Origin of the sequence: Kitasatospora sp. NPDC098663, from assembly GCF_044760075.1 — a bacterium.
In the GTDB taxonomy this organism is placed as follows: Bacteria; Actinomycetota; Actinomycetes; order Streptomycetales; family Streptomycetaceae; genus Kitasatospora.
Genome location: NZ_JBIWAP010000027.1, coordinates 1 through 115,343 on the forward strand (window position 1 = coordinate 1; position 115,343 = coordinate 115,343).

The window sequence follows — 115,343 nt, forward strand, 5'->3', positions numbered from 1 at the left end:
CTCGCCGAGGTCCTCGGCACCGGCCGGGTCGGCATCGACGAGGACTTCTTCGCCCTCGGCGGCGACAGCATCCGCTCCATCCAGGTCGTCAGCCGCGCCCGCAAGGCCGGACTCACCCTCACCACCCGCGACATCTTCACCCACAAGACCGCCGCCGCCCTGGCCCAGGTCGCCGAGGAACAGGAGCAGAGCCCCGCCGAGTCCGCCCCGACGGAACCCGAAAGCAGTCTGATCGCCCTGTCCGACGAGGAACTGGCCGATCTGGAATTCGAGTTGAATGAGGAACTTTCGTGACGACCGCCCCCAGCACCGGGTCGAAGATCAGCGAAGTACTTCCGCTCTCCCCCCTCCAGCAGGGGCTGCTGTTCCTGTCCTCGTACGACCAGGCCTCGCCCGACCTGTACACCCTCCAGTTCGTCGCGGAGATCGACGGGCCGGGCGCGGGTGACGGCGAGCAGCTCGCCGCCCGACTGCGCGCGGCCTCGGCCGCGCTGCTGCGCCGGCACCCCAACCTGCGGGCCTGCTTCCGCAACCGCAAGACCGGCGAGCCCGTCCAGGTCGTCCTCAAGGAGACCGAGGTCGAGCCGGAGTGGCAGCTGCACGACCTCACCCACCTGCCCGAGGCCGACCGGGAGGAGGAGGCGCAGCGGCTGACGCGCGAGGACCGGCTGCGCCGGTTCGACCTGGCGCGGCCGCCGCTGATGCGGTTCACCCTGATCCGGCTCGGCGCGGGGCACCACCGGTTCCTCTGGTCGGTACACCACATCGTCATGGACGGCTGGTCGTTCCCGCTGGCCGTCCGCGAGCTGGTGCTGCTCGGCGACGAGGCGGGCGCGGCGGCGCTGCCCGCGCCCGCGCCGTACCGCTCGTTCCTGACCTGGCTGAACGGCCGCGACCGGGCCGCCGCGCGGGCGGCCTGGGCGCAGCTGCTGGACGGCCTGGACGGGCCGGTCCGGGCGCTGCCCGGCGCCGGTGACGGCGATTCCCTCGAACTGCCGTCGCTCGTCCGGGGGTTCCTGTCGCCGGAGCGCACCGCGGCGCTCGCCGGCTGGGCGCGCGGCCGGGGCCTGACCCTCAACACCGTGGTGCAGGGCTGCTGGGCGCTGCTGCTCGGGCGGCTCACCGGCCGCGAGGACGTGGTGTTCGGCGCCGTCACCTCCGGCCGCCCGGCCGAGGTCCCGGACGTCGAGTCGATGATCGGCCTGTTCGCCAACACCCTGCCGGTCCGCGCCGACCTGCGCCCGGACCAGCGGGCGAGCGAGCTGTTCGAGGCGCTGGCCCGCCGGCAGCTCGCGATGATGCCGCACGAGCATCTGCCGCTCGCCGAGGCGCAGGCCGCCTCCGGCGTCCAGGGCGAGCTGTTCGACACCGTCATCGCCTTCCAGAGCTACCCGCTGGACGAGGCCGCGCTGTTCCGCGAGTCGGGCGGCACCGTCAGCTCCGCCCAGGTGCTCTCGGCCACCCACTACCCGCTGAGCCTCACCGTCTTCCCCGGGGAGCAGCTGGACCTGCACCTCGCCTACCGGCCCTCGGCCTTCGCCGAGAAGCCCGCCGAAGGCCCTGCCGAGAACCCCGAGGGCCTCACCGAGGACCCGCAGGCATCCGCGCAGCGCGTCCTGGACCAGCTGGTCCGCGTCCTGGAGCAGGTCGCCGACGACCCGCAGACCCTGCTCGCCCGGCTCGGCGCGCCCGAGCCCGCCGAACTGGCCCGCATCCTCGGCGAGTGGAGCGGCGCCGCGGCCGCCCCCCGGGAACCCGCGCGGCGCGCCACTATCGCGGAGCTGTTCGCCGAACAGGCCGCCCGCACCCCGGACGCCGTCGCGGTCACCGCCCCCGGCGAGGCCGCCCTCAGCTACCGCGAGCTGGACGAGCGGGCCAACCGGCTCGCCCACCTGCTCGCCGCCCGCGGCGCCGGCCCGGAGAGCCTGGTGGCCGTCGCGCTGCCGCGCGGCGCCCAGCTGATCGTCGCCGTCCTGGCCGTCCTCAAGGCGGGTGCGGCCTACCTGCCGCTGGAGCCCGGCCACCCGGCCGACCGGATCGGCTACACCCTGCGCGACGCCCGTCCGGCGCTGCTGCTGACCGCCGGCGGCGTGCTGCCCGAGCCGCCCGACGCCCCGGACCTGCCGCGCCCGGACCTGCCGTGCCTGGACCTGGACGCCCCGGAGACGGCCGCCGCGCTGGCCGCCCACCCGGCCACCGCCCCGGACACCGCAGCCTCCCCCGAGCACCCGGCCTACGTCATCTACACCTCCGGCTCCACCGGCCGCCCCAAGGGCGTCGTGGTGCCGCACCAGAACGTGGCACGGCTGCTGGAGGCCACCGACGACTGGTTCGACTTCGGCCCCGGCGACGTGTGGACGCTGTTCCACTCCATCGCCTTCGACTTCACCGTCTGGGAGCTGTGGGGCGCGCTGCTGCGCGGCGGCCGGCTGGTCGTGGTGCCGTACGACGTGTCGCGCTCCCCCGACGCCTTCCTGGACCTGCTCGCCGAGGAGCGGGTGACCGTCCTCAACCAGACGCCGTCCGCCTTCTACCAGCTGATGCGCGCCGACGCCGACCGCCCGCGCCCGCTCGCCCTGCGGACCGTGGTGTTCGGCGGCGAGGCGCTGGACATCGGCAAGCTCGCCGACTGGTACACCCGGCACGCCGACGACGCGCCGCGCCTGGTCAACATGTACGGCATCACCGAGACCACGGTGCACGTCTCCTACCAGGAGCTGGACGCCCCGACGGCCGCCGCCGGCGGCGGCAGCGTGATCGGGCGCGGCATCCCGGACCTGCGGGTCTACCTGCTCGACGGCGCCCTGCGGCCCGTCCCGGCCGGCGTGCCCGGCGAGCTGTACATCACCGGCCCCGGCCTGGCCCGCGGCTACCTGCGCCGCCCCGACCTCACCGCGGCCCGCTTCGTCGCCTGCCCGTTCGAGCCCGGCGGCGCCCGGATGTACCGCACCGGCGACCTCGGCCGCTGGCGGGCCGACGGCACCCTGGAGTACCTGGGCCGCGCCGACGAGCAGGTCCAACTGCGCGGCTTCCGCATCGAGTTGGGCGAGATCGCGACCGTCCTCGGCCACCACCCCGCGGTCGCCGAGGCGGCCGTGATCGCCCGCGAGGACCGGCCCGGCGACCAGCGCCTGGTCGCCTACGTGGTGCCCCGCGACGGCGCGGACCCGGCCGGGCTGCGGGAGTTCGCCGCCGAACGGCTGCCCGAGTACATGGTCCCGGCGGCCGTGGTCCCGCTCGCCGCGCTGCCGCTGACCGCCAACGGCAAGCTCGACCGCCGCGCCCTGCCCGCCCCCGCGTACACCACCTCGGCCCGCGGCCCGCGCACCGCCGAGGAGGAGCGGCTCTGCGGCGTCTTCGCCGAGGTGCTCGGACTCGACCGGGTCGGCGTCGACGACGACTTCTTCACCCTCGGCGGCCACTCGCTGCTCGCCACCCGGATCGTCAACCGGGTCCGCGCCGAACTCGGCGCCGAACTCCAGGTGCGGGACCTCTTCGAGGCCCCCTCCCCGGCCCGCCTCGCCGAACGGCTGGCCGCCGCCGCACCCGGCCGCGCCCCGCTCACCGCCGGGCCGCGCCCGGCCGTGCTGCCGCTGTCGTACGCGCAGCAGCGGCTCTGGTTCGTCGAGCACCTGGGCACACCCGGCGGGCTGTACGCCATCCCGCTGGCGATCCGCCTCTCCGGGCGGCTCGACGTCACCGCCCTGGCGGGCGCCCTGCACGACGTGGTCACCCGGCACGAGGCGCTGCGCACCGTCTTCCCGCAGCGCGCGCCCGCCGGGGCCCCCGAGGCCGCCGGCGGCGGACCGGCCGAGCAGCGGGTGCTCACCCCGGCCGAGGCCGCCGTCCCGCTCCCGGTGAGCGAGACCACCGAGGCGGGCCTGCCCGCCGCCCTCGCCGCCGAGGCCGCGCACGGCTTCGACCTGGAGCACCACCTCCCGTTCCGCGCCCGCCTGTTCCGGCTCGGCCCGGACGAGCACGTGCTGACGATCGTCCTGCACCACATCACCGCCGACGGCTGGTCGCTCGCCCCGCTCACCCGCGACCTCACCGCCTACTACCGGGCCCGGACGGCCGGCCGCCCGGCCCAACTGCCGCCGCTGCCCGTCCAGTACGCCGACTACGCCCTGTGGCAGCGCGGACTGCTCGGCACCCAGGACGACCCGCGCAGCGAACTCGCCCGCCAGCTCGGCTACTGGACCGAGACCCTGAAGGGCCTGCCGGAGGAACTGGCGCTGCCCTTCGACCACCCGCGCGGCACCCGGGCCGAGCACGGCGGCGACGTCGTGCGCGCCACCGTGCCGCAGCCGCTCACCGCCGAGCTGCACCGGCTCGCCACCGCCTGGGGCGTCAGCGTCTTCATGCTGCTGCGGGCCGGGCTCGCCGCCCTGCTCACCCGGCTCGGCGCGGGCACCGACATCCCGCTCGGCAGCCCGATCGCCGGCCGCACCGACGAACGGCTCGACGAGCTGGTCGGCATGTTCGTCAACACCCTGGTGCTGCGCACCGACACCTCCGGCGACCCGGGCCTGCGCGAACTCGCCGAGCGGGTCCGGGCCTACGACCTGGCCGCCCACCAGCACCAGGACGTGCCCTTCGAGAAGCTCGTCGAGGTGCTCAACCCCGAGCGCTCGATGGCGCGGCACCCGCTGTTCCAGGTGATGCTCGGCTTCCAGCAGGCCGGCCCGGCCCCGGCGCCCGAGGACGACCCGGAGCTCGCCGTGACCGAGCAGCCGGTGCCCGTCCGGACCGCCAAGTGGGACCTGTTCTTCCAGCTCACCGAGCAGGCCGGCGGCGCGCTCGCGCTCGCCGTCGAGTACCGCACCGACCTGTTCGAGCCCGCCACCGCCCGCCGGATCACCGACGCCTACCTGCGGCTGCTCGCCGCCGCCCTCGCCGAGCCCGCCCGGCCGCTGTCCCGGCTGGACCTGCTCGGGCCCGAGGAGGAGGCCGAACTGCTCGCCCTCGGCACCCACCGGGCCGGCACCCCGCGCAGCACCCTCACCGCCCTGGTGGACCGCCGGATCGCGGCCACCCCAGACGCGGTCGCGCTGGTCCACACCGAGCCCGGCCGCCCCGAGCGGCTGCGGCACACCAGCTACGCCGAACTGGACGCCGAGGCCAACCGCCTGGCCCACCTGCTGACCGCGCGCGGCGCCCGCCGGGGCGACCTGGTGGCGCTGCGCCTGGAGCGCGGCCCGGCCGTGGTGAGCACCCTGCTGGCGATCGCCCGCACCGGCGCGGCCTACCTGCCGATCGACCCGTCCTACCCCGACGAGCGGGTCCGCGACATGCTGGCCGACAGCGGCGCCCGGCTGCTCGTCACCGAACGCCCCCTGGCCGGACGGGAACTCCCCGCCGGGGTCGCGTCGCTGGTCCTGGACAGCCCGGAGACCGGGGCCGACCTGGCCGGCCGGCCCGTCACCGCCCCGGTGCCCGCCGCCCCGATCGACCCCGACGACCTGCTGTACGTCATCTACACCTCCGGCTCCACCGGCAAGCCCAAGGGCGTCGCGGTCCCGCACCGCGCCGCCGTCCGCCTGGTCCTGGGCCTGCCGGAGCTGGCGCCGACCGCCGCGGACACCTTCCTCTACTTCGCGCCGGTCGCCTTCGACGCCTCCACCTTCGAGATCTGGGGCGCGCTCGCCCACGGCGCCCGGGTGGCGGTCCACCCGCCCGGCCCGGCCGACCCGCAGGCCCTGGAGTCCTTCCTGGCCGCCGCCCGGGTGAGCGTCGCCTTCCTCACCACCCAGTTGTCCAACACCATCGCCGACACCCGGCCGCGCGCCCTGGCCCCGCTGCGGGCGCTGCTCACCGGCGGCGAGGCGCACTCCCGCGACCACCTGGACCGGCTGCGGGCCGCCCTGCCGGACACCACGGTGTTCAACGTGTACGGCCCCACCGAGACCACCACCTTCGCCACCGGCCAGGACCTCGGCCGCGCCCAGGGCACCGTCCCGATCGGCCTGCCGATCGGCGACACCTCCGCGTACGTCCTGGACGAGGCGCTGCGGCCGGTGCCGCGCGGCGTGGTCGGCGAGCTGTACCTGGCCGGCGAGGGCCTGGCCCGCGGCTACCTCGGCCGGCCCGGGCTGACCGCCGCCCGCTTCACCGCCTGCCCGTTCGGCGCCCCTGGCGAGCGCATGTACCGCACCGGCGACCTGGTCCGCTGGGACCGGCACGGCCGGATCGAGTACGTCGCCCGCGCCGACCAGCAGGTCAAGATCCGCGGCTACCGGGTCGAACTCGGCGAGATCGAACGGCTGCTGGCCGAGCACCCGGCCGTCGCCCGGGCCGCCGTCCTGGCCCCCGCCGACGCCGCCGGCCAGCGCCGCCTGGTCGCCTACCTGGTGCCCGCCGACGGCCGGCCGGCCCCCGGACCGGCCGAGTTGCGGGGCCATCTGGCCCGCTCGCTGCCCGGCCACATGGTGCCGGAGAGCTACACCGCGCTGCCGGAACTGCCGCTGAACGCCAACGGCAAACTGGACGTCAAGGCCCTGCCCGCCCCCGCGGCCGCCCCCTCGGCCCGCGCCCCGCGGGCGCCCCGCACCGAGCCGGAACGGCTGCTCTGCGCCGCCGTCGAGGAGGTCCTGGGCACGGGCCCGGTCGGCCCCGAGGACTCCTTCTTCGCCCTCGGCGGGGACAGCCTGAAGGCGATCCGGCTGGTCAACGCGGCCGTCCGGGCCGGGCTGCCGATCAGCCTCGGCGCGGTCTTCGAGCACCGCACCCTGGAGACGCTGGCCGCGGCCGCCACCAGCGGGGGCGGCGCGGTCGACCTGCTCGGGCCCGTCCTGCCGATCCGGCCCACCGGCGGGCGGCCCCCGCTGTTCTGCGTGCACGGCGGCCTCGGCTTCGCGATCCCGTTCGCGGCGCTCGCCGAGCACCTCGACCCGGAGCAGCCGGTCTACGGCCTCCAGGCCCGCGGCCTGTCCGGCGACGGCCCGCTGCCGACCGACCTGGGCGACGTCGCCGAGGAGTACCTGGCCCGGGTGCGCGCCGTGCAGCCGCACGGCCCGTACCACCTGCTCGGCTGGTCCTACGGCGGCGTCGTGGCGCACGAGATGGCCGTCCGGCTGCACGCCGCCGGCGAGCGGGTGGCGTTCCTGGCCAACCTGGACGCCTACCCCGACGACGCCCTCGGCGCCCGGCCCAGCGACGCCGAGTTCCTCGCCGACTTCCTGGCCGAGGCCGGGATCGACGCGGCGGAGCCGGAACGGCTCACCCCGCAAGGCGTCGCCGCACACCTGGCCCGCACCGAAGGCCCCCTCGCCGCACTCGAACCCGGTACGCTGGAACGGCTGCTGGGGGTCATGCGGAACAACCTGGAGCTGTTCCAGCGGTTCACCCCGGGCCGCTTCGACGGCTGCCCGATGACGCTCTTCGTGGCGGCCGGCGGCGACACCCGCCCCACCCCGGAGGAGCGCGCCCTCAAGCTCAAGAGCTGGGAGCCGCACGTCGGTTCCGCCGTCCGCGCGCACGACGTGGACAGCGGGCACCAGCAACTGCTGCAACCCGCACCGGCGGCGGCGATCGGCGCGGTCGTCGAACACGCCCTCGCCGCCCTGGCCGCGAGCCCGACCGGCACCCCGACCACCTGACGCCCGATCAACCCCGCACGTCCCGCGATCCCGAGATCTGGAGAACAGTCATGGCGAACCCCTTTGACCGCGAAGACGGCACCTTCCTCGTCCTCGTCAACGCGGAGGGGCAGCACTCCCTGTGGCCGTCCTTCGCCGCCGTCCCGGAGGGCTGGTCGGTGACCCTGGAGGCCACCGACCGGGCCACCGCCGTCGCCCACATCGAGGGCAGCTGGACGGACATGCGCCCGCTCAGCCTCCAGCAGCAGGGCTGACCGGCCGGGCCCGCGCCCGGAATCCGGAAGAACGCCGCCGGACGGCTCCGAACCCCGCCGCCCGCCGCACCCCCAGGGCCTTCGCCCGACGGTGCGGCGGGCGGCCGTTTTGTCCCCGACACCCCTCCCCACCAGGCACGCGACACCCCACCAGGACCCGTCAGTGAGCGGTCAGTTGGACGTCATCGACCCGTCATCGGGCCTGACTAATTTGCTGCCCAGAGGCCCGATTCTCCGGGCACCCCAGGGCACCCGCACAGGGCACCCGCGAAAACGGAGGAAAACGAGCATGACGACGGTCGCGCCGGAGCGTCTCACCCGCATCCGCGAAATCATCGCCGAGAACATCGACGTGCACACCGAGTTCGCCGACACCGCGCTGTTCGTCGACGAGCTGGGCGCCGACTCGCTGAAGCTCATCGACGTGCTCAGCGCCCTGGAGATGGAGTACTCCATCGTCATCGACATGAACGAGCTGCCGAAGATGGTGAACGTGGAGGCCACGTACCAGGTGACCGCGACGGCCGCCGGCTGGTGATCGGGGCGGGTTCCGGGACCGGAACCCCCGCCCGCAGGCATCCCACTGCTTAAGGAGTCCCATGTCCACCGCACAGTCACCAGCGGCACCCCGCGCCGGCGTGCCGGCCGACCGCCGCCGGGTCGTCCTCACCGGCCTCGGGGCGATCTCCAGCATCGGCACGGGTGTCGAGGAGTACACCGCGGGGCTGCGGGCCGGCCGCTCCGGTGCGCGGCCGATCACCCGGTTCGACACCGAGGGGTTCGGCCAGAACATCGCCTGCGAGGTCCCCGACTTCGAGCCGGAGCGCTGGATCCGCAACGTCCCCCTCGACGACATGGGCCGCGCCGGGCAGTTCGCCGTCGCCGCCGCCCGGATGGCCATGGAGGACGCCGGGCTCACCGAGTCCGACCTCGGCGAGCGCCAGGCCGTCATCAGCGTCGGCACCACCGACGGCGAGGGTCACGACATCGGCGTGCTGGTCGAGCAGGAGCTCGCGGCCGGGGACCCGGAGGCCATGGACCCGGTGCTGTCCCGCCGGATCAACGCCGGCCGGCTCACCACCGTCATCGCCCGCGAGCTGCGGATGCCGAACGTGGAGCCGACCACCATCACCACCGCCTGCGCGGCGGGCAACTACTCGATCGGCTACGGGCTGGACGCGATCCGCTCCGGCGAGGTCGACATCGCGCTGTGCGGCGGCGCCGACGCCGTCTGCCGCAAGGCCTTCGCGCTGTTCAAGCGCTTCGGCGCGCTCACCCCGGACGTGGTCCGCCCGTTCGACAGGAACCGCCAGGGCATCCTGACCGGCGAGGGCGCGGGCATCCTCGTCCTGGAGAGCCTGGAGTCCGCCCTCGCCCGCGGCGCGCACATCTACGCCGAGGTGCTCGGGTACGGTCTCAGCTGCGACGCCGCCCACCCGACCGCGCCGAACCGCGACGGCATCGCGCGCGGCATCCGGCTCGCCCTGGACGACGCCGGGGTCGAGCGGGACAAGATCGACTTCATCTCCGCGCACGGCACCGGCACCAAGGCCAACGACAAGACCGAGTCGGCCGCCATCGTCGACGTGTACGGCGACGCACCGCCGCGCACCGTCGCGGTGAAGTCGATGCTCGGCCACTCGATGGGCGCGGCCAGCGCGCTCGGCGCGATCGCCTGCAGCATCGCCATCGAGCACCAGTTCATCCCGCCGACCATCAACCACGTGGAGACCGACCCCGACTGCCCGCTGGACGTCGTGCCCAACCAGGCCGTCGACGCGCAGGTCCGGATCGTGGAGAACAACTCCAGCGCCTTCGCCGGCAACAACGCCATCCTGATTCTGGGCACGTACGGAGAGCGAGTCTGACGATGACCACCGCAGCCACCCCGGCGGCCCTGCCGCCGGAGACACTCGTCATCACCGGCTGGTCGGCCGTGTCGCCGCACGGCCTGACCCGCCAGGACTTCGCGTCCGGCGTGCGCGCCGGCGCCAAGACCGCCGTCAAGGCGGACGCCGCGCTCGGCACGCTGCCGTCGCCCGACGTCTGCCTGGTGCCGGGCTTCGACATCAAGGGCCTGCTCGGCCCCACCGGCACCGCCAAGATGGACCGGCTCACCGCGCTGGCCCTGGTCGCCTCCGACGGCCTGCTCAAGGACGCCGACGGCAACCGGGTGGTGGAGACCGACGACCGCACCGGTGTGGTCCTCGGCATCTCGATGGGCAGCCTGGAGAACGTCACCAACTTCCTCAAGCAGTCCTACACCAACGCGCTGCCCTTCCACGTCGACGCCGGCCGCATCCCCTTCGGCAGTCTCAACCACGCCGCCGGTGCCACCGCCATCCGGCACGACCTCAAGGGCCCCAACACCACCGTCGCCGGCGGCCGGGTCAGCGGCCTGCTCGCCCTCAACTACGCGCGGCGCCTGATGGGCCAGGGCCGGGCGACCAAGTACCTGGTCGGCTCGGCCGAGGAGTTCTCCGCCGCGCACGCCTGGATCGAGCACACCGCCGTCGCGGCCGGCGACTCCACGCCGCTGCTCGGCGAGGGCTGCGGCCTGTTCGTCGTCGAGCACGCCGGCACCGCCCAGCGCCCGGCGCTCGCCGCGGTGCTCGCGGTGGAGACCCGCGTCGACATCGACGACGACCCCGAGGCCGCCGTCACCGCGTGCGTGCGGCGCGCCCTGGACCGCGCCGGCGTCACCGCCGACGAGGTCTGGGCCGCCGTCCCCTGCGCCGCGCCCACCGCGGCCGGCCGGGCCGAGTACGACGCGCTCGCCGCGCTGCTGCCGGCCGAGGCACTGGGCCGGGTCCCGTCCATGGAACTGCTCGGCGACACCAGCGCGGCCTCCGCGTCCTTCCAGATCCAGGCGGTGCTCGGCGTGGCCGAGGCCGACCCGGCGGCCCGGGGCCGGATCGCCCTGGTGTCCGCCGTCGACCGTGACGGCGCGGTGGGCTGCGCCGTCCTGAGACTCTTCGGGGAGCACGCGTGATCGCCCTGGTCAGCGGCGGGTCCCGGGGCATCGGCAAGGCCATCGTGCTGCGCCTGGCCCAGGACGGCTACGACGTCGCCTTCTGCTACCGCTCCAACGCCGACGCCGCCGAGCAACTCGTCAAGCAGGCAGGCGAGTTCGGCACCCGGATCACGGCCACCCAGTGCGACGTGGCCGACCCGGAGCAGGTCCGCGACTGGTACAACCGCACCGAGCGCGAGGTCGGCCCGGTGGACGCCGCCGTCACCTCGGCCGGCATCACCCGGGACCGCCCGGTCATCCTGATGCCGGAGGACGACTGGAACCAGGTCCTGCGCACCAACCTGGACGGCGTGTACCACGTGTGCCGCGCCGCCGCCTTCGCGATGAGCAAGCGCCGCAGCGGATCGATCGTCAACCTGTCCTCGGTGTCCGGCATCTACGGCAACCTCGGCCAGGCCAACTACGCCGCTTCCAAGGCCGGCATCATCGGCTTCACCAAGTCCCTCGCCAAGGAGTGCGGCCCGCGCGGCGTGCGCGCCAACGTGGTCGCACCGGGCCTGATCGCCACCGACATGGTCGGCGACATGTCCGACGCCGCGGTCGAGCGGATGCTGAAGAACGTCGCCCTCGGCCGGGCTGGCAAGCCCGAGGAGGTGGCCGACCTGGTCTCCTTCCTGCTCTCCGACCGCGCCGCCTACATCAGCGGGTCGGTCTTCGAGATCCACGGCGGCGGCACGTTCTGATGGGAGCACGCATGCAGGGGACCCAGGGACTGCGCGACCACTACGACGCGATCGTCGTCGGCAGCGGCATCGGCGGCCTGACCACCGCCGGATACCTGGCGGCCGACGGGCGCAGCGTCCTCGTCCTCGAACAGCACGACATCGCCGGCGGCAACGCGCACGTGTTCCGCCGCCGGCGCAAGTACGAGTTCGACGTCGGCACGCACTACCTCGGCGACTGCGGCCCCGACGGGCACTTCCCGGCGATCCTGGCCGGCCTCGGCGTCCTGGACCGGGTGCGGTTCCGGCCGATGGACAACGAGCAGGGCTTCGACCGGATCATCACGCCCACCGCGACCGTCGACGTGCCGGCCGGCTGGGACGCCTACCGCGACCGGCTGCGGCAGGCCCTGCCCGAGGAGGCCGACCGGATCGCCGGCTTCCTCGAACTCGCCGAGAACGTGGCCGGCTCGACCCGCGCCGGCCTGAACGGCGTCTCCCTGGTCGACCTGTTCCGCAAGTCCCCGCAGACCATGCGCTGGTCCCGCCGCACCTTCGCCGACGCCCTGGGCCACTTCGGCCTCTCCGCCAAGGCGCGCACGCTGCTCGCGGCGCAGGCCGGCAACTACGGCACCATGCCCGACGGCATCAGCCTGGCCCACCACGCCTCGATGATGGACCACTACCTGCGCGGCGCGTACTACCCCGAGGGCGGCGGCCAGGCGATGGTCGCCGCGTTCGTCGAGGCGCTGGAGGCGCACGGCGGCGAACTGCGCACCCGCTGCGACGTCCGCCGCATCCTGATCGGGAACGGGCGCGCCACCGGCGTCGAACTCACCGACGGGCAGCGGATCTCGGCCCCGCTGGTCATCTCCAACGCGGACTACCGGCGCACCGTCCTCGACCTGTGCGGCGGCGAGGACGCCTTCCCCTCCGAGGTGGTGGCCCGCACCCGCGCGGCGACCATGCGCGGCTCCTTCGTCTCGGTGTACATCGGGCTCGACACCGAACTGCCGGGCCTGCCCAACGCCAACCTCTGGTGGCACGACAGCGACGACATGGAGGGCGCGCACGCCGCCATGCTGGAGCGGTACGCGCGGGACGGCTCGATGGACTCGGTGCCGGCGCTCACCTTCTCCTTCGCCTCCCTCAAGGACCCGGGCGCCGCCGCCGTCTGCCCGCCCGGCCACAGCAACTTCCAGCTCATGACGGGCCTGCCGCCCGGCTACGCGTTCTGGGGCCTGGAGGGCGGCCCGGCCGACGGCGAGCCCTACCGCCGCAACGCCGCCTACCTCGCCCGCAAGCAGCAGCTCACCGAGGTCATGCTGGCCACCGCCGAGAAGGTCATCGGCCCGTTCCGGGAGCGCATCACCCACCTGGAGACGGCCACCCCGCTCACCCACGAGCGCTACATCCGGGCCACCGGCGGCACCCCGTACGGCATGGCCAGCTGGGGCGGCTCCAGCCAGCGGCCGGACGTGCGCACCGAGGTCGAGGGCCTGTACGTGGTCGGCCAGAGCGTGCGCTACGGCAGCGGCATCGCCGCGGTCGCGAACAGCGGCATGGCCGCCGCCTCCGACATCATCGGCCGCGCGCTGCTGCGCGAGGTCTTCGGCGGCGCGGTGCTCGGCGACCCCTCCCGGCTGCCCGACCGCGGCCCGGACTGGGACCCGCTGGTGGTCTCGCGCGGGCGGGCGCGGCAGCGCGCCAAGGGCCTGGCCCGCATCGGCTGAACCCTCCTCCGCCCGTTTCCCCACCCTCCGATCCTCACTTCTCCGACCAGGAGCACTGTTCCCATGAATCAGGTCCCTCCCTTCGCCGTGGTCTCCGGCGCCCAGGTGCACGAGGCCCTCAACGGGCACGAGGACGAGGTCGTCGCCACGGTCGAGGCCGCGTACCGGCTGCACGGCGAGGGGCAGACGGTCAACCCGGACTCGTACTTCCTGCGCTTCCCCGACCGCCCGTCCTCCCGGATCATCGCGCTGCCGGCCTCGGTCAAGGGCGAGGTCGGCGTGCACGGCATCAAGTGGATCTCCAGCTTCCCGGACAACGTGGCGGCCGGCCTGCCGCGCGCCTCGGCCGTCCTGATCCTCAACGACGCCGAGACCGGCTACCCGTTCGCCTGCCTGGAGAGCTCGATCATCAGCGCGGCGCGCACCGCCGCCTCCGCGGCCCTCGCGGCGGCCCGGCTCGCCGACGCCCGCGGCGAGCGCCCGACCCGGGTCGGCTTCTTCGGCGTCGGCCTGATCGCCCGCTACGTGCACACCTACCTCGCCGCCAACGGCTTCGACTTCACCGCGGCCGGCGTCCACGACCTGTCCGCCGAGCACGCCGACGGCTTCTCCGACTACCTGCGCCGGGCCGAGGGCGAGGGCGTGGAGATCACCGTCCACGACAAGGCCGAGGACCTGATCCGCTCCAGCGACCTGGTGGTCTTCGCCACCGTCGCCGGCGAGCCGCACGTGACGGACCCGCAGTGGTTCTCGCACAACCCGCTGGTGCTGCACGTCTCGCTGCGCGACCTCTCCCCCGAGATCATCCTCGACTCGTGGAACGTCGTCGACGACATCGAGCACTGCATGAAGGCCGGCACCTCGCCGCACCTGGCCGAACAGCGCGTCGGCCACCGCGAGTTCGTCGCCGGCACGCTCTACGACGTGCTCAACGGCACGATCACCCCGCCGTCCGACCGGCCGGTGGTCTTCTCCCCGTTCGGCCTCGGCGTGCTCGACATGGCCGTCGCCAAGCACGTCTACGACCGCGTCCTCGCGGCCGGGCAGCTGCACACCGTCCCGGACTTCTTCCACGAGCTCAAGCGCTACGGCTGAGTCCTCCCCGCCCCGCCCCGCAGGCCCGTCCGCGCTCCCGGCGCCGGCGGGCCTGCGGCCTTCCCCGCCGCCCCGCCCCCTCCGCTGACGGCCAACTGACGGCACGCTGACCGAACGGCCTCCCGGCCCCCCGACGCCTTGTCCGCGCCATGGACGGCCGCCCAGAATCACCCGCATGAGATCCTTTGCCAACCTGGCCGAGTTCACCGGGGCGACCGGGGAGCACCTCGGCTACAGCGAATGGCTCGACGTCACCCAGCACAGCGTCGACCAGTTCGCCGACGCCACCGGCGACCTCCAGTGGATCCACGTGGACCCGGAGCGCGCCGCCACCGGCCCGTTCGGCGGGACCATCGTCCACGGCTACATGACGCTCGGCCTGCTGCCCGCGATGATGCGCGCGATCTTCGAGATCCACAACGTCGAACTTGGTGTCAACTTCGGCCTGGACAAGGTCCGCTTCCCCCGCCCGATCCCGGTCGGCGCCCGGGTCCGCGGCGGCGCCAAGGTCACCAGCGTCCGCGAGACCCCGATGGGCCACCTCGCCGCGGTCCGGATGACGGTGGAGGTCGAGGGCCGGCAGCACGCGGCCTGCGTGGCGGACACCCTGTCCCTCTTCGTCGCCGCCCCCGACACCGCCGAGGGCGCATCGGACGGTTTCTGAGCCCGTCCGCCAGCGTCACCGCCGACGTCACCACCGACGTCACCACCGACGTCACCGCCGCCGTCACCGCCGCCGCCAGGTAGAAGAACCTCCCCCTCCGGTCGGGCAAGAGGGGGGTTATTACTACCGATTTCGTCGCGCCGCCCCCGCCAGAATGGTCACACGGCCACCACGGCCGAGGCACAGCGAACGGCACCAGAGAGGAGCGGGTCATGGACCGCACGATGAAGCTCGGGGGAAGCCCCTCGGCGGTCGAGATCAGGGGATTCTCCGTCCCCGCCGGATTCACCGGGCTGCGGCGGGCACTGGCCCTGTGCTGGATGTCGGTGGCGGCCTTCGGGCGCTCGCTCGGGGTCACCGGCGCGATCTCCCTGGTCGGCCCCGGCCTCGGCCTGGTGCCGCGGGCCATGGAGCGCGTCCGGGCGCTGGCCGCCCGTCAGCGCGGCCTGTCCGAGCGCTGGTCCGGCGTGCAGATCCCCGGCCCGCCCAGCGGCCTGCCGGCCGCCCCCGAGGGCGCCTCGGGGGCCGTCGCCCGCTACCGCTGGATCATGAGCGACCCGCAGACCAAGCGGGAGTTCACCTGGGTGCTCACCGACCCGATCGTCGGCGGCTTCCTCGCCTTCATGCCGATCGCCGTCCTGCTCAGCGGCTTCTGGGGCATCTTCCTGGCCTTCTTCGGCGTCCCGCTGTCGACCCGGTGGGACGGCCTCTGGTACCAGTTCATCCCGATCGACGGCCAGGCCACCGCGGTGCTGGCCGGCGTCCTCGGCGTCCTGCAACTGCCGCTGGCCCTGTGGATGGCCCCCCGCGCCATCCGCAAGCACGCCCGGTACACCCACTCCATGCTCGCCCCCAGCGAGCAGGAACTGATGGCCAGTCGGATCCAGCACCTCACCACCACCCGCAGCACCGCCGTCGACACGCAGATGGCCGAGATCCAGCGGATCGAACGCGACCTGCACGACGGCGCCCAGGCCCGCCTGGTCGCGATGGGCATGACCCTGGACGCCGCCGAACACCTGCTGGAGACCAACCCGGAGGCCGTCCGGGCCCTGCTCATCGAGGCCCGCCAGTCCTCCTCCAAGGCCCTGGAGGAGATCCGCAACCTGGTCCGCGGCATCCACCCGCCGGTCCTCGCCGACCGCGGACTCGCCGACGCGGTGCGGGCGCTGGCCATGGTCTGCCCGGTCCCCACCGAGGTCGTCGTGGACCTGCCCGGCCGCGCCGAGATGCCCGTCGAGTCCGCCGCCTACTTCGCGATCTCGGAGATCCTCACCAACGTCGCCAAGCACTCCGGCGCCGACCGGGCCTGGATCGACATCCGTTACGATCACGGCATGCTGCGCATGACCGTGACCGACAGCGGCCGCGGCGGCGCCGACGCCACCCGGGGCACCGGACTGCGCGGCATCGAGCGACGACTCAGCACGTTCGACGGGGTCCTGGCCGTGAACAGCCCCGTCAACGGCCCGACCATGGTGACGATGGAGCTTCCGTGCGTATTGTCCTCGCCGAAGACCACTTCCTCCTGAGGGACGGCCTGATCCGCCTCCTCCAGGCCTACGGACACGAGGTGGTGGCCGCCGTCGACAACGGCGCCGACCTCCTCGCGGCCCTCACCGAGCAGCAGCCGGACGTCGCGGTCGTCGACGTCCGGCTTCCGCCGAACTTCACCGACGAGGGCCTGCGGGCCGTCCTCACCGCCCGCCGCACCATGCCCGACCTCCCGGTCCTGCTCCTCTCCCAGTACGTCGAACCGCTCTACGCCCGCGAACTCCTCGCCAGCGGCGGCCGCGGCGTCGGCTACATGCTCAAGGACCGCGTCACCAACGGCTCCCAGTTCCTCGACTCGATCCGCCGCGTCGCCGACGGCGGCACCGCGATGGACCCCGACGTCATCTCCCAGCTCCTCGTCCGCAAGGAACGCGACGAGAACGTCGGCAGCCTCACCGACCGCGAACGCGAAGTCCTCGAATGGCTCGCCCAGGGCCGCTCCAACGCCGGCATCGCCCAGGGCCTCTTCATCACCGAGAAGGCCGTCGCCAAGCACATCAGCAACATCTTCACCAAGCTCGGCCTCCTCCCCACCGACGGCGACAACCGCCGCGTCCTCGCCGTCCTCGCCTACCTCGACCAGTAACCCTCGTCACCGTCGCCCGCGACCGCGAGCACCTCCAGGTCCGGCTGCAGGTCGAGGATGCGTCGAAAGCCTTCCCGCACGGTTGCCCGGTCGTCAGCGATCACGATGCGTGTCGTCATGGGCTGATCCTCGCACGGAGTAGCATCCGAGCACATGACAAGCCAACTGGCCAGGATCGGACGCCCAGTTGGCGCGGCGTTCCTCGCGGCGGTCGCCATCTCGGTTGCGGTGTCGGCGGGTTCACCGGTTTCGACACTGATCCGGGGCTCGACGACGGCGGCGGTGCTGGCCGCCGCGGTCCTGATCGTGTGGCTGCCGGGGCAGCCGCGGACCCGCAACCCGGTGACCGTCCCGGTGGCCTGCGCGATCTCGCTGTACGCGACGTTCCGCTACGAGGGCCCCGCCGACAACACCTCGGGGCTCTGGATCCTGGTCGAGTCGGTCGCCCTGCTGGTCACCGTCACGCCCGCGGTGCGCGGGTCCGCTCCGGCGGTCGCCGCCCTGCTGGGGCTGCTCCTGCTGGTGACCGTGGCCCTGCTGCCGCTGCGGATCGCGCTGACCCTCGACCCGCCGGCCGGGCCGCGCGAGACCATCGGGCTCTGCGTGGTCTGGGGCCTGGCCGCAGTGGCCGCGGTGGGGGCGTCCTGCTACCTGCGCTCACTGGACAGCCGGCGCAAGCTGGCGGTCACGGAGGAGCGGCGCGCCCAACGGCTGCACGTCGCCCGGGATCTGCACGACTTCGCCGCGCACGACGTGACCGGGGTGATGGTGCTGGCGCAGGCGGCCCAGATGCTGGCCAAGGAGTCGCCGGAGAAGGCGCTGGCGCTGCTCCCGCAGATCGAGAGCGCCGGCATCCAGGCGCTGAAGTCGATGGACCGGACGATCCGGATCCTCAGCGAGCTGGAGGAGGACCGCCGGCCGGGCCGGGGCGGGGACGAGCCGGCGGCGGACGATCCCGAGGAGGACGCGGCGGCCCGGCCCCACTCGCTGGACGAGCTGCCGGACCTGATGAACCGGTTCGAGCGCACCGGGATGATCCCGGCCCGGCTCGAACTCTCCCCCGGCGCCGTGGACGGCCTGCCGGAGCAGGTCGACGCGGTCGGCTACCGGGTGGTGATGGAGGCGCTCACCAACGTCCGCCGGCACGCCCCCGCCTCGCCCGGGGTGACGGTCACCGCCGAGCGGGTGTCCGACGGCGGCGCCCTGCGGGTCCTGATCCACAACGAGCCCGTTCCGGCCGGCGCCCGGGCGGACGCCGCGGCGGCGGTCGACCGCGAGGGCGGCGGCACCGGCATCCGGGAGCTGCGTCGGCGGGTCGCGGGGCTGGGCGGCGAGCTCACCGCCAGGGCCTGCGCGAACGGCGGCTGGCAGGTCGCCGTCCTCCTCCCGCTGGACGGCGTCCCGGCCGGGCACGCCCGGGGCACTCTCACCCGTTCGGGCGATCAGTCCTCTCCGGGTTGACCGACGTCCCTCACCTGACCGGCGGACGGCAGCCGCCGTTCGCGCAGGCCCCGGCGGTGAGCCCGAGCACCGCCAGATCGACTTCATGCGCCCGCTGCCCGGCGAATCAGCGCCGTCACCACCCCTTCCCCGCCCGCCCGGCACGGCCTTCACCGGCCCGTGCCGGGCGGGCGCTCTTTCCCCGGGGAATTCGCATAGTGAACCCCCGGTCCACCCCCGTCCGTTCACCCGTGCCGCCCCGGCCGAAAGAACGAGAGCACGTCCTCGGCCGAAGGAACGAGACACCCCGCCGATCTCTCCCGAAAGGCGGATGTCGCTGCCCCGGCCCCGCCGGGAGCATGACGGGTATGAAAATGTCGACCGCCAAGCTGGCCTGGGTGGCCCCGATCTCCGCACTGGCCATCGCGCTCACGGGCTGCGGTGTGAGCGACGACCTGGACGCCCAACCCCGCAACGATTCCAAGGACTTCGGCTTCCAGGGCACGCACCTCACCGTGGACACCGACAAGGATGTGACCTTGGTGCCCGCCGACGGCACCGCCCTCAGGGCCGACCGCAGGCTCGCCGGCCAGGCCGCGAAGGACGGCAACGCCGCCTGGACGCTGGAGGGCGAGACCCTCAAGCTGTCCGGCAAGTGCAGCGGCATCGTCCTCAACTGCAAGGCCCAGTACACCGTGCACGTCCCCAAGGGCGTGGCCGTGACCGTCCAGGGCAGCGGATCGGCCGGCATCACCGCCAAGGGCATCGACGGCAAGCTCGACGTGAAGACCGAGCAGGGCTCGGTGGACCTCGACGGCCTCGCCGCGCCGCTCACCGTCCGCACCGACAAGGGCAAGGTCGACGCGAGCGGCCTCTCCTGCGCCGACGTGGACGTCGCCAACGAGAACGGCAGCGTGAAGCTGACCTTCGTCAAGGCGCCCGACAGGATCAAGGCCGAGTCCGACACCGGCAGCATCACCGTGCGGGTCCCCGAGGACGGCACCCGCTACCACGTCGAGGCCAAGGCCGGCTCGTCCAACCCCCACGTGGAGGTCGGCGAGGACCCGAACTCCGCCCACGCCATCACCGTCGCCTCCAAGGTCGGCGTCGTCCGCGTCAACACGAAAGACTGAGCGATGGAACTCCAGATCACCGATCTGACCAAGGAGTACCGCGGCGGCAAGCGCGCGGTGGACTCCTTCTCGCTGACCCTGCGCCCCGGCGTGCTCGGCCTGCTCGGCTCCAACGGCGCCGGCAAGTCCAGCCTGATGCGGATCCTGGCCACCGTCACCAAGCCGACCTCCGGCCAGGTGTTCTGGAACGGCACCGACATCGCCGAGAACCCCGGTCCGCTGCGCCGCACCATCGGCTACCTGCCACAGGACTTCGGCGTCTACCCGCAGCTGACCGCCCGCGAGTTCCTCTCCTACCTGGCCTCGGCCAAGGGGCTGCAGGGCCGTTCCGCGAACGCCCGGATCGTCGAACTGCTCGACCTGGTCAACCTCTCCGGAGCCGCCAAGCAGCGGCTCGGTTCGATGTCCGGCGGCATGCGCCAGCGGGTCGGCATCGCCCAGGCGCTGCTCAACGACCCCCAGCTGCTGATCGTCGACGAGCCGACCGTCGGCCTCGACCCGGAGGAGCGGATGCGGTTCAGCAACCTGCTCACCGGCCTCGGCTCCGAGCGGATCGTGATCCTCTCCACCCACATCGTCTCCGACGTGGCGGCCACCGCCGACCGGATCGCCGTCATGGGCAAGGGCCGGCTGATCCACCACGGCACCCCGGAGGAGCTCCTGCGGCTCGCCGAGGGCTCGGTCTGGGAGCTCACCGTGGCCTCCGACCAGATCCCGGCCCTGCGCTCGCGGTTCGTCCTCGGCGGCACCACCCGCACCCCGCAGGGCGTCCGCGCCCGGGTGATCTCCCCGCACGCGCCCGCCCAGCACGCCGAGCCGGTCCCGCCGGGGCTCGACGACGCCTACCTGCTGCTGACCTCCGCCCCGGCTCCGGCCGTCCCGCAGGCGGTGGTGCGCTGATGGCGGGCACCGTCGCCGCGCTCGCCCTCGCCGACTTCCGGGAGCGCCGCCGCCGTCCCGCCTACCTGGTGGTCCTGCTCGGCACGCTCGCCCTGGGCCTGCTGGCCGCCCCGGTCGGCTCCTCGACCTGGCAGGTCTTCCAGATCAGCGGCTACCGGGGCCTGTACACCAGCGGCTACGTCGGCACCGTCACCGCGCTCGGCGGCGCCGTCTGGTTGGCGCTGGCCGGCTTCAACATCACCCGCGGCACCGTCCCCAAGGACGAGCGCAACGGCGTCGGCCAGATCCTCGCGGCCACGCCGATGACCCGGCCCTCGTACCTGTTCGGCAAGTTCTGCAGCAACCTGCTGGTGCTCGGCTCGATGCTGCTCGCCCTCGCGGTGACCGCGTTCGGCGTGCAGCTGGTCAAGGGCGAGTCGTACCACGTCGACGTCGTGCGCCTGCTGCTGCCCTTCGTCCTGATCACGCTCCCGCTGCTGGCCCTCGTCGCGGCCTGCGCGGTGCTCTTCGACACCCTGCCGGGCCTGCGCGGCGGCGTCGGCGCGCTGATCTGGTTCGTGGTCTGGCTGGTCGGCATCATGGCCTCGCAGGCCTCCGGCGCGTACGACCTGCTGAGCATGGAACGGATCAGCGAGTCGATGCGCCAGGCGATCTCGGCGGCCGGGCACCCGGCCGAGGCGGTGCGCTTCGGCGTCGGCCTCACCTCCGACGACAAGACCCCGGTCACCTTCGACTGGCAGGGCCTCGGTCTCGGCGATCCGGGCGGCGGCCTGCTGGCCAACGCCGCGCTGCTGGTGGCCGGTTCGCTGGTGGCCGCGCTGCTGTCGGTGCTCTGGTTCCGCCGCTTCGACCCGTCCGCCGCCATCGCCGCGGTCGGCGCGCTGGTCCCGGGCGCCAAGGGCGCGGCCGACCGGACCGGTGCCGAGCACGCCGACCGCGCCGAGGAGCCGGCCGCCGGCGCGGGCGCCTCCTTCGGCCTCGACCCGGCCCTGTTGACGGCGCCCCGGATGGGCTCGTCCTTCCTGCCCACACTGGCCGGCGAGGTGCGCGTCCTACTCCAGGGCATGCGCTGGTGGTGGCTGGGCACGCTGGCCCTGGCCGTGCTCGCCGCGTCCGTCCCGAGCGGGAACGTCCTCCACCCGGTGCTGCCGCTCACCGTGCTCTGGCCGGTGCTCATCTGGTCCCGGATGGGCAACCACGCCGGCGCCGGGAGCCTCGACGACCTGCTCGCCGCCTGCCCGGCCGCAGGCCGCCGGCTGCTGGCGGGCCTGCTCGCCGGGATCGCCGTGGCGCTGGCCGTCACCGCGGTGCCGATCGTCCGGCTGATCGCCTCCGGCGACACCGGCGCGGCGGTCGCCGCCCTGGTCGGCGCCCTGGTGGTGCCCGCCCTGGCGATGCTCTGCGGGATCGTCAGCCGCGGTCCCCGGCTGTTCCAGGCGCTCTACCCGCTGCTCTGGTACGCGATGTTCAACCGCATCCCGGAGGTCGACTTCCTCGGCGTGGCGGAGGGCAAGGGCCCGGGCACGGCCGCGGTGGCCGCCGCCGCGGTGCTACTGGCCGCCCTGGCTCTCGGCGTGGACTCCGTACGGCGCGCCAACCGCTGAACCACCGCCCTCCGGGGCAGGCCCGGCCGGCCCCGGCGCCAGGGCCTAGGCCCGAGCGGCGCCCGGCACCCCGTCCGGGCGCCGCTCCGACCGTCCCCGTCCAGCCGACCGCCCCGCCTGCCCCGCTCGCCCGCGACCTTCCGGCCTCCCGTTCCCTGATCGACCGTCCGACTCCACCGACCCGAAAGGCCGGCCCGTGCGGCTCCCCAGCCTCCGAGACCTCCTCGCCCACCCGGCCCCGGACCAGGCGTCCCCGGCGACGCCGGTGTCCACCCTGCCGCGCGCCGCCCGGGCCGCCCTGGCGGTCGGGTTCGGCGTGCTGTGGCTGCTGGACCTGGCCATGAGTCTGGACACCGCCGGACCGCTGCTGCCGCTCGCCGGGCTGGTCCCAGCAGCCCTGGTGCTGTTCGGCCCGCGCGGCCGGCCCGAACTACGCGCCGGGGCGGCCGCGCTCTGGTCGCTGGTCTGGTCCGCCGTGGGCTTCGTCCGCGGCACCGAGCAGGACTCCCCCGGGCTGATGGAGCTGCTCGCGCTCAGCCTCCTGCTGATCACCACCGCCCGGCACGTCCGCGCCCGCGCCGCCGTCCTCGGCACCTGCGCCGCCCTGGTGGTCGCCCTGCTGGGGCTCGCCGCACGGATCTCCCGCAGCGCCTCCGGGACGGTGCTGACCGTCGTGCTGCTGGCCGTCGTCGCCGGCGTCGCGATCGCCCTCGGCTGCTACCTGCGCGCGGCCGACACCCGCCGGCTCCGGGCCGTGGAACAGGTTCGCCGCGACGAACTGATCGACCTCGCCAACGACCTCAACGACTTCGTCGCCCACCACGTCACCGGCATCATCGTGCTGGCTCAGGCCGGCCGGGCGATCTGGCAGACCGCGCCGCAGGAAGTCGTCCCGATCTTCGACGACATCGAGCAGGCCGGCAGCGAATCCCTGGAGTCGATGCGGCAGTTGGTCGCCATGCTGCGCGAGGGCACCGACCTGGCCGCCGCCTCGCCGCTCTCGGGGCAGGGCATCGCGCACATACCCGTCATGGTGGAGTCCTTCCGCCGGGGCGGCGCCTCGGTGGACCTGCAACTGGACGAGGCCGCGCTCACCGCCCGGCTCGCCCCCGAGATCGTCACCACCGCGCACCGGGTGATCACCGAGGGCCTGAGCAACGTGCGCCGGCACGCCCCGGACGCCACCGGGGTCACCGTACGGATAGGCCTCGGCCCGTCCACCCTGGAGGCCACCGTGCGCAACGGACCGCCGCGCGGGGGAACGGCCCGCAGGGGTCTGCGGGTCCCCCACCTCGGACAGCAGGACCTCGGCCTCCTCGGGCTCCAGGAGCGCGTCCGGGCGGTCGGAGGAACGCTCACCGCGCGCCCGGACGATGCGGGAGGATGGGAGCTGACGGCCCTGCTCCCCGTGAGGAACACGGACCCCGGCACTCGGAGGATGCCGGCATGACCATCAAGGTGCTCGGCGAGGCCGCCGACGGCGCCACCTGCGTCGAACTCGCCCGCCGGCTGAGGCCCGACGTCTGCCTGGTCGACATCAGCATGCCCCGGCTGAACGGCCTGCAGGTCACCCGGCTGCTGGCCGGCCCCGGGGTGAGCGACCCGCTGCGGGTGGTCGTGGTCACCACCTTCGACCTGGACGAGTACGTCTACGGCGCGCTGCGCGGCGGCGCCCAGGGCTTCCTGCTCAAGGACAGCGGATCGACCCTGCTGATCGAGGCGGTCCGCGCGCCAACCAGGAGATCGGCGAGACGCTGGCCATCTCCCTCTCCGGACGGAGCTCGGCGAGTGGCTGCTCGCCCACCGCCCCGAACTACGCCGACTGACCCTGCGCCACGGCTCGCTGAGGCTCGTCGGCGCCGCAGTCGATGACGGTGACCGGCATTGTCGGGGTCTGCTTCAGCAGCTCGCGGATCGCGGGTTCGACCGCGTCGACCACCGAGCCCTTCAGCGGACGCTGGTACTTCGGCGGTCGATCCGAAGCCAGAGCCCGAGACACGGTGCCTCTGGAAATCCCCAGCTGCCGGGCCACCGCCCGGGCCGACAGCCCCTCAGCCCGGTGCAGTCGGCGAATTTCGGCCCAGTCCTCCACTTGGATCACCCTCTCTTCCTCCTGACTCCAGGGCATTGAAGTCAGGATGATCAAGAGATCGCAGGGTGCCCCTCTTTCGATCCGCCGTCCGTGGTCCTCGTTTCACCCGTTGGCGACAGCTATGCCGTGTGTCATCCCGAGCAGGTCAGCTGGTTCTCGCGGCGACCTACACCCCCAGACCGCCGCGAGAACCAACAGCGACACCGAACGCGATTCTCCGAACTCGGCCAGAAATCGCCCAAGCTCCATGACCCGTGCCGCTCTCACCCGATGGCTGTCTTGGTCGCCCCACCATGACTCGTCACACGCGGACGGCATCGGATCTTCACAGCAGCTCGGGTGAAGGCCTCATCGGTGGCCTTGCCCGACCACACAAACGCCTCACCAGGATTCAGCGCAGCCATCTTGTCCGCAGTCAGGGCGGAGAGCGCGGCATTCGCCTTCTGCAGATGCTTCAGCCACGCGGGCGAGGTGAACTTGTGCAGAACCATGTGGTTAGACAGTTCGATCAGTGAGATCGGTACGGAAGGCGGATCCTGGCTGGCCACGAGGATGGACATCCCCTTGTGCCGCATCTCACGGACACTGGAGACCAGGCCGTCCACGAGATCGGGGCTGCGAATGTACTTGTGCGCCTCGTCGAAGACGACCAGCTTGTTGAATGCCTGCCCCTCGTGGCGGGCATCAGCAAACAGCTGCATGAGGACGACAAAAAGCCCCAGCGCCTCGTCCTCGCCGATGTAGCCGTCGCGGAGATCGACGATGATCAGCCGGCCGGGTCGTACAAGGTCCTGCAGCCGAGCGTTGTCGTCGATGTACTCAGCAGCCAGCTCCAACCGGTCATACGCCAGTTGCTTGAGCGAGTCGGACAGGGAGGACTGTTCCACCCCAAACCGGATCGCGTCCAGCGTCAGGTTGTCGCGGCTGGTCTTCATGATTCTTCCGAGCTGGCGGATGTAGAGCGCCTGGTTGCCGACGGCTCCCATCAGGAACCGCCAGTGGGCCGCCTTCAGTTCGGAGGACGAGAACTTCAGCGGCCGTACGTCCAGATCCGGAAAGTCGCCCTTCCGGGCCCCCACCATGTCGGCGGGAGCCAACAGCAGGACGTCGGACAGCGCCGCGGGTTCGGCTCCGTAGCGTTCCCGGAGTACAGCTAGTTGGTCTCGTTCACTGTTGGGGCGGGTCATGCTGGTGAACTCAGGTGCGTAGCCCTCGGTGTCGCTGTAATGGAAGACGATGCTGGCCAGGGGATGGGAAAGCTGGTTGACGCCGGGGGCGGGCAGGCTCGCCATCTCCAGGATCGACCCGAGCGTGTAGCTCTTGCCCCCGCCCTGTACACCGAACAGGCTAATGGTGTGGGTCTCGTTGAGGTCCAGGGCGATCTTCCGCCCCGCACACAGGCCAAGCAGACCGTATTGGCTGGTCGGCTTCGAGACCCCGAGGAAGACATCGGGGTCCGGTGAGCTGTCCGCCAGCTCCGCCGCTTCTACCTGGTCGGGCACGGCCGGTTCCGTTGCGGATGCCTCTGGTTCCGTGCCCGGCACAGAACCCTCGGCCTCGATCGTGTTGACAGCATCCCCGCCCCCAGTGACAGGCGCATCCGACGAACGCGTGGGCCCGTTTCCCTGAGCGGAGATCTCGGGAATCAGTTCTGGCGGCCCCCCAGGCGCCTCCGCCTTAGCCATATCTGCTCGATCAGCCGTCGCCGGTGGTACATCGTCGTCCAGCACCGCGCTGAGCCTGGCTGGCTCCTGCGGCAGTTCGCGACCGCGCGCACGGGGGCGCAGGCTCCGAGTGGTCTCACCACGGCCGATTCCCGCCAGGTCTGCCTCCGCCAGCAGATGTGGCGCGCTGCGCACCGCCCCGCCGAGATAATCGGTCTCCACGGCATCGAGCAGTTCGGTCACCTGCCGACGGCCGATCCGATGGAAGGTGATGCCGCCATCGGTCTCGACGTCCGTACCGTCACCGCTCAGGTCGAAGATGAGACCGGTGCCAGCGAACTCGAGCGTGTAACCGTGGTCGAGGTGATCGAGGAGCCAACGCGCCTCGTCATACCCCTTCTCATCGAAGAGGCCATACCGGTTGGCACGCGCAAGGTAGTGCCCTAGCAACGAACGGAGTGTGAGGTTCTGCAGAGGACGGTCGGGGCGCTCGACGAGCGGGTCGAACTGGGTAGTCAGGATCTCCCTGCTGTTGTTGATCTGTTGGCTGATCTCCTTTTTCGTGGCGTCGTAGCCGCCTAGACCACCGACTCCAGTGAAGCACTTGACCTCGATCAGCCGGCAGACGATGGCCCCGCGTTCGGCATCCAAGTCGAACAATGCCAGATCCGTCCGATGCAGCCGAACGGCACCCTCGCCGTTGCTGATACGACGCTGTGACTCACCGTAGAGGTCGGTGTGCGCGTCCATAGGAATCAGCACCTGGTTGTAGAGGGCACCCTGGTACCCCAGGTACAGCCTGGCGAGAGCGAGCCCAAGGACCTCCATGCGGCTGCTGCTCCCGATCGCGGCTAGCTTGAATGCGAAGCTGCCCGAGAGCTCTCTAAGCTGGTCGAAGAACGTCCTCACGTGGCGGGGCTCGAGCTTCAGGTGCCGGTCGTCAAGGACGGGTCCGACCATTGCGCGCAACTCGTCGACGGACCGCGACGAGACCACGATGTGATGGCCCATGCCGGTCTGTGCGGTCGCCGAATAGTCAATGACGTACTCAGGCCGGTCGGCCCGGCCGTGGTCGAAGTACTCCACTCCTAGAGTCCGGTCCACCGTGATAACCCAGTCACTGGCCTGGTGCACATCGTGCAGAAGGGCCTTGTCCGTGGCCGAGAGGCGCAGCGTTATCTGCGGTAGCTGCCCGGGACGTGGTTCCCCGGATGTCATGGCCACCACGGCGACCGACAGCGCTTCCGGCAATGCTGCCATCAAGTCCCCCGTCTCTTCGGCTCCGGGCACGGGGTCCGTGGCGCCGTGCCGGGGTTGGCGGCTCCAGGACACGAACTCCTCGTCCTCGGCGTAGTAGCTGGTCAGTTCTTGCACCAAACCATGTACCGCCGCCCGGCCCGAGGTGCGCGCGCCAGCCGCGATGTCGAACTGCTCGCCGCCGAAAGGATCGAACAGGATGGTTAGGTGGGCCGGGAAGTCGGTCGCGCGGGTCCGGAGGTCAGCCGCGTCACGCACCACGACGGCGAGCTTCGGCCGCAGCGGGTCCCCGGGCGTGCCGAAGGCCTCGGTGGCGGCGGTGCGCGGTCCAGACCCCGGTGAGAACAGGTCGGTGAGCGCTTCGCCGACCCACGGCTCCCGGGGATGGTCGGTAAAGAGGTGGATCGTGTAGCGCAGATGAGAGAGATGTCTGCGGCTCTGGAGTTCGGTCAGCATCGACACCAGCACCTCGCCCCGACCGACGCCGAGAGCGTTGATGACGAGGCTGTCCACATAGGGGTGCAGGCGGATATAGCGCTCGACGCGATCCCCGAGATCGGCGCCGGTGACCACACCGGAGGTGGTGGAGCTGTCGCTCACGCCCAAGGCAGAGGCCAACCGAGACACTGTTCCCCTGGGGTCGGCGGTCTCGCTGGGCAGGCAGACCTGCCAATAGTCGGTTAGCTGTCCTGCGGCAAAGGCCAGTTCACCCGTCGTATGCGGGACGACGAGCGGGAACCCCAGCGGGGCGAGCCGCTCAACGAGACTGTGCAGGGTCTCCATCACCCGGCTCTTGTCCTGCCCCTCGGTGCGGTCGAGCCAGTGGTCGGCCAGCGCCGCCTGCCCGCACCACCACAGCACCCGCAACGGATGGGTGGGAGCGATCAGCACGATCCGGCGATACTCGCCCAGCACGTCGGCCAGTTCCACCGGCACCGTGTCGGTACGCAGAAGCCACGTGAGTTCGGTCCGGTCCCGCTCGACGGTACCGCCCCGGGCATTCTCCAGCCCGCGCACACACCGGGTGACCGCTCTCAGGTACGCCTCCGCGCAGGCCTCCGCCTCCTTGCGGATGTCGCGAGGGTCGGTGCCTTCCAGGACCAGCGGCACGGAGCCGTCCGTGTCGGCGCGCACCGCGGCGAACAGCGCAGCACGGGCCTGAAGGTATCCGTCAAGTTCACTGCCGTCGACTGGGGTCACGACGAATGGCTCGTCGTCGCTGAGCTGCCACCGTCCTGAGGCGTCGACGTTCAGCCGGGGACCTTCGAGTGCGTGCGGTCTGGCCAGCATCCGCTCTTCGGCCTCGGCGAGCGGAATGGGCAGATCGACGGTGATCAGCCCCGCAGGCCCGAAGCCCGCCCGCAGCGGCCAGGTCTTAGCCGTTCGCGCCGCCCAGCCCACGGTACGGCACGACACCCGCCACGGGTCGCGTCCCTCGGCACGTGCGGTGAAGCGCAGCCGGTTGATCGCCTGGGCGAGCCCGGAGGCGTGCTGGGAACGCTGGACGGGAGGGTCGTCGAACTCGCCGTCGGGGACGACGTAGAACCGGTCGCTCTCATGGGGCCGGTGCGCGCCCTCGGCGCCGGCCACGCGCATGGGATCGCCATTGCGGTCGAGCGGGGTGACCCGGACGAAGTGCCAACCTTCTTCCCAATCGGCCTTGCGGCCCTTTTTTAGTTTGATCGTCGCGCGATAGACCGTCTTGGCGGTCTTGGCCACTGCAACCGTGGTGGTGAAACCGGTCGGGCTGACCGTGGTAGCGCCGCTGTCCTCGCCGGTCTCACTCTCTGAGAGAATCTGGACCGAGAACCGCGCGAGGCCCGTGACGTGACGGGAATCCGGGTCAACGGTGAAGGAGACGGGAAGCGAGGTGAGCCCCCCCGGCAGCAGATACTGCCCACCGAAGAGCCTTTCCAGCGGGGGGTGATTGCGCAGGTCGTCCTCGTTCTGGCCGGCCTTGGGCAGGACGGTCAGCTCGTGCACCTCGATGCCGACGCGCTCATCGCCGAGCGCGTTTTCCTGGGGCCAGTGGTGGAAGGCGAGCGGCCAGTTGTCCGGGTCCACGGCGATCGCCCGGCACCAGCGGGACGGTGTGTCGAGGCCGGTACGCGAGGCGAACCGCACCAGTCGGCTCAGGAATTCCTGCGCCGCTGGGGAGTTCTGGGGCAGCCCGAGGCTCAGGACCCGCTGGCGATCGGTGGTCGTTGCCTCGGTGAGCTTTGCGACGGTCCTGCGGTTGCGGTCTGCTTTGCGGCCCACCAGGGTCGGATCCTGGTAGAGGCCGAAATCGGGGATCAGCCCGAGCAGGTGAATGGCGGCACCGGCCGCCTCGCGGTCGTGGTCGTTCTCCCGCAGCGTCAGCAGGTAGCGCACGGCCGCCCGGTCGTCCGCGGCGGGGCCGCCTTCCGCCGCATGCCTCTCCAGCAGTTCGGTGACGGCCGGACGCAGCTTCTCGGGCAACTCCCGCAGGAGCGAGGCCTTGAGCTTCGCGTGCACGTCGTCCAAGGACAGCTGCTCGAAGGTGGCGATGCCGAAGGAGTCCTCGGCACTGGCCCGGGTGCCGGGCGGTACGAAGACGAGCAGCGGCGGGCGCAGCCCGCCTTCTGTGTCCCGGTTGCGCAGTTCGACGAGTTTGGTGCTGGTCACCGCGACATCGGTGGGGATCCTCCCGTCGACCTCGCCCAACACGAACGCCTGGGCGTCGGGCACCAGGGTCCGCAAGCCACGCACCAGCCGCGCGGCGAGGTCGCTGTCCAGATCCCCCAGCCGCATGCAGTGCCCGGCCTCCCTGCCGCGCAGCACGCCTGCCAGTCGTGGCAGCAGGACATGTTCCAAGGCGTCCCGCCATTGCGACTCGGTGAGCTCGGTCAGTCCACGTGGCACCTCGGTCACCTCCCGCCCGTCGTAACTGTGCCGTCCACCGCGATGGCGAACCTGGGCGTTATCACCTGGGTGAGGTACGCGTCGGACAGATCGCGGTAGAAGCCGATCTCCCGCATCCGGGTGGTGAACGCCTCGGCGTTCGCCCGCAGCGCCGCCTGCTCCTCGAACCCAGCAGCGGGAAAGCCGTCGTCGGCCGGCAGCCGGTCGACGTGGAGTCCGTAGCGGGTGCGCAGCGTATCCATGAACTCGTCCAGCCTCAACTGCTTGGTGTGGTAGAGGAACCTCGATCTCGTGCCGCGGGGATTGGGCCGCAACAGCGCGATCTGGACCAGGACTTCCAAGAGCGCGCTGTCCATGACGAAGCGGCGCCTGCCTCGATGGGGCTGGGTGATGACCGCGCCGGGGCGGTTCTTCAGCAGCAGCGAGTCGATCGCCTCGACGATGTAGTCGTAGTGGTACTTGCCCCGGTACGCCATGATCAGCTCGATGTACTGCTCGAAGGCACCGAGCCTCATCCCGGCGCCCAGCAGGGGCCGTACGCCCTCGGGCTGCTCGTCGATCGGGGTCTCGTCGAGCAATGTGTCCATGCGGGCCGCGAAGAACCGCTCGCGCCGGTCCCCATAGTCCTCGCCGGCGTACCGCAGCAGTTCAGCAACGGAGAAGAATCCGCGGGACGGCTTGGTGATCTCCTTGCTATCGGCCAGGTGATCGGCGAACTCGCCCAGCTTGCGCACCACGTACCCGGCCCGCACGAAACTTGGGATGCGCCGCAACCAAACGTCAGCGCTGTGTTCAGCGAGGGCGGCGACGGGGGTGCCGGGCATACCCGCTGCGTCGACCAGCATTCCTACGGGGAAGGGACAGGTGCCCAGGCCGCCGCCCGGACCTCCCGCGCCCGACGGGCAATTATCGGGACCGCAGGTCGGCTCGGCGGCCGAGCGGGCGACGATGGCCGGCAGTAGCTTCATCGCCTTGAGCTGGCCCAGGGCCAGATGGAACGCAAAGAGGATCTTCAGATACTCAACCATGACGATCCGGGGCAGCAGGTCCTTCAGGGAGAGCAGCCGCAGCACGTCGTCGGCGAGCAGGTCGGACTGTCCCACGCACAACGGAGGAGCCGAGTACCAACCCTTGACGCTCGTTGGGGAGTCCTGCTTCACCTGGCTGTTGAGGTGGAGTACGGCCTGGGTCTCGATGTCGACGCTGGTGCCGGGTAGTTGGGTGCCCAGGGCGGGGTCGAGGCCGGTGAAGAAGAACGCGCGGATCCGCTCCAGGGCCAGTTCGCCGCGCTGGCCCCGTGCATGTCGCAGCATCTCGTAGAGCTGGGCGTCGGCTCCGTAGGCACGGGAGTGGTTGTAGTTACGGAACTTGTATGTCAGTCCGTGCAGTGGGCGCAGACCCGCGACGGCCTGGTTGGGTTTGCCCCGGTTGACCATGTCCAGGAGCTGGGTCTCGATCCAGCGCTGAGCGATGTCCGGGGAACCTCGGAAACCCTGGAACTTTCCCGAGTGCTCCTCAGCGAGGAACTCCTCCACGAACTCGTCCGCCAGTGCCCTGCCCCTCGCGAGCTTGCTGGTCTGCCCGTTGTGGTTGACCCTCATTAGGAATCCGGTCAGCACCCGGTCCATCTCGACCCGCTTGAAGTCCAGGTAGGACACGCCCAGGTGCCGGAACTCACTGTCCCGCTTACGCAACGCCATCATTCCCCCCTCGTCGCCACGGTGCCGAGCTGCTCACCCTCGGGCCTCAGCCGAAGCGTTCCGTCCGGGAGTCGGGTGATGCGGTGCGGCGCGTTGCCCGGCGCGGTCAGAAGGACCTCCTGGTAGGAGGTGGCCGACAGCGCGTTCTTAAACACGGCCAACGCCAGATTCTGCCCCTGACGGTCCTCGACGCCCGGCCGGTGGCCGGAATGCAATCGGTCGAGGAGTTCGTACAGGTCGAGGCGGACTACCAGCTCAGCGCGGTGCTCGGCGGACCCGTCCGGTGTCCGCCCCCTGTAGCGGACGACGATCTCGCGAGGGCTGGTCTCCACGTAGTCGGAGGCCGCGGGCTTGCCCACTTCGATGGTGAAGCGGTCGGCGCGGAATAGTCGGTGGCTGCGAACCGTCCCGCCGGGCACGGACCTGACCTGGAGCGCCAGGGCGCGGTCACCGTCGTACAGGGCACCAGGCAGCCCTTCACCCCGGTTGACGGCTTCGATGATCCGGCCCAGTTCGTCCCAGACCGGTACAGTGCCGGCGAGCAGGTCCAGGAACCTGTCTCCCGCGCGATAAGTGAGCAGGGACTTCCAGCGCTCGCTGTCCAAGCTCTCGAAGAAGAAGCGGCGACGGGCGGCGGCGAGGTAGGCGCGGTGCGTGACGGCTTCCGCCCGGTCGGCCGATGGGGTGCGAGGCAGCGCGCCGAACTGTTTGGCGAGCAGCTCCGCGTCATGATTGCCCCGCTGATCCACGGAGATCAGGCTGTGTCCGCCATCCGGGCCTGTGTAGTCCAGCTTGCGATCGAGCTGCGGATCGGCCACGGACGCCACGTCCAGCTCTCGCAACTGTGCCAGGAGGCGGTCCCGTTCGTGCTCCCCACCTGTGTGCAGGCCCGCCCAGCTGGTGAAGTAGAAGCTGTCGAGTCGCGCTTGGATGCTGTCCGGCCGCTGGTAGAGCTCGTGGATCTGAGCACAGTCCCGGCCGGAGGTGAGCATATAGGCGAGAGCAGAGCGCAGATCGCGCAGCGTAATGTGGAGCCGTCCACGCAGATGGGTCATCCGGTACAGGGTGGCGAGCCGCTCTACGACGATGGGGCCAGCTGTCGGGTGGGCGAAGGTCTGCGCATTGTGCCGGGCGTAACAGCGGGGTGCCAGGTCGCAGGAAGCACAACCGCTCCAGTATCTCGGTTCGGTCAGCGTCTGCACCATGCGGTGCAGGATGGAGCCCCCGGTGCCCGCCGGGTCAGCGACGACGTCACGGGCATTGAGGTTGACGACGGCAACGCCGTGATCGGTCGTGCCGTTCGCCAGCCCCTGCCGAACGGTGCGCGCGAGAAGCGGGTACCGGCCGGCTTGCACGGTGATGAAATCGGTCAGGCGCCCTTCGTTGATGGCGATGAGTCGCGTCTGGCCCTGCGGCCAAGCATCGGCATCTTCTCCCTGGAAGGGCGCGAGAAAGGCATCGAGTACGGCGTCGTTGTCCTGGTCCCCTTCATCCTGGCTGCCGTCGTGGTTGGTATAGAAGACACGTCCCCGGTAGACGAAGTCGTCACCGTTGGCGTGCTTCTCACCCCGCGCGGCACCGCGCTTGACGGCCTCGACGGACAACCGCTCCAGGAACGCCGTCTTCCCGTCACCGGCGTTGCCCGTGATGACGACCAGCCGGTGGATGCCGCCCAGGACGTCGTCGAGCAGAGCGGTGTCTAGGGCGGTGGCCACGTACAGGGGAAACTCTGCAGGGTCGAGCCCTCGCGTCCCCGCGTTAGTGCGGGAGTTCTGGCTGTAGAGCGTCTGGAGATGTCCGACGAAGGCGTTGGTTCCGTCCCGCCCGGCATCCTCCGTACAGACCGGCTCGGGCTGCTCGTCCTCCGCACCGCCCCGAGTCCGGCGTACCTCCCCTATGTTCCGCACGGCCGCGAGGAAGGCCTCCGCGTCCGGGAAGCGGTCAGCGCGGCGCGGCGCGATAGACCGCAGCAGCACGTCGGCGAACGAACGGCTCAGATCGCCCAGGCCACTGATCTTCCTTGGGTCCAGCGCGTCACCATCCTTCGGTGGCTGCGCTAGACCGGGCCAGGGATAGGTGCCGGTCAACGCCATGTAGGCGGTGACGCCGAGCCCGTACAGGTCCAGGTCGGCGAGTTCCGCCCGTGTGGGGCGCTGCCGCAGCACCGCGTCCGGAGCCTGGTAGCGGAGAGAGCCCAGGGTGGGCGTAAGCGTGGAATCGACGGAGACCGCCGCATTGAAGTCCAGAAGTTTGGTGCCGTCCGCTGTCCACAACAGGTTGCTGGGCTTGATGTCGCAGTGGTAGACGCCGTTGTAGTGGAGATGGCCCAGCCCGGCCAGGCAGTCCTCCAACAGGCGTACGACATCGGCGGCGCCCAAGCGCTGCTCTCGCGCGGCCGAGGCCTGGAGGTCCTGTCCCTCCGCGAACTCCATTCGCAGATAGGGGAGTCCGCCCTTGGGTAGCCAATCGGCGTCGATGACGCGCACAAGGTTCGGATGCGGGGGCAGTTGGCGCAGGATCCGGTACTCGCCCTTGAGTCGGACCCCGACCGATTCCGGGTCACTGGTGATGATCTTCAGGACCTCATCGGTGTCGTCGAGGGTGTTGAACACCTGGTAGACGACGCCGAACTTGCCCTGCCCGAGCTTCCTGCGGACGTGGAACTTCTCGGTGAGCCGGAAGCCGTCAGGCAGGTTTCGGTAGCTGTACGGGTTCTCCCATTCGAAGGGCTCGTCGGGTGACCCACCGCCCCCCACACCCCCGCCAGAGCCACCCGCGCCACTGCCCGAGCGGACAGGACCGACCCGGGACAGCCGCTCCAGCTCGGCGATCGCGTCACGGGCGGTCGGCCGGCGTGCCGGATCAGCGGCCAGCATCCGCCGGATTACTCCCCTGGTCTCCGGGCTGATCCCAGCCGAGTCCAGACTGTCCACCAGTCGCGACCCGCCGGTCACAGAGGGCAGTTCCCCGGTGTACAGCTCGTGGAAGAGCACCCCAGCGGCGAAGATGTCGGAGGCGGCCGAGAACCGTCCGGGCTCATCCACGCACTCGGGTGCGAGGTATGTAGCCTCGGCATGCTCGTACGCGTCCATGGCTACGGTCCCGGCCCGTTGCTGCCCGGTGTGCGCATAGTCGAAGCCGGTGAGCATCGCAGTGCCATTGCGGGCGACCAGGACCGTGTCCGGGCTGAGATGGCGGTGCACCACCCGGTACGCGTGGGCAAGCGCGAGCCCGGCCAGCACACCGGACACGATGCGGCGCCTGGCGTCCGCCCCGAGCGCGACGGAACCTTCCACCATCTGCACGCGCAAGGCCTCGGCCTGCACATCCTTGAGGACGACAAAATATCCGGTCTCGTCCTCAAGCGGCAGTACCTGGACGCACGGAACGATGTGCGGGTTCGGCGGCAGCTTGTTCAGCGCCTGGAGGGGGTTGCCGATCCGCTCCCTCTCGCGGGTGTGCTCCGCCTCGGGTAGCAGCGGGTCCACGGTGTGCACCTGGATGAGGTAAGTCCCGGAGTTCGGCTGATCCGGCTGCACCGCACGGTACACGGACACCCGGTCCTCGGCGCTGGCCTCCATGCCGGCCTCCGGCTCGGGGTCCGCCTCGACGAGGGTCTCGACGGCCTCATAAATCCCGAACCTGCGCCGTCCGGAGGGGGCCCGTGACACTGCATTCAGCGCGCGGGCGATCTCGTCGTGCAGGCTGGTAATCGGCATCTCCGGCATGTTCGGCTCGAGCCGGGAGGGCCGGTGGGTGGAGAGGAAGGAAACCAGGTCCTTCAACAGGACGGTGTTCTTCTCGTCCTTCCCATCGTGGTCGACGAACAGCGCGTCGTCGTACGGAAGGATCACCAGCTCTTCGCACCACACCGAGCCGATCAGCGGTGAGAGGTGCGACTGCCGCAGCAGGTTCCCGATGGTTTTGGCATGCCCGCGGAGCTTCTTGACAGGGCTCGGAAAAGGCTGTCGCCCCTGCGGGTACCACTTCTTGCCCCACACCTCGATGCGCCCGTGGGTGCCCTTGGTGTCGGCGATGTAGCAGGCCCGGTCGGTGATGATCGCGAGATCGACCTCGAAGCACTGGCGGCCCCGGTAGATCTCGAAGTTGGAGATCACGGTCCAGTCGTCGGGGGTGTGGTCGCGGAGGTGGCGCAACACCATGCGCTCGGCGTCGTTGACGGGGTCACCGACCTTGATGATTCGCGCCACGAGTACCAGGCCCCCATCCGTTCCAGTCGCGTGCGGATCATTGTGACGTGTGCCGCACTGCGATGTGCCGGGTTCACTGTAGTACCGCATGACGTCAGCTCTCTCTTGGTTACGCTGGCTGCCGGTCAGGCGGTCATCGGGAGGGCACATGTCGCATTCGTTCCATATCCGCAACCTGAAGAAGCGGATCAGCGAGCGCTTCGACACTCTTATCGACATGTCGGACGAGCCTTGGGCCTCCGAGAAGAAGAGGAACGAGAAGTTCCTCAGTCGAGGGGTGGCAGCCCTCGCCATCAAGCGTGAGACCGGCTGTGCGGACCGGGACGCAGCCCTGTCCATCATCGACGGCCGTGACGACTGGGGGATCGACGCGATCGCGGTGGAACTGCCCGCCTCGGGCCAGAGCGGCCGCCCGCACATCACACTGGCCCAGGCGAAATGGAGTGACAACGCCACGGCCGGGTTCGGGCAGAGTGAGGTGGACCGTCTCTTCCGTGGTCTCGACTACCTACTGAACCTGGAGTTCAATCGGTTCAACAATCGCATCGAGCATCACGTCGAGGCACTCGACAAAGCCTTGGACAGCGGCTCTCCCAAGATCACGTTGTTGCTGGCCCTGGTGACAGACACCGAACTGCATCCGGACATCAGAGCGTTGCTCGACTCCGAGGTCAAGAAGCGCAACTGGGCCGAGGACATGGTGGAGTGGCGTGTTCTCGACCTCCGCGGCCTGTACCAGGAGATCCTCGGCGAGCATGCCGACCGAAAGATCGAACTGGAGGCATGGGTTGAAGGCGTCGGCCGGGAGGAAAACCCTTTCACCGCGTACTACGGCACGCTCTCTGCGGCTGATGTCGCCGAGTGGTACGAGACCCACGACCGACATCTTTTCGCCCGCAACATCCGCGACTCACTCGACACGGACGTCAACGACAAGATCCGCGCCACCCTCCTTCAGGAGCCCGAGAACTTCTGGTACTTCAGCAACGGAATCACCCTGCTGTGCGACCGGATCCGCAAGAAGGGCAAGGGCTCGTTCTCCCCGGGGTCGGGCGCCGGATTCGTCCTGGAGGGGGCGAGTGTCGTCAACGGCGCGCAGACCGTCAGCGCCATGCACCGCGCGATGCAGCGGAACCCGACGCCGGCGAGCCGTGGTCGCGTACTCGTCCGGATCATCTCGCTGGAGAACTGTCCTGAGGGATTCGGCGACCAGGTCACGCTCAACACCAACACGCAGAATCCCATCGAGGAGCGGGACTGGAAGTCCCGTGACCCGATCCAGACCGGCCTGCGGGACGACTTCTCGCTGTCGCTCGGCCGAACCTATGTGCTGAAGCGCGGCGAGTCGGAGCCCGCGCGGGAAAGCGGCTGCACCATGACCGAAGCGGCTATAGCCCTCGCCGCGACCCATCGTTCACCGGAGCTCGGGGCGAAGGCCAAGCGGGACCCGTCACTCCTCTGGGAGAAGGCGAACTATCAGGAACTCTTCGGGAACGCGCTCAACACGGCACCGAGCGCCCATCAAGTGTGGCGCTGCATCCAACTCGTCCGTGCGGTGGCAGAAACGCTCACCGAACAGAGCGAAAACCTGTTCGGCAGGGCCGCCAGCACCGCCAGCAATGGCGACCTGCTGATCAGTCACATCGTCTTCCAGAACCTGAACAGCGACGGTCTCGACAACGAGGACAAGGACTGGAACTCCGAGCTTGCGAAGGTGCCGGACCTCGTCGAGCAGGCGCTCGGCTGGCTGGTGGACACGATCGATAAGGCGTACGGCCGCAATAGCCAGATCTTGACCAGCATGCGTACCCCGGAACGCGTCCGCGTGCTCTCACGCCGTGTCCTGAGCGCCATGGCCGCGGGAACCTCCGCACCGGACAACGCCGACTACCGCGTGGAGGAGCAGGTCCGGGACAAGCCGGCCCGATCGACCAGCGCTGTGCGCCTCATCGTCAAGGCCGGACGGATCCCGGTCGGTACGACCCTCGAATTCCGCCCGGTGACCCGGCCCGACCGGCAGGGACTGTCCCGATGGCTCGCGGAGAACCCCGACCGGGCCCGCGCGACCTGGGGCCCCAGCATGTCCAAGCCGCTGATCTGGTCCTTCGACGGCGAGTCGTACGCGCCAAGCACACTGGTGCGAAAGATGCGCAAGGAGGCCATGGACAACAACCAGCAGGTCCAGGGCACCCTGTACTGGCACATCCCGGGCGAGGGCTCCCTGGTCGACCTGGCGGCGGAACTGCGGGCCGAAGACGAGTTCGAGGCGGAGGGCTGACCTTGAGCAGGGCTGAGCACCTTGACCGATCCGTACGCTCAGCCCTGCTCGAACGCACTGTGAGCGCGGAACCCCCTGCGTCGAAGCCACCGATGCCGGATTCGTCACCTTACACGGAACAGAACTGACCACGGCTCAAGATGCGCCGTGCTCCAAAACCTCCTGCTCCAACAGCTTCAGCGCCCTGTCTTCCTTCTGGTCAGCCTCATCTCGCTTCCGGTAGGCGCTGCGGACCGTTTCTGCGATGCGCTCCCGGTCAGGTTCAGCCAGAATAGGAACGGGGATCTGGTTACGCAACACTTCGTGGATATCCTGCTGCTTCCCACCGGTTGACAGGGAACGCAGGATGCGGAACATCGCCTCGGAGCGAAAGAAAGCAAAGAGGTAGGCACCCGGAATGTCGGGGTCACCGCTTCTGATCCGGAGGAAGTGTTCCGAGTACGCATACGAAAGCCACGCCCCAGTGACAAAAATTGGCCGACAGAACACCTCGTTCTCGCCTAGCGTCCCTTGAGAGGCAACGAGAATCGTCTCATCCTTGGCCAGCACCTCACGTGATGTCTTGGCCTTGCTGATCCACCGTCCTTCTGGCCGCAGCCAAAATGCCTGCCGCTGCCCAACAAGCTGATAGCTGTAGCGAGGATCTTCGGCTCCATCCACACGCATGAAGCGCAGGCCCCGACTGAGCTGCCCGCCAACGCAGATCTCACCAAGCGCACGATGATCCACGTCACGCAAGGCATCCAAGATGCGGCGGGCCTTCGGCTGGTAGTTCAAGGCCCGAAGAGTGAAAGGCGTGAGCTTCCGCTGCTCGAATCCAAGATCCCGAGGTTGGTCATGCCATCTCAAGTCGATCAGTTCCTCAAGCCCTGCCGTCCTGAAAAGATCATCGGTCGCCCCGACCACACCCGCCTGGAAATCCGCACGGAGTTTCGCCGCCTCCTCGACCAGTTCGTGGATCTCCTCCTCCAGCGCCGGATCAAAGCGTGGAATCGGAAGTCCCGAGATATGGTGCGGCTCGATATGCTGAATGATCGCGCCATACGCCTGACTGGCAACGATAGGAACCCCAAACCGGCTACGCAGGAATGTGTTGAGGTACCCCGAGGGGACTTTCCGTGCATCCGGCTGCACCTTCATGACGTGCTGGGAAGACCAAATACCGGCCATGTCCTGTCGCACGTAGGCCATCCGGCCGATCGTCCCTGAGCAGGAGATCAAGGTCGTCCCTGGTTCGACCCGCAGGTAGGGAAACTTCTTCGCGACTTTGCTGTAGCTCAGCAACGGCAAATGCGTGAAGTCCGCTTCCATCATGTCCGTGCTACCAAGGAACGGAACCGCGTGCGCGGGATCTGTCACGTACACCCGGCTGAACTTCGGCCCGTTGAAGATACCTCCATCGTGCCCTGCAGTGACGTCACCCAGCCGATCCTTTGCAACCGGCAACCGCTCCAACAACTTCCGAGCCTCGAACGCTCCAGACAGGTACGGCGCCGCGTCCAGCCGAAGCCCCTGCTCCCGCAGCCACTCCAGCCGTACCGGGTTGTCCTTGGACGCGATCTTCACTGCCCGTACTCCGTCGTCGTGGTCGTCATGAATGTGGTCGTGCTCCCTGACGGCGGAAACCAGCCCTTGAGGGTCTCCGTCAGTTGTCTGAACGCCGCGTCCCTGCAACCCCGTACAGACGGAACATGCTCCGCGAAACGGCGGAAGATTCCGTTGTTCTTAGGGGCTGTGTACTTCAGCCTGTGCAGGTAATCGACCGCCCCCTTCGGATCGTCGGGCTTGTCCTTGCCGGGGGTCCACAGCCCGGCGTCCTCCAGAACCTGACGCGGCGTACGCTCGTCCCCCTTGCTCGGCCTCCACACGAGGGCCTTCTTGATCGTCTCAGTGTGGTCAGACCAGAACCAGTTCTCCAGCTCAGGATCGATTACGACTACCGCGTACTGCGGCCAGAAGCCCTCCAGCTGATCACCGATCCGCTTGCGGATCTCTTCGACGGGTGGCGCACCCTGATACGCGTGGTCCATCACTACGACCGCACGCTCGTACTCACCCCGCCATGATTGCAACAGTGCACCAGCCCGTACAGGGAGTTCGGAGTCCTTGTTGTCGCTGACCTTGATGTCTCGCCGGCTATCAAAGACGAACGGACCGCAGTCCAGCTTATGGTGGAAGTCCTTGCGGTCCAGGAACGCACCGATCATGGCCTTCATTCCCTGGTCGGCGACGTAGAAGACGACATCACGTTTGCCAGACTCGGCCAAGGGCGCCGTCATCTGCCGGGGTACCGGGGCGGTGGCTCCCCCTCCACGCCCGGTCCGCCGGGCAGCCCCCTTACTCACTCGAACACCCCCGTCGCGAACAACGTCCCCAGGTCAAGATCTCCCCGCCAGTCGGCCAACCGAGGGTGTCGGTCGCCGCGCACGACGGTTACGGCCCCAGTGTCATAGTCGACACGTGTGGCGAGCACGTCCGACAGCTCGACGTTGGCCAGGACCAGTGGGGACTGGGTAGCGACCAATACTTGGCAGTCCCGTACGGCTTGAAGCGCCTGCATGACGATCTCAATGGCCTGCGGGTAGATACCGTTCTCCGGTTCCTCCGTGACGAGCAGGGCTGGGGGGTCCGGCATAAAGGCGATCAGGGTCAGGGCGAAGACGCGAAGCGTGCCGTCGGACAGGCCCGAGGAGGTGACCTCGTGGCCGCCCGCGTACGTCACGCGGAAGTAGGCGTGGTGATCGTCAGGGCGTTCCGCCACGTCGATGTCCTGGACTTGCGGCAGGGCGATTTGGACCAGGTCCACCCAGGCGTCGTACAGCTCCTTGTCATCGCCCTTGAGACGCAGGGCCAGCCAGGGAGTGTTACGGCCGACGGGATCGAGCTGGGGTGTCCGGCCTGCAGGCGGGGCGGCTTGGCGCAGGGCGGCCCAGTCAGGGCCGTAGGAGAGCGTTCCCTCCCGCAAAAGGGAACGCAACCAAAGGGCTGCCGGGAAGTGCGCCTCGTCGAACGGGACCGTGTTCAGCGCGAGCCGACTGTGTGGGCTCTGCCAGGTCAGCGGAGGTTGCCCCCCGGTCTCGGAAGTGAAACGCGCCACCGGCCCCCCGGTGCGGGCGATCACCGGACGCCAATTCTCCTCCCAGGCCCATCGGACGCGGCGACTGCCGCCGCGTCCGGTTGTCACCGTCTCGTCCGGGTCCTCGAAGGTCCGCTCCCCCGGCACCGGACGCACCGGATGCTGCTCGGGGAACAGCACTAGGTACTCCCCTGCGATCTCGATCCCCCTGCCGCCTTCGACCGGGGCAAGGTGAAGCTCGTACCGCAAGTGGGTGGGCAACGGGAGGCGCGGGTTGCGGGTGGCCTCAGCGAGGAGTTCGGTGATCTCCGCCGGGAGCCGTGCCTCTACCACGAAGCCGAAGCCGCCGTCCCTGCCCCGGTGTACCGGCTCGGCGAGCGACTGGGCTCGCGGCGGCCGGCCGGTACGGGCAGACGGACGCAGGAAAGCGTCCTCGATCCGCTCGGCGCCGAGAAGCTCGGCGAGCAGGATCGGAATGTCGAGAAGCGTGCTCTTGCCGGAGCCGTTGGCGCCGGCAAGCACGTGGAAACCGGCCAGATCGACAGCGAGGTTCTCGAAGCAGCGGTAGTTGTAAGCCTCGATTCGGGTAATCATGAGCCCGCGTTCCAAGGGAACTCGTGGCCATGGCGCTCGGAGAACTCGTGGTACGCCTTGGCGATCTTCGGGAGGTCGTTGTCGATCACCGGTTCGCGGCGGCTGATCTTGCGCTGCACCTCCGCACCGCCGATCCGCAGGATCTCGTGCTCCGTCTTCTCCTCGGTGACGATCTCTCCGTCCGGGGTGCGCACGTAGACCCTGTTCCCACGGCGGTCGATGCCGACCTTCTCGGCAACGGCCATGAACACCGGGTAGTCGGCCTTGCCGAACTCGATCTCCTCCTGACGCTCTTGCTCCGTCTTGCGGCGCAGGAAGAGCAGAGTGGTGAGGATGTTGACGTTGGCTTCCGCGATGAAGGTCTCCACGGGGAGCTCCACGCTGCCCAGGATCCAGCATTGATCGAGGATGTAACGCCGGACCGCCTCGTCGGAAGGGCCAGGGTTGGACAGGATGCCGTTCGGCAGGACGATACCGATGCGCCCGCCAGGCTTGACCCACTCCACTGCACGCTGGACGAAGAGCTGTTCGGGTGAGACCGCGGTTGCCTCGCCCGCCTTCATCAGCGCACCTGTGTCCTTGTCGCGGGTCCAGTTGTAGGCGACGCCGAATTGGCCTCCGCTCTCGCGGAATCGCGTAAGAATCATGTCTTCTGACACCGGAATGTCTGAGCCGAATGGCGGATTCGTCATCAGCACATCCAGCTTACCGAGCTCGATCCGCGGGAAACGTGTCGCCTCGTCATTACCCGCCAGGTGGCCGTCCGGGAAGGCGAGCGAATCCATGTGGAAGGCGTGACCGGCCGTATCGGTGAGCGTCATCAGGCTCATCACAGTAGCCCGGCGCAGGAAGGGGTCGAAGTCGGCGCCGAAGAGGTGCTTGTCCGCGTACGCGGCCAGTCTCCGACGATGGTCGGCCATCTTCGCCGCCAGTTCCTTGGCGTTGGTAAAAGTGAGGCCGCTGTCCTCGGCCTTTTGCCACTTGCGCAGCAGATGGTTCAGGGTCTCGCGCAAGAAGCCGCCCGTGCCACAGCACGGATCGAAGACGGTCTCCTGCTCTTTCGGGTCGAGGATGTCGACGACCAGCTTCACCGCTTCGTTGGGCGTGAAGTACTGACCTCGGTCGCCGCGCAGGTTGTCGCCGACCAGTTCCTGGTAGGCGACGCCCTTCGCGTCGATGTCAGTGCTGCCGAGGTCGTAGGGCGCCAGCTCGCCGACGATAAAGGTAAGCGCGGGATCGGTCAGGGTAAGTTCGTCCCGGTTATCGAATAGCTTCTGCTCCTTATAGAACTCCTTCACCTCCCTGAAGAGCTCCCTGACCCGGCCGGCGACTTCGGGGCTGCCCGCCCGGCGCTTGGCCCCGGTGGCGGTCTGCTCGGTCCGCACCAGGTCCGCGATGTCGATGCGGAAGCGCGAGTCCTTGCCCTCCTCGCGGACCTGGCGCTCATCGTAGATCTTCGCGAAGAGGACGTAGAGGAACTGCCAGAACGCTGCATCCTTGGGCAGTCCCTCGTTGCCGTGAATGTAGTTATGGCAGCGCCGGAAGGCGAAACGGAGCATGTACTTGTCCGCCCGCCTGATCTCCTTCAGCGAGGTGGCCTCACCAGTAGCATCGAAGGCTGAGTCGTCTCCCCGGGGCCAGTTCGGCAATGGGCGAAACCTGTCCTCGAAGCGAACCTTCCGTCCTTCATCGTCGCGCTTGATCTTTTCCACGAAGTAGAGGTCGATGTCGTCGGTCCACAGCCCCAGATGGCAGTTCGGCCCTGCCATGCTCATCAGGAACTGGAGCTCGTCGATATCCTTCGTCGCCTGCTCGTGCGTTCGAATCTTGGTGACTGTGCGGCCGGTCTTGGGGCGCGGCTTGGTGATGACAATGCGCCGCAGGTGCTCCGGTGTCTTCGACTCGCCCGGTTCGAAGACCGCGATGCTGACCTTTTTGCGGGCCTTACGGCCACCCTCGAGCGCCGGGATCTCAATCGTGTAGTCGCGCTTCATGTCATCGGGGTTGATCCCGTACTGGTGCACGAGTACCCGGGCGATGTGCTGGCGGACCTTCTCGGCCTCGGTCAGCTTGAGGATGTCCGTGCCCGTGATGTAGTCGATCGTCTCGTCGTCCCCGAGCGCGCGCGGCGGTGAGGCCCCCTTGGACTGCCCTCCGGGTACCTCCAGTACGGAAAATCCAAGGCCGAGCTGCTCGTCCGCCATATGCGCCGTCTACTCCGTCCCGACTTCTACCCAGCCCCGTCCGCGCTGCGCGAGGGGCCTACAGGCACTGCCGATACACCCTAATTGAATGAGCTCTGGGAATGCCGCACCGTCACCGAAAGTAACCCATCGATGACCCGACGATGCTCGCCTGGCCGCCAGCGCCGACCCAAGGTCCATCCGACGGGTTTCGCTGCAGGTACTGGACAGTTTCAGCTCCGACCCTTGGGTCGCCCGGCACGGCCATCCGCACCACCGCTGCACGCTTGTCCACCGGCCGTCCACCAAAGCTCGCTGGCCCAGAGGGGACGGGCTCACCGATATCGGCAAAACCGCAGGTCGCAGGCTTAACCCAAAGTGCCGATAACGCTATCGAACTGGCGACCTACGCATTGCGACACATAGAGACCAGGTGCCCAATTTGCCCGATTCCCATGGTCAACGAAACAAGAACCCCCAGGTCAGAGGACTGACCTGGGGGTTCACCTTGGAGCCGCCTGCGGGATTCGAACCCGCGACCTACGCATTACGAGTGCGTTGCTCTGGCCAGCTGAGCTAAGGCGGCGCCGTTGTCACGCGTGGTGGCAACGCGGGCCAGTCTACACAGGTTTCGCGGGTGATCCACACCCGGTTGGCGGGGGTGGAGGTCAGGCCGAGGAGACGGCGAGTTTGGCGGCGAAGCCGGCGAAGAGGACGGCGACGCCGCTGGTGAGGGTGGCGGAGAGGCGACGGCGGCGGCGGAAGGCGGTGGCGAGGGTGGTGCCGGCGAAGATCAGCAGGGAGAGGTAGAGCACGCTGAAGGTCTGCAGGATCCCGCCGAGCAGGCCGAAGGAGAGGGCCGGCTGTCCGTAGGCCGGGTCGACGAACTGGGTGAAGAAGGAGAGCAGGAAGAGGATCGCCTTCGGGTTCAGCAGGCTGATCACCAGGGCGCGGCGGAACGGGCGCTCGACGGGTTCGGCGGCCGGTTCGGCGGTGGTGGCGGGGTTGTCCGGATTGTCGGCGGTCCGGCGTTCGCGCCAGAGCTGGCGGGCGGCGCGGAGCATGCCGTAGCCGATCCAGAGCAGGTAGGCGGCGCCGCCGAGCTTGACCACGGCGAAGACGGCCGGGTTGGCCTTGAGGAGGGAGGCGGCGCCCAGCGAGGTGAGGCTGATCAGGGTGAGGTCGCCGACGAAGACGCCGGCGGCGGCCTGGTAGCCGGTCCGGATGCCCTTGCGGGCGGCGACGGACAGCACGTACAGGGAGTTGGGGCCGGGCAGTAGGACGATGACGAGGGCGCCGAGGACGTACGTCGCCAGGTCGTTGACTCCGAGCACGGTGCGCTCCGGGGAGGGGAGGAGATGAGGGCGGGGGCGCTCATCGTAACGTCGCACCGGCGGTCGGTTGAAGCGGAAACCATCCCGCCTACCGGGTGCAGCGCGCGCCCGGCTCCGGTGCCTCGCCCGCCAACAGGTAGCGGTTGACCACGCCGTCCACGCAGGCGTCGTGGTGCCCGTACGCGGTGTGGCCGTCCCCGTCGTAGGTGAGCAGGCGTCCGGACTCCAGTTGCCCGGCCAGCGCCTGGGCCCACGCGTACGGGGTGGCCGGGTCGCGGGTGGTGCCGACGACGACGATGGGGGCGGCGCCGGCGGCCCGGATGGTGTGCGCCGTGCCGGTGGCCCGGACCGGCCAGTAGGTGCAGGCCAGCGCCATCCACGCCATGTCGCGGCCGAAGTGCGGCGAGGCCTGTTCGAAATCCGGCACGGCACGCTGGACGTCCTCGGGCCCGGCGAACGGGGCGGGCAGGTCGAGGCAGTTCACCGCCGTGTTGGCGAACATCAGGTTGGGGTACGAGCCGTCCGCCTCGCGCCCGTAGTAGGAGTCGGAGAGCCTCAGCAGGCCGGTGCCGTCGCCGGCCTTGGCGTCGGTGAGCGCGGTGCGCAGCTTGGGCCAGAGGAAGTCGGCGTACATGGCCTGGATGACGCCGGTGGTCGCCTGGGCCGCGGTGAGTCGCCGGCCGTGGTCGGTGCTGGGCAGCGGGTCGGCCTGGACGGTGGCGAGCAGGGCGGTGAGCTGCTCGCCGATCTGCTGTTCGGTGCCGCCGAGCGGGCAGTCCTCGCGCTTGGCGCAGTCCTTGGCGAAGGCGGCCCAGGCGGTCTCGAAGCCGCCGGCCTGGGTGCGGTTGCCGGTGACCGAGTCGAGCGACGGGTCCACCGCGCCGTCCAGCACCAGCCGCCCGACCCGGCCGGGGAAGAGCCCGGCGTAGGTGGCGCCGAGGAAGGTGCCGTAGGACTTGCCGACGTAGTTCAGCCGCTCGTCGCCGAGCAGGGCGCGCAGCACGTCCATGTCGCGGGCGGCCTCGACGGTGCCGAGGTGGCCGAGCGCCGCCCCGGCGCGCTGGCGGCAGCCCTCGGCGAACTCCTTGTCGGCGGCGACCAGGGCGTCGATTCCGTGCTGGTCGCCGGGGGTGGGGTCGACGGCGGTGTAGGCGTCCATCCGGTCGCCGCTCAGGCAGGTGACCGGGTTGCTGCGGCCGACCCCGCGCGGGTCGAGGCCGACCAGGTCGTACCGGGCGCGCACGCCGCTGTCGTACGTCCGCGCGGTGGCCTCCAGGTACTCGACCGCCGAGCCGCCGGGCCCGCCGGGGTTGAGCAGCAGCGAGCCGAGCCGGCCTTCCCCGGCCCCCTCCTCGGAACCCGAGCCGGAGCCCGAGCCGGAGCCCGAGCCCGCCGGGACGGCGGTGGCGCGGGCCGCCACCAGGGTGAGGTCGCCGTCGCCCGGGCGGTCGTAGTCCAGCGGCACCCGGAAGGCGGTGCACTCGAACCCGCCGTCGCACGGCTGCCAGTCGAGCCGCTGGGCGTAGTACGGGGCCAGCCCGGCCGGGACGGCGGCGGGCAGCGGCTCCAGCGGCGTGACCCCGGGCGCGGCCGGGGTGGACGGCCCGGCACCCCCCGCCCCGGACGAACCCGCTGAGCCCGCTGAGCCGTCTGAGCCCGCTGAACCCGCTGAACCCGCTGAACCCGACGAGCTCGACGAACCCGAGGAACCCGAGGAACCCGCACCGCACCCGCCCGCCAGCAGCCCGACGGCGAGCGCCGCGGCCAGCACCCGCCCGGTGGCCCTCATCCGACCCCTCGCGATCATCCGAGCCCTCTCCATCGTCACCCAGGGTCGTCGCCCGGCGACCCGACTCGCATTGCACCACAGCACGCCGCCCGGCACCCGCCACGGGCACCGGGCGGCACCGCCCCGTCCGGGCCGGCGGCTCAGGACGCCTTGGCCAGCGCGTCGGCCAGGTACTGCGCCGCCTGCCGGACGAGCCGCATCCGCTCCCGGTCGGGGGTGTAGTCCTGCACGTTGTCGGAGATCTTCACCTCGGCCTTGGCCGCCGGTCCGGCCCCGGCCTGGAGCGCCGCCTGGAGCTTGCGGGCCGCGTCCAGCCCGGCCGTGTCGGCCTTGGCCGCGGCCAGCAGGAGCTTCGCCGCGCTGCCGGCCGGGGCCTCGGCTCCGGCCTGGGTGAGCGCGGCGGCGTCGTAGCGGCCGGACACCGCGGCGGTGGCGCCGTACAGGTCGGGGCGGGACAGCCCGGCGGCGGCCGCGCACGGCGCACCGCCCTCGACACCGAGGGTTCCCCAGGAGGCCGGGCCGGGTGCCAGGATGCGGAACGAGGCGGCGATGGCGGCACGCAGCGTCTCGTCGTCGGCGACGGCGGCCGGCGCGGCGGCGACCAGGTCGCAGGGGTGCGCGGTGCCGTTCGGCGCTTCGGGGGCGACCAGGATGAAGGGGCGGGCGCGGCCGGTCTGCAGGGCCGCGGTGAGGCCCTCGAAGACGTCCGGGACCTCGGCGTCGGCGGTCTTGCGCGGGGTGGCCGCCTGCATCACGACGACCGGGAAGCGCGCGTTCGGCTCCTTGGCGTACTGCGGCGGCAGCCAGACCCGGACGGTACGCGGCTGCCCGTCCGGGCCGGGCACGGCGGACTGCAGCAGCTCGCCGCCGCCCGGCTGGCCGACGCCGTCGAAGTGGATCACGGCGGCCGACGGGGCGGAGCCGGCCGCGGCCGGCTCCGCCACGACGGGCGGCACCGGCTGCTGCCGAACCGCCGGTCCCCCGCCAGGGCCCGCACCCGCCGCGTCGACCACCGGCTCGGCCCGGTCCGATTCCTGGCCGCGGGGGGTCAGGCCGCCGAACGCCCCGAGCGCCGTGAGCAACGTCAACGCGGTGACGCAGACTCCGCAGATCATCGCTCCAGCCGCCCGCACCAGCATCGGCCAGCGTTCACCGGCCAGTTCGTAGGTCGCGGCGGCGCGCAGGTCGCGCCAGCGCTGGAGCGCGCCGCGGGCCAGCCAGATCCCGCCCAGCGCGGCCATCAGCAGAGGGATGACGAGGAGCGAACGAACCATGGGACGCACCGCCTCGGGAGGAGGGCCGGCGCCGGACGGGACCCGGTGCCGTACGGGGGGCGACGGCCCCGCACCGGGGCACAGTCGGCCCCCAGCGTGCACAACGGGCGGACGGTCACACGCGGGTGTGCCCGGCGCGTATCGATCATTCACTCGAAGGTGGGACAACGGGACGGCTCCGGGAGGCCTACGCCGGGTGCTCAGCCCGACAGGCCCACCCCGAACGGCCCGAACGGCCCGAACGGCCCGGTGGCACGGCGGCCCGGTGGCGCGGCGGCCCGGCAGCACAGGGTCCAGCTCAGCCCGCGCGCAGCGCCACCGTCATCGCCTCGACGGCGAGCAGCGGGTCCACGTTCCGGTCCAGCGCCTGCCGGCAGGCGAGCACCGCCTCGATCCGGCGCAGCGTGCCCTCCGGCGGGCCGTCCTGCGCGACCCGGTTCAGGGCCTGCCGCTGGTCCTCGTTGGCGAGGGTGCCGCTGGAGCCGAGCTGCAGCGCGAGCACGTCCCGGTAGAAGCCGAGCAGGTCGAGCAGCGCGACGCCGAGGGTCTCCCGGCGGGTGCGGGTGGCCCGGCTCTTCTGCCGTTTCTCCAGTTCCTTGACCGCCCCGGCCATGCCGCGCGGCGCCTTGCTGCCCTCGGCTGCGCCGTAGGCGGCCTTCAGGTCGCCGGTCTCCTTGGCGTCCTGGGTCTCCGCGAGCGCCTCGGCGTCGGCCTTGGCGGTGTCGACGAGGCGCTGGGCGGCGGCCAGGCAGCCGCCGATGTCGGCGACCTCCAGCGGGATCCGCAGCACCTCGGCGCGGCGGGTGCGGGCCTGGTCGTCGACGGCGAGGCGGCGCGCGCGCTCGACGTCGCCCTGCCCGGCGAGCGCGGCAAGCCGGGCCGTCTCCGGGTCGACGCCGTCGCGGCGGACCAGCATGTCGGCGACGGCCTCGGCGGCGGGCGTGCGCAGGACGAGCAGGCGGCAGCGCGACCGGATGGTCGGCAGCACGTCCTGGACGGAGGGGGCACAGAGCAGCCAGACGGTGCGTGGGGAGGGCTCCTCCACGCCCTTGAGCAGCGCGTTCGCGGCGGCCTCGGTGAGCCGGTGAGCGGCATCGACCAGGATCACCGACCAGCGGCCGCCGGTCGGGTAGCTGGAGGCGCGCAGCACGAGCTCGCGCATGTCGCCGACGCCGATGGACAGGCCGTCGGTCCGGACGTACTTGACGTCGGCGTGGCTGCCGGCCAGCACGGTGTGGCAGCCGTCGCAGAACCCGCAGCCGGGCGTACCGCCGAGCGCGAGGTCCGGACTGGTGCACTGGAGGGCCGCGGCGAACGAGCGCGCGGCGGTGACCTGCCCGGCCCCGGGCGGGCCGGTGAACAGCCAGGCGTGCGTCATCAGGGAGGCGTTCCCGCCCGGCTGCGGGCCGGCTCCGCGGCCCGCCGCGATCGTCGCCCCGGCCGACCGGGCGGCGGCGGTCAGCTGCTCGACCACCCGCTCCTGGCCCACCAGGTCGTCCCAGACGGCCACTGCTGCTCCCAAGCTCCGTACGGCAGCGCTCCCGGCGCCTCTTCCCCGCCGTCGAGCATACGTGTCCGCTCCGACAGCCACGGCGCCCTCCGGGGCGCCCGCCGCCGAAGGAGGCGCCGCCCCACCACCGGAGGAGGCGCCCCGCCGCCGACGGCGACGGGCGGCGCCGCCGGGGCTCTCCACCCCGACGACGACGCCCGCCGTCCTACCGTCGACCCGCCGTCCGTACCGCTGTCCTACCGTCGACCGTCGTCCGTACCGCCGCAGCCCGAGGTCAGCCCCGACGGCCCCAGCGACGGCCCTTGCCCTTGCCGCCGCCCTCGCCCCGGTCGCCACCGGGGGCGGGCCGGTCCTGGCCGCCACGCGGGTCCTGCGGGGCCGGGCCGCCGTGATTCCAGCGCGCCCACTCGTCACGCGAGCCGAGCAGGGTGTCGGTGAGGCTCGGCAGGTCGTCCATCGGCGTCTCCTCGGCCCACTCCGGCCGGGGTCGCTCGGCGGTGGCCTGCGACTCGTCGGCGGGCGGCGGCTCGTCGCCGACCACCGGCAGCTCGCGGGTGCTGTCCACCGGCTCCTCGCGCCACAGCCCCGGCGGCACCCGGTCCTCGGTACGGCCCGCTCCCGTGCGGCCCGGCTCCACCCGGCCCGGTGCCGGACGCTCCGGAGCAGAACGCCCCGACACAGGACGCCCCGGCACAGGACGCTCCGGCGCCGGACGCCCCGGCTCGACCCGCGGCAGCACAGCGGTCCGGTCCGTCTCCTCCGTGACCCTCGGCAGCACAGCGGTCCGGTCCGCCTCCTCCGTGATCTTCGGCAGCACGGCCGTCTCGTCCACGGCGGTCGGCGGGACGACCGGCAGCTGGGCGGTCGCGTCGGCGGCCTCCGCCGCCCGGACGGCCGCCCGGCTGTCCCGCAGCGACAGCTCCCGCGTCGCCTCGTCGGTCCCACCGGGCCCGGGAGTGCCCACGGACCCCGCCCCCGGGACGTCCCGGACGGCCCGCAGCTCGGTGGTCACCGCATCCCCGGGAGCCGAACCGGCGGCCCGACCGGCGGTCCGACCAGCGGCCTGACCAGCAGCCGAACCCGCCGCCGCCCGATCCGCCGTCGTCTGCGCCGCCGCAGCCGCGGCCGCGAGCGCGGCGGCCTGCGCCAGCCGGGCCTCCTCGGCCCGCTGCAGCGCCTCCTCCGCCCGGCGGCGCTGCTCCTCGCGCTGGAGCTCGCGCTGCCGCTGGAGCTCCGCCTGGGCGGCCGCCTCGTCGGCGAGGCGCTTGCGCTCGGCGGCCTCCGCCGCCAGCCGGGCGTCCTCCTCGGCCTTCCGCTCGGCCTCTTCCGCGGCGCGGCGGCGGGCTTCCTCCTCCGCCCGGCGGCGGGCCTCCTCCTCGGCCTTGCGCCGGGCCTCGGCGGCGGCCCGCTCGGCCTCCTCCTTGGCCAGCCGCTCCTGCTCGGCCTGTTCGGCCCGCAGCTGCGCCAGCACTTCCTGCCGCTTGCGCTCGGCGGCCTCGGCCTCGGCCTTCTTGCGGGCCTCCTCGGCGGCGCGGCGCTCGGCCTCCTCACGGGCGAGCCGCTCCTGCTCGGCGCGGGCGGCCTTCTCCTGCTCGGAGAGCGGCAGCTCGCGGTCGAGCCGGTGCCGGATCGCGGTGGTGACGAAGCCGGGGGCCTGGCTGCCGTCGACGACCAGGTAGCGCGCCGGGTCGGCGGCCGCGAGGGCGAGGAAGCCGGCCCGGACCCGCTGGTGGAACTCGGTGGGCTCGGACTCCAGCCGGTCGAGCGCCTCGGTGAAGCGCTCCCGGGCCCTGGTCGGGTCGACGTCCAGGACGACGGTCAGGTCGGGCAGCAGCCCGCCGGTCGCCCAGCGGGAGATCCTGGCGACCTCGGTGGCGGCCAGGTCGCGCCCGGCGCCCTGGTAGGCGATGGAGGAGTCCATGTACCGGTCGGTGATCACCACGGCGCCGCGGGCGAGGGCCGGCCGGATGACGTTCTCGACGTGCTCGGCCCGGTCGGCGGCGTAGATCAGCGCCTCGGCGCGGTGCGACAGGCCGGTGTTGCCGACGTCCAGGACGAGGCCGCGCAGCCGCTGGCCGACCGGGCTGCCGCCGGGCTCGCGGGTGAGCACGACCTCGTGCCCCTTGCCGCGGATCCACTCGGCGAGCGCCTGGGCCTGGGTGGACTTGCCGGCGCCGTCGCCGCCCTCCAGGGCGATGAAGAAGCCGGTGCCGGCGCCCTGGCGCGGGGCCGGACCGACGGCGCCGCGCACCGCGTCGACCAGGTCCCGGCCGAAGGGCGCGGTGCCGCGCCGGTCGTCGGTCCGCAGCAGGACGACGGCGGCGAGCACGAGCGTGAGCAGCCCCGAGGTGGCGACGGCAAGAGCCGCGCCGCCGTGGATGAAGGTGAACGAGCCGGGCTCGACCGCGCCGTACTCGACGTCCCCGTACGCCGCGGCGATCAGCGGGACGACGACCAGCGCGGCGCCGACCACGACCCGCAGCACCGCGTACAGGTGCTCGGTGACCTTCGGCAGCCGGGCCTCCTCGACCTCCTGGCCGAGCAGGGTGCGCCCGGCGGAGACGACGATCCCGGCGGTGAGGCCGGCCAGCACGGTGAGGGCCAGGACGAGGACGAAGTCCAGCACCAGCCCGGCCAGGATCAGCGCCACGCCCTCGGTGAGCAGCGCCAGCGCGAGCAGGCGGCGGCGGGAGAGCGCGGGCAGCGTGGCCCGGGTGAGCCGGGAGCCGAGGGCGGGCGCCGCGGTGGCGGCGAGCACCAGCAGGCCGTAGCCGATCGGCCCGGCCCGGTGCTCGGCGGCGGTGAGCAGCGCGAGCGCGGCGACGCCGGCCATCGAGGCGTACCCGGCGGCGACGGCGAAGGTGAAGTACGGGGCGCTGCCGGTGCGGCCCTTGCTCAGCGCGGGGCCGGGGGTCGCGTCGGTGGGGGCGCGCAGGCCCTGCAGCGGCGAGTGCGGGGCGACGGTCACCGGGCCGACGGGCAGCTGCTGGAGGTAGTCGCGGGCGGCCGAGGCGGCGAACAGGCCGGCCGCGCCGAGCGCGGCGAAGGTGACCTGGTGGGCGCGGAGCCAGTCCGAGCCGAGCGCCGCGCCGATGTTGTTCAGCAGGGTGAGGGCGACCAGGCCGGCGGCCGCGAGCGGCAGGGTGGCCCAGCCGGTGAAGCGGTCGATGCTCCGGACGGTGTCCAGGTGGGCGGCGGCGGGCCGCTGCTCGGCGGCGGGGGCGTACGGATCGGCGGGCGGCAGCAGCCCGGGGACGGCGGCGTCCTTGGCGATCCCCCGGACCCGCTCGGCGGCACCGGTGACGAACACGGTGGCGAGCAGGACGTAGGCGGCGCCGCCGGAGGGCTTCGGGCCGGAGCCCAGCCAGACGGTCCACCAGGGGGCGAGGCCGATCAACAGAGCGCACAGCGCGTCGGCGCCGAACAGCGTCCAGCGCCGGTCCAGCCGGCCGGCGACCAGCCGGTGCACCGGCCCGAGCAGCGCGACGCCGACCAGCCCGGTGGCCGCCAGCCGGACGGCGAGGACCGCCGTGACGGCGAAGGCGAGGCTGCGCGGCAGGTCGCCGAACTGGCCGCCGAGGGCGACGGCGACCACGGTGAGCGCGAGCAGCGCCAACAGGCCGAGCCGGTCGGCGGTGCCGCCGATCAGCTGGGTGGTCCACAGGCGCCGGTAGGGGCGCGTCCGCAGCAGCGCGCGAGCCCGGTCGACCGGGGTCCCGGCTGGCGCGACCTCGGGCAGCCCGGACGTGGCGTCGCGGGCGGCCGGGGCGGCGCTGGGGGTGGGCTGCTCCTCGCTCGTCATACGGTCAGCGTAGCGGGCTGGGGTTGACCGGAATGAGATGAACGGGGTTCCGGATCCCGCTCATCACCGGGTTGTGACGTTCCGCGCACACCGTCCGACCGGCCTCGGGCCCGCGTCCCCGGGGTGGGGTCGCGGGCCCGTGAGCGCTGGCGGGGCACTGGCGGAGACGCCGGCGAAGGCACTGGCGAAGGCACCGGCAGCGGCACCGACGGAGCCCCTGCCGGAGGATCCGGAGGAGATCCGGAGGAGATCAGCCCTCGTCGGTGGCCGCGGCCTTCCCGACGGCGGTCTTCTTCGCCGCCGTCTTCTTCGCCGCGGTCGCCTTCGTCGCCGTCGCCTTCGTCGCGGTCTTCTTGGCGGCGGTCTTCTTCGCGGCCGCGGTCTTGGTGGCCGCGGTCTTGGTCGCCGTCGCCTTCTTGGCGGTCGCCTTCTTGGCCGGGGCCTTCTTCGCCGTCTTCTTCACCGGCCCGCGCGCCCGCTTCTCGGCGAGCAGCTCGTAGCCGCGCTCCGGCGTGATGGTCTCGACCTCGTCGTCCTTGCGGAGCGTGGCGTTGGTCTCGCCGTCGGTCACGTACGGTCCGAAGCGGCCGTCCTTGACCACGACGGGACGCTCGCTGACCGGGTCGGTGCCCAGCTCCTTGAGCGGCGGGGCGGCGGCGGCCCGGCCGCGCTGCTTGGGCTGGGCGTAGATGGCCAGGGCCTCCTCCAGGGTGACCGTGAACATCTGCTCCTCGCTGGTGAGCGAGCGGGAGTCGGTGCCGCGCTTGAGGTACGGGCCGTAGCGGCCGTTCTGCGCGGTGATCTCCACACCCTCGGCGTCGGCGCCGACCACGCGCGGCAGCGAGAGCAGCCGCAGCGCGTCCTCCAGGGTGACGGCGTCCAGCGACATCGTCTTCAGCAGCGAGGCGGTGCGCGGCTTGACCGCGTTCTTGCCGGTCTTGGGCGTGCCCTCGGGCAGGATCTCGGTCACGTAGGGGCCGTAGCGGCCGTCCTTGGCGACCAGCATGTTGCCGCTGACCGGGTCCGGGCCGAGCTCGAAGTCGCCGCTGGGCTTGGCCAGCAGTTCCTCGGCCAGCTCGACGGTGAGCTCGTCCGGCGGCAGGTCGTCGGGGATGTCGGCGCGCTGGCCGGGCTCGCCCTCGACCTCGGAGGCGCGCTCGACGTACGGGCCGTAGCGGCCGACCCGCAGGGTGATGCCGTCGCTGATCCGGAACGAGCTGATCTCCCGGGCGTCGATCGCGCCGAGGTCGGTGACCAGTTCCTTCAGACCGCCCAGGTGGTCGCCGTCGCCGTTGCCGGCCTCGGCGGCGCCGCCGGTCGCGTGGCCGTCGCCCTCGCCGAAGTAGAAGCGCTTCAGCCACGGCACGGACTTGGCCTCGCCGGCCGCGATCCGGTCGAGGTCGTCCTCCATCTTGGCGGTGAAGTCGTAGTCGACCAGCCGGCCGAAGTGCTTCTCCAGGAGGTTGACCACGGCGAAGGAGAGGAAGGACGGGACGAGCGCCGTCCCCTTCTTGAACACGTACCGGCGCTGGATGATCGTGTCGATGATCGACGCGTAGGTGGAGGGGCGACCGATCTCCCGGTCCTCCAGCTCCTTGACCAGCGAGGCCTCGGTGTAGCGGGCCGGCGGCTTGGTGGCGTGGCCCTCGGGGGTGAGCTGCTCGGCGGCCAGCGGGTCGCCCTCGACGACCTGCGGCAGCCGGCGCTCGCGGTCGTCCAGCTCGGCGTTCGGGTCGTCCGCGCCCTCGACGTAGGCCTTGAGGAAGCCGTGGAAGGTGATGATCTTGCCGGAGGCGGAGAACTCGACGTCACGGCCGTCCGCGGACGCGCCGCCGACCTTGACGGTCACCGACTGGCCGACCGCGTCCTTCATCTGGGAGGCGACGGTGCGCATCCAGATCAGCTCGTAGAGCCGGAAGTCGTCGCCGGTCAGGCCGGTCTCGGCGGGGGTGCGGAAGCGGTCGCCGGAGGGGCGGACGGCCTCGTGCGCCTCCTGCGCGTTCTTGACCTTGCTGGCGTAGGTGCGCGGGGCGTCCGGCAGGTAGTCGGCGCCGTACAGCTGGGTGACCTGCGCGCGGGCGGCGGAGATCGCGGTCTCCGACAGCGTGGTGGAGTCGGTACGCATATAGGTGATGAAGCCGTTCTCGTACAGCTTCTGGGCCACCTGCATGGTCCGCTTGGCGCCGAAGCCCAGCTTGCGGCTGGCCTCCTGCTGGAGCGTGGTGGTGCGGAACGGCGCGTACGGCGAGCGGCGGTAGGGCTTGGACTCGACGCTGCGGACGCTGAACGCGGTCTGCTCCAGGGCGGCGGCCAGCTGCCGGGCGGCCTGCTCGTCCAGGTGCAGGGTGTTGGCGCTGCCGGCCTTCAACCGGCCGTCCGAGCCGAAGTCGCGGCCGGTGGCGATCCGCTTGCCGTCCACCGAGGAGAGCCGGGCGCCGAGGGTCTCCGGGTTGGCCGCGTCGGCCGGGGTGCGGCCGGTGCCGAAGGTGCCGACCAGGTCCCAGTACGAGGCGGTGCGGAAGGCGATCCGCTCGCGCTCGCGCTCGACCACCAGCCGGGTCGCGACGGACTGCACCCGGCCCGCCGACAGCTTCGGCATGACCTTCTTCCACAGCACCGGCGAGACCTCGAAGCCGTAGAGGCGGTCGAGGATGCGGCGGGTCTCCTGGGCGTCGACCAGGCGCTGGTTGAGCTCGCGCGGGTTGGCCACCGCCTCCTGGATCGCCGTCTTGGTGATCTCGTGGAAGACCATCCGGTGCACCGGCACCTTGGGCTTGAGCACCTGCTGGAGGTGCCACGCGATGGCCTCGCCCTCGCGGTCCTCATCGGTGGCGAGGAAGAGCTCGTCGGACTCCGCGAGCAGCGACTTCAACTTGCTGACCTGGGACTTCTTGTCCGCGTTGACCACGTAGATGGGGGCGAAGTCGTGGTCGACGTCCACCCCGAGGCGGCGCACCTCGCCGGTGTACTTGTCCGGCACCTCCGCCGCGGTGCTGGGGAGGTCGCGGATGTGCCCGACGCTCGCCTCGACGATGTAGCCGGGGCCCAGGTAGCCCTTGATCGTCTTCGCCTTGGCCGGCGACTCGACAATGACGAGTCGCTGTCCGTGCGCGGTCTCGCTGCTCGGGGACACCTTCGCTCTTCTCTCCCGGTCCTTATGTGGGCTGGTCGGCGCCGGCAGCACGGGCTGCGCTCCGCCCGACCCCTCCACCATCCCGGGGCTGCCGCTGTACGACGACCCCACCAGCGGAGTGTGACCGTACCCCGGCCACCCTTGTCAAACGGAAGGATCCCGCGTTTTCACTTTGCCGGGCTCGCCGACGCCACTCGAACGGTAACCCGATGACGGAGGTTCGCGCCCCGTAGAGGGGGGCTTCGGCGGGTTCCGGAGGATGGAATGACGGATTTCAAAATCTGTCAACGGAATATCGACGACCCTGCGGAGAGCCGCAGCGAGGCCTCCGCAGAGCGCCGGCCACCGGTTCCCGGCGAGCCCGACCGGGGCCGGGCGCACGCCCCGGATTCAGCCGTTGACCGCCGCGAGCAGCCCGGCACCCGCCGCCAGACAACCCATACCGAGCACGCTCCACAGCAGGTCGGCGACGGCGGCCCGGCGGACCTCCCCGGCCGCCAGCACCACCCGGCTCGGGCGGCGCGGGTCGTAGCAGATCCGCACCGGGGCGCCCGGAGTGAAGCGGTCCGGACGGCGCAGCGGGGTGTGTCCGCGCGGACGGGTGAGCACCAGTTCGGCGATCCGGCCCGCCCCGGCCCCCTCGACCGGGGGCAGGACGGAGAAGGAGAGCAGCGGGGCGCTGTCGAGCTGGCCGTGCGCCTCGTCCTCGGCCACGACCGTGGCCACCGCCGACGCCCCCGAGCGGCGGACCCGGTGGCGCAGGCGCACCTCGGCGGCGCACCAGAGCAGCAGCACGCCACCGAAGAGGGCGAGCACCAGCCCGCCCACCGTCGCCGTCGTCGTGTCCACCCCTGGCCCCCGGCTCCCCAGCTCTGTCCACAGCCTGTGGACAGAGCCTCACAGCAGGGGGCCAACGCGCGGCGGCCGACCGGAGACCGCTGGACGAACCGGGGAGTACGGGAAGGTGAACCGGCGCCGACCGCCCCCGCCGGGGGTGCCGCGCCGGGCATCGCGCCGGGGCGCCGCGCCCGGGCGCATGGCCCCGAGGCGCCGCGCCAGGTGCGCCGCGCCAGGTTGCCGGGTCAGGTTGCCGGGTCAGGTTGCCGGGTCAGCCCGCCGGGCGGATGAACCCCTGCTCGGTCAGCAGCCGCAGCGACTCGGGCACCCGGTCCCGCAGGACCACCCGGTCCTCGCCGAGCAACTGCGCGATGGCGTCCACGATCTCGCCCGCCGACAGCGAACCATCACAGACCCCGACGAAACCGGCACCCACCGTGTCCACCTTGGTGGCCCGCCGCATGCCCCGGTTGTGACGCAGGATCACGTGCTCCGGGTCCTCCGCGCCCGGCTCGCCGACCTGCTCCTGAACCACCTCGTCGGCCAGCACGTAACGGGTCGCGAGCAGGCCCGCGTCGTCGTGCGAACGCAGGAAGTCCTGCCGGTCGAACCACTCCTCGATGTGCGGGCCCAGCGGCTGCTCCACCGGGTGCGGCCACTCCTCCACCCGGACGGTCGGGCGCTCCGCGCCGCTCGCCCGCAGAGTGATCCAGCCCATGCCGACGCCCTCGACCCGGCCCGCCTCGAAGGCGTCCAGCCACTCCCCGTACCGGGCCTGGTAGTCGCCGCCCGGACCGCGGTGATCGCCGCCGTCCCGCAGCCACAACTCGGCGTACTGGGCGACGTCCTGGACCTCCCGCTGGACGATCCAGGCGTCCAGCCCGGTGCCCGCCACCCAGCCGGCCAGCCGCTCGTGCCAGTCCTCGCCCTTGACGTGCTGCCAGTTGGCGAGCAACTGACAGTAGCCGCCCGGCTCCAGGTGGTCGGCGGCCGAGCGGACCAGGCTGCGGCACAGGTCGTCGCCGGCCATGCCGCCGTCGCGGTAGGTGAACCGGCCGGCCGGCGAGATCACGAACGGCGGGTTGGAGACGATCAGGTCGAACCGGCGCTCCCCGACCGGCTCGAAGAGGCTGCCGGTGAGCGCCTCCCGCCGCTCGAAACCGGACAGCGCCAGGGTCAGCTCGGAGAAGCGCAGCGCGCGCGGGTTCAGGTCGGTGGCCGTCACCTGCCCGGCGTGCCGGGCCGCGTGCAACGCCTGCACGCCGGAACCCGAACCGAGGTCCAGCGCGGACCGGACCGGACGGCGCACGGTGATGTTGGCCAGCGTCGTCGACGCGCCGCCGACCCCGAGCACCAGGTCCTTGCGGGCCACCCCGTGCGCGGTCTCGCCGGATCCGATGCCGCCCGCGCCACCCACCGCGCAGCCCAGGTCGGACACCACCCAGGCGTCCGAACTGTCCATCCCGGCCACTTCGTTGGCGTACGGCCGGACGTCCACCGTCGCCCGCACCAGTTCACCGTCGGAGCGCAGCCAGCCGTCGGCCAGGCAGTCCTCGACCGGCAGCGCGGCCGCGGCCGCCCGGTACGGCACCGGCTGCTGGAGCAGGAACAGCCGGACCAGCGTCTCCAGCGGGCTGCCGCCCCTGGTCGCCCGCAGCGCCGGCACGGCCTCGCTACGGGCCAACGCCGCATAGCCGGTGGGCCCGAGCAGGTCGAGGCAGCCATCGGCGGTGAACGAGGCGACGAGCAGCGCCTCACGCAGCTTGGCGAGGCGGGTCTGGTCGAGAACGGGGCTACTGATCACCCCGCCATTGTCCCCCGCCCCGGACCGGGCGGCCGCCGGGTCCGGGGCGGATCGAGGGCGGATCGGGGGCCGGGCCGGGCACCCTCCGGACCGGCGCCGGAGCGGCCGGCCCGCCGGGCCCCGGGCTCAGCTCGCGCTGGGCACGGGGGTGGTCGGGGTGGTCGGCGGGGCGGCGGGCGGGCTCGCCGGGGTGGTGTCGGTGCCTGCGGAGGGGGCGGTCGACGGGCTCGCGCCGTCCGTCGCGCCCGGCGTGGGCGTTCCGCCGGGCGCCCCGGCGCTCGGGGTGGCGGACGCGCCGCCCGGGGCCGCGGCGGCGGGCTTGCAGCCGTCCTGCTTGGCCATGGCCGCGCCGAGGTCGCCGCGCTGCAGCTTGCCCTGCGCCTGCGTGGACAGCGAGGCCAGCTGCTGGATCTGGTCCGAGATGCTGCGCAGCCCGTCCGCGAACTTCGACTGGTCGGTGTTGGTCACGGCATCCAGCTTCTTCTGGATGTCCTGATAGCCGTCGGCCGCCTTGGTCAACTCGTCGACGGCGTCCTTCTGCAGGTTCGCGCCGTCCTTCACCTTGGGCACCCCGGCCGCGGTGATGGCCGCCGCGATGTCCTGGTTGGTCTTGGCCAGGCGCCCGATGTCCGTCGAGAGCCGCTTCTGCAGCTCGGTCGGGGTCTCGCCGGTCTTCACCTGGGCGGTGTCGGCGAGCGCGGCCTGCGCCTGGACGATCGGGTCCTTGGCCGAGCCGCAGACGTTCGACGCCCAGGACTCCAGCTGCTTGCCGTTGTCGTCGCCGCCGCAGCCGACGGCGCCGAACGCGAGCAGCGCGCCGAGGACGGGTACGGCCAGCAGTCGCTTGTTCACCGGGGGGAGCCTTTCGGTTTCGGTCGTCTTCGGTCGTCGAACCTACACGGCCGATGTCCGCCGCCCGCCGCCCGGCGCCCGGTTCCCGGGCCCCGGGTCGCCCCACCGGGGTGCCCGGCCCCGCTCAGGCGCGCAACACACCGACCGGCGTGCCGAAGTAGACCTCTCCGCCCAGATGCTCACCTTGACCAACTGGTCCTGCCCGCCCTGTCGCCCGGCCGCAGAACGCGGATCCGCATGGGCTTCCTCTTCGCGACGGGTCCGATCAGCGATCGGACCCGGTCGCACCGGAAGCAGTGGAACGCCAGGTTCAACAGCGTGTGTCAACGCGCCCCGAGGACTGGCCCAAGGACTGAGCCGAGAACCGGGCCGGCGCCTGGATCACCTGGGGCCGCACGAGGCACGCCGGAGGTCGGGCCCTCAGACCACCACGGACTCGACCGAGACCGGCCAGCTCATCCGGATCAGGCCGCCGTCCGTGCCGTTGGTGACCTCCAGGTCCTCGACCAGGCCGGTGATCACCGCGAGGCCGAGGGTGTCCTCGTCCGGGTCCGCCTCCTCGGCGGCGCCGGGGGCCGGGACGGCGGCGGGGCCGGCCTCGTCCTCGACCTCGATGAGGAAACGCTTCTCCTGGTCGGTCAACGCGACCCGAACCGTGCCGCCGATGCCGCCGCGCTGGTGCAGGCCGACCGCACGGGAGCAAGCCTCACCGACCGCGAGCCGTACCTCGTCGAGCACCGACTCGTCGACCCCGGCCCGTCTCGCGACGGCCGCGGCGACCAGCCGGGCCGTTCGCACGTGCTCCGGAAGCGCGCTGAATCGAAGTTCGACGGTTGCCATCTCTCCCCTTCGGGGTGCTCCGACCGGGGCCGACGATGCGGCCCCTGCGGGCCGGCGAAACCGGCCCCTGGGCGGCCGGGAAGCACCGGGGCCAGCAGGCCCCGGCACCCCGGACGCGTGGGACGAACGGGCCGGCCACCACGGGCACGGGCCGGCCCGGCCGCGTCAGTCGGTCGCGTTGACCGCGTCGTCCACCGAGGTGTGGATCGGGAAGACCTTGGTCAGGCCGGTGATGCGGAAAATCTTCAGGATGCGCTCCTGGTTGCAGACCAGGCGCAGCGAGCCCTCGTGGGCACGCACCCGCTTCAGACCGCCCACCAGCACACCGAGGCCGGTCGAGTCGAGGAAGTCAACGCCTTCCATGTCGACGACGAGGTGGTACTTGCCGTCGTTGACGAGCTCGACCAGCTGCTCCCGCAGCTTCGGGGCGGTGTACACATCGATCTCGCCGCCAACCTCGACGACCGTACGATCGCCGACTGAACGGGTCGACAGGGACAGGTCCACGGAACCTCCAGCACCTTGCCTTGCTACGTCATGTGCGATCCTCGGCCGGCCGGCCGCCACCGCATGGTCGCGAGCCCGGGCGCACCCAGCCACACGTGGCAAGCCTCGGCGCTGCGACCCACGGCCATCCGGCCGTCACGGCCACATTCAACCACCTGCGACCATGCCCGCACGATGGCTTACGACGATTCTGCGTCACGCCGGTGACACACTGGGTCCTCATGCCGCCCCGACACAGCCTGCCCGAGGCACTGCTCACGACCCTGTCCACCAGCCGGGGGCGGTCCGATCGGCTCACCCATACGGAGCACCTTCCCGCCCGACCTGCGCGTTATGCGCCGTGGCCCGAGTCGATCCGGTCCGAGATCGTGGCCGCCGCGCTCGCCGTCGGTGTGGATCAGCCCTGGGCGCACCAGGCAGAAGCGATGAAACTGGCCAAAAGCGGTCAGACTGTGGTGATCGCCACAGGCACCGCCTCGGGCAAGTCGCTCGGCTACCTGGCCCCGGTCCTCAGCGACCTGCTGGACGGCACCGAGGCCCGCAACGGCCGCGGCGCCACCGCGCTCTACCTCGCCCCGACCAAGGCGCTCGCCGCCGACCAGCGCCGCCGGGCCGCCGAACTCGCCCCACCCCGGGTCAGACCCGCCCTCTACGACGGCGACACCCCGCCCGAGGAACGCGAGTGGGTCCGCCAGTACGCCTCGTACGTGCTCACCAACCCGGACATGCTGCACCGCGGCATCCTGCCCGCCCACGCCCGCTGGGCCTCCTTCCTCAAGGTGCTGCGCTACGTGGTCGTCGACGAGTGCCACAGCTACCGGGGCGTGTTCGGCTCGCACGTCGCCCAGGTGCTCCGGCGGCTGCGCCGCGTCTGCGCCCGATACGGGTCGTCACCCACCTTCCTGCTCGCCTCCGCCACCACCGCCGACCCGGCCGCCACCGCCGAGCGCCTGACCGGCCTGCCCGCCCGGGCGGTCACCGAGGACGCCTCGCCGCGCGGACCGATGGTCTTCGGCCTCTGGGAGCCGCCGCTGACCGAGAACGTCGGCGAACACGGCGCGCCCGTCCGCCGCACGGCCACCGCCGAGGCCGCGCACCTGCTGACCGACCTGGTCGAGCGCCAGACCCGCACCGTCGTCTTCGTCCGCTCCCGCCGGGCCGCCGAACTCGTCGCCCTCCAGACCCAGGACCAGCTCGGCCGACCGCTCGCCGACCGGGTGGCCGCCTACCGCGGCGGCTACCTCGCCGACGAACGCCGGGCCCTGGAACGCGCGCTGCACACCGGCCGACTGCTCGGACTCGCCTCCACCTCCGCTCTCGAACTCGGCGTCGACGTCTCCGGCCTCGACGCCGTCCTGATGGCCGGCTACCCCGGCACCCGGGCCTCGCTCTGGCAGCAGGCCGGGCGGGCGGGCCGCGAGGCCCAGGGCGCGCTGGCCGTCCTGATCGCCCGGGACGACCCGCTGGACACCTACCTGGTGCACCACCCGGAGGCGCTGTTCGCGGCGCCCGTCGAAGCCACCGTGCTCGACCCGGACAACCCCCACGTGCTCGCGCCGCACCTGTGCGCGGCAGCCGCCGAACTCCCGCTCACCGACGCCGACCTGGAGCTGTTCGGCCCCTCCACCGCGCCGCTGCTGCCCGTCCTGGAACGGCGCGGCCTGCTGCGCCGGCGCAGCGACGGCTCCTGGTACTGGACCCGCCGCGAACGCGCGGCCGACGCCGTCGACCTGCGCGGCAGCGGCGGCAGCCCGGTGCAGATCGTCGAGGCCGACACCGGCCGCCTGCTCGGCACGGTGGACGCCGCGGCCGCCCACACCACCGTCCACACCGGGGCCGTCCACCTGCACCAGGGCCGCACCTTCCTAGTCCGGGAACTCGACCTGGAGAACTCGGTCGCCCTGGTCGATCCGGCCGACCCGCCGTACACCACGGCCGCCCGCGACATCACCTCCATCTCCGTGCTCGACACCGACACCACCGTCGCCTGGGGCGAGGGCCGGCTCAGCTTCGGTTCGGTGGAGGTGGTCAACCAGGTGGTCGGCTACCTCCGGAAGCGGATCTCCACCGGGGAGATCATGGGCGAGAGCAAGCTCGACCTGCCGCCCCGCACGCTGCGCACCCGCGCGGTCTGGTGGTCCGTCACCGAGGACCAGCTACTGGACGCGGACCTTCCGCTCGACCAGCTGCCCGGCGCCGCCCACGCCGCCGAACACGCCTCGATCGGCCTGCTGCCACTGTTCGCCACCTGCGACCGCTGGGACATCGGCGGCGTCTCCGTCCCGCTGCACCCCGACACCGAACTGCCCACCGTGTTCGTCTACGACGGCCACCCGGGCGGGGCCGGCTTCGCCGAACGCGGCTTCCAACGGGCCGTCGAGTGGCTGACGGCCACGCGCGAGGCGATCGCCTCCTGCGAGTGCGAGCGCGGCTGTCCGTCCTGCGTCCAGTCACCCAAGTGCGGCAACGGGAACGAGCCGCTGGACAAGGCCGCGGCCGTCCAACTGCTGGACGTCCTGCTGGCCGGCGCCCCCAGGACGGCAGGCTCCAGGACGGCAGGCTCCAGGACGGCAGGCTCCGGGACGGCGGACCCCTCAGCGAGCTCCGAAGCGAACCACGGGTCGGACCCCGGGAAGGACTCCGGGACGAAGCCCGAGCCGAGCGCGGACGGTGGGCCGTCGACCGGCTCATGAGCCCGCCGCCGACCCGCCGGTCGACCCGCCGAGGCCGTCCTCGGCGGCGGTGACCGCGGCCCGCACCGGCCCGGCCCGCGCCCTCGCCCGTGCCGGGCCGACCGGCAGACGCGCCGGCAGCCCACCGACCGTCACCTCGGCCACCACCTCGACGGCGTCCCCCGTCCGGTCCACCGTGCAGGACACCAGGCCAGCGCCCTGCGCGGAGGCGATCCCCTCGGCCCGCCCGCACCCGCCGTCCGGATCCAGCAGCAGCCGGTCCGCGGCCGCGAGCGCCGCCAAGTCGGCGGCGGACTCGGCCCGGTGCCGCGCGGCGACCACCGCTCCGACCGCGATCGTCCCGGCGAAGACCGCCGTGCCGAGCATCGCCAGGGCCAGCAGCCAGACCGTCGCCGAACCGGCGTCCGGCCCGCGCCCACCGACGGCGGCCGCCCGGGCGGTACGCGTCCTCGCCCACCGCCGCGCCCCCGACCGCACCCCGGTCAGGTCGGCCATGAACCACCACCTCCCGCGATTCCCGCACCTCCCGTGACCCCCACGAGGGTGTCCTCCCGCGCCGCCACCGCGGTCGCGCCCAGCCGCACCGCGAGCAACCCGCCGAGCCTGCCCGGCGCCCCGCACAGCGCGTCCACCTCCACCCGCACCACCTCCGCCGCCATCGCCACCCGCACCTGAGCCCCCGGCGGCGCGGCCGCGCGGGCGAGTTCGGCGGCGTCCGCCTCCCCGCGTGCGGCCGCCCTGGCCCCGACCCTGGCCGCGTCCACACAGCGGATCTGCGCGGCCGCCGCCAGCACGCCCCAGATCAGCATCGCCGCGAGCAGGACGAGCGCCGGCAGGGCCACCGCGGTCTCCGCCGTGACGAAGCCCGCATCACCGCGCCGGCCCGGCCGCAGCGACCACGCCCGCCCGCCACCACGTGCCGGCGCCAGGCCAGGGCGGACCTTCGGCCTCCCGCCATCCACCCGAAGGCGGCGCGCGGCGGCGTCGGAGGGACACGATGCGGTGGGGGCGCCTCCCGACCGAAGGCCAGGGGCCACCAGGCGGCCGATGGCAACGCGACCAGACGCGTTCCCCAACGCCGCCACGCAGGCGGGAGTTCGCGGACGGTCGCTAGGTCGCATGAAGCGCCCGTTCCAGCGAATCGGTCAGCACCCCCATGATGGTCGCGCTGGTCACCACCTTGTACAGCCCGGCCGCGAGGGCACACGCGGCCAGGGTGCCGACGGCGTATTCCGCCGTGGTCATCCCGGCGTCCGACCGGCCCCGGCTCCGGGCCATCCCGCGCATCCGGCGGGCGGCCCAGCGGCTCCTGCGCCGCCACACCCCGGGCGCGTGCCGGAGCGCGAGCCCGCTGCCGGGCCTCGTCGCGATCACTGCGGTCATGAATCTCTCCTGTCTCCGAAATACGAAATACCGAATACCGATGCCCCGCCGTACCGATGCCCCCGACGCCTACGCGGCTGCCGCCAACGCCGCCGCCCTCGGCTTCGCCGCCGATCCGCTTGGCGCGGCCCCTCGTTCACCCGCCCTGGGCAAAGCGGGCGGTGAGGCCGATGACGACCGGCACCACGCCGATCAGGACGAAGGCCGGGAGGAAGCAGAGCCCGAGCGGAGCGGTGGCGAGCACCCCCGCCCGGCGGACCCGGGCGTGGGCCGCCCGGGCTGCCGCCGTCCGCCGCCCCTGCGCGAGCCCGATCAAGGGCTCGGCCGCCGGAGCCCCGCCGAGGCTCGTCCGGACCAGGCAGCGCGCCAGCGGGGCCAGCGACGGGTGCTGCTCGCCCAGACGGCTCCAGCACAGTTCCGGCGGCGCGCCCAGGGCCAGTTCGGCACCGATCGCGACCAGCCGGGGCCCCATCGGCGCCCCCACGCTCCGACCGACCGCCGACACCGCCGCCGAGGGTGAGGCCGCCGAACCGAGGCAGGCCGCCAACAGCTCCGCACTCAGCGGGAGTTGCCTGCTCAGCAACTCCTCCTCCAGGACCGCCCGCCGCTCCGTCGGGGACCGCACCCGGGCCGACCACCGGTGCACGCCCGCCGCCAGCACCGCCCCGACGACCACCCCGACGGCGCCGCCCAGCAGCACCGCCGCGCCGACCCCGGCGCCCGCCGCCAGGACCACGGGCCGCCAACGCCCGCCGCCTCCACCACTACCGCCCGGAGCCGACGCCCTCGCCCCCTCCCCCGGCGCCACTCGCACCAACACTCGGCCGAGCACCCGCCGTTGTCGCGCCCGCCCGCGCACCAGCACCACGCCGGCCACCACCACCGGACCCCCGGCGATCAGCCACCCGAGTCCCCGGATCACCCCGACACCACCTGCGCCCGCGTCCGGACCCGCGCCCGTACCCGTGAGAGCCCGCAGCTCCCGCCGCCACCAGCACCCCGCGCCCCGGCAGCCCACCGGGGTGCCTCCAGGGCGCCCCGAGGGCCCTCAGCGCCCTGAGCCGCCGCCCGGACGATGCGCGCCGTCCAGAGCACACCCAGGCCCTCCAGTGCCGCGCCCGCACCGAAGCACCCCAGCCCAGCCGGCGTGTGCAGCAGGACGCCCACCGGCCGGGCCCCGAGCGCCGACCCCAGCAGCAGCCCGGCGGCCGGCAGAGCCGCCAGGACGGCGATCGTGGTCCGCGGCCCCGCCAGTTCCCCGGCGATCTCCTCCGCCAGTGCCCGCTCACCGCGCAGCGCCTCCGCCACCCGGTCCAGCGCGACGGCCAGCCCCGACCCGCCGTCGGACGCGACCCGCCAACAGGCCGCGATCGCCGACGCCCCGCTCCCGCCCGGCAGTTCGGCGAGCAGGTGCAGCGCGGCGGGCACGTCCCCGCCGTACCGGCCCGCCGCGAGCCGCGCCACCGGCTCCCCGCCGAGCCGGTGCAGCCCGTCCGGGTCGGCCGCGAGGCGGGCCGTGACCAGGTGCAACGCCTGCTCCGGCGTCGCCCCGCTGCGCAACTCCCCTGCCAGCCCCGCGCAGAGCTCCACCACGGCGGCCGCCCGCCGCCCGGCCTCCACCGTCACGCGCCGCCGCAGCCGCCACCGCCGCAGCGGCAGTACGGCCAGCCCGGCGGCGAGCACCGGCAGCGGCGAGGAGGTCGCCTGCCCGGCGGCCAACCCCACGGGCAGGAGCAGCAGTTCGGGCGCCCGCCAGTCGAACGGTCGGGGCCGGGCGCGCCCCGCAGTCACCGCCGGCGGGCCCGGCACCGGAACGGGCGGGGGCCCACTGCCGGCCAGCACCAGCCTGAACCGGCGCCCGCCCGGCAGCTGCTCCTGCACCGCACGCCACGCGGCGACGGCCACCAGGCACAACACCAATGCCCAGCAGAAAGAACTCTGAATGCCCATCACGTCAGGACCCTCCCGGTCGTCGGTCTTTCCTGTTCCACGCCCCGAGCAGTGCCAAGGCGCCCACCACGCACCCGCCCAGCAGCAGGACGAACGCGAGTTCCGCCACCCGCACAGCCGCACCCGCACCCGCACCCGCACCCGCCAACCCGGTCACCGCCGCCGTCACGTCGGCCCCGCCCCGAGCGACACACCACGCACCGCCAGCAGCCCGACCAGCCGCTCCCAGCCCGCCCCGGGAACCAGCCCGCCCGAAACCGGGAACTCCACCGCGGGGGTGGTGACGGCCAGCCCGTCACGGCCGGCGGCCAGCGTGTGGATCTCCGCCACCCGGCGGCGCCCCGAGCCCGGCTCCCTGACCAGGTGCACCACCAGGTCGAGCGCGGCCCGGAGTTGGCTGTGCAGCGCGGGCCGGTCGAGCCCAGCGAGCGAGCCCAGCGCCTCCAGCCGGACCGGCACGTCCGCCGCCGTGTTGGCGTGCACCGTGCCGCAGCCGCCTTCGTGCCCGGTGTTCAACGCGGCCAGCAGATCCGACACCTCGGCCCCGCGGACCTCTCCGATCACCAGCCGGTCCGGACGCATCCGCAGCGCCTGCCGGACGAGGTCCCGCAGGGTGAGCTCACCCAGCCCCTCCTGGTTGGGCGGTCTGCTCTGCAACCGGACCACGTGCGGATGGGCCGGCCGCAGTTCGGCGGAGTCCTCCGCGATGACGATCCGCTCCTGAGGCCCGACCAGGCCGAGCAGGGCCGCGAGCAGCGTGGTCTTGCCCGTGCCCGTCCCGCCGGACACCAGCAGCGACAGCCTGGCCCGCAGGATGCCGGCCAGCAGGCCGGCGCCCTCCGGCGGCAGTGCCCCGCCCGCCACCAGTTCGTCGAGCGTGAACGGCTGGGGCCGGCAGACCCGCAGCGAGATGTGCGTGCAGCCGGCCGCGATCGGCGGCAGCACGGCGTGCAGGCGGGTGCCGTCCGGCAGCCGGGCGTCCACCCAGGGCCGCGCGTCGTCCAGCCGCCGCCCGGCCGCGGTGGCCAACCGGTGGGCCAGCCGCCGTACCGCCTCGGCGTCGGCGAACCGGATTCCGGCGGCCCGGTGCAGACCGCCGCCACGGTCGATCCACACCTCGTCCGGACCGTTCACCAGGACGTCCGTGACATCGGGCGCCGCCAGCAGCCGCTCCAGCGGGCCCGCACCCACCAGTTCGGCGCGCAACGAGCGCACGGTGTCCAGGACTTCGTCCCCGCCGAGCGGCGGCCGGGTGGCCCGCAGCACGGCCGCGACCGACCCCGCCGTCGGGGCGGCACCCGACTCGGCCAGCCGCAGCCGGACCGCGTCCACCAGCTCCGCCGTCCGCTCCTCCCGGGCGGTGCGCCCGTACGGGCAGGGGTGGCGCGGTACTTCGGGTGGCCCGCCGGGCGGCGGCACGCTCCTGAGCGGCCGGTGCTCCCACGCACCGTCGCCCCGACTCTTCGGACCGCCCCCCGCCCGCACGGTGGGGCCTGTTCTGCGCAGACGGACCATCAGTACACACCTCCTCCGACCACCGGCACCGGCGGCAACACCTCGTCCAGGAAGGTCTCGCAGAAGCGCGCGAGCGGGCCGCCGTCCCGGATGCCGGGCGGGACGCCCTTCTCGACGTCCTCCGCCAGGCCGGGTTCCGGCTTCAACTCCCCCGCGAGCTCCAGCCGCAGCCCGCGGGCGATCCGGTGGGCCGGGAGTCCGGAGGTGCGCGGCGACCGCACCACCGCCCGGACGTCCCCGAGCCGCATCCGGGCGGCCGCCGCGACCCGGTCGGCGGCGGCCACCGCGCGCAGTTCGGCCGGCACCACCAGGAGCGCCAGGTCGGACTGCTCCAGCGCCTGCCCGGCGGCCGCGTCGAGATGGCGCGGCACGTCGACGACGACCAGCCCGCCGCGCCGCCGGGAGGCGGCCAGCACGCTGCGCATGGCCTCCGGCGGCACGGTCAGGGTGTCGCCGCGGTCCCAGGACAGGCAGGAGAGCGCGGAGAGCCGTTTGAGCACCGGTAGCGCCCTGGCCAGTTCGACCCCGCTGACCCGCCCGCGCGAGCCGGCCAGATCGGGCCAGCGCAGCCCGCGGGCCGCCTCGCCGCCGAGCAGGATGTCGAGGCCGCCGCCCAGCGGATCTCCGTCGATGAGCATCGTCCGCCGCCCAGCCCGCGCGGCCGTGACCGCGAGGGCGCAGGCCAGGGTCGAGGCCCCGGCCCCGCCCCGGCCGCCGAGGACAGCGACGGTGAGCGCCGGGGAACCGGCACCCTCGGCCGCGTCGGCGATCCGGTCGAGCAGCCAGGCCTCGGCGTCGGGGAGGAACAGCACGTGCTCGGCGCCGAGTTGGACGGCTCTGACCCACACCCCGGCGTCGTCGAGGTCCAGCCCGAGCAGCAGCACCCCGCCGCGCCGGCCGAGCCCGGAGCACCGGGTGGCCTGGTCGTCCCCGATGAGCACCAGTGAGGCGCCCTCCCAGAGCTCGCGCGGCGGTGGTGCGCCCCGGATCAGCCTCGGTTCGGTGCCGGCGGCCGCGCAGAGCCGCAGCAGGTGCTCGGCCAGGCCCTCGTCCTCAGTGACGACGAGCGGGCCGCTGGCCCCGGGCCCTTCGGTGGTGCTGTGGTCGGCGATCGGCGTCGACATGGTGGGCTCCCCTCTGCGCCGACGGCCGCCAGGGGCGGTCCGGGGCGCACGTCGGACGGTTCCGGCGGACGGCCGCCCGGCAGACCTCGTGGGAGAGAGGGAGATGAGATCCGCCCGGCGACCGCCGCCGACCATCACGGTGGGGGGAGATCGGGATTCCGTCATCCACGATGCGAATCCCTGTGGATAACTCGTGGGCTGTGGAGGAAAACGTTCACCCGGGCGAGGGATTAATCGTCAAGGAATTGACGATCGGGGATCACGGATGTGAACCGGAAGCCCGTCGCACCTTCGTCGGCCACTCGGCGGACCGTCCCGGCCGCCGCTCGGGCACCCCGCCGCAGCAGCCCGCCCCACCGATCGGAACCAGCCGAACAGCCATGGACAGCCATGAGCAAACAGCGACGCAGAGTGACGAAAGGTGGTCAGTGGACCAGGGTGTCTACACCCCCTGTACACCGTCGACGGGGCGGCCGCGGCGCTCGCCGCGAGGGGCCTTCAGGGCCTAAAAATGGCCCCGGACGTGCGACGACCCCCGCCGGGGGGGAGAGCGGGGGTCGTCTATCCACAGCCCGACTCGGGGGGGAGGAGCCGGACCGGGTTAGCACGGTCGCGAACGATCCGTGACTTCCATGGTGTACCCGAGCGGCCAGAAACACAAACCCGCACGCCCACGGGTACACCGAATGGCGGCCTGTTTTGCGGCTCCCTCTATCCTCGGTTCCCGTGGACACCACCGAGAACGCCGACGACCACGCCGACGAGTCCCCGGGCGAGGCCACCGGGCCCGCGCAGACCCGCTCACCCGTTCGCCCCAGGCCGGGCGGGCCGCGCACGGCGGCCTTCTTCGACCTGGACAAGACCATCATCGCCAAGTCGAGCGCGCTGGCCTTCAGCCGCCCCTTCTACCAGGGCGGTCTGATCAACCGTCGGGCCGTACTGCGGAGCGCGTACGCCCAGTTCGTCTTCCTGGTCGGTGGCGCGGACCACGACCAGATGGAGAAGATGCGCGAGTACCTCTCCTCGCTCACCCGGGGCTGGAACGTCCAGCAGGTCCGCGAGATCGTCGCGGAGACGCTGCACAACCTGATCGACCCGATCATCTACGACGAGGCCGCCTCACTGATCGAGCAGCACCACGCGGCCGGTCGGGACGTGGTGATCGTCAGCAGTTCGGGCTCCGAGGTGGTCGAGCCGATCGGCGCGCTGCTCGGCGCGGACCACGTGATCGCCACCCGGCTCAAGGTCGAGGAGGGCTGCTACACCGGCGAGATCGAGTACTACGCCTACGCCGAGAACAAGGCCGCCGCCATCCGGGAGTTGGCCGAGTCCGAGGGCTACGACCTGACCGCGTCCTACGCCTACAGCGACTCCTCCACCGACCTGCCGCTGCTGGAGGCCGTCGGCCACCCGTCGGCGGTCAATCCCGACCGCGCGCTGCGGAAGGAGGCGCAGGCCCGGGAGTGGCCGGTGCTGGTCTTCGACCGGCCGGTGGAACTGCGGCGGCGGCTCCCGGAGTTCTCCGCGCCGAGCGGCTCGGTGCTGACGGCCGTGGCGATCGGGACGGCGGCCGTGACCGCCGGGGTGATCTGGTACCTGGCCCACCGGCGCCGCCCGGAGGCCTGAGCCACCCGCCGCGGGCCCCCGCCACGCGGGCGCCTGCGGGCTCCGCAACGCAGGCAAATCAGACAATCAGCACAGAGTTCTCTTTTCGGGTTCCCCTTTCGCCCGAAACGCGATACAAATGAAGCACGGCCCGCGAGACCCGGTCAGGACCCGAAGAGGTCAAACCGACAACGCAGTTAAGGCCCCACGGACCGCGTGTACAGATAACCGAGCACCCACATGCAGCCGACCCGCTGTCGGGCCGCTGGACCAGACGAACGGGCAGGATCCCCGTCTGATCAGCACTTCCGGTGCATGCATGGTCACCCGGTATCTGCACCAGCGGCGGCACCAGGCAGGATCGGGTGCCGCCGCATCTTCGTGCCGGAAGCGCCGGGAAGTGCCAGAAGCGCCCGCGCCCCCGCCGCGCCCGCGACCCGACCGGCCGCGCTCAGACCATCCCGCGCTGCATCGCCTCGCAGACCGCCGTACTCTCCCGCACCCCGAGCCGCAGCGCCCGCCCGCAGTGCGCGATCCAGGCCGCCATCCCCTCGGCCGTGCCCGCCAGGTAGCCGGCCAGGGCCCGCCGGTAGGCGTCGGTGCCGAGTTCCGCCAGCCCGACCTCGGCCGGGCAGATCGACTTCGGGTCGAGCCCCTCGGCGAGCAGCACGATCCGCTGGGCAGCCCGCGCGATCACGCCGTTGTGCGCCCCGAACGGCCGCAGCGCGAGCAGTTCGCCGTGCACCACGGAGGCGACCACCAGGGCCGGCGTCCCCACGCCCTGGCCCTCGGCGCGTGCCACCAGCAGCCGGGAGAGCTGGTCGAGCCGGGCCGCGACCTCCTCCGCGCCCGGGGCGGGCGGCAGCACGGGCAGCGGTCCGTCCACCTGGACGACCTCGACGCTCTCCACCGGCTCGAGCCGCAGCGGGAACAGGTCCTCGACGCCTTCACCCGTACGGCGGGGCCGCCCGGCGGACGGCTCGCCGTCGCCGACGGCGAGCAGGTGCAGCCGGGCCAGCACCTGGAGCGGCGAGTGCCGCCAGATGCTGAGCAGCTGGCCGGCCTCGGCGGCGATCCGCAGGGCCGCGCCGACCGTCCGGGCCTCGGGGTCCGCGCTGAAGTCGCTGCGGCGCCGGACCTCCTCCAGCGGCCAGTCCGCTCCGGCCAGCGCCGCCGACGCGCGGGCGCCGCGCAGCGCGGACTCGGAGGTGACCTCGGCCGCGCGGCGGCGCATCACCCGGTGGCCGTAGAGCCGGTCGACGGCCTTGCGGACCTCGGCCACGGCGTCGGACACCCCGGGGAGCTGGGCCAGCGGGGCGAGGGGATCTGTTCCAGTACTCACCTACCCGAGAGTAATGAACAGCCGCCCCCTCCCGGAACAGCAACCCCGGATCACCCGTTAGAGGCAATCCTCACTTCCCTCCGCCGAGGAGACCCAAACCCCGGCTAGCATGGCCACTATCGGAGACGATAACTATTTCCAATTAGGGCGCCTCGGCATGTGCGGCCCCTGAACAGGTGGCCCCCGAGCGCGGGCCCAGAGCGAGAGCCGGAGTCCCAGATGAAGATCGCCTTCGTCGGCAAGGGCGGCAGCGGGAAGACCACGCTGTCCGCACTGTTCATCCGCCATCTGGCCGCAGCGGGCCGACCGGTCATCGCCGTCGACGCCGACATCAACCAGCACCTGGCCCCGGCCCTGGGTCTGACGGATGCCCAAGCCGCGGAGCTGCCCTCGCTCGGCGCGCACCTGCCGGAGATCAAGGAGTACCTGCGCGGCAGCAACCCGCTGATCCGCTCGGCCGACGAGATGATCAAGACCACGCCGCCCGGCCGGGGTTCGCGCCTGCTGCGGATCGTCGAGGAGAACCCGGTCTACGCCGCCTGCGCCCGCCCGATCGCCCTGGACGAGGGCTCGGTCCGGCTGTTGGCGACCGGCGCCTTCACCGAGGAGGACCTCGGGGTGGCCTGCTACCACTCCAAGGTCGGCGCGGTGGAACTACTGCTCAACCACCTGCTGGACGGCCCCGACGAGTACCTGGTCACCGACATGACGGCGGGCTCGGACTCCTTCGCCTCCGGCCTGTTCACCCGCTTCGACCTGACCTTCCTGGTGGCCGAACCGACCCGCAAGGGCGTCTCCGTCTACCGCCAGTACAAGGACTACGCCCGCGACTTCGGCGTCCGGCTGCGGGTGATCGGCAACAAGGTGCAGGGCCCGGACGACCTGGCGTTCCTGCGCCGGGAGGTCGGCGACGACCTGCTCACCACCTTCGGACACTCGGACTGGGTGCGCCGTCTGGAGCAGGGCGCCGAGCCGCCGCTGAAGTCGCTGGAGCCGGCCAACCGGGCCGTCCTGGAGGAGCTGCGGACCGAGGCCGAGTCCGCGTACGGGCAGCGGGACGTGCGCCGCTACACCGAGCAGGCCGTGCTCTTCCACCTGCGCAACGCGGAGAGTTGGGCCAACGCCAAGGTCGGCATCGACCTCGCGACCCAGGTGGACGAGACCTTCGTGCTGGGCGGGCTCGGGGTCGGCGGCGAGCGGCCCGCCCCGGCGGGTGCGCGCGCCTGACGCCGCTCCGCCCGAACGGGCCGCGGCCCTCCCCCCTTCCCCGGGGAGGGCCACGGCCCGTTCCGCACGTCCGGACCGCCCGGCGCCACCGAGCGCCCGGCCGCCCTCAGCTCCGCCAGCAGATTCCCAGCGGTTCGAACACCACCCAATGGGGTGAATCGGGGGGTTTTGCCCTTCCCTCCCGAAATGACGCTGTGCAAAGCTTTCATTACCCTCGGTTTACCGAGTCTTGATGGTCCGTCCCGACGGCCCTCGGCGAGACGTCCCGCACCTCGCCCAGGTCCCTGGCGGGCCCTGATGGTCAAGGTCCGGCCGGTGACACCCGCACTCCCCGCCGCGCCCTCGCCATCCCGCCACACCGTCGCGACCCACGACAGCCGATCCGCCCCGGAGCCCCACCCCGGACTCACCGCCGGACCTGACTGCGTTCGTTCCCCCGGACAGACGGGAAGACAATGACCCTCGACATCTCCAGCGCCCCCATCGCCTCCGACACCACCGACCACGCACCACCGGGCCCCGGCACCAAGGCCCGCTGGGCCCAGGACCTCTCCGCCTCCCTGGTGGTCTTCCTGATCGCCGTGCCGTTCTCCCTCGGCATCGCGCTCGCCACCGGCGCCCCGCTCACCGCCGGCCTCGCCGCCGCGGCCGTCGGGGGCATCGTCGTCGGACTGTTCGGCGGCACCCCGCTCCAGGTCAGCGGCCCCTCCGCCGCGCTGACCGTGATCACCGCCGGTCTGATCGTCCAGTACGGGTGGCGGGCCACCTGCGCCATCACGCTGGCCGCCGGGCTGCTCCAACTCCTGCTCGGCGTGCGCCGGGTGGCCCGGACCGCGCTCGCCGTCTCGCCCGCCATCGTGCACGGCATGCTGGCCGGGGTCGGACTCACCATCGCCATCGCGCAGCTGCACGTCGTCCTCGGCGGCTCCCCGCAGAGCTCCGCGATCGCCAACCTCCTCGCGCTGCCGGGCCAGTTGGCCGGGCCGCACCCGCCCGCGCTGCTCGCTGGATCGGTGACCGCGGCCGTCCTGCTGGGCTGGCCCCGACTCGGCCGACTCCCCGGCCGCGCGGGCGAGTTCGGCGCCAGGCTGGCCAAGGTGCCGGGCCCGCTGGCCGCCGTCGCCACCGCGACCGCGCTCGCCCTGGCCCTGGACCTGCGGCTCGCCCACATCGGGCTGCCCGCCTGGCAGCCGCACGCCCTCGTGCCCGCGCTGCCGCACGGCCCGCTGGCCGGAGTGCTGGCCGCCGTCCTGACCGTCACCGCCGTCGCCAGCGTGGAGTCGCTGCTGTCCGCCGTCGCGGTCGACCGGATGTCCCGCCGCACCGGCGACCTCGACCGCGAACTGCGCGGCCAGGGCCTGGCCAACATCGTCAGCGGGCTGGTCGGCGGGCTGCCCGTCGCCGGCGGCGCCGTCCGCAGCACCGCCAACGTGCGGGCCGGCGGCCAGAGCAGGTGGTCCTCGGTGCTGCACGGCGTCTGGGTGCTCGCCGCCGCACTGGCGCTGACCGGCGGGCTGCGCCGGATCCCGCTGGCCGCGCTGGCCGCGCTGGTGCTGGTGGTCGGGCTGCAGATGGTGAGCTTCGCGCACATCCGCAACGTGCACCGGCACCGCGAGTTCCCGGTCTACCTGACCACCGTGCTCGCCGTGGTGGCGCTCGGCGTGCTGTGGGGCGTCGCGCTCGGCGCCGGCACCGCCGTACTGCTCGCGCTCTACCGGCTGACCCGCGCCCACGTGGACGTGCTGGCCGGCCCGGCGGGCGCGGTCACCGTCCAGACGCACGGGCCGCTCACCTTCACCGCCGTGCCCCGGCTGAGCCGGGCGCTGGCCGGGATCCCCTCCGGCGCCGAGGTCACCGTGGTCCACGACGGCTCCTTCCTGGACCACGCCGCGTACGAGACGCTGCACAGCTGGCGGACGGGCCACCAGGCCGCGGGCGGCCGGGTCTCGATGGTGACGCGCCGCAGCGACGACGAGGTGCTCGACCCCGACGGCACCGTCCGGGCGGGCAGCTCACCCGGCCCGCACCGCTGCCGGGCCTGGACGCCCTGGGTCGGCCACCACTGCGTCGAGCAGCAGGAGGATCCGCACGGCCGACTGCTGGACGGTGTCCGGGTGTTCCAGCAGCACACCGCCCCGCTGATCCGCCCCGAACTCGCCCGGCTGGCCCGGGAGGGGCAGACGCCCTCCCAGCTCTTCCTGACCTGCGCGGACTCCCGGATGGTCACCAGCATGATCACCAACAGCGGGCCGGGGGACCTGTTCACCGTCCGCAACGTCGGCAATCTGGTGCCGGCCCCGTACGAGCCCGGCGCGGCCGACGACTCGGTGGCGGCCGCGGTGCAGTACGCGGTCGAGGTCCTGGAAGTCGGATCGATCACGATCTGCGGCCACTCCGGCTGCGGCGCGATGAAGGCCCTGCTGGACGGCGTGCACGAGCGCCCCGGGCCGCCCACTCCGCTGGCCCGCTGGCTGCGCAACGGCCGCGGCTCGCTGGACCGGCTCCGCCGGGTCCCCGCCGGGTTCGACGCGCGGCCGGTGGTGGACCTGGTGGAGCAGCTCTGCATCACCAACGTGGTCCAGCAGTTGGACCAGCTGCTGGCCAACCCGGCCGTGGAGCGCCGGGTGGAGGAGGGCACCCTGCGACTGGTCGGGATGTACTTCGACTTCGCGACCGCCCAGGCCTACGTACTCGACCGGGCCGAGGGGACGTTCAGTCCGATCGAGGCGCGCATCGGGACGGCGGCGGCCGGAACCACGGCCGGCCGGGCAGCGCCAGGGGCGCCGCCGAGCGGGCCGCTGGCGGGCGACACGCCCGAACGGGTGAATGAGGACGGCCGGGTTCCCGCCGGCGGCACCGAGGACGGCCCCCGGCTGGCCGCCTGAGAGCCGGGCCCGTGTCCCCGCCGGGCGGGCCGGGGCGCGGGCCCTCCGGCCGTCGTACGGCGCACCGCCCAGAAGCGGTGCGCCGTACGATGGTCCGTTCGACAGCCGGTCAAAGGTCTACACCAATTACCCGGAGGCTCTTGTCAAGTGCCCCATTCGCCTGGTGAGCTGTGCGCTGGGACACACGGGACAATCCCCACGCACGGGATCGTCTCCGATCATGACTCGATGAGGAGTGCGCGTTGAGCAACGAGAGCCTGGCCAACCTGCTCAAGGAGGAGCGGCGATTCGCTCCGCCGGCAGAGCTCGCCGCCGCCGCCAACGTCACCGCGGCCGCGTACGCGCAGGCCTCCGAGGACCGCCTGGGCTTCTGGGCCGAGCAGGCCCGCCGCCTCAGCTGGGCCGTCGAGCCGACCGAGACGCTGGACTGGTCCAACCCGCCCTTCGCCAAGTGGTTCGCCGACGGCAAGCTCAACGTGGCCTACAACTGCGTCGACCGCCACGTCGAGGCCGGCCACGGCGACCGGGTCGCGATCCACTTCGAGGGCGAGCCCGGCGACAGCCGCTCGATCACCTACGCCCAGCTCAAGGACGAGGTCTCGCAGGCCGCCAACGCGCTGCTGGAGCTCGGCGTCCGCAAGGGCGACCGGGTCGCGGTCTACCTGCCGATGATCGCCGAGGCGGTCGTCGCGATGCTCGCCTGTGCCCGGATCGGCGCCACCCACTCGGTGGTCTTCGGCGGCTTCTCCGCCGACGCCGTCGCCTCCCGCATCGAGGACGCCCAGGCCAAGCTCGTCATCACCGCCGACGGCGGCTACCGCCGCGGCAAGCCGTCCGCGCTCAAGCCGGCCATCGACGAGGCGCTCACCAAGGTCGACGGCGTCGAGCACGTCCTGGTGATCCGCCGCACCGGGCAGGACATCTCCTGGACCGAGGGCCGTGACGTCTGGTGGCACGAGATCACCGCGCGCCAGTCCACCGAGCACACCCCCGAGGCGCACGACGCCGAGCACCCGCTGTTCATCCTCTACACCTCGGGCACCACCGGTAAGCCCAAGGGCATCCTGCACACCTCGGGCGGCTACCTCACCCAGGCCAGCTACACCCACCACGCGGTCTTCGACCTCAAGCCGGAGACCGACGTCTACTGGTGCACCGCCGACATCGGCTGGGTCACCGGCCACTCGTACATCGTCTACGGCCCGCTCTCCAACGGCGCCACCCAGGTCATCTACGAGGGCACCCCGGACACCCCGCACCAGGGCCGGTTCTGGGAGATCGTCCAGAAGTACGGCGTGACGATCCTCTACACCGCGCCGACCGCGATCCGCACCTTCATGAAGTGGGGCGACGACATCCCCGCGAAGTTCGACCTGTCCTCGCTGCGGGTGCTGGGCAGCGTCGGCGAGCCGATCAACCCCGAGGCGTGGATCTGGTACCGCGAGCACATCGGCGCCGGGAAGACCCCGATCGTGGACACCTGGTGGCAGACCGAGACCGGCGCCATGATGATCAGCCCGCTGCCGGGCGTCACCGAGACCAAGCCGGGCTCGGCCCAGCGCGCCCTGCCGGGCATCGCGGCCACCGTGGTCGACGACGAGGCCAACGAGGTCCCGAACGGCTCCGGCGGCTACCTGGTGCTCACCGAGCCGTGGCCGTCCATGCTGCGCACCATCTGGGGCGACGACCAGCGCTACATCGACACCTACTGGTCGCGCTTCGCGGGCCGCTACTTCGCCGGTGACGGCGCCAAGAAGGACGAGGACGGCGACATCTGGCTGCTCGGCCGGGTCGACGACGTCATGCTCGTCTCGGGCCACAACATCTCCACCACCGAGGTCGAGTCGGCCCTGGTCGGCCACCCGTCGGTGGCCGAGTCCGCCGTGGTCGGCGCCGCGGACGCCACCACCGGCCAGGCCATCGTCGCCTTCGTGATCCTGCGCGGCGGCGCCACCGAGAGCCCGGAGCTGGTCGAGGAGCTGCGCGCGCACGTCGGCCGCACGCTCGGCCCGATCGCCAAGCCGAAGCAGGTCAAGGTGGTCGGCGAGCTGCCGAAGACCCGCTCCGGCAAGATCATGCGCCGTCTGCTGCGCGACATCGCCGAGGGCCGCGAGGTCGGTGACACCACCACCCTCGCCGACAGCACGGTGATGAGCCAGATCCAGGCCCAGCTGCCGCCGGCGGGTGGCAACGGCTGAGCCGGCCGGCACGGTGAAGCGTGCCCCGGGCGGTGGTCACCGCCCGGGGCACAGCCATGCCGTGGGTCCGAAGCCCACGTCCGGTCGGCCTCCGGGGTGTGCTGCGGGGCGGCCGGGAGCAGGCGGTGCCCCGCGGCCAACGGTGCCGCGTTCACCCGTCCGCACGCGGCCTGGGCCATTCGGGTGCCGCGCCACTGCTCCTCCGGAGTGCAGAACCAGCCCGTAGGGCTTAAGTCCTTGAATAGGACAATCCGGATGTCACCCGAACGATCCCCTAGACTGTTAACGACGCATCAAGATCCCTGGACGGGAATCCGAGCGTCACAGGGCGCGCCGGGAAGTCTGGTCGGCAACTGCACCACCCGTGCATCCGTTGCCGCTCCCAGCCCCTCAGGAGGTCCTCGTGACCGACCAGCCGCCCGTCCACGAGCCGACGACCCGCCGCCGGCAGCTGCTCGGCCGGCTGTCCCTGCCCGAGCGGACGTTCATCACCGACGCCCTGCGCACCGAGACCGTCGGCGGCGTACTGCTGCTGCTCGCCGCCGTGGTCGCACTGGTCTGGGCCAACGTCTGGCCGCACGCGTACGAGAGCGTCCTCGACTACACCGTCGGGCCGTCCGCCCCGCTGCACCTCGACCTCACCCTCGGCAACTGGGCCAAGGACGGCCTGCTGACGATCTTCTTCTTCGTGGCCGGGATCGAGCTCAAGCGCGAGTTCGTCGCGGGCGAGCTGCGCACCCCGAGCGCCGCGCTGCTCCCGGTGGTGGCCGCCGTCTGCGGGGTCGCGCTGCCGGCGATCCTGTTCGCCCTCGTCAACTCGGGCAGCGGCGGTCACCCCAGCGGTTGGGCCATCCCGACCGCCACCGACATCGCCTTCGCGCTCGGCGTGCTGGCCGTGGTCGGCAGCCACCTGCCATCCGCCCTGCGCGCCTTCCTGCTCACCCTCGCCGTGGTGGACGACCTGATCGCGATCCTGATCATCGCGGTCTTCTACAGCTCCGGCATCAAGTTCTGGGCGCTCGGCCTGGCCTTCGCCGGCCTGGTGCTGTTCTGGTTCCTGCACCGGCGCGGGGTGCACGGCTGGTACCTGTTCGTGCCGCTGGCCGTCGTGAACTGGGCACTGATGCACGAGAGCGGCATCCACGCCACGGTCGCGGGCGTCGCGATGGGCCTGATGCTGCGCTGCCACCGGGAGGGCGACGAGCAGCACTCCCCCGGTGAGCACATCGAGCACCTGGTCCGCCCGATCTCGGCCGGCCTGGCCGTCCCGGTGTTCGCGCTGTTCGCCGCCGGGGTGACGATCTCCGGCCCGACGCTGCGCGAGGTGTTCACCCAGGCCACGCCGCTCGGCATCGTCATCGGCCTGCTGGTCGGCAAGACGGTGGGCATATTCGGCGGCACCTGGCTGGCCGCCCGGTTCACCCGGGCCGAGCTGAACCCGAAGCTCAAGTGGGCCGACATGTTCGCGGTCTCGGTGCTCGCGGGCATCGGCTTCACCGTCTCGCTGCTGATCAGCGAACTGGCGTTCCGCGACGACCTGGCCCTCGCCGACCTCTCCAAGACGGCCGTCCTGGTCGGCTCGCTGCTCTGCGCGACGGTGGCCACCGTGCTGCTCAAGCTCCGCAACCGGCACTACCGCGCGCTGTGCGAGGAGGAGGACCGGGACGTGGACGGCGACGGCGTCCCGGACGTCTACCAGGAGGACGACCCGGCCTGGCGGGCCCGGGCCGCCGGGCTCGCCCCGCGACCCGACGGCGAGGGGCCGCAGACGCCCCGCTGAGGCCCGCCGGCGGCCCGGCAGTGCCCGGACACGTCCCCCCGGCGGGGCCCCGGAGTGGTGTGCGACTGACCGGTAGGGGCATGATTCTGAGCTGTCGACAGTCCACTGACGCCTCCGGGCCCCTCCGGCCCCCCGAACCGCACCACGCGGCGGCGTCACGCCGCACAGCCGCAGAGGAGAACCGCTGATGCCCGCAGGAGCCGCAGACCCGTCCAGCAACGGCCGGGCGCCCTACGAGGGCGAGCGTTCGGTGGGGCAGCTGTTCGCGGCGGCCACCGCCGACCTGTCCGCACTGGTCCACGACGAGATCGCGCTCGCCAAGGCCGAGATCCGGGCGGACGTCAAGCGCGGCGTCTCCGGGGGCGTCTCGCTGGGCGTCGCCGCCGTGGTGGCGCTGGCCGCCGTCCCGATGCTGAGCGCCGCGGCGGCCTTCGGCATCCACGCGCTGGGACTGTCGCTCGGCTGGTCGTTCCTCATCGTGGCCGGCGCCTACCTGCTGCTCGCGGTGCTGCTCGGGCTGATGGCCTGGCGCTCGTTCAAGCGGATCGAGAAGCCGCACCGCACCATCGAGGGCGCCCAGAAGACCGCCGACGTGCTGAAGAACGCCCGGCCTCGGCCGGCCACCAAGGAGGAGATCGACCGGGCCCTGGGCCGCATCCCGTAACGGCCCTTCCGGCGGCGGCGCACAGCCGCCCGCCCGGACCCGCCGGGAGCGAGTACCGGGCGCCGTCCGGCGCACGGATGTGACACGCTCTCGGTATGCCGCTTGACCAGAAGCCCGTGCCCGCGCAGCCGTCCGCCGACTCCGGACCCGACCTGGCACCCGGGGGGGAGCCCGCCGAGGAGAGCCCCGGCACCGCCCCGGACGGCGGCGCCGAGGCCTGGAGCGTCCGGCAGAGCGGCCCGTGGACGCACCGCGACCTCGCGGCCAACGGCGCCCGGTTCCACATCGCCGAACTGGGCTCGGGCCCGCTGGTGCTGCTGGTGCACGGCTGGCCCGAGTACTGGTGGGCCTGGCGCCACCAGCTGACCGCGCTCGCCGAGGCCGGCTACCGCGCGGTGGCGCTCGACCTGCGGGGCATCGGCGGCAGCGACCGCACCCCGCGCGGGTACGACCCGGGCAACCTCGCGCTGGACATCACCGGGGTGATCCGCTCGCTCGGCGAACGCCGGGCGCACCTGGTCGGGCACGCCGCCGGCGGCACGCTGGCCTGGGTGGCGGCGGTGATGCGCCCGTCGGTGATCCAGAGCCTCACCGTGGTCTCCGCCGCGCACCCCCGGGACCTGCGCCGGGCCCTGCTGACCGACCGCCGCCAGGCGGCCGCCTTCGAGCACGTGCTGGGCTTCCAGCGGCCGTGGATACCGGAACGCCGCCTGGTGGCCGACGACGCAGCGCTGGTCGGCCGCTACCTGGACGCCTGGGCCGGTCCGAACCGGCTGGACGAGGAGGCGGTGCACGCGTACCGGCAGGCCATCCAGATCCCCAGCACGGCGCACTGCTCGATCGAGCCGTACCGCTGGCTGCTGCGCTCGATGGCGCGCCCGGACGGCATCCAGTTCGCCCGGCGGATGAAGAAGCCGATCACGGCGCCGACCCTGCACGTCCAGGGCGCGGCGGACCCGGTGCTGCTGTCGCACACCGCGCTGGGCGGCGGCGAGTACGTGGCGGCACCGTACCGCTGGCGGCTGATGCCGGGGGTCGGGCACTTCCCGCACGAGGAGGCCCCGGAGCAGTTCACCGCGGAGTTGCTGGACTGGGTCGGCCGTCACAAGGAGTGACGGCACAGGAGCGGCGAAGGGCCCGCGAGGGAAGGGCCCTTGGTCCCAACTCCCTTGATCTGACGCACATATGACAACCGCATAGGCCAATTTCGACCCGTGCCCGGCGGTTACCTCCACCGGCCCAGGGGCATCCATTCCGGTATGACCTGGATGCCCGATCGCGGCGGCGCCCCGCGCGCCCGACGCCACAACAGCTCCCAGCGCTCCGCCCACCGCCCCGACTGGGCGGACGACCTCGGCTACGACGGCCCCGACCGCCGTCCGCGCCCGGCGCAGCGGCAGCAGCTCGGCATCCCCCGCATCCTCGGCCGGCGCGCCCGCTGGGTCGGCGCACGACTGCGGCGCGAGACCTGAGGCCTCGCGCCGCGTCGTCCGGCCGGTCGGTCCCGTCGGCCGGGTCGGCCGGCCGACCGGTCCCGCCGGTCAGTTCACGAGCGTCGGCGACACCGCGGTGAACCAGAGCAGGACGAAGGTCGCCACCGACATGATCGGCACCAGCACCTTGGTCTCGACGTCGTTGCCGCTGCGCTTGATCAGCACCACCTCGTAGCGCTCCTTGTGCGGCCAGAGCAGCGGCGCGCCCTTCTTGGTCAGGCAGTCGCCCAGCAGGTGCGCCAGGGTGCCCAGCGCCACCGCGTACGGCAGCCAGCCCGGCGAGTTCGGCATCCAGGTGTTCATCCCGAAGGTGCCGAGCGCGGACAGCCCGATGACGGTGATCCAGCTCTCCGGGCGGTCCCCCGGCGGGCAGAGCCGCAGCGCCCGGATCGCGAGCGCGAGCAGGAAGAACGTCAGCACCAGGGTGAAGTTGCGGCCCAGGTAGGTGACGCCCGCCCAGGTGCCGGCGCCCATCAGCGCGACGAACAGCAGCGAGTGGGTGGCGTGCCGGTGCCCGCCGGAGGCCCAGGCCACGAAGCGGCAGAGCGCCTTGGAGATCGGGCCCAGGAAGTTGGCGATCGAGCCGTCGTGGTGGTCGAGGTCCGGCAGCAGGGCCGCCCCCGCGCACAGCACCGTGCCCATCAGTATGTCCGCCGGCTGCAGCGTGGTGTGCAGCAGCAGCGGGGGCAGGAACGGTGCGGAGGCGGCGTACAGCATCGCCCCACTGACCGCGTGCGAGTGACCCATCATCGGACTACCACGACCTCCCGTAAGACTCACTCCGGGACGGCGCCCGGTTGAGCCGAACGGGTGAGCGCGGCAGAGGCTACCAGGGCGGACTGACGGTGTGACGGATATCGGATCGTCGGATCCGGCGCGTCGGACCGCCCCGGGGCCCGGTCAGAGCGCGCAGCCCTGGGTGTCCACCCGGGCGCTCGCGCTGCCGCCCTTCTCCGCGTCCTCCCGCACCTCGGCCGCGGTCAGCACGTACCCGGTGTCGGCACTGTCCAGCGACTTGGCGAACACCACGCCGTAGACCTGGCCGTCCGGGGTGAGCAGCGGGCCGCCGCTGTTGCCCTGGCGGACCAGCGAGCGGACCGAGTAGACGTCCCGGACCACCTGGCCGCGGTGGTAGATGTCCGGGCCGTTGGCCTGGATCCGGCCGCGGATACGGGCCGGCTGGACGTTGAAGGCGCCGTTCTCCGGGAAGCCCGCCACGATCGCGCTGTCGTTGGTCTTCGCCTCGCCCGCGAACGACAGCGGGGGCGCGTTCAGCTTGGGCACGTCCAGGACGGCGATGTCGCGCTGCCAGTCGTAGCGGACCACCGTCGCGTCGTACAGCTGGCCGACCCCGCCGATCTGCACGGTCGGCTCGTCGACCCCGCCGACCACGTGGGCGTTGGTCATCACCCGGTGCGGGGCGAAGACGAAACCGCTGCCCTCCAGGGTCTTGCTGCAGGAGGTGGCGGTGCCGACCACCTTGACCAGGCTCTGCTTGGCCCGCGCCACCGCCGGGCTGCCGGCCAGCGCCGGGTCGGGGGTGTCGACCTGGGTGATCGGCTCGTGCTCGAAGGGGTTGAAGACCTGCGGGAAGCCGTTGCGGGCCAGCACCTTGGAGAAGTCCGAGAACCAGTTCGGCGCGTCGTCGGGCAGCGCGTTCTGCACGCCGCCGAGGATCGCCGAGGAACGGACCTGCTTGGACACCGTCGGCAGCGACGCCCCGGCCAGCGCCGAGCCGATCAGCCAGGCCACCAGCAGCATCGAGACCACGTTCACGGCCGCGCCGCCGGTCGCGTCCAGCACCCGCGCCGGACGGCGGCCGATGTGGCCCCGGAGCTTCCAGCCGAAGTGCGCGGTGACCGCCTGGCCGATCGCGGCGCACACGATCACCACCACCACCGCCACCACCGAGGCCGTGGTGCCCGGGCTGAGGTGGTCGAGCAGCAGCGGCAGCAGTTGGACGGCCAGCAGGCCGCCGCCCAGGAAGCCGACCAGGGACAGGACACCCACGACGAAGCCCTGCCGGTAGCCCGACACGGCGAATGCCACGGCAGCGGCGATCAGCAGCACATCCAGGACGTTCACCCGGACACCCTCCCACGGCCCGCGGCCCGGCCGTGCAGACGGCCCCTCACGTGGGACCGGCGTTGCCGCCGGGCAGCGCCCGGGAGTGGTCGAGATCGCCCTGCACCAGGGCCAGCGCCTCGTCCGAGAGGTCGACGATCCGGGACGGATCCCAGGGCAGCTCCAGCCCGCCGTGATGCAGCACCCGGTCGATCACCCCGGCCGTGAACCCCCAGACCAGCCGCCCGGCCACCGCGAAGGCCGGCCCCACGTGCCCGGACGGGTGGCGCAGCCGCACCCGGTTCGCCGGGTCGGCCAGATCGGCGACCGGCACCCGGAACACCGCGCCGGTCTCGCCCTGGTCCACCGGCCGCACCGGCGACTCCTCGCGCCACCAGCCCAGCACCGGCGTCACCACGAACCGGCTGACCGGGATGTACAGCGCCGGCAGCACCGCGAACACCTGCACCCCGGCCGGGTCCAGCCCGGTCTCCTCCCAGGCCTCGCGCAGCGCCGCCGCGACCGGGCCCGGGCCGTCCGGGTCACCGTCCTGCGGATCCAGCGCACCGCCCGGGAAGGACGGCTGCCCGGCGTGCGAGCGCAGCGAGCGGGCCCGCTCGATCAGCAGCAGGTCCGGCCCGTCCGGGCCCTCGCCGAACAGCATCAGCACCGCCGCCGCCCGGCCGCCCTCCGCCGGCGGCAGGAAGCGGCTCAGCTGCTCCGGCAGCACCCGCTCGGCCGCCTCCCGCACCGGCTCCAGCCAGGCCGGCAGGCCGTCCCCCTCGACCACCCGCACCACCGACGGCTCCGGCGCCCGCCGTGCCTCGCGGGTCACTCGCCCACCGCCAGGTCCGCGATCCGCCCCTGGTGCTCGGCGGCGTCGGCCCGGGCGGCGGCCTCCCCCGGGAAGTCCCCCGGCGGCCTCAGCCGCTGCCCGGGCTGCCCGCCCAGCTCGTACTTGAGCAGCTTGCGCGCCTTCTCCGGGTCGGTCTCGCCCTCCCCGTACGACGGGCAGAGCGGCGCGACCGGGCAGGCGCCGCAGGCGGGCTTGCGGGAGTGGCAGATCCGGCGGCCGTGGAAGACCACCCGGTGCGACAGCATCGTCCACTCCGACTTCGGGAAGATCTCGGCGACGGCCGCCTCGACCTTCACCGGGTCCTCCTCGGCGGTCCAGCCGAACCGCCGGGCCAGCCGCCCGAAATGCGTGTCCACGGTGATCCCGGGCACCCCGAAGGCGTTGCCGAGGACCACGTTGGCGGTCTTGCGGCCCACGCCCGGCAGCGTCACCAGGTCGTCCAGGCGGCCCGGGACCTCGCCGCCGAAGTCGTCGCGCAGGGCGATCGAGAGGCCGATCAGCGACTTCGCCTTGTTCCGGAAGAACCCGGTCGGGCGGATGACCTCCTCCAGCTCCTCCGGGTTCGCCGCCGCCATGTCCTCCGGCGTCGGGTACTTCGCGAACAGCGCCGGCGTCGTCTGGTTCACCCGCAGGTCCGTCGTCTGCGCCGACAGCACCGTCGCCACCAGCAGCTGGAACGGGTTCTCGAAGTCCAGCTCCGGATGCGCGTACGGGTACAGCTCCGTCAACTCGCGGTTGATCCGCCGTGCCCGCCGCACCATCGCCAGGTGCGACTCCGGCTTCCCCGGCTTCACCCCCGGCACGGCCTTCGCCTTCGGTGCCGCCGCCCGGACCTTGCTCTCTGCCATGCACGAAGGCTACGCCGAACGGCCCACGGCGGGCAGCGGATCACCGGAGCCCGCGGCAGCCGCGGACCGACCTTCGGATGGGCGCCGTCTGGTGGCTCACGACGACGGGCTGCCCCAGGCTGAGGGCTACGACGACGCGAGGTGCCCATGTTCGACGAGAGCTTCGCCTTTCCCAGCAGCCTGCTGCGCCCGGTGACCGGCGCCACCGGACGCGTCGCGGTGATCGGGGCCGGGGTGGCGGGCCTCGTCACCGCCTACGAGCTCCAGCGCCGGGGCTTCGGCATCGTCCTGTACGAGCGGTCGAACCAACCCGGCGGACGGGTGCGCACGCACCGCTTCTGGGACGGCACGCACGCCGACCTGGGCGCCATGCGCATCCCCGGGAACCACCACTGCGTCCTCCACTACGTGTCCCAGTTCGGCCTGCGGACCAGGCCGTTCGTCAACTTCAACCCAGACGCCTACTACCACCTGCGCGGCCACCGCGCCCGCGTCCAGGAGGTGCACGCGCTGCACCCGGCGTACGCGCTGCGCGCCGCCGAGAAGCAGGACCCGCGACGGATCCTGGACCGGCTGCTGACGGCCGCCTGGGAGACGCTCACCCCCGACCAGCGCCAGCGGGTGCTGGACGGCCACTGGGACGACCCGGCGCTCGACCGGCTCGTCTCGGTCTCACTGTGGCAGTACGTCCACGAGCACCTGTCGCAGGACGCCTGGGACCTCCTCGGCCACGCCAGCGGCCTGGTCCACTACGAGCAGTCCTCCCTGCTGGAGGTCCTCGTCGACTACTTCGGCCTGTTCCACGCGGGCCAGGTGGAACTGGTCGACGGCACCGACCGCCTGGTGCACGCGTTCGTGCGCCGGCTGCGGCCGAGGACCCTCCAGCTGTCCACCCAGATCGACGAGCTCTCGCTGACCCGCCGGGGCGTCCGGGTGCACGGGCGGCGCCTCGGCGGCACGATCACCGAGGACGTCGACTTCGTCGTCTGCTGCGTCCCCGTCCCCGCCCTCGACCAGATCAGCTTCCGGCCCGGCCTGCCCCACCACCAGCGCCACGCGATCCGCGGCATCAGCTACGCCAGCAGCACGAAGACGCTCGTGCACACCAAGCGGCGCGGCTGGGAACTGGACGACCGGATCTTCGGCGGCGGCAGCTTCACCGACATGCCGATCCAGCAGTGCTGGTACCCGTCGGACAACGCCCGGCCCGTCGACGGCCGGACCAACGGGAGCACCGCCGGCAGGCGGCGCTGGGCCGCCCGGGACCCGCAGCGGTCCCACGAGCCCGCGGTGCTCGTCGGCGCCTACCTGTGGGGGGCCAACGCCCGGCGCTTCACCACCCTGCCGCCGGCCGACCGCGACCTGCTCGTGCTGAAGTGCCTGGAACGGCTGCACCCCGGCATCCTCCGCGACGCGGACGACATCGTGCACTGGAACTGGGACGACCAGGTCGGCATGGGCGGCGGCGCCTTCGCCCACCTCGCGCCCGGCGAGCACACCCGGTACCTGACCGGGCTCGGCGCCCCGCACCCGACCGACGACCCGAGGATCTTCTTCGCCGGAGAGCACCTGTCCGGAGCGCACGCCTGGATGCAGGGCGCCGCCCAGTCGGCCCTGGCCGTCGTCGGCCAGGTGATCGACCGGGGGCAGCCCGCCGACGAGACCGCCCGGCTGCGGGCCGGGTGAGCGCGGCACCGGCGCCCCGGCGCCGAACCGGCGAGCAGAGCGGCGCCCCGGCGACGGGAGCGGCGCTGCACCGCGACGATCTCGGCCCGCTGCTCGCCCCGGCGGCGGCCGCGACCGAGCGGATCGGGCTGGAGATCGAGAACGGCATCGTCGACCCGGAGACCGGGCTGGGCGCCCCCTACGAGGGGAAGAACGGCGTCCGGGCCGTCCTGGAGGCCGTCCTCGCCGAATGGGGCGGCACGGACCGGCGCGACAACGGCCGACTGACCGGCGTGGACCTGGCGGACACCGCCCAGATCACGCTCGAACACGGCGGCCAGGTCGAGTACTCCTCCGCCCCGGCCGCCGACCTGGCCACGGCCGTGGACGACATGCGGGCCACCATGGAACGCCTCGCGGAACTCGTCGGGCGCTTCGGCCTGGCCCTCCTGCCCGGCGGCAACCTCCCCTTCGACCGGCTCGACACCGTCTCCTGGGTGCCGATGCTCCGCGGCGCCGTCATGCGCGACTTCTTCGACCGGATCGGCGAGGCCGGCAGCGGGGCCCCGAAGATCATGTCGATGTCGCTGTCCACCCAGGTGCACCTGGACTACCTGTCCGACGAGGACTTCACCCAGAAGCTGCGGATGCTGACCGCCGCGTCCCCGGTGATCGCCGCACTGCTCGTCAACTCGCCGCTGCAGGGCGGACGGTCGAACGGGCTGCTCTCGCACAGGTCGCAGAACTGGCTGCGGATGGACCCGCGCCGCTGCGGCGTCCTGCCGCCCGCGCTGCGGCCCGACGTGAACGCCGACGACGTCATCGACTGGGCGCTGGGGATCCCGATGATCTACTACCGCGACCCGGACGGCCGGTACCGGCTCGCCCCCGACCGGCCGTTCGCCGAGATCCTGCGGCAGGGCTTCGACGACGGCACCATGCCGACCTTCGACCACTGGGTCTCCCACATGTCGCAGATCTGGACGGACGTCAGGGTCCGCCGGACCCTGGAACTGCGGGCCGGGGACGGCCCGCCGTACCCGCACATCCCGGCCGTACCGGCGCTGTGGGCGGGGCTCGCCTACCACCCCCCGTCGCGGACGGCGGCCTGGGAACTGCTGCGCCACCACGGCATGGCGGAGCACCGCGCGGCGAAGGCCAGGATCCCCGCCGACGGCCTGGACACCCTGCTGGGCGGCGACCGGATCCGCGAACTCGCGGCGGAACTCGTCCGGCTCGCCCGGGCAGGCCTGCGGGCCCGGATCCGCGCCGGCCTGGAACAGCCGAAGGTGCTGGACTACCTCGACCCGCTCGACGAGGTGCTGCGCACCGGGCAGACCTTCGCCGAACAGTGCACGGCCCGCTGGGACACCGACCTCCGCCGCGACCCCCGCCGCTACGTCGCGGCCTTCCGCGTCTGAACCCCCGACCGCCCCTCCCGCCCGAGCCGGTGGAGTTCTCCGGCCGAAGGGCCTTCCTCGCCCGAACCGTCGCGGGTTAGCGTGACCGGCGGCGGCCGGCCGCCGCCCGCCCACCGAAGAACGAGGAAGCATGGACCAGGACTTCAAGGACATCCCCACCACCACCCTGGCCGACGTGCTCGGGCGCGCCCAGGTCATGGACGTCGGCATCCGTCCGCTGTGGGCGGGGGCGCCGCGGGTGGCCGGCCCGGCGTTCACCGTGCAGTGCCCGCCCGGCGACAACCTGATGCTGCACGCGGCGATCCACCGGGCCGAGCCAGGCGCCGTGATCGTCGTCGAGTCGGGCGACCTGGACTACGCGCTGGCCGGCGGCAACGTGTGCGCCGTCGCGCAGCGCCGGGGCGTCGCGGCGTTCGTCGCCGACGGCCTGATCCGGGATCTGGGCGAGGTGCGGGAGCTGGGCTTCCCGGTCTTCGCCCGCGGTGTGATCCCGATCCCGGGGGCCAAGCGGGAGCTCGGCACGCACGGCGCGCAGGTTCGCTGCGGCGGCGTACTGGTGGCGGCCGGTGACATCGTGGTGGCCGACGAGGAGGGGGTCGTGGTGGTGCCCGCCGACCGACGCGCCGAGTCCCTGGAAGCGGCCCGCGCCAAGCTGGCCAAGGAGGCCGCCGAGACGCTGGACGACTGGGAGGCGGCGCACCGCAGCCGGATCGAGAAGACCCTCGGCGAGCTGGGCTTCACCGGCTGAACCCCTGCCCGGCGAGCCCGGCCCGGGTGAACGGGCCAGGCTCGCCGGGGCCGGGCTCGACGAGGCCAGGCTCGACGGCGCCGGGCGGCCGTGCTCCCGGCGGGCCCGCGGTCAGCCCCGGTACAGCCCGTTCAGCTCGCCGAAGCCGAGCGCACCGTCCAGCTCCGCCAGCGTCCCGGCGCCGAGCAGTTCGGCGGCCGCGCGGCGCGCCGCGGTGTACGCGAGCTGGGCGAGCCCGGTGCCGACGCTGACACGCCGCACCCCCGTGGCCGCGAGTTCGGCGACGGTCGGCCCGCCCGCGACGGCCATGGCGTTCACCGGCAGCGGGGAGCGCTCGCACAGCCCGGCGAGGGCGTCGAGGTCCAGCAGCCCGGGGACGAACAGGCCGTCGGCGCCCGCCTCGGCGTAGGCCTCGGCCCGGGCCAACACGTCGTCGAGGCCGCCCAGTCCGAACAGGAGGACGTCGGTGCGGGCGTTGACCACCAGCTCGGGCAGTCCGGCCGCGGCCGCCGCCGTCCGGGCCGCCCGCAGCCGGTCGGCCTGCTCGGCCACCGGGAACAGCGGGCCGCCGACGGCCGTCGAGTCCTCCAGGTTGACGCCGGCGGCGCCCGCCCCGACCAGTGCCGCCACGGTCGCCGCCACGTCGGCGGGCGTCGGCCCGTAGCCGCCCTCGGCGTCGACGGTGACCGGCACGTCCACGGCCGCGACGATCCGGCGGGCCGCCTCGACGGCCTGCGCCCGGTCCAGCCGGTGGCCGTCGCCGCGGCCGAGCGACCAGGAGACGCCGCCGCTGGTGGTGGCGATCGCCGGGGCGCCGGCCGAGGCGATGACGGCGGCGCTGCCCGCGTCCCAGGCGTTGGGCAGGACGAGCGGGCCGTCCACGACGAGCTCCCGCAGCCGCAGCGCCCGCTCGCGCGGCGTGGGGGTGGGGGTGGGGGCCTGAGGGGGAGTGGACATGCGGGGTCACCGTTCTTCCGTGCCGTCGGGTGCTGCCTCGGTTCCCCCGCATCGTGCGGCCCGGCCCGGGCGGGCCACCACTGATTAAGCTGGGCCCGAATCTTCTGGGAGGGGCCCGGCATGCGGACGGCACTGCACTTCTCCGCGAACGACCTGGCGCTGACCCGCTTCGCCCTCTCCCCCATGCAGGAGGTGGTGACCAGCCTCCGTGCCCTCGCCCACTCCCCCGTCCCCGCACTGCACCGCCGCTGGGCCGACCAGGTCCGCGGCCGGCTGGCCGCCACCCGGCTCGACCGCGGCCGGCTGGCCGTCATGGTCCCGGCCGTCGGCCACCTGCCCGACTTCCTCAACCCCGCACCGGCGGGCTTCGCCCCCGCCCTCGCCGACGAACTGGCCGCGATCGCCGCCACCGACGCCGGGCAGGTCCGCGCCGACCTGGACATCCTCGCCGCCGAGGCCGGCGGCCGCCTGCCGCCCGTCCTGGAGCCGCTGTACCGCGACCCGGCGGCGCAGCTGCCCCGGCTCGCCGCCGAGATCGAGGCGTACTGGCAGCTCGCGCTCGCCCCGTACTGGGCCCGGATCCGCGCCCTGCTGGAGGCGGACGTGTTCCACCGCTCCCGGCAGGCCGCCGAGCACGGCACCGCGCGGATGCTGGACGACCTGCACGAGACGGTCCGCTGGGACGGCGCGGCGCTGCGCCTGGAGCGGCGGCACTGCGCGGTCGCCCGGCTGAGCGCCGGGGCCGGGCTGCTGCTCCTGCCGTCCGCCTTCGCCTGGCCGCGGGTGCTGACCCGGGTGCTGCCGCCGGATCCGCCGCAGCTGAGCTACCCGGCGCGCGGCGCGGCCACCCTGTGGGAGCCGCGCCCGAACGGGCGCCCGGACGCGCTGGCCGCCGTCCTGGGCCGGTCCCGGGCCCGGCTGCTCGCCGAGTTGGACTCCCCGGCCTCGACCACCGAGCTGGCCCGCCGCACCGGTCTGTCCGCCGCCGGCGTATCCCAGCACCTGACCGCCCTGCGCGCGGCGGGTCTGACCAGCGCCCACCGGGCCGGTCACAGCGTCCTCTACGCCCGTACGGCGGTGGGCGATTCACTGTTCGAACCGTCCGATGACGCGTTCGACCCGACGCCGCCCCCGCGCCGCCCCGCCCCGTGACCCGCCGGTACGAATGGCCCCGCACCGCACACCTCGGCACACCCCCTCCTCATATGATCGGAGCGACATGCGCCATGCTTGGTGATGCAGAGCACGGTACGGAACTTGCGCCGGACGGCCCACCCGCCGAACGGCCGAGAAGGAGGAAGCACGTGGACGACGTTCTGCGGCGCGCCGCACTCTTCGCGGCACTCGACGACGAACAGGCCGGCGAGCTGCGCGCTTCCATGACCGAGGTGACCCTCGCCCGTGGTGAGTCGCTGTTCCACGAGGGCGACCCGGGCGACCGGCTGTACGTCGTCGCCGAGGGCAAGGTCAAGCTGCACCGCGCCTCGCCGGACGGACGCGAGAACATGCTCGCCGTCCTCGGCCCCAGCGAGATGATCGGCGAGCTGTCGCTGTTCGACCCGGGCCCGCGCACCGCGACCGCCAGCGCGCTGACCGAGGTCAAGCTGCTCGGCCTGGGCCACGGCGACCTGCAGCCCTGGCTGCACGCCCGCCCCGAGGTCTCCATCGCGCTGCTGCGGGCCATCGCCCGCCGCCTGCGCCGGACCAACGACGTGATGTCCGACCTGGTCTTCTCCGACGTGCCCGGCCGCGTCGCCAAGGCCCTGCTGGACCTCTCCCGCCGGTTCGGCGTGCAGTCCGAGGAGGGCATCCACGTCGCCCACGACCTCACCCAGGAGGAGCTGGCCCAGCTGGTCGGCGCCTCCCGCGAGACGGTCAACAAGGCGCTCGCCGACTTCGCCGGCCGCGGCTGGCTGAAGCTGGAGGCGCGCGCGGTGGTGCTGATGGACGTCGAGCGGCTGTCGCGCCGCTCGCGCTGACCCCGGCGCGCTCACGTCTCCACACCGTGAGCGCCGCAGCTGCCGTAAACGCCGAAGGGCCCGTCCGAGCGGACGGGCCCTTCGGCGTTCCGCTGCCCGTCGCGTGACGGGATCAGTCGAGGCCCGGGATCAGCCCGTGCTCCTCCAGGTACTCCAGCTGCGCCCGGACCGAGAGCTCGGCGGCCGGCCAGAGCGCCCGGTCGACGTCGGCGTAGACCCGGGCCACCACCTCGTCCGCGGTCCGACAGCCGGCCTCGACCGCGGTCTCCACCTGGGCAAGCCGGTTGGCCCGGTGGGCGAGGTAGTAGTCGACGGCGCCGAGCGCGTCCGCGAGCGCCGGACCGTGGCCGGGCAGCACCGTCCGCACGCCGTGCGCGGAGGCCATCGTGTGCAGGTGGCGCAGCGAGTCCAGGTAGTCGCCGAGCCGGCCGTCGGGGTGGGCGACCATCGTGGTGCCGCGGCCGAGGACGGTGTCGCCGGTGAGGACCGCGCCGTCGGCGGGCAGGTGGAAGGTCAGCGAGTCCGAGGTGTGGCCGGGGGTGGCGACCACCCGCAGGTCGAGGCCGCCGACGTCCAGCCGCTGGCCGTTGACCAGGCCCTCGGAGCCCAGCCGGTGCGCCGGGTCCAGCGCGCGCACCTCGGTGCCGGTGAGTTCGGCGAAGCGGGCCGCGCCCTCGGAGTGGTCGGCGTGGCCGTGCGTGAGCAGGGTCAGCGCGACGCGTTTGCCCTGCTGTTCCGCGAGGTCGACCACCCGGCGCAGGTGGCCCTCGTGCAGCGGGCCGGGGTCGACCACCACGGCGAGGTCCGAGCCGGGCTCGGAGAGCAGCCAGGTGTTGGTGCCGTCCAGCGTCATCGGCGACGGGTTGGGCGCCAGCACGCACAGCGCCCGGGCCGTGGCCTCGCCGTCGATGGTGGCGGCCGGGTCGCCCGGCAGGAGCCCGCTCACCGGTTGTCCCCGCGGGGCCGGTGCAGGGCCCTGAGCGGCAGGACCCGGACGAGCGGCCGCTGGGCCGACTCGACGAACGGGACCAGGCTCTCGCAGGCCGGGGTACGGGGGATCAGGCGGCGGGCGGGCAGCTCGGGTGCCGTCCGGCGAGCCACGGCGTTGTGGGTCATCGGGCGTCGGTCCTCTCTGTTTCTCTGTGTCGAGTTCTGTTCGACGGCGTCGTCGGCGACAGCGCCGACGGGGCGGCGGGGGCGGCGGCGGCGCGGTCAGGCGTCCTCGGGGAAGTCCCCGTCGATGGTCAGTTCGTCGTACCCGGGCCAGCGGACCGTCATCCGGTCGCCCCGGACCTCGGCCCGGCCCAGCACCGGCTCCAGCGAGCGCCCGGCGGCCGCGTCCAGCGCCTCCGCCGCGGTGCGCACCGGCGCCAGCTCGCGCAGCACCGTCACGGTCGGCGGCAGCATCCCGAACCGGCCCTCCTGGTAGCCGAGGACGGCCTCGGCGGGCGTCAGCCAAGCCACCCGGTCGGCCTCGCCGACCTCCAGGGCCGCGCTCTGCCCGGCCGGCAGCGCCGCGACGAAGAACCAGGTGTCGTAGCGGCGCTCCTCGAACTCCGGGGTGACCCAGCGGGCCCAGCCGCCCAGCAGGTCGCTGCGCAGCACCAGAGCGTGGTCGCGGAGGAACTCGGCGAAGGACAGCTCGTGCGCCTCCAGCGCCGCCCGCTCGGCGCTCCAGTCGCGCGGTGCGGCGACGCTGTCCGCGTCCGGTCCGGCCAGCAGGACGCCGGCTTCCTCGAAGGTCTCGCGAACGGCCGCGCAGACCACCGCCCGCGCCGTCCGGGCGTCCACCCCGAGCCGCCGCGCCCACTCCTCGGGCGCCGGTCCGGCCCAGCCCGTCTCCACCTCGGCGTCGCGCGGATCCACCCCGCCGCCCGGGTAGGCGTACATGCCGGCCGCGAAGGCCATCGAGGTGCGCCGGCGCAGCAGGTACGCCTGCGGCCCGGCGGCCGCGTCGCGCAGCAGCACGACCGTCGCGGCGAGCCTGGGCACCGGCGGGGTCAGCACGCCGGAGTCGACCGCCCGGATCCGGGCGGGCCAACCGGGCGGCATCGGGAGCGTCGTCGCTCGATGGTCCATGCCCGGATGCTAAGCGCACGAAGGCGGGGTTGGACAGGCCCAACCCCGCCTTTCGCGATCACGCTCAGCTGCTCTTGACGCGCACCTGGAGCTCGACCTCGACCGGGGCGTCCAGCGGCAGCACCGCGACGCCGACCGCGCTGCGGGCGTGCACCCCGGCCTCGCCCAGCACCTTGCCGAGCAGTTCGCTGGCACCGTTGATCACGCCCGGCTGACCGGTGAAGTCGGGGGCGGAGGCGACGAAGCCGACCACCTTCACGACCCGCTCGATCTGGTCCAGGTCACCGATCACCGACTTGATCGCGGCCAGCGCGTTCAGCGCACAGGTCTGCGCGAGCTCCTTGGCCTCCTCCGGGGAGACCTCGGCGCCGACCTTGCCGGTGCTCGGCAGCTTGCCGCCGACGACCGGCAGCTGGCCGGAGGTGAACACGAACTCGCCCGAGCGCAGGGCCGGCACGTACGCGGCGACCGGAGCGGCCACCGGCGGCAGGGTCAGACCCAGGTCGGCGAGCTTGGCCTCGACCTTGCTCATGCGTTCTTCTCCCGCTTGAAGTAGGCCACCAGCTGCTCCGGGTTCGGGCCCGGCACGACCTGGACGAGCTCCCAGCCGTCCGAGCCGAAGTTGTCCAGGATCTGCTTGGTGGCGTGCACGAGCAGAGGCGCCGTCATGTATTCCCACTTGGTCATGGCCAGACTCTAGACGAGCGGCCGCGGCGATCGGCGCCGCCCACGGACCGGCGTGTGAGGTGGCCCACAAAGGGGGCATGATTCAGGCCCGGCCCCCCTGGTGCTCCGGGCATCCGGCGCGCTCCCTGGTTACCCTCGCGAGAGGGCACCGGTAGTTCGGGCCGGCCGACGGAGCGGCCCCGGCCCACGAGACGGACGGAGACGGAGCGTGGCACGCACCCCCGGCCAGGCGGCCCGGCGCGACCCCGACTGGGAGGGCGTCCGGTTGCACGTGGTCAGCGGCAAGGGCGGCACCGGGAAGACCACGCTGGCCGCCGCGCTGGCGCTGGCGCTCGCCGCCGACGGCGGCCGGGTGCTGCTGATCGAGGTCGAGGGGCGCCAGGGCATCGCCGAACTGTTCGGCATCGCCGCCCTCCCGTACGAGGAACGCCGGATCGCCGCGGTCTCCCGCGCCCAGCTGGGCCTGCCCCCCGACGACGGGGGCGGCGGGGGCGGCGGCGAGGTGCTCGCGCTGGCCATCGACCCCGAACAGGCGCTGCTCGAGTACCTGGAGATGTTCTACAAGCTCGGCCGGGCCGGCAAGGCGCTGCAGAAGGTCGGCTTCGTCGACTTCGCGACCACCATCGCACCCGGCGTCCGGGACGTCCTGCTCACCGGCAAGGCCTGCGAGGCGGCCCGGCGCAAGGGCCCGGACGGCCGCCGCCGCTACGACGCGGTCGTGATGGACGCGCCGCCGACCGGGCGGCTCACCCGGTTCCTGAACGTGAACGCCGAGGTCGCCGGGCTGGCCCGGATCGGGCCGATACACACCCAGGCGCAGGCCGTGATGCGGGTGCTGAAGTCGCCGGAGACCGCGGTGCACCTGGTCACCCTGCTGGAGGAGATGCCGGTGCAGGAGACGGTCGACGGCTTCGCCGAGCTGCGCGAGGCCAGGCTCCCGGTGGGCGGGGTGATGGTCAACATGGTCCGGCCGCCGATACTGGACGCCGCGGCGGTGGCCGCGGTGGACGGGGACCACCGCGAGGAGGTCGCGCTGGCCCTCGGCGAGGCCGGGCTCGGCGGGCGCTCGCGCAAGCCGGAGACGGTCCGGGCGGCGGTGGAGCCGCTGCTCGACCCGTTGCTGGAGCAGGCCAGGGAGCACGCCGAGCGGGTCGAGCTGGAGCGCGAGCAGCGCGCCGACCTCCAGCAGCTGCGGCTCCCCACCTACGAGCTGCCACTGCTGGGCGAGGGCGTGGACCTCGGCGGGCTGTACCGGCTGGCGGGCGAACTGAAGCGGCAGGGGGCGGCGTGACCACCAACGGAACCAGCGGGAACGGCGGGGCCGGCGGGAACGGCGGGGCCGGCCGGGCCCACGGCGGCGGTGGCAACGGCGGCAGCGGTGTCCGGGCCGCCGGCAGCCGGCTCGCCGTCGACGGGCTGATCGACGACCCGAGGACCAGGATCATCGTCTGCTGCGGCTCCGGCGGCGTCGGCAAGACCACCACCGCCGCGGCCATCGGCCTGCGGGCCGCCGAACGCGGCCGCAAGGTCGTCGTCCTGACCATCGACCCGGCCCGCCGGCTCGCCCAGTCGATGGGCCTCACCGAGCTGGACAACACCCCCCGGGTCGTCAAGGGGGTCACCGGCGACGGCGAGCTGCAGGCCATGATGCTCGACATGAAGCGGACCTTCGACGAGGTCGTGCTCGCCCACGCCGAACCCGAACGGGCCAAGGCGATCATGGAGAACCCGTTCTACCAGTCCCTGTCGGCCGGCTTCGCGGGCACGCAGGAGTACATGGCGATGGAGAAGCTCGGGCAGCTGCGCGACGCCGAGGAATGGGACCTGATCGTCGTCGACACCCCGCCGTCCCGCTCCGCGCTGGACTTCCTGGACGCGCCCAACCGGCTCGGTTCCTTCCTCGACGGCCGGGTGATCCGGATCCTGACCGCCCCGGCCAAGGTCGGCGGCCGCAGTGCGATGAGGTTCCTCAACGCCGGCATGGGCCTGATCACCGGCACCCTGGGCAAGATCTTCGGCGCCCAGCTGCTCACCGACGTGCAGACCTTCGTCAGCGCGATGGACTCGATGTTCGGCGGCTTCCGCGAGCGCGCCGACCGCACGTACCAGCTGCTCAAGGCACCGGGCACGGCGTTCCTGGTGGTGGCCGCGCCGGAGCGGGACGCGCTGCGCGAGGCCGCGTACTTCGTCGACCGGCTCGCCGCGGACCGGATGCCGCTGGCCGGTCTGGTGCTCAACCGGGTGCACGGCTCGGGCGCGCCGCAGCTCACCGCGGAACGGGCGCTGGCGGCCGCCGAGGCACTGGAGGAGAACGGCTCGGAGCACGCCTCGCCCGAGGCCGAACTGCTCGCGGCCGGGCTGCTGAGGCTGCACGCCGAACGGATGCAGATCATGGGGCGGGAGCGCCGCACCCGCGACCGCTTCGTCTCCGTGTACCCGGACGTGCCGATCGTGGAGGTCGCCGCGCTGCCGGGCGACGTGCACGACCTGGACGGGCTGCGCGCCATCGGGGACCGGCTCAGCGGCACCGCGTAGGCACCGGCCCGGCCCGGGCGCCCGGCACCGGTGCGCCCGGCGCGAACGTCGCCGGCGCGGATGTCCTCAGCCCGATGGCCCCCCGGCACCGGTCTGCCACGGCACGGTCCGCACCGCGCCGGTGTGCTCAGCCCGCCTGGGCGTAGTCCGTCAGTATCACGCCGGTCGCGAGGGACTCCTCGTACTCGGTGCGGGCCGTCTCCAGCAGTCTCCGCCACGAGATGACCGTCGGGCGGCGGCGCAGCAGCGCCCGGCGCTCGCGCTCCGTCATCCCGCCCCAGACTCCGAACTCGACCCGGTTGTCCAGTGCGTCCGCCAGGCACTCCGTGCGGACGGGGCAACCGCTGCACACCGCCTTGGCGCGATTCTGCGCCGCCCCCTGGACGAACAACTCGTCCGGATCACTCGTGCGGCAGGCGGCCTGCGCACTCCAGTCGTCAACCCAGCCCATCCCGGCGCCGTCCTCTCCCGTATCGAGGCTCCCCCACGGCGGCAACGGCATATTCACCGTTGCCAGTTGAGGACGTTACGGAAGAACGACAGCGAGCAACAGCCCCTCCGGGCTCAATCTCGCATGACCCGATTGGACTATGGGTACCGGTCAGCTCACTCGTTGGAGTGATCGCAGGTCGCAAGCCTTGCCAATCGCGGCGCGGCAACTCTCGCCACGCGTGTCATCACGGAGCGCTACCGTTCACACGGGTACAGCAGGCCACAGCTACCTCAAAAACCCTCTAATATCGGGCAATTCGGGCAAGTCTCTGCACTCACAAGAGTGAATGGTGTTGACGCACCGAAGCTGTCGCAAGCTTGTGACAAGCGTAGGGGAACACCTGCCCCTATGGGCGGGATTCCGGGACGTAGGGTTCTCCTCATGGCACCGAAGCGCCCCCAGGCATCCCAGCCCCCAGGCAACACCGGAGCTCCGCGCGATAAGCGCCGCGAGTCGCCGCTCGACATCGCGGGACACGGAGTGAAGTTCCTGGGCGTCAGCGTGCTCTCCGGAGTCCTGCTGGCAGGCCTCGCCCTGCCCGCCGTCGGCGCCATCGGGCTGACCGCCAAGGACACGGCGGAGAGCTTCTCCAACATCTCCGACGACTTCAAGACCCCGCCGCTCACCCAGGCGACGCAGATCTTCGACGCCAAGGGCGGCCTGATCGCCAAGGTGTACGAGCGCGACCGCACCGTCCTGACCGCCGACCAGATGTCACCGTTCATGCGGCACGCCCAGGTCGACATCGAGGACGCCCGCTTCTACGAGCACGGCGCCGTCGACCTCAAGGGCGTGCTCCGCGCCATCGGCAAGAACGCCGAGAGCGGCACCACCTCGCAGGGCGCCTCGACGCTGACCCAGCAGTACGTGAAGAACGTCAACGTCGAGAAGGCCGGCGACGACCAGGCCGCGGTGCTGGAGGCGCAGCGCAAGACCCTGGGTCGCAAGATCCAGGAACTCAAGGTCGCGATCAAGCTGGAAGAGGACCTGTCGAAGGACCAGATCCTCACCAACTACCTCAACATCACCTTCTACGGCCACCAGGCCTACGGCATCGAAGCCGCCTCCCAGCGCTACTTCAGCAAGAGCAACAAGGACCTGACCGTCGCCGAGGCCGCCACCCTGGCCGGCATGGTGCAGAACCCCTCGTCCTACGACCCGGTGCGCTACCCCGACAACACGGTCAAGCGCCGCAACGTCGTCATCGACAAGATGCTCGAGAACAAGCACATCACCGCGGACCAGGCCAAGGAGGCCAAGGCCGCCCCGCTGGGCCTGAAGTTCAAGGACCCGCAGAACGGCTGCATCACCGCCCAGGCCGGCATGGGCTTCTTCTGCGACTACGTACGCCACGTGGTCAAGCAGGACCCGGCGTTCGGCAAGAGCGCCGCCGACCGCAAGAAGCTGTGGGACACCGGCGGCCTGAACATCTACACCACGCTGGACCCGGACAAGCAGGCCGCCGCCCAGAACGCCGTCACCAAGAAGGTCAACGTCACGGACACGGTCTCGGCCGCCGCGACCATGATGGAGCCCGGCACCGGCAAGATCCTGGCCATGGCCCAGACCCGCCCGTACGGCCTGGACCCGAACAAGAACCAGACCGTCGTCAACCTCAACGTCGACTCCGCGATGGGCGGCGGCAACGGCTTCCAGACCGGTTCGACGTTCAAGCCGATCCTCGCCGCGGCGGCCCTGGAGTCGGGCCTGTCGCCCACCCAGCCGTTCCCCTCCGAGAACAAGATCGACTACCCGCAGATGACCACCTGCACGGGCACCTGGAGGAACACCGACAAGCCCAAGGCCACGGTGAAGAACGAGTCGGCCGGCGAGGTCGGCCCGTACGAGCTCAAGCAGGCCATGGCCCTCTCGGTCAACACCTACTTCGTGCAGATGGAGCAGCAGGTCGGCCTCTGCGCGATGAAGCAGATGGCCAACAAGCTGGGCATCACCCAGTCCGCCAAGGGCGACGCCTTCCAGGAGGTCCCCTCGATGGTCCTCGGCACCCTGGAGCTCAGCCCGCTGACCATGTCGAACGTCTACGCGACCTTCGCGGCCCGCGGCAAGTACTGCACCCCGATCGCGATCAACAAGATCAGCACGGTCGACGGCAAGGACGTCAAGGTCCCGCAGACCACCTGCAGCCAGGCCTTCTCCGAGCAGACCGCGGACGCCCTCAACACCGTCCTGCTCAACGTGACCGAGAAGGGCACCGCGGCCGCGCTCAAGCTCGACGACGGCCGGCAGATCGCCGGCAAGACCGGTACCACCGACGAGAAGAAGGCCGCCTGGTTCAGCGGCTACACCCCGTCGCTGGCCACCTCCGTCTGGCTCGGCGGCCCGGCCGGCGGCGTCAAGATGAAGAACATCAACATCGGCAGCAAGCACTTCGACGAGGTGTTCGGCGCCGACGGCCCCGGTCCGATCTGGCAGATCGCGATGAACCAGGCCCTCAAGGGCTCGTCCCCGGAGCAGATCCAGACCATCAACATCCCGGACCCGGCACCCAAGACCGACCCCAACGCCAACCAGACCGGCGGGGCCACGCCGCCGGCCGACCCCAACGCCAACCAGCAGCCCGGCGGCAACCCGCCGCCCCAGGGGAACCCCGGCGGCAACCCCGGTGGCAACCCGGGCGGAAACCCCGGCGGCGGCAACCCTGGCGGCGGCAACCCCGGCGGCGGCAGCAACAACGCCGGCGGGATGATCGGCGGCGGGTTCACCTTCCCGCCGGGCGTCATCGGCGGGAACAACGGTGGCAACGGCGGAAACGGCAACGGCGGCAAGCACGGCGGCAACAACGGCTGACCGGCCCCCGCCCGGGCACGGCACGATGAAGGGGCGCCCTCCGAGATCACTCTCGGAGGGCGCCCCTTCGGGCTTGGCCGACGGTGCCATCCGGGCCCCTGGCCGACCGGCGCCCCTCGGGCCTTCGGCTCTGGCGGCGGGGCTCAGCCCGTCAGCGCCGCCTTCACCGCGGCAGCCACCCGGCCACCCTCCGCCAGGCCGTCCACCTTCGGCTTCACCAGCTTCATCACGGCACCCATCGCCTGCGGACCGGCCGCCCCGCTCTCGGCGACGGCGGCCGCCACGATCGCGGTCAGCTCCTCGTCGGAGAGCTGCTTCGGCAGGTACCCCGCCAGCACCTCGCCCTCCTCGCGCTCCCGGGCCGCCTGCTCCACCCGGCCGGCGGTGTCGAACGCCTCCGCCGCCTCCCGGCGCTTCTTCGCCTCGCGGCCGATCACCTTCAGCACCTCGTCATCGGACAGCTCGCGCTTCGCCTTACCCGCCACCTCCTCGCTGGTGACGGCGGCCAGCGTGAGCCGGATGGTGGACGAGCGCAGCTCGTCCCGGTCCCTGATCGCAGCCGTGAGGTCCTCGTGCAGCTTCGCCTTGAGCGTCGTCATGGCCCCGAGTCTCCCACCTGCGACGTTCGGTCGCTTGCCATTAACCGGCCCGACGGCGGGCAACGGGCCCGCCGGCGGCCCGTCCTCGCCCTGCCGGCCCGGCACGCCGAACACCACCCCGGAGCGGAGCAGTCCCCCGTATCCGCGCACGGCCACCGGACGTTCACCGGCTGATCCACCGTCTGAGAGCATGGAGCGATGCGACCGCTGTACTCCGTTCCCCTCGGCTTCGCCGCCGCCGGCGCCGCCTGCCTCGCCTACTCCGTCGGGTACGAGGTCCGTTCCTTCCGGCTCCGCCGGGTCGAGGTCCCCGTCCTGCCCCACGGCGCCCGGCCCATCCGGGTACTGCAGGTCTCCGACATCCACATGGTGAGCGGCCAGGGCAAGAAGCAGCGCTGGCTGCAGAGCCTCGCCGGCCTGCGCCCCGACCTCGTCGTCAACACCGGCGACAACCTCTCCGACCCCCTCGGGGTCCCCGCCGCCCTCGACGCGCTCGGGCCCCTCATGGACTTCCCCGGCGTCTACGTCTTCGGCTCCAACGACTACTACGGCCCGGCCCGCAAGAACCCGGCCCGCTACCTCCAGGCGATGCGCAGCGGCGCCCACGGCCTCAACAACGCCGACGGCACCGGCCGCCGCGGCGTCACCGACGCCGTCCACAACCCGTGGGAGAAGCTCCGCGACGGCTTCGACGCGGCCGGCTGGCTCGACCTCACCAACACCCGCGGCCGGCTCACCATCGACGGCCTCGACCTCGAATTCACCGGCCTCGACGACCCGCACATCCGCCGCGACCGCTACAGCGAGGTCGCCGGTGGCCCCTCCCCCGACGCCGACCTCTCCCTCGCCGTCGTCCACGCCCCCTACCTGCGCGTCCTCGACGCCTTCACCGCCGACCGCTACCCGCTGATCCTGGCCGGCCACACCCACGGCGGCCAGCTCTGCATCCCCTTCTACGGCGCCCTGGTCACCAACTGCGACCTCGACGCCCGGCGGGTCAAGGGCCTCTCCACCCACCGGGCCGGCGGCCACCGCTCCTACCTCCACGTCTCCGCCGGCTGCGGCACCAACCGCTACACCCCCGTCCGCTTCGCCTGCCCCCCCGAGGCCACCCTCCTCACCCTCACCCCGGCCCCCCGCTGACCTGCACCGGACGCCCGCCAAGAAGCGGATTTCGTGTCTCGGCGAGCGTCCGGTAGAGTTCTACTCGTTGCGAAGGAGACGGAGCAACAAACCGCAGGACCGGGGTGTGGCGCAGCTTGGTAGCGCGCTTCGTTCGGGACGAAGAGGCCGTGGGTTCAAATCCCGCCACCCCGACCCAGTAAGACCAGATCAGGGCCGGTCTCCCGCAAGGGAGGCCGGCCCTGACTGGTTTTCAGGACCCTCTCTGGAGAAATCCTGGAGAAGATCTTGGAATCCGTCTCCAGGACGGCGCCTACTGGCGGCCCTTCAGAAGAGCCTCCAGCGCAGCCACCGGCGAGCCGGATCCCATCGCCCGGCGCTTCTCCAACGCCTCCTCCCACATCTCGGTGAGCGCGGCCATGAGCGACTTCCGCATCCCCGAGGTGATGTGGTCGTAGCGGGCCTGGACCGAACCGTCCTCGTGTCCCATCCGCTCGTCCATGAGCTTCGGCGGCGTCCCCGCTTCCCGCATCAGGGTTTTGTGCGTGTGCCGCAGCCCGTGCGGGGTCAGCCCCGGCGCGATCGGCAGCCAGCACATTTCCGAGCGGCCTGCCGCTCCGCGCCCGCGCGCCGGAATGCCCGGCCACGGGTCGGCGACCAGTGGCACTGGGTGGGCGTCGTGCTGGCCCCGCTTGGGGTAGGTGCCCGTGGCCGCCGGCTGGAACAGCCACGTGGCGAACCCCGAGCGCCGCCAGTGCGCCGCCAGCTCCCCCGACGCCGCGTTGCGGACGTAGCCGAGTTCGGAGATGGCCGCCAGCACCTTGAGCCGGGTCGGGTCCGCCACGGCATGGGGGCGGTTGAGCACGTTGGAGACCGTGCCGGTCGAGACCCCGGAGCGGCGGGCAACGTCGACCAGCTTCGCCCCCGGGCGGCTCGCGGACCCGTTGGCGGCGCCGTGGCCGCTGAAGGCGTAGGTCAGGCCGTGGCACTCGCAGGGCTTCGGCCGGGCGTGGGCGATGTGCCCGGCGACCAGTGCGCCGAGGAACCCGGGGCTGTCGATGTCCCGGTAGGAGTCATCCTTGGGCGGGCAGCGGTGCAGCTCCCCCGAGTCCAGCTCGTAAAGCTGCCACTCGACCCGGATGCCCTTGGGCCGGACGAACTCGGTCTCAAGGCCGACGATCTCGCCCCAGCGCATGCCCGTGTAGCCCTTGAGGACGAGCGCGACGAACTCGTCGTCCCGGCCGGACAGCAGCGCGGCCCGCTCCGCGAGCAGCAGGATCCCGAGTGCCGTGGTGACCGCCTTCTCCGGCCCCCGGTTGCGGGCGCGGCCGGCCCGCTTACCCCGGCCGCGCCGCTTGGTCGCCGGGTTGGAGTCGCGCAGGCCCTCTTCGACCGCGTCGGCGAGGATCAGGTGCAGTGTCGCCCTCCACGTCTTGACGCTGGTCGCCGCGTACGGAACCGCCCGTTCGCGCTTCTCCCACGCCGCGATGTCCGTCTTCAGGATGTCCGCAATGGCTACGTCCTCGAACGCGGGGAGCAGGTGCTCCTCGATGTGCCGCCGGTAGTTCTGCATGGTCGAGGCGGCCAGGTCCTGGGCTTCGTACCAGCGGCTGGCGTAGGCCCCGAAAGTGATCCGCTCCGGTACCGGCTCCAGTGCCGCCGCCTTCAGCCCCGCAAGCAGCTTCGCCTCCTCGGCATCAGCGGCCTTCTTCGCGGCGGCCTTGGTGCGGAAGCGGATGGCGTCGCCGCTGTCGTCGCGCACCGTGGAGTACTTCCCGGGCGCGGCCTTGTACCGGCCCCGCCAGTAGCTCCCGAGGTTCTCGGCGTATCCCAACGTGCTCTCCCTGCGGAAGGTGTGCCGCCCGGCGCACTCGCCGGGCGGCACGCGGTGGTGTGGTCAGGCAGCTTCCGACTGCTGGTGAAGCGCGGCGCGGTGCGGCACCCGCGCGCGCAGACGCACCGGGGCCTCAACCGGCTGCGGGGGCCGGGTCGGCTTGCTTGGGGCAGGCTCGGTCCCGGCGGGGCGGGGCGCCGGCGCCAGGACTGGTCGGCTCTCGTAGAGCCGAAGGATCTCGGCGAACTGCCCGGCCGTGAAGCGGTAGGACCGGCCGGGCTTGGTGAACGGAATGCGGCCGCGTCGGGCCTGCTCCTTCACCCACCACTCGGACACGTCGAGGGCTTTGGCGATATCGGCCGGGTGGAAGAGGGTCGGCAGCGTGCCCCGGTTCTGGGACAAGGTCAAGCCTCCAGATCATCGGTGCGAAGGAGGGGCGGGGGCACCTCCCCGCCCCCTTCTCAGGGATCCGCTACTGCCGCTACTGCCGCTACCTCCCTGGTCAGGGGCATGTTTTTGGTAGCGGATTCGGTAGCGGTAGCGGATTGGTGCCGCTCCCAGCGGGTGGCCGGGAGCGGCAGACGGCCTACAGCTGGGCGGCGGCCGGGGTGGCGGGTAGCGGATCGGTATCCGCTACCTCGGGCGTATCCGCTACCGGAAACAGGGCCCTGACCTGCGCGGTAGCGGCAGTAGCGGCAGTAGCGGATCCCTGGGAACGAGGGGGACGGGGCGGGCAGTACCGCAGCCACGCGTCGGCGAGGTCGGAGGCGTAGTAGCCCTTCGCGCTGCTCTTGGAGCCGGTCTTGATGTTGCGGGGCTTGATCGGGTCGTTGTCGGCGGTGACGTAGTCGCCGAGCATGCGGGCGAGGGCGCGGGCGGTGATCGGCTTGCCGTCGAGATCGGCCCAGGGGGCGTCGTCCAGCTCGGCGAGCCTGCCCAGGAGTTCGGCGCTGAGCATGCGCTCGGCGCCGTCGAAGATGTCGCGCAGGTCCGACAGCAGGCGGATGCCGACGGAGCCCTTGTCGTTGGCCTTGGCGGCGGTAACGAGCTGGACGCAGGCGGCGCGGGCACGCTCGGGCCAGTGGCCGCCGGCGGCGTCGGCGACGGCGAGCAGGGGCTCCCACACGTCGGCGGGCCGGTCGGTGACACCGTCGGGCATCTCGGGCAGGGTGTCCTGAAGGGTGGTCCGGACGGAGTCGGCCCAGGTGGCGAGGCGCTTGCGCAGGGCATGCCCCTCGGGTGCGGTGGTCCGCTCCCGGAAGGGCTCCACCTCCTCGTTGGGGGCCCGGCGGCGCATCCGGATGATGATCGAGCGGCTCATGATGGTGTCGGGCAGGTCCCCGAGGCCGCCCATGGCGAGGGCGGCGTAGACGGGGAACGCCTGAACCGTCTGCGTGCTGCCGTCGCCGACGCACCGGTGGACGACACCGGAGCGGCGGTGGCCGGAGTTGATGAGGCCGCGCAGGTCCTCATTGCCGCCGGCCTTCGGCCCGAAGGTGGTGTCCACCTCGTCGAACAGCACGGTGGGCCGGGCGTCGGGGTCGCACACGGACCGGAACAGGGCGGCCGGGGAGACGTCGGTGGTGAACATCGACCGGGGGGTGAGCGTGTCGATGATCTCCAGCGCGCGGGTCTTCCCGGATCCGGGCTCCGGGGAGAGGAACGCGATGCGCGGGGTCGACTCGAAGACATCGAGGAGGTGGGTGTGGGCGTCCCACAGCACGACGGCGGTGTAGGCGGCCTGGCTGGGGAAGACGTTGAAGCGGCGGTGGAAGGCTTCGACGGCGTCGAGCACGGCGGCGCCGTCCTCGGGGCCCGGCTGGCCGGGGGTCTCATTGCTCTTAAGGGGGGAGCCGGGGGGCGTCATGCGGCGGCACCAGCCGGGTTGTTGGCGATGGACCAGTTCAGGGCGTTGGTGATGGTCGCGTCGGCCTCGCGCGCGGCGAGGCCGGCCTGCTCCGCCGCCCCCTTAAGAGCGTTCTCGACCTCGGTGCGGCCGAGCTTGCCGTTGGCGACGAAGCGGCCCAGCGCGCGGGCGGCCCGGGTGAGGGTCCAGTTGCGGGTGCCCTCGGGGGCGGTGGAGACGTTGGCCGTTTCGTTGCGCAGGGCGGCGTCCACGTAGGCGGGCCGGGTGCCGGTGGTGCGGTGGCAGGCCCGGAGCACCGGGGCGGCGGGCCTCGGCGCAGGGGCGAGGAGGCGTGCGATCCAGTCGGGCAGCGGCGCCGGGCTGGTGTCGAGGACGACGTCGTAGCGGCGGTCGGCGACGCTGCTGCCTGCGGCGACGACGTAGCCGCCACCGGCCCGGGTGTCGATCAGCCAGCCCAGCCCGGACCCGTGCTGACCGGCGGTGTTGCGCAGGGCCAGCCCGGCGGGAGCGGTGAAGTAGAGGTGACGGCCGCCACTGGGGGTGACGACCGTGTAGGTGTCGGACGGGAAGGGCCGGCCGTTGCGCTCGCACAGCGCGTACAGCACGTCAAACCCGTCCGTCACCCGCTGCCTGGCCCACTCGGGGGGCACGGCGGCGTCGGGCTTGGGGGTGTCGAGGTCGATGACGGCCAGGCCGGACGGGCCGGTGGCCAGGCCGATCCCGTACGGCCCGTGCGACCAGGTCCGCCGCACGACGTCGGGGTCGAGGGTGGCGCGCTGCTCCCAGCCCTGGTGGCCGTTGACACAGGGGCCGGTGCGGGGGCAGGTGGCGACGGCGTGCAGGGCGGGGCGCTTGCTGCGGGGCAGCAGCGGGAAGACGTACCAGCCGCGTTCGACGGCGTTGAGGGCGGCGTTGAGCAGGGGGTTGCCGGTCACGGCGGTCCCTTCGAAGGGGAGGGCCCGGAGCCGACGCTGGTCGACCCCGGGCGGAGGGGGTGTCAGTCGGTCGGGCCGAGGTCGAGGGCGATGGGGAGCTGTCCGTCGCAGGCGGCGGCCGGGGCGGGCGGCATCAGGGCGTCGAGGGCGGCCTGGTGGTGCGGGTCGGAGAGCAGGCAGATGACGCGGCCGTCGGTGGTGACGAGCCACTCGGGGTCCGCGTGGACGAGGTCGACGGCGGCCTCGCGGGTGGTGCAGTGGACGGCGCGCTCGTCGTCGTGGTCGGAGCCGTAGGTGGTGCCGCAGACGTCGCAGACGGCGACGTGGCAGATCACGGCCTTGATGGACACGGAGTCCTCCCGGCGGGTCAGAGGTCGAACAGGGCGTCCGGCTCGACGGCCGGGGCGGCGGCGGTCTGCTGGGCTTTGGTGGTGCGGCGGGTGGCGTCGTGGCAGTGCCGGCACCAGGCGGCCAGCGCCCGCTTGGGCAGGGCGGCGGCCTGGTGCGGGGGCAGCAGGAGCGCGGCGGGGTCGGCCGGAGCGGCGATCAGGTGCACCCAGCTGCGTCCGTGCTTCGTCTGGTAGGCGCCGTGGACGGCGGGGCAGCGCCCGCCGTCCTTGCCGTGCGTGGTGCCGCAGGTACCGCGGCACTGGCAGCGGCCGGCGGCTGCGGCCATGACGGCCTGCCACAGGGCGGCACGGGTGGGGGCGACGGCGTCGTCGGCGATGACGAGCGTGCCGTCGGTGAACTGGGGCATGCTGGAGTCCTGTCTCTGAGAGGGGACTGGACGGGCCCCGCACGGCCGTTTTCTCTGCCAAGATTCGGCGGCTGCTGCGGGGCCCTCCGTGCTGTTCGGGGGTTGCGGTCCGGTTAGAACGGGGGCTCGGTCGAGCCGTCGGCCGGGGCGCCGCCCCATTCGCCGCCGGGCGCGGCCGGAGCGGCGGTGGACCACTGGTCGGCCGGGCGTGCGGCCGGGGCGCCGCCGCGCTGGGCCTTGGTGACCTTGGCGGTGGCGAAGCGCAGGCTGGGGCCGACCTCCTCGACGTCGAGGCCGAGCATGGAGCGGTTCTCGCCCTCGGGGGTCTGCCAGTTGTGCTGCACGAGGCGGCCGGTGACGACGACGCGCATGCCCTTGGTCAGGGACTCGGCGGTGTGCTCGGCCATCTCGCGCCAGGCGGTGGCGCGCAGGAACAGCGCGGTGCCGTCCTTCCACTGCCCGCTGGTCTTGTCGTAGGTGCGCGGGGTGGAGGCGATGGTGAAGCGGGCCATGGCCACGCCCTGCGGGGTGAAGCGGAGTTCGGGGTCGTCGGTGAGGTTGCCGACGACGGTGATCGGGGTCTCTCCCACGGACACGGTGCCTCCCAGGGCATCGGTGGTGTCGGGAGCGGGTCTGCCCGTCCCCCGCGCCGTCCGGGCTCCGGCCGCTGGCTGCGGCGGTGGTCCGGGCGGCACGGCGGTCGGCACAGGCCGGTCAGAACTCGCCGGTCTGGTGGGCGATGTAGCCGGGGCAGTACGAGTCGGGGCAGTCGCAGCCGGCGCAGTCGTTGCAGAGGTTCTCGCAGCACTCCTGGCACCACTCGTGGCCGGGGCAGTACGGGGACGCGCAGTCGTCGCAGTAGGGCACGGGTTCCTCCGGTCAGCGGTTGCAGTTGGTGACGTTGACGTTGACGTTCACGGCGCCCTGCCCGCCCCGGCCGCCGGCGCCGGAGCTGTTCTTGAGGAGGTAGAGGGCGCCGAGGGCGGCGACGAGTAGTGCGAGGCCGGTGGTGGCGGCGGCGAGGGTTTGGAGCAGGAAGCCGACACCAAGTCCGGCGCCGCCGATGCCGATGCCGCCGGCGAGCAGGCGGGCGGGCCACGGGTCGCGCAGCGGAACCGGCGCGGGGGGCTGGGCGGGCAGGTAGGCGAGGGGCGGGGCGGGGTGGTGGATCGGGGTGGGGAGCGGTGCGGTCGGGTGGTAGAGCGCGATCGGGGCGGGGGCGGGCGGGGTGGCGTAGTAGGGGGTGCCGTCCTGGGTGTAGAGCACCGGGGCGGCGTACGGCTGCGGGTGGGTGGTGTGGTCCACGGTGCTTCTCCTGTCGTCGGCCTGGCGGCGGGTCAGTGGATGGTGGAGGCGTAGTGGGCGAGGGCGGTCAGGGCGCTGTTGACGGGTCCGGCGAGGCCGGTGCCGGCCACGGTGAAGCCGGACAGCCACACGAGGACGGCGGATCCGGTGCTGACGCGCTGGGTGCGGACGAGGACGACGGTGATGATCGCGAACAGCAGGGCGGAGGAGACAGAGACGATCACGGCGGGGGTCCTTCCGGGTGCCCCGAGGCGGTTCCCGGGGCGTGGTCGGTCGGTGGAGGAGGGGGTGTCAGGGGCGTCACGGGGGAGGCGTCAGAAGCGTCAGGGAGGGGTGTCAGACGCGTCAGACACCCCTCGCGCGCACGCGCCACCCGGGGAAACGGGCCGTTCGGCGTCAGGGCCGTCTGACGCGTCAGACGCGTCAGGGCCGTCACGGGCGGGTCAGGCCGCGACCGGCTGGAGCGGGACGATCGCGTAGCGGCCGACCTCGTCGGTCTCCCGCAGACGGCCGGCGTCGACCATCTCGGAGACCTGTCCGGACACCCAGCTGCGGCCCCGGTGGAAGCGGTCGCAGTACTCCATGAAGTCGGCCGGGCCGACCTCGGTGCGGCCGGCGGCCTCGAAGTCGTCGAGCAGCTCGGTCATGATCTTCTTGGCCTCGTTCTTGCCGACCTTGGTGCGCGGCGGGATCTCGGGCGGGGCGATCTCCACCACCTGCTCGACGGGCGGGAGTTCGGCGTCCGGGTCGATCCACCCGTCGCCGTCGTCGGCGGGATCGGGGTCGTAGTCGTGGTGCACCGGGGCGTTCTCCTGGTCGTAGATCCCGTCCTCGTCGTCGTCCTCGGTGGGCAGGGCGGGGAGGGGGTGGCGGGTGCGCTGGGTGAAGGCGGGGCCGACCGCGGTCGCGGCGGCCTTGGCGGTGACGGGGTCGCACTGGGCGCGGAGGTGGGCGAACTCGGCGACGGCCCAGGTCATGGCGTCCACCGGGGTGAGGTAGGCGCGGCCGGGGGTGGCCCAGAAGGTCTCGGGGATGCCGTTGGCGACCAGGTAGGAGTAGCCGGGCTTCTTGTCCTTCCAGGACTGCGGGGAGGCGCCGGCGTCCAGGGCCTCGTCCGGGAGGGCGAAGCCGGCGTCGCGGTCGTCGCGCAGGCCGAACACCCAGCTGGAGCCGAGGGAGGCGCGGGTGTCGGTGCTCATCTGGGTGTGGGAGGCGCGTTGGAGGGAGACGACCAGGGTGATGCCGGCGGAGCGGGCTTCCTGGGCGATGCCGGTGAAGACGTCGTCGTCGGTCTCCCGGATGGTCTTGGCGGCCTCTTCGAACCAGGCGATCAGGTAGGGCATGCCGGGGGAGCCGTCGGCCTGGACCTCGGCGCAGGCGGCCTCCCACTGCTTGTAGCCGTACTTGGCGAGCCAGGACGTGCGGGCGGGGATCACGGCGCGCAGGGCGGTGATCATGGCCTTGGTGTCGTCCACGGTGAGCGCGGCCCAGTCGAGGGCGGGCAGCAGCGGGCCGAGGGTCTGTTCGGCCTTGGCCGGGTCGGACGCCCACACGATCGCGTCGCGGCGGGTGATGACCTCGGTCAGGGCGGTGAGGCCGCCCTCGGACTTGCCGGAGCCGGTCATCCCCATGATCAGCAGGTGCAGGGCGTTGCGGTGGGCGGCCGGGTCGCCGGGGAAGAACATCGCCATGTCGGCGCCGTCCTCGTAGATCCCGGTGTGGATCGGGTCGGCGATGGAGCCGCCCGGGTGCGAGGGGCCCGGGTAGGGGACGCCGGCCTTGAGCAGGTCGTGGGGCACGACGGTCAGCGTCGCGCGGGAGGAGTCGTCGGCCTCCGGGGTCATCCGCAGGGCGTTCCTGGCGACCTTGAGCGCGCCGGCGAGCCTCGGCAGGGCCTTGGACACGTCGTCCGGCGTCAACTCCCCTCCGGGAAGCTGGAGTTCGAACTCTGCCTTGTTTGGCTGGACCTTCGCGGAGGTGACCAGGGTCCGGGCCAGTCCGACCTTCTCCAGCAGGCCCTTGTCGCCGTCGTTCACCGCGCCCTCGGGGTTGACCCGCAGCAGCTGGCGGATGTTCCACGTCGCCGCGAGCGCCGTTCCCCCTATCAGGTAGAGGCCGGGCAGCGGCCCGGCGAGGGGTCCGGCGAGGGTGGCGGCGGTGAACCAGCTGGTTCCGGCGGCGACGGTGATGGCGGAGTGCAGTCGGCGCTGCTGGCTGGTTGGTCGGCCCGCCCACCAGGTGGCGGCGGTCAGGCCCAGCGAGGCGAGGGTGAGGCCGACCGCAGCGGCCGCGGACTCGCCCCACATGGCGTTCGCCGGGCCGGACAGGATGCCGGTGCCGGCGGCGACGATCCACGGCGGCAGGTAGGGCTTCATCCGGTGGAGCAGGTACTCGCCGACGCCGCCGGCGTGCTGGTTGGGGTCGAGGTGCAGGTAGCCGGCCTGGCCGGTGTCGAGCTGGGCGAACTGGGGCTGCTGGCGGCGCACGGGCGGCCTCCCTGGGCTGCGGGGCGTGGGGCGGTGTGGGGAGGGGGCCCGGCCCGGGGCAGCGCGCGACACAGCTCACCCGGTGCGGACCGGGGCGTGGGCTGCGCGCGCCCTGCCCCGGCCGGGGATCAGGGGTGGGTCAGCCGCCGAAGTCGAACTTGCGGCGGGGCTGACGCGGCCTGGCGACGCGGGAGATCTCCGGGTCGTACTCGCGCTGGAACGCGGCGTAGGTGCGGGCGATCTCGGCGGCGCAGTCCTTGGCGTCCTCGGAGGCCTTCTTCAGGTGCTTGGCCACCCGGCGGGCGCGGGTCAGGGAGCCGAACGGCATCCCGTCGGCGTCCGGAACCTCCTTGAGTACGGCGCTCAGCAGCTCGTAGGCCATGGCCAGTTCGAACGAGACCGCGGACATGGCCTTGCGGCCCTGCTCGCAGTAGTTGCGCACGTCGGCGTTGGTGAAGAACTCCGGGTCGCCGAGCGGGGAGTACTCGCGCCCGCCGCCGGAGCGCCCGCCCTCGGAGGGGGTGCCGATCGGGGCCGACCCCGCGCCGGGGTCGCCGGGGCCACGGCCGCCGCCGGCGTCGTAGCTGAAGTGGTAGGACGTGCTGCGGGTCCTGCTGGTGCTGCGGAAACCGGACGAATCGGGCCCGGGAGTGGCGCCGGGGCGCGGGGTGCCGGAGCGGCGCGGGGGCGGGAACGGGCCGCCGGGGTTGCGGGGAGGGGTGCTCATCTGTGCTGCCTCCAAAGGGAGTTCAGGCCTGCGGGAAGTCGATCGGGGCGGTCTTGCGGCGGCGCTGCCACCAGAGCGTCTGGGCGGTGACGGTGCCTGCCAGCCACGCGGCGGCGAGCAGGCCGTTCGCGGGGCCGAACCAGACCGCGACCGCGGCCCAGGCGAGGCCGGTCGAGCAGGCTGCGACGAAGCGGGTGCGGGCACGGGCCTCGCGGCGCACGGTCGAGCGCGGGTGACGACGAACGACCAGCACCCACCCGGCGGGCAACAGCACGGCCGGGACAGCGAGGGCGAGTGCGGTGGCCGGGACGGCGGACAGCACGCCGGCTGCCGCGAACGCCCCGATCCCGGCCCAGACCGGGGCCCACGCCACCCGGCGGCGCCACAAGGCGCGGCCGGTCGCGAGGGCCAACCGGCCGCTCAGGGAGGGCTGGTGAGGGACGACCAGCACGACCGGGGCGGTGCCCCGGCCGAGGTCGAGCACGTGCGCGGCGGGAGCTCCCCGCCGCCTGAGGCCGCGCTGTGCGGGTATCTGGACCTTGGTGGTGCGGGTGCGGCTCATGACGGCTCCTTCAGCGGTCGGCGACGGGCTTGGCCAGGTCGCGGTGGCCGAGGTGGACGGTGATGCCGGTCTTGCCGAGGCGCTTGGCCAGGGCCATCGCCACGGTGGGCGCGCGGTGTCGCCCGCCCGCGCAGCCGACAACGATGTTCAGCGGCCCCTCGACCGGGCCGGCGTCGAACGCCTCGGCCAGCAGCGCGGTCGCCCCGATCAGCTCCCGGACACCGGGGGTCTCCAGCACCGTCCGGCGCACCGGCAGGTCGTCGGCGGTCATGT

The 115,343-nt window shown here is 72.5% G+C and carries 89 protein-coding genes, 2 tRNA genes and 2 pseudogenes (1 of these 93 running past the window's edge); 38 read left to right on the forward strand and 55 right to left on the reverse strand.

Annotated features, from left to right (window positions below; translation table 11 throughout):
• The 12 genes from ACIQVZ_RS26720 to ACIQVZ_RS26775 form a co-directional block, all read left to right on the forward strand.
• Positions 1-294 (forward strand): phosphopantetheine-binding protein (locus ACIQVZ_RS26720; protein ID WP_402453298.1); only part of this gene is annotated, 294 nt, incomplete at its 5' end.
• Entirely contained in the window at positions 291-7,598 is a 7,308-nt protein-coding gene (locus ACIQVZ_RS26725) for an amino acid adenylation domain-containing protein (protein ID WP_402453300.1), read from the forward strand. The genes ACIQVZ_RS26720 and ACIQVZ_RS26725, both read left to right, overlap by 4 nt.
• A 50-nt stretch (positions 7,599-7,648) precedes the next feature.
• Positions 7,649-7,852 (forward strand): MbtH family protein, encoded by a 204-nt coding sequence (locus ACIQVZ_RS26730; RefSeq protein ID WP_350882087.1) that lies wholly within the window; start codon positions 7,649-7,651, stop codon positions 7,850-7,852.
• A gap of 289 nt (positions 7,853-8,141) precedes the next feature.
• Positions 8,142-8,390: an acyl carrier protein gene (locus ACIQVZ_RS26735; protein WP_063348726.1), complete on the forward strand. Its 249-nt coding sequence runs from the start codon at positions 8,142-8,144 to the stop codon at positions 8,388-8,390.
• Positions 8,391-8,451: 61 nt separating this feature from the next.
• The gene (locus ACIQVZ_RS26740) at positions 8,452-9,720 is read left to right on the forward strand and encodes a beta-ketoacyl-[acyl-carrier-protein] synthase family protein (protein WP_402453302.1); all 1,269 of its coding nucleotides are present in this window, start codon (positions 8,452-8,454) and stop codon (positions 9,718-9,720) included.
• A 2-nt stretch (positions 9,721-9,722) separates the two neighbouring features.
• Positions 9,723-10,844, forward strand: a complete 1,122-nt coding sequence (locus ACIQVZ_RS26745) for a beta-ketoacyl synthase N-terminal-like domain-containing protein (RefSeq protein WP_350882082.1) — start codon at positions 9,723-9,725, stop codon at positions 10,842-10,844.
• Positions 10,841-11,569 carry a 3-oxoacyl-ACP reductase FabG gene (gene fabG / locus ACIQVZ_RS26750; RefSeq protein WP_350882080.1) on the forward strand — a complete coding sequence of 243 codons (729 nt, stop codon included), beginning with the start codon at positions 10,841-10,843 and terminating at the stop codon, positions 11,567-11,569. The genes ACIQVZ_RS26745 and fabG overlap by 4 nt, the downstream gene beginning before the upstream one ends.
• A gap of 11 nt (positions 11,570-11,580) precedes the next feature.
• Entirely contained in the window at positions 11,581-13,281 is a 1,701-nt protein-coding gene (locus tag ACIQVZ_RS26755) for a phytoene desaturase family protein (protein WP_402453303.1), read from the forward strand.
• Positions 13,282-13,344: 63 nt separating this feature from the next.
• Complete coding sequence (gene sbnB, locus ACIQVZ_RS26760; RefSeq protein WP_402453304.1) at positions 13,345-14,376, forward strand: 2,3-diaminopropionate biosynthesis protein SbnB; 1,032 nt, start codon at positions 13,345-13,347, stop codon at positions 14,374-14,376.
• Between the two features lie 175 nt (positions 14,377-14,551).
• Positions 14,552-15,040 (forward strand): MaoC family dehydratase, encoded by a 489-nt coding sequence (locus tag ACIQVZ_RS26765; RefSeq protein WP_371518135.1) that lies wholly within the window; start codon positions 14,552-14,554, stop codon positions 15,038-15,040.
• Positions 15,041-15,252: 212 nt separating this feature from the next.
• Positions 15,253-16,572 carry a sensor histidine kinase gene (locus tag ACIQVZ_RS26770; RefSeq protein WP_402453305.1) on the forward strand — a complete coding sequence of 440 codons (1,320 nt, stop codon included), beginning with the start codon at positions 15,253-15,255 and terminating at the stop codon, positions 16,570-16,572.
• The gene (locus ACIQVZ_RS26775; RefSeq protein WP_063348719.1) at positions 16,536-17,180 is read left to right on the forward strand and encodes a response regulator transcription factor; all 645 of its coding nucleotides are present in this window, start codon (positions 16,536-16,538) and stop codon (positions 17,178-17,180) included. Before ACIQVZ_RS26770 ends, ACIQVZ_RS26775 begins: the two co-directional genes overlap by 37 nt.
• On the opposite strand, the gene ACIQVZ_RS26780 is transcribed toward ACIQVZ_RS26775, so the two are convergent.
• Positions 17,165-17,299, reverse strand: a complete 135-nt coding sequence (locus ACIQVZ_RS26780) for a hypothetical protein (protein ID WP_402453306.1) — start codon at positions 17,297-17,299, stop codon at positions 17,165-17,167. The genes ACIQVZ_RS26775 and ACIQVZ_RS26780 overlap by 16 nt on opposite strands.
• Before the next feature lie 34 nt (positions 17,300-17,333).
• On the opposite strand from ACIQVZ_RS26780, the gene ACIQVZ_RS26785 reads away from it, so the two are divergent.
• The 6 genes and pseudogenes from ACIQVZ_RS26785 to ACIQVZ_RS26810 form a co-directional block, all read left to right on the forward strand.
• The gene (locus ACIQVZ_RS26785; RefSeq protein ID WP_402453307.1) at positions 17,334-18,641 is read left to right on the forward strand and encodes a sensor histidine kinase; all 1,308 of its coding nucleotides are present in this window, start codon (positions 17,334-17,336) and stop codon (positions 18,639-18,641) included.
• Positions 18,642-18,988: 347 nt separating this feature from the next.
• Positions 18,989-19,753, forward strand: coding sequence for a DUF4097 family beta strand repeat-containing protein (locus ACIQVZ_RS26790; protein WP_402453308.1), 765 nt, complete (start codon positions 18,989-18,991; stop codon positions 19,751-19,753).
• Between the two features lie 3 nt (positions 19,754-19,756).
• The gene (locus ACIQVZ_RS26795) at positions 19,757-20,653 is read left to right on the forward strand and encodes an ABC transporter ATP-binding protein (protein ID WP_402453309.1); all 897 of its coding nucleotides are present in this window, start codon (positions 19,757-19,759) and stop codon (positions 20,651-20,653) included.
• Positions 20,653-22,257, forward strand: coding sequence for an ABC transporter permease (locus ACIQVZ_RS26800; RefSeq protein WP_402453311.1), 1,605 nt, complete (start codon positions 20,653-20,655; stop codon positions 22,255-22,257). Before ACIQVZ_RS26795 ends, ACIQVZ_RS26800 begins: the two co-directional genes overlap by 1 nt.
• 196 nt (positions 22,258-22,453) lie before the next feature.
• On the forward strand, positions 22,454-23,707 hold the full coding sequence (locus ACIQVZ_RS26805) for a sensor histidine kinase (protein ID WP_402453312.1): 1,254 nt from the start codon (positions 22,454-22,456) through the stop codon (positions 23,705-23,707).
• A pseudogene (locus ACIQVZ_RS26810) lies at positions 23,641-23,992 on the forward strand (response regulator transcription factor); the annotation flags it as partial. The gene ACIQVZ_RS26805 and the pseudogene ACIQVZ_RS26810, both read left to right, overlap by 67 nt.
• 132 nt (positions 23,993-24,124) lie before the next feature.
• Here the strand turns inward: ACIQVZ_RS26810 and ACIQVZ_RS26815 are convergent.
• The 4 genes and pseudogenes from ACIQVZ_RS26815 to ACIQVZ_RS26830 all read right to left on the reverse strand — a co-directional run.
• Positions 24,125-24,358, reverse strand: a pseudogene (locus ACIQVZ_RS26815) (helix-turn-helix domain-containing protein); the annotation flags it as partial.
• A gap of 254 nt (positions 24,359-24,612) precedes the next feature.
• Positions 24,613-30,153, reverse strand: a complete 5,541-nt coding sequence (locus tag ACIQVZ_RS26820; protein ID WP_402453313.1) for a hypothetical protein — start codon at positions 30,151-30,153, stop codon at positions 24,613-24,615.
• A gap of 5 nt (positions 30,154-30,158) precedes the next feature.
• Positions 30,159-31,853 (reverse strand): hypothetical protein, encoded by a 1,695-nt coding sequence (locus ACIQVZ_RS26825; RefSeq protein WP_402453315.1) that lies wholly within the window; start codon positions 31,851-31,853, stop codon positions 30,159-30,161.
• Entirely contained in the window at positions 31,853-36,064 is a 4,212-nt protein-coding gene (locus ACIQVZ_RS26830; protein ID WP_402453316.1) for a protein kinase, read from the reverse strand. Before ACIQVZ_RS26830 ends, ACIQVZ_RS26825 begins: the two co-directional genes overlap by 1 nt.
• A 148-nt stretch (positions 36,065-36,212) precedes the next feature.
• On the opposite strand from ACIQVZ_RS26830, the gene ACIQVZ_RS26835 reads away from it, so the two are divergent.
• Positions 36,213-38,342 carry an AIPR family protein gene (locus tag ACIQVZ_RS26835; protein ID WP_402453317.1) on the forward strand — a complete coding sequence of 710 codons (2,130 nt, stop codon included), beginning with the start codon at positions 36,213-36,215 and terminating at the stop codon, positions 38,340-38,342.
• 135 nt (positions 38,343-38,477) lie between these two features.
• Here the strand turns inward: ACIQVZ_RS26835 and ACIQVZ_RS26840 are convergent, their stop codons facing one another.
• The 16 genes from ACIQVZ_RS26840 to bldG form a co-directional block, all read right to left on the reverse strand.
• Positions 38,478-39,908: a restriction endonuclease subunit S gene (locus tag ACIQVZ_RS26840; RefSeq protein WP_402453318.1), complete on the reverse strand. Its 1,431-nt coding sequence runs from the start codon at positions 39,906-39,908 to the stop codon at positions 38,478-38,480.
• The gene (locus ACIQVZ_RS26845) at positions 39,905-40,609 is read right to left on the reverse strand and encodes a hypothetical protein (RefSeq protein ID WP_402453319.1); all 705 of its coding nucleotides are present in this window, start codon (positions 40,607-40,609) and stop codon (positions 39,905-39,907) included. The genes ACIQVZ_RS26840 and ACIQVZ_RS26845 overlap by 4 nt, the downstream gene beginning before the upstream one ends.
• Before the next feature lie 74 nt (positions 40,610-40,683).
• A complete protein-coding gene (locus ACIQVZ_RS26850) occupies positions 40,684-42,012 on the reverse strand; it encodes an AAA family ATPase (RefSeq protein WP_402453320.1) in 1,329 nt (442 codons plus the stop codon).
• Positions 42,009-44,216 (reverse strand): restriction endonuclease subunit M, encoded by a 2,208-nt coding sequence (locus ACIQVZ_RS26855; protein WP_402453321.1) that lies wholly within the window; start codon positions 44,214-44,216, stop codon positions 42,009-42,011. Before ACIQVZ_RS26855 ends, ACIQVZ_RS26850 begins: the two co-directional genes overlap by 4 nt.
• 488 nt (positions 44,217-44,704) lie before the next feature.
• Positions 44,705-44,781, reverse strand: a tRNA-Thr gene (locus tag ACIQVZ_RS26860).
• 82 nt (positions 44,782-44,863) lie between these two features.
• Entirely contained in the window at positions 44,864-45,529 is a 666-nt protein-coding gene (leuE, locus tag ACIQVZ_RS26865) for a leucine efflux protein LeuE (RefSeq protein ID WP_350882035.1), read from the reverse strand.
• An 88-nt stretch (positions 45,530-45,617) separates the two neighbouring features.
• Positions 45,618-47,336, reverse strand: a complete 1,719-nt coding sequence (locus tag ACIQVZ_RS26870; protein WP_402453322.1) for an alpha/beta hydrolase — start codon at positions 47,334-47,336, stop codon at positions 45,618-45,620.
• A 122-nt stretch (positions 47,337-47,458) separates the two neighbouring features.
• Positions 47,459-48,592, reverse strand: a complete 1,134-nt coding sequence (locus tag ACIQVZ_RS26875) for a hypothetical protein (RefSeq protein WP_402453324.1) — start codon at positions 48,590-48,592, stop codon at positions 47,459-47,461.
• A 298-nt stretch (positions 48,593-48,890) separates the two neighbouring features.
• A complete protein-coding gene (locus tag ACIQVZ_RS26880; RefSeq protein ID WP_402453391.1) occupies positions 48,891-50,102 on the reverse strand; it encodes a DNA polymerase III subunit delta' in 1,212 nt (403 codons plus the stop codon).
• A gap of 274 nt (positions 50,103-50,376) precedes the next feature.
• Positions 50,377-53,904: a dTMP kinase gene (gene tmk / locus ACIQVZ_RS26885; protein WP_402453326.1), complete on the reverse strand. Its 3,528-nt coding sequence runs from the start codon at positions 53,902-53,904 to the stop codon at positions 50,377-50,379.
• A gap of 250 nt (positions 53,905-54,154) precedes the next feature.
• A complete protein-coding gene (gene topA / locus ACIQVZ_RS26890) occupies positions 54,155-57,037 on the reverse strand; it encodes a type I DNA topoisomerase (RefSeq protein ID WP_350882026.1) in 2,883 nt (960 codons plus the stop codon).
• A gap of 390 nt (positions 57,038-57,427) precedes the next feature.
• Positions 57,428-57,886, reverse strand: a complete 459-nt coding sequence (locus ACIQVZ_RS26895) for a DUF3592 domain-containing protein (RefSeq protein ID WP_350882024.1) — start codon at positions 57,884-57,886, stop codon at positions 57,428-57,430.
• A gap of 259 nt (positions 57,887-58,145) precedes the next feature.
• The gene (locus ACIQVZ_RS26900; RefSeq protein ID WP_402453327.1) at positions 58,146-59,678 is read right to left on the reverse strand and encodes a methyltransferase; all 1,533 of its coding nucleotides are present in this window, start codon (positions 59,676-59,678) and stop codon (positions 58,146-58,148) included.
• Positions 59,679-59,804: 126 nt separating this feature from the next.
• A complete protein-coding gene (locus ACIQVZ_RS26905) occupies positions 59,805-60,530 on the reverse strand; it encodes a hypothetical protein (protein ID WP_350882020.1) in 726 nt (241 codons plus the stop codon).
• Positions 60,531-60,950: 420 nt separating this feature from the next.
• The gene (locus ACIQVZ_RS26910) at positions 60,951-61,370 is read right to left on the reverse strand and encodes an ATP-binding protein (protein ID WP_350882018.1); all 420 of its coding nucleotides are present in this window, start codon (positions 61,368-61,370) and stop codon (positions 60,951-60,953) included.
• 165 nt (positions 61,371-61,535) lie between these two features.
• Positions 61,536-61,877 carry an anti-sigma factor antagonist BldG gene (gene bldG / locus ACIQVZ_RS26915; protein ID WP_049659132.1) on the reverse strand — a complete coding sequence of 114 codons (342 nt, stop codon included), beginning with the start codon at positions 61,875-61,877 and terminating at the stop codon, positions 61,536-61,538.
• Positions 61,878-62,098: 221 nt separating this feature from the next.
• Between bldG and ACIQVZ_RS26920 the strand changes: the two genes are divergently transcribed.
• Positions 62,099-64,570 (forward strand): DEAD/DEAH box helicase, encoded by a 2,472-nt coding sequence (locus tag ACIQVZ_RS26920; RefSeq protein ID WP_402453330.1) that lies wholly within the window; start codon positions 62,099-62,101, stop codon positions 64,568-64,570.
• Here the strand turns inward: ACIQVZ_RS26920 and ACIQVZ_RS26925 are convergent.
• From ACIQVZ_RS26925 to ssd, 7 genes are all read right to left on the reverse strand, one after another.
• Positions 64,565-65,065, reverse strand: a complete 501-nt coding sequence (locus ACIQVZ_RS26925; RefSeq protein ID WP_402453332.1) for an Rv3654c family TadE-like protein — start codon at positions 65,063-65,065, stop codon at positions 64,565-64,567. The genes ACIQVZ_RS26920 and ACIQVZ_RS26925 overlap by 6 nt on opposite strands.
• Positions 65,053-65,412 (reverse strand): TadE family type IV pilus minor pilin, encoded by a 360-nt coding sequence (locus ACIQVZ_RS26930; protein ID WP_350882011.1) that lies wholly within the window; start codon positions 65,410-65,412, stop codon positions 65,053-65,055. The genes ACIQVZ_RS26925 and ACIQVZ_RS26930 overlap by 13 nt, the downstream gene beginning before the upstream one ends.
• A 268-nt stretch (positions 65,413-65,680) precedes the next feature.
• A complete protein-coding gene (locus ACIQVZ_RS26935) occupies positions 65,681-65,953 on the reverse strand; it encodes a DUF4244 domain-containing protein (RefSeq protein ID WP_402453334.1) in 273 nt (90 codons plus the stop codon).
• Between the two features lie 136 nt (positions 65,954-66,089).
• Positions 66,090-66,689, reverse strand: coding sequence for a type II secretion system F family protein (locus tag ACIQVZ_RS26940; protein WP_402453335.1), 600 nt, complete (start codon positions 66,687-66,689; stop codon positions 66,090-66,092).
• 182 nt (positions 66,690-66,871) lie between these two features.
• A complete protein-coding gene (locus ACIQVZ_RS26945) occupies positions 66,872-67,858 on the reverse strand; it encodes a type II secretion system F family protein (RefSeq protein WP_402453336.1) in 987 nt (328 codons plus the stop codon).
• A gap of 210 nt (positions 67,859-68,068) precedes the next feature.
• Positions 68,069-69,322, reverse strand: coding sequence for a TadA family conjugal transfer-associated ATPase (locus tag ACIQVZ_RS26950; protein ID WP_402453337.1), 1,254 nt, complete (start codon positions 69,320-69,322; stop codon positions 68,069-68,071).
• 95 nt (positions 69,323-69,417) lie between these two features.
• Positions 69,418-70,542 carry a septum site-determining protein Ssd gene (gene ssd / locus ACIQVZ_RS26955; protein WP_350882003.1) on the reverse strand — a complete coding sequence of 375 codons (1,125 nt, stop codon included), beginning with the start codon at positions 70,540-70,542 and terminating at the stop codon, positions 69,418-69,420.
• Between the two features lie 726 nt (positions 70,543-71,268).
• On the opposite strand from ssd, the gene ACIQVZ_RS26960 reads away from it, so the two are divergent.
• Positions 71,269-72,168 (forward strand): HAD family hydrolase, encoded by a 900-nt coding sequence (locus tag ACIQVZ_RS26960; RefSeq protein ID WP_402453338.1) that lies wholly within the window; start codon positions 71,269-71,271, stop codon positions 72,166-72,168.
• A gap of 430 nt (positions 72,169-72,598) precedes the next feature.
• Here the strand turns inward: ACIQVZ_RS26960 and ACIQVZ_RS26965 are convergent, their stop codons facing one another.
• Positions 72,599-73,489 (reverse strand): oxidoreductase, encoded by an 891-nt coding sequence (locus ACIQVZ_RS26965; RefSeq protein ID WP_402453339.1) that lies wholly within the window; start codon positions 73,487-73,489, stop codon positions 72,599-72,601.
• 219 nt (positions 73,490-73,708) lie between these two features.
• On the opposite strand from ACIQVZ_RS26965, the gene ACIQVZ_RS26970 reads away from it, so the two are divergent.
• From ACIQVZ_RS26970 to ACIQVZ_RS27000, 7 genes are all read left to right on the forward strand, one after another.
• Positions 73,709-74,716 (forward strand): ATP-binding protein, encoded by a 1,008-nt coding sequence (locus tag ACIQVZ_RS26970; RefSeq protein WP_402453341.1) that lies wholly within the window; start codon positions 73,709-73,711, stop codon positions 74,714-74,716.
• A 455-nt stretch (positions 74,717-75,171) separates the two neighbouring features.
• Positions 75,172-77,601: a SulP family inorganic anion transporter gene (locus ACIQVZ_RS26975; RefSeq protein ID WP_402453342.1), complete on the forward strand. Its 2,430-nt coding sequence runs from the start codon at positions 75,172-75,174 to the stop codon at positions 77,599-77,601.
• A gap of 242 nt (positions 77,602-77,843) precedes the next feature.
• Entirely contained in the window at positions 77,844-79,799 is a 1,956-nt protein-coding gene (gene acs / locus ACIQVZ_RS26980) for an acetate--CoA ligase (protein ID WP_350881993.1), read from the forward strand.
• A gap of 403 nt (positions 79,800-80,202) precedes the next feature.
• The gene (nhaA, locus tag ACIQVZ_RS26985; RefSeq protein WP_402453343.1) at positions 80,203-81,579 is read left to right on the forward strand and encodes a Na+/H+ antiporter NhaA; all 1,377 of its coding nucleotides are present in this window, start codon (positions 80,203-80,205) and stop codon (positions 81,577-81,579) included.
• 187 nt (positions 81,580-81,766) lie between these two features.
• Positions 81,767-82,243 (forward strand): phage holin family protein, encoded by a 477-nt coding sequence (locus ACIQVZ_RS26990; RefSeq protein ID WP_063348673.1) that lies wholly within the window; start codon positions 81,767-81,769, stop codon positions 82,241-82,243.
• A 95-nt stretch (positions 82,244-82,338) separates the two neighbouring features.
• A complete protein-coding gene (locus tag ACIQVZ_RS26995; protein ID WP_402453344.1) occupies positions 82,339-83,358 on the forward strand; it encodes an alpha/beta fold hydrolase in 1,020 nt (339 codons plus the stop codon).
• A 144-nt stretch (positions 83,359-83,502) separates the two neighbouring features.
• Positions 83,503-83,715 (forward strand): hypothetical protein, encoded by a 213-nt coding sequence (locus tag ACIQVZ_RS27000; RefSeq protein ID WP_350881986.1) that lies wholly within the window; start codon positions 83,503-83,505, stop codon positions 83,713-83,715.
• A gap of 69 nt (positions 83,716-83,784) precedes the next feature.
• Here ACIQVZ_RS27000 and ACIQVZ_RS27005 read toward each other — a convergent pair whose 3' ends face one another.
• From ACIQVZ_RS27005 to nth, 4 genes are all read right to left on the reverse strand, one after another.
• Positions 83,785-84,486: a metal-dependent hydrolase gene (locus tag ACIQVZ_RS27005; RefSeq protein ID WP_350881984.1), complete on the reverse strand. Its 702-nt coding sequence runs from the start codon at positions 84,484-84,486 to the stop codon at positions 83,785-83,787.
• 150 nt (positions 84,487-84,636) lie between these two features.
• Complete coding sequence (locus ACIQVZ_RS27010) at positions 84,637-85,821, reverse strand: MarP family serine protease (protein WP_350881982.1); 1,185 nt, start codon at positions 85,819-85,821, stop codon at positions 84,637-84,639.
• A gap of 46 nt (positions 85,822-85,867) precedes the next feature.
• Positions 85,868-86,635 carry a CoA pyrophosphatase gene (locus ACIQVZ_RS27015; RefSeq protein WP_350881981.1) on the reverse strand — a complete coding sequence of 256 codons (768 nt, stop codon included), beginning with the start codon at positions 86,633-86,635 and terminating at the stop codon, positions 85,868-85,870.
• Positions 86,632-87,504, reverse strand: a complete 873-nt coding sequence (gene nth, locus ACIQVZ_RS27020) for an endonuclease III (protein ID WP_350881979.1) — start codon at positions 87,502-87,504, stop codon at positions 86,632-86,634. The genes ACIQVZ_RS27015 and nth overlap by 4 nt, the downstream gene beginning before the upstream one ends.
• A gap of 147 nt (positions 87,505-87,651) precedes the next feature.
• On the opposite strand from nth, the gene ACIQVZ_RS27025 reads away from it, so the two are divergent.
• From ACIQVZ_RS27025 to ACIQVZ_RS27035, 3 genes are all read left to right on the forward strand, one after another.
• A complete protein-coding gene (locus ACIQVZ_RS27025) occupies positions 87,652-89,190 on the forward strand; it encodes a flavin monoamine oxidase family protein (protein ID WP_402453347.1) in 1,539 nt (512 codons plus the stop codon).
• Positions 89,187-90,590, forward strand: a complete 1,404-nt coding sequence (locus ACIQVZ_RS27030) for a glutamate-cysteine ligase family protein (protein ID WP_350881975.1) — start codon at positions 89,187-89,189, stop codon at positions 90,588-90,590. The genes ACIQVZ_RS27025 and ACIQVZ_RS27030 overlap by 4 nt, the downstream gene beginning before the upstream one ends.
• A 130-nt stretch (positions 90,591-90,720) precedes the next feature.
• Positions 90,721-91,338 (forward strand): RraA family protein, encoded by a 618-nt coding sequence (locus ACIQVZ_RS27035; RefSeq protein WP_402453348.1) that lies wholly within the window; start codon positions 90,721-90,723, stop codon positions 91,336-91,338.
• A 111-nt stretch (positions 91,339-91,449) separates the two neighbouring features.
• On the opposite strand, the gene ACIQVZ_RS27040 is transcribed toward ACIQVZ_RS27035, so the two are convergent.
• Positions 91,450-92,295, reverse strand: a complete 846-nt coding sequence (locus ACIQVZ_RS27040; RefSeq protein WP_402453350.1) for an isocitrate lyase/phosphoenolpyruvate mutase family protein — start codon at positions 92,293-92,295, stop codon at positions 91,450-91,452.
• 120 nt (positions 92,296-92,415) lie between these two features.
• On the opposite strand from ACIQVZ_RS27040, the gene ACIQVZ_RS27045 reads away from it, so the two are divergent.
• On the forward strand, positions 92,416-93,447 hold the full coding sequence (locus tag ACIQVZ_RS27045; RefSeq protein WP_402453352.1) for a DUF5937 family protein: 1,032 nt from the start codon (positions 92,416-92,418) through the stop codon (positions 93,445-93,447).
• A 152-nt stretch (positions 93,448-93,599) separates the two neighbouring features.
• Positions 93,600-94,274, forward strand: a complete 675-nt coding sequence (locus ACIQVZ_RS27050; protein WP_030240972.1) for a Crp/Fnr family transcriptional regulator — start codon at positions 93,600-93,602, stop codon at positions 94,272-94,274.
• 112 nt (positions 94,275-94,386) lie between these two features.
• Here the strand turns inward: ACIQVZ_RS27050 and ACIQVZ_RS27055 are convergent, their stop codons facing one another.
• The 5 genes from ACIQVZ_RS27055 to ACIQVZ_RS27075 form a co-directional block, all read right to left on the reverse strand.
• The gene (locus ACIQVZ_RS27055) at positions 94,387-95,220 is read right to left on the reverse strand and encodes an MBL fold metallo-hydrolase (RefSeq protein ID WP_402453353.1); all 834 of its coding nucleotides are present in this window, start codon (positions 95,218-95,220) and stop codon (positions 94,387-94,389) included.
• Positions 95,217-95,390: a hypothetical protein gene (locus ACIQVZ_RS27060; RefSeq protein ID WP_402453354.1), complete on the reverse strand. Its 174-nt coding sequence runs from the start codon at positions 95,388-95,390 to the stop codon at positions 95,217-95,219. Before ACIQVZ_RS27060 ends, ACIQVZ_RS27055 begins: the two co-directional genes overlap by 4 nt.
• Before the next feature lie 96 nt (positions 95,391-95,486).
• Complete coding sequence (locus ACIQVZ_RS27065) at positions 95,487-96,353, reverse strand: NUDIX hydrolase (protein ID WP_350881965.1); 867 nt, start codon at positions 96,351-96,353, stop codon at positions 95,487-95,489.
• A gap of 64 nt (positions 96,354-96,417) precedes the next feature.
• On the reverse strand, positions 96,418-96,885 hold the full coding sequence (locus tag ACIQVZ_RS27070; RefSeq protein WP_350881963.1) for a RidA family protein: 468 nt from the start codon (positions 96,883-96,885) through the stop codon (positions 96,418-96,420).
• Positions 96,882-97,040 (reverse strand): DUF4177 domain-containing protein, encoded by a 159-nt coding sequence (locus tag ACIQVZ_RS27075; RefSeq protein ID WP_167745864.1) that lies wholly within the window; start codon positions 97,038-97,040, stop codon positions 96,882-96,884. Before ACIQVZ_RS27075 ends, ACIQVZ_RS27070 begins: the two co-directional genes overlap by 4 nt.
• Positions 97,041-97,248: 208 nt before the next feature.
• Here ACIQVZ_RS27075 and ACIQVZ_RS27080 point away from each other — a divergent pair, with 208 nt between their 5' ends.
• Together ACIQVZ_RS27080 and ACIQVZ_RS27085 are read left to right on the forward strand one after the other, a co-directional pair.
• On the forward strand, positions 97,249-98,331 hold the full coding sequence (locus tag ACIQVZ_RS27080) for an ArsA-related P-loop ATPase (RefSeq protein ID WP_350881961.1): 1,083 nt from the start codon (positions 97,249-97,251) through the stop codon (positions 98,329-98,331).
• Between the two features lie 125 nt (positions 98,332-98,456).
• Entirely contained in the window at positions 98,457-99,575 is a 1,119-nt protein-coding gene (locus ACIQVZ_RS27085; RefSeq protein WP_063351282.1) for an ArsA family ATPase, read from the forward strand.
• Between the two features lie 127 nt (positions 99,576-99,702).
• Here the strand turns inward: ACIQVZ_RS27085 and ACIQVZ_RS27090 are convergent, their stop codons facing one another.
• Complete coding sequence (locus tag ACIQVZ_RS27090) at positions 99,703-100,026, reverse strand: WhiB family transcriptional regulator (RefSeq protein WP_030240986.1); 324 nt, start codon at positions 100,024-100,026, stop codon at positions 99,703-99,705.
• Between the two features lie 423 nt (positions 100,027-100,449).
• Here ACIQVZ_RS27090 and ACIQVZ_RS27095 point away from each other — a divergent pair, with 423 nt between their 5' ends.
• Positions 100,450-102,876, forward strand: a complete 2,427-nt coding sequence (locus ACIQVZ_RS27095) for a transglycosylase domain-containing protein (RefSeq protein WP_402453355.1) — start codon at positions 100,450-100,452, stop codon at positions 102,874-102,876.
• 143 nt (positions 102,877-103,019) lie between these two features.
• Here the strand turns inward: ACIQVZ_RS27095 and ACIQVZ_RS27100 are convergent, their stop codons facing one another.
• On the reverse strand, positions 103,020-103,475 hold the full coding sequence (locus ACIQVZ_RS27100) for a GatB/YqeY domain-containing protein (protein WP_371518058.1): 456 nt from the start codon (positions 103,473-103,475) through the stop codon (positions 103,020-103,022).
• A gap of 198 nt (positions 103,476-103,673) precedes the next feature.
• On the opposite strand from ACIQVZ_RS27100, the gene ACIQVZ_RS27105 reads away from it, so the two are divergent.
• Together ACIQVZ_RS27105 and ACIQVZ_RS27110 are read left to right on the forward strand one after the other, a co-directional pair.
• Entirely contained in the window at positions 103,674-104,618 is a 945-nt protein-coding gene (locus ACIQVZ_RS27105) for a metallophosphoesterase (protein WP_402453356.1), read from the forward strand.
• Between the two features lie 100 nt (positions 104,619-104,718).
• Positions 104,719-104,792, forward strand: a tRNA-Pro gene (locus ACIQVZ_RS27110).
• A 118-nt stretch (positions 104,793-104,910) separates the two neighbouring features.
• Here ACIQVZ_RS27110 and ACIQVZ_RS27115 read toward each other — a convergent pair.
• The 14 genes from ACIQVZ_RS27115 to ACIQVZ_RS27180 all read right to left on the reverse strand — a co-directional run.
• A complete protein-coding gene (locus ACIQVZ_RS27115) occupies positions 104,911-106,431 on the reverse strand; it encodes a LacI family DNA-binding transcriptional regulator (protein WP_402453357.1) in 1,521 nt (506 codons plus the stop codon).
• 63 nt (positions 106,432-106,494) lie between these two features.
• Entirely contained in the window at positions 106,495-106,833 is a 339-nt protein-coding gene (locus ACIQVZ_RS27120; RefSeq protein WP_402453359.1) for a DNA-binding protein, read from the reverse strand.
• Between the two features lie 184 nt (positions 106,834-107,017).
• A complete protein-coding gene (locus ACIQVZ_RS27125) occupies positions 107,018-108,298 on the reverse strand; it encodes a DUF3631 domain-containing protein (protein ID WP_402453360.1) in 1,281 nt (426 codons plus the stop codon).
• Positions 108,295-109,233, reverse strand: a complete 939-nt coding sequence (locus tag ACIQVZ_RS27130; protein WP_402453362.1) for a bifunctional DNA primase/polymerase — start codon at positions 109,231-109,233, stop codon at positions 108,295-108,297. Before ACIQVZ_RS27130 ends, ACIQVZ_RS27125 begins: the two co-directional genes overlap by 4 nt.
• A 62-nt stretch (positions 109,234-109,295) precedes the next feature.
• The gene (locus ACIQVZ_RS27135; protein ID WP_402453363.1) at positions 109,296-109,583 is read right to left on the reverse strand and encodes a hypothetical protein; all 288 of its coding nucleotides are present in this window, start codon (positions 109,581-109,583) and stop codon (positions 109,296-109,298) included.
• Between the two features lie 17 nt (positions 109,584-109,600).
• A complete protein-coding gene (locus ACIQVZ_RS27140) occupies positions 109,601-109,990 on the reverse strand; it encodes a hypothetical protein (protein ID WP_402453365.1) in 390 nt (129 codons plus the stop codon).
• Between the two features lie 113 nt (positions 109,991-110,103).
• Positions 110,104-110,586, reverse strand: coding sequence for a single-stranded DNA-binding protein (locus ACIQVZ_RS27145; RefSeq protein WP_402453366.1), 483 nt, complete (start codon positions 110,584-110,586; stop codon positions 110,104-110,106).
• A 118-nt stretch (positions 110,587-110,704) separates the two neighbouring features.
• Entirely contained in the window at positions 110,705-110,857 is a 153-nt protein-coding gene (locus ACIQVZ_RS27150; protein WP_402453367.1) for a hypothetical protein, read from the reverse strand.
• A 12-nt stretch (positions 110,858-110,869) separates the two neighbouring features.
• Positions 110,870-111,295, reverse strand: a complete 426-nt coding sequence (locus tag ACIQVZ_RS27155; protein WP_402453369.1) for a hypothetical protein — start codon at positions 111,293-111,295, stop codon at positions 110,870-110,872.
• A 32-nt stretch (positions 111,296-111,327) separates the two neighbouring features.
• The gene (locus tag ACIQVZ_RS27160) at positions 111,328-111,519 is read right to left on the reverse strand and encodes a hypothetical protein (RefSeq protein ID WP_402453370.1); all 192 of its coding nucleotides are present in this window, start codon (positions 111,517-111,519) and stop codon (positions 111,328-111,330) included.
• A gap of 219 nt (positions 111,520-111,738) precedes the next feature.
• A complete protein-coding gene (gene traB / locus ACIQVZ_RS27165; protein WP_402453371.1) occupies positions 111,739-113,781 on the reverse strand; it encodes a plasmid transfer protein TraB in 2,043 nt (680 codons plus the stop codon).
• Between the two features lie 139 nt (positions 113,782-113,920).
• The gene (traA, locus tag ACIQVZ_RS27170) at positions 113,921-114,508 is read right to left on the reverse strand and encodes a plasmid transfer protein TraA (protein WP_402453372.1); all 588 of its coding nucleotides are present in this window, start codon (positions 114,506-114,508) and stop codon (positions 113,921-113,923) included.
• A 22-nt stretch (positions 114,509-114,530) separates the two neighbouring features.
• A complete protein-coding gene (locus ACIQVZ_RS27175; protein WP_402453373.1) occupies positions 114,531-115,070 on the reverse strand; it encodes a hypothetical protein in 540 nt (179 codons plus the stop codon).
• A gap of 10 nt (positions 115,071-115,080) precedes the next feature.
• Positions 115,081-115,343 carry the 3' portion of an ATPase gene (locus ACIQVZ_RS27180; protein WP_402453374.1) on the reverse strand. It continues 127 nt past the right edge of the window, so 263 of the gene's 390 nt are visible here — the last part of the coding sequence; the start codon falls outside the window, past its right edge — the gene reads right to left on this strand; the stop codon is at positions 115,081-115,083.

Bases quoted from the DNA above. Each gene is read 5' to 3' on its own strand.
- ACIQVZ_RS26795 (WP_402453309.1), top strand. From the start codon at position 19,757: ATGGAACTCCAGATCACCGATCTGACCAAGGAGTACCGCGGCGGCAAG.
- ACIQVZ_RS27045 (WP_402453352.1), top strand. From the start codon at position 92,416: ATGCGGACGGCACTGCACTTCTCCGCGAACGACCTGGCGCTGACCCGC.
- ACIQVZ_RS26780 (WP_402453306.1), bottom strand. From the start codon at position 17,299: ATGACGACACGCATCGTGATCGCTGACGACCGGGCAACCGTGCGGGAA.
- ACIQVZ_RS26730 (WP_350882087.1), top strand. From the start codon at position 7,649: ATGGCGAACCCCTTTGACCGCGAAGACGGCACCTTCCTCGTCCTCGTC.
- ACIQVZ_RS27025 (WP_402453347.1), top strand. From the start codon at position 87,652: ATGTTCGACGAGAGCTTCGCCTTTCCCAGCAGCCTGCTGCGCCCGGTG.
- ACIQVZ_RS26785 (WP_402453307.1), top strand. From the start codon at position 17,334: ATGACAAGCCAACTGGCCAGGATCGGACGCCCAGTTGGCGCGGCGTTC.
- ACIQVZ_RS27075 (WP_167745864.1), bottom strand. From the start codon at position 97,040: ATGACCAAGTGGGAATACATGACGGCGCCTCTGCTCGTGCACGCCACC.
- ACIQVZ_RS26835 (WP_402453317.1), top strand. From the start codon at position 36,213: ATGTCGCATTCGTTCCATATCCGCAACCTGAAGAAGCGGATCAGCGAG.
- nth (WP_350881979.1), bottom strand. From the start codon at position 87,504: ATGGCAGAGAGCAAGGTCCGGGCGGCGGCACCGAAGGCGAAGGCCGTG.
- ACIQVZ_RS26910 (WP_350882018.1), bottom strand. From the start codon at position 61,370: ATGGCAACCGTCGAACTTCGATTCAGCGCGCTTCCGGAGCACGTGCGA.
- ACIQVZ_RS27070 (WP_350881963.1), bottom strand. From the start codon at position 96,885: ATGAGCAAGGTCGAGGCCAAGCTCGCCGACCTGGGTCTGACCCTGCCG.
- ACIQVZ_RS26765 (WP_371518135.1), top strand. From the start codon at position 14,552: ATGAGATCCTTTGCCAACCTGGCCGAGTTCACCGGGGCGACCGGGGAG.
- ACIQVZ_RS26755 (WP_402453303.1), top strand. From the start codon at position 11,581: ATGCAGGGGACCCAGGGACTGCGCGACCACTACGACGCGATCGTCGTC.
- tmk (WP_402453326.1), bottom strand. From the start codon at position 53,904: ATGACGAGCGAGGAGCAGCCCACCCCCAGCGCCGCCCCGGCCGCCCGC.
- ACIQVZ_RS26770 (WP_402453305.1), top strand. From the start codon at position 15,253: ATGGACCGCACGATGAAGCTCGGGGGAAGCCCCTCGGCGGTCGAGATC.
- ACIQVZ_RS26995 (WP_402453344.1), top strand. From the start codon at position 82,339: ATGCCGCTTGACCAGAAGCCCGTGCCCGCGCAGCCGTCCGCCGACTCC.
- ACIQVZ_RS26735 (WP_063348726.1), top strand. From the start codon at position 8,142: ATGACGACGGTCGCGCCGGAGCGTCTCACCCGCATCCGCGAAATCATC.
- ACIQVZ_RS27175 (WP_402453373.1), bottom strand. From the start codon at position 115,070: ATGAGCCGCACCCGCACCACCAAGGTCCAGATACCCGCACAGCGCGGC.
- ssd (WP_350882003.1), bottom strand. From the start codon at position 70,542: ATGTCGACGCCGATCGCCGACCACAGCACCACCGAAGGGCCCGGGGCC.
- ACIQVZ_RS26800 (WP_402453311.1), top strand. From the start codon at position 20,653: ATGGCGGGCACCGTCGCCGCGCTCGCCCTCGCCGACTTCCGGGAGCGC.
- ACIQVZ_RS26745 (WP_350882082.1), top strand. From the start codon at position 9,723: ATGACCACCGCAGCCACCCCGGCGGCCCTGCCGCCGGAGACACTCGTC.
- ACIQVZ_RS27065 (WP_350881965.1), bottom strand. From the start codon at position 96,353: ATGGACCATCGAGCGACGACGCTCCCGATGCCGCCCGGTTGGCCCGCC.
- ACIQVZ_RS27040 (WP_402453350.1), bottom strand. From the start codon at position 92,295: ATGTCCACTCCCCCTCAGGCCCCCACCCCCACCCCCACGCCGCGCGAG.
- ACIQVZ_RS26920 (WP_402453330.1), top strand. From the start codon at position 62,099: ATGCCGCCCCGACACAGCCTGCCCGAGGCACTGCTCACGACCCTGTCC.
- ACIQVZ_RS27090 (WP_030240986.1), bottom strand. From the start codon at position 100,026: ATGGGCTGGGTTGACGACTGGAGTGCGCAGGCCGCCTGCCGCACGAGT.
- ACIQVZ_RS26970 (WP_402453341.1), top strand. From the start codon at position 73,709: ATGAAGATCGCCTTCGTCGGCAAGGGCGGCAGCGGGAAGACCACGCTG.
- ACIQVZ_RS27125 (WP_402453360.1), bottom strand. From the start codon at position 108,298: ATGACGCCCCCCGGCTCCCCCCTTAAGAGCAATGAGACCCCCGGCCAG.
- ACIQVZ_RS26870 (WP_402453322.1), bottom strand. From the start codon at position 47,336: ATGATCGCGAGGGGTCGGATGAGGGCCACCGGGCGGGTGCTGGCCGCG.
- ACIQVZ_RS26990 (WP_063348673.1), top strand. From the start codon at position 81,767: ATGCCCGCAGGAGCCGCAGACCCGTCCAGCAACGGCCGGGCGCCCTAC.
- traA (WP_402453372.1), bottom strand. From the start codon at position 114,508: ATGAGCACCCCTCCCCGCAACCCCGGCGGCCCGTTCCCGCCCCCGCGC.
- ACIQVZ_RS26790 (WP_402453308.1), top strand. From the start codon at position 18,989: ATGAAAATGTCGACCGCCAAGCTGGCCTGGGTGGCCCCGATCTCCGCA.
- ACIQVZ_RS26975 (WP_402453342.1), top strand. From the start codon at position 75,172: ATGACCCTCGACATCTCCAGCGCCCCCATCGCCTCCGACACCACCGAC.
- ACIQVZ_RS26855 (WP_402453321.1), bottom strand. From the start codon at position 44,216: ATGGCGGACGAGCAGCTCGGCCTTGGATTTTCCGTACTGGAGGTACCC.
- ACIQVZ_RS27035 (WP_402453348.1), top strand. From the start codon at position 90,721: ATGGACCAGGACTTCAAGGACATCCCCACCACCACCCTGGCCGACGTG.
- ACIQVZ_RS26875 (WP_402453324.1), bottom strand. From the start codon at position 48,592: ATGGTTCGTTCGCTCCTCGTCATCCCTCTGCTGATGGCCGCGCTGGGC.
- ACIQVZ_RS27060 (WP_402453354.1), bottom strand. From the start codon at position 95,390: ATGACCCACAACGCCGTGGCTCGCCGGACGGCACCCGAGCTGCCCGCC.
- ACIQVZ_RS27100 (WP_371518058.1), bottom strand. From the start codon at position 103,475: ATGACGACGCTCAAGGCGAAGCTGCACGAGGACCTCACGGCTGCGATC.
- ACIQVZ_RS26825 (WP_402453315.1), bottom strand. From the start codon at position 31,853: ATGGCGTTGCGTAAGCGGGACAGTGAGTTCCGGCACCTGGGCGTGTCC.
- ACIQVZ_RS27005 (WP_350881984.1), bottom strand. From the start codon at position 84,486: ATGATGGGTCACTCGCACGCGGTCAGTGGGGCGATGCTGTACGCCGCC.
- sbnB (WP_402453304.1), top strand. From the start codon at position 13,345: ATGAATCAGGTCCCTCCCTTCGCCGTGGTCTCCGGCGCCCAGGTGCAC.
- ACIQVZ_RS26935 (WP_402453334.1), bottom strand. From the start codon at position 65,953: ATGACCGCAGTGATCGCGACGAGGCCCGGCAGCGGGCTCGCGCTCCGG.
- ACIQVZ_RS27105 (WP_402453356.1), top strand. From the start codon at position 103,674: ATGCGACCGCTGTACTCCGTTCCCCTCGGCTTCGCCGCCGCCGGCGCC.
- ACIQVZ_RS27140 (WP_402453365.1), bottom strand. From the start codon at position 109,990: ATGCCCCAGTTCACCGACGGCACGCTCGTCATCGCCGACGACGCCGTC.
- ACIQVZ_RS27000 (WP_350881986.1), top strand. From the start codon at position 83,503: ATGACCTGGATGCCCGATCGCGGCGGCGCCCCGCGCGCCCGACGCCAC.
- ACIQVZ_RS27095 (WP_402453355.1), top strand. From the start codon at position 100,450: ATGGCACCGAAGCGCCCCCAGGCATCCCAGCCCCCAGGCAACACCGGA.
- ACIQVZ_RS26850 (WP_402453320.1), bottom strand. From the start codon at position 42,012: ATGATTACCCGAATCGAGGCTTACAACTACCGCTGCTTCGAGAACCTC.
- ACIQVZ_RS26925 (WP_402453332.1), bottom strand. From the start codon at position 65,065: ATGGCCGACCTGACCGGGGTGCGGTCGGGGGCGCGGCGGTGGGCGAGG.
- ACIQVZ_RS26740 (WP_402453302.1), top strand. From the start codon at position 8,452: ATGTCCACCGCACAGTCACCAGCGGCACCCCGCGCCGGCGTGCCGGCC.